The organism is Roseospira visakhapatnamensis, from assembly GCF_014197915.1.
Taxonomy (GTDB): Bacteria; Pseudomonadota; Alphaproteobacteria; order Rhodospirillales; family Rhodospirillaceae; genus Rhodospira; species Rhodospira visakhapatnamensis.
Genome location: NZ_JACIGK010000007.1, coordinates 1 through 112,389 on the forward strand (window position 1 = coordinate 1; position 112,389 = coordinate 112,389).

Consider the following 112,389-nt stretch of genomic DNA (forward strand, 5'->3'; position numbering starts at 1 on the left):
AAAGAAGCGCTCGACAAAGTTATGCCAACAGAGTGCAGCAGCTATATGCGGCATTCCGGCTATGGCCCAACTTGATCTCGGATTACTCTAGAGTGCAAATTCCGAGCGATCCGAACCGGATCGCGACGACGATTTGCTTAAACATCAGAGTCTTAGACACGGTCCGTGAGTCCAGACTCACGCACCATGCTCTCAGGACAAGGCGTCGGCGCGCCCGCATCCACGGCGTCCATGGGCGACGTCCATGGGCAGGAGGCGGACGCGCCGCCACCGGTCAGGGATCTCAGAAGTCGCTACAGCGCCCCTTCACTTCCCAGTCGTGGTAGCGGGTGGGCTCGGGGCCGCGCGGGCCGCCGATCTCCACCCCATGGTCGTCCCCGGCGGGCGGCGCATCGGGCGCCCCATCGGCCGGCGCCGGTTGCGCGGACGCCTTGGGCTTGGGCGGGGTCAGGGGCAGGGGCAAGGCCTCCCCCCAGCCGGAGCCGGGATCGCGGGTATCGCTGCTGGTCATGGACGGTCTCCCTGGTCTGCGGATCGTGGTCGATCCGGGGTGTGTCGGTCCGGCCTCGTTGGCGGGCCGGATCCTCACGCGGGGCGACGGCGCACCCCAGACTTGTCTTCGCCCGACCACGGGCCAGCGGTCAAGCGGTGACTCTCGCCAACAGTCACGGATCGAGACCGCTGCAACCCTTCGCCGGTCTCGCCACGCAACCCTTTCGCGTTCGGCGGCACGCGAATGTCCTTGACCGGAGCCCCCAGCCCCCTATGTCGAAGGCCAACCATTCCTGTTCCTGATGTGGAGGGTCCCCCACCCATGTCGTTCATGCGAGTCGCAGTCCTGCTGGCGGTGATGACCGGCCTGTTCCTCACCGTCGGCTACATGATCGGCGGTGCCGGGGGCATGATGATTGCCCTTCTGGTGGCGCTGGGCATGAACTTCTTCGCCTACTGGAACTCGGACAAGATGGTGCTGTCCATGCACGGCGCCCGCCAGGTGTCCGAGCGCGAGGCCCCGCAGTTCGTGGGCCTGGTGCGCGAGTTGGCGGCGCGGGCCGATCTGCCCATGCCGCGCGTGTTCATCATCGACACGCCGCAGCCCAACGCCTTCGCCACCGGCCGCAACCCGGCCAACGCGGCGGTGGCGGCCACCACCGGCCTGCTCAACATGATGACGCGCGAGCAGGTGGCCGGGGTGATGGCCCACGAACTGGCGCATGTGAAGAACCGCGACACCCTGACCATGACGGTGACCGCGACCATCGCCGGCGCCATCGGCATGCTGGCCAACTTCGCCTTCTTCTTCGGCGGCAACCGCGACAACCCCCTGGGGGTGGTGGGCGCGCTGCTGGTGGCCATCCTGGCGCCCATCGCCGCCATGATCGTGCAGATGGCCATCTCGCGGCACAACGAGTACAACGCCGACGCCGAGGGCGCGCGCATCTGCGGCAATCCCCTTTGGCTGGCCGACGCCCTGGAGCGGCTGGAGCAGGGGTCGCGGCGCATCGACAACCACGCGGCCGAGCGCAATCCGGCCACCGCCCACCTGTTCATCGTCAACCCGCTGCATGCCCACAAGCACGACAGCCTGTTCAGCACCCACCCGGCCACCGCCAACCGCGTACGGGCGCTGCGCGACCTGGCGACCGGTGCCGCCGGCGACACCCGCGCCGGAGCCTCGCGCATTCCGTCCAGCGGCGGCCAGCGGCGCCCGCGCGGCCCCTGGGGGTGAGCAGCCCACCCCCGGCTTGACCCCCCGGTCGGCGCGGCGTAAGCGGACCCCATGAAAACCCGCCAAGCCGCCCTGGCCGTGCTGCGCCAGGTGCTCGACCGCCACCGCCCGCTGGACGAGGCCCTGGGCGGCGCCGTCACCGGCCTGGAGGCGCGCGACCGCGCCTTCGTCCATACCCTCGCCGCCGGCACCCTGCGCCACCTGGGGCGCATCGACGCCCTGCTGGACCGGTGCCTGAGCCGCCCGCTGCCCGACAAGGCGCGTCCGGTGCGCCATGTGCTGCGCCTGGGCGCGGCCCAACTGCTGGTGCTGGGCATGCCGCCCCACGCCGCCGTCAGCACCGCCGTCGACCTGTGCGTCGCCACCCGCCAGGGCGGCCACAAGGGGCTGGTCAACGCCGTGCTGCGGCGCCTGGACCGCGAGGGTCGCGCCTGGTGGGATGCCCAGGACGGCCCGCGCCTGAACACGCCGGACTGGCTGTGGGCGGCGTGGGGGACCGCGTTCGGCGAGCCCGCGGCCCGGGCCATCGCCACCGCGCACCAGCATCCGGCGCCCCTGGACCTGACGCCGCGTGATCCGGCGGACGCCGCGATGTGGGCCGGGCGCCTGGGGGCCGCCCTTCTGCCCACCGGCAGCCTGCGCCTGCCGGCCGGCCATGCCCCGGTGCCCGACCTGCCCGGCCATGACAACGGCGCCTGGTGGGTCCAGGACGCCGCCGCCGCGCTGCCGGCGCGCCTGCTGCGCCCCGGACCGGGCCTGCGGGTGGCCGACCTGTGCGCGGCCCCCGGCGGCAAGACCCTGCAACTGGCCGCCGCCGGCGCCGAGGTGGTGGCCCTGGACCGCTCCGACGCGCGGCTCGAACGGCTGCGCGAGAACCTGGCCCGCGCCGGCCTGGACGACCGGGTCCGGGTGGTCACCGCCGATGTCCTGACCTGGCCCGGGGACGATCACGGCCCCTTCGACGCCGTGCTGCTGGACGCGCCGTGTTCGGCCACCGGCACGCTGCGCCGCCATCCCGACGGCCTGTGGCTGAAGGCGCCCGAGGCCATGCCCGCCCTGGCCGCGACCCAGCGGGCCTTGCTGGCGGCGGCGGCGGCGCGGCTGGCACCCGGCGGGCTGCTGGTCTATGCGGTGTGCTCGCTGCTGCCCGACGAAGGCCCGGCGGTGGTCGAGTCCCTGCTGGCGGCGCGGCCGGACCTGCGGCGCGATCCGGTGACCGCCACCGAGGTGGGCGGCCTGGACGATCTCATGACGCCCGTGGGCGACCTGCGCACCCTGCCCTGCCACCTGGCGGACGCCGGCGGGATGGACGGCTTCTACGCGGCGCGGCTGCGGCGAACGGGGTCGGCGCCCCCGCCCTTGGGCCGATGATCGTGACCCTGTCCGTTGGGTTCACTCGGCCGGCGGCTCGGACGCGTGCCGGATCCGGCCGCGCTGGCGCTCGCGATGCAGGGTATAGAGCGCCGCGCCGATGATCAGCGCCGCCCCGGTCCAGATGGCCGGGCCGGGAAACTCCCCGAACAGCACGAATCCCAAGGCCGTCACCCAGAGCAACTGAGTGTAGTTCATGGGCGCCACGGCCGAGGGCTCGGCGTGCCGATAGGCGGAGATCAGCAGGAACTGGCCCACCACGGCCGAGCCCCCCATGGCCAGCACCAGCAGCAGGGTGACCGCATCGGGCGTGACCCACATGAAGGCCGCCGGCACCGCCAGGATCACCGACATCAACGCCGAGGAATACAGCATCATGACCATCGTGCCCTCGGTGCTGGACAGCAGCCGCACGCAGATGCTCATGCCGGCCACGGCGGCCGCCGAGATCAGGCCGGCCACCATCGCCAGGTCGACCTGGCCGCCGGTCCACGGGCGCAGGATCACCAGCACCCCCAGGAAGCCGATGGCCACGGCGCTCCAGCGGTGCGGCCCCACCACCTCGCGCAGCACCACCACCGCCAGCAGGGTGACGAACAGGGCGCGGCTGAAGCTGATCGAAATGGCCGTCGCCAGCGGCAGGTTCACCAGGGCATAGAACCCGGTCATCACCGTCACCACCGTCAGCCCCAGGCGAATCCCGTGCAGGCCGAGGCGGCGGGTGAACAGCGCGCTCGGGTCGCGGCGGACGGCCATCACCGCGAAGGGCAGCAGCACGACGGCCTGAAAGGCCGCCCTGAAGAAGGCCATTTCCAGGGTCGGCAGGGTCTGGCCGAGATAGCGGATCAGGGTCGCCATGACCGAAAAGAAGAAGGCCGAGGCCAGCATCAGCAGACCGCCCCGCACGTTGGTCGACAGACCGGACCAGACGACGGGTGCCGTCAGACGACCTGGCTGAGGAAGGGGCATACGGAAACACCTGACGCATTTCACCCGACGGCGGAGAACCCCAATCTAGACCCGCGTCGCTTGCTCGTCCATGTGCGGCGGTGGGAGATAACACCAGCGGCGGATGGCTGTGACTTATGCGCCGAACCGCACCGGCCACGGAGGCCACCGGCCATGGTCCATGACCGGTGGCATGACGTCGCGCCCTTGGCGACCGCTTGCCCGGGCTGACGGCCGCTGCCACAGTCGGCGCCGATCCTGGCCCTGTCTCTATCCCTGTTCCCTTCCCCGAAGACCTGGAGCGTCACCATGACCGCATCCGCCCCGGACCAGACCACGCCCGCGCCGGCGGGCAACGCCACGACGGAGGACGAGCCGCCAAGCGTGGCCTTTCCCGACAACCCGGTGCTGGCGGCCATCACCCGGGATCCGGGGATCGAATCCCACCATCGCGGCGCGGTCATCGTCCTGGACGCGGCCGGCGCGGTCCGCCTGGCCTGGGGCGACGTGGAACGGCCGGTGTTCCCGCGATCGGCCCTGAAGCCCATCCAGGCGCTGGCGTTGCTGGAGGCGCTGCCGGACCCGGGCGCCCTGTCTGACGAGCGGGTGGCCCTGCACACGGCGTCCCACTCCGGCTGGCCCGCGCACACCGACCGCGTCGCCGCCTGGCTGGCCGACCTGGGTCTCTCGACCGACGCGCTGTCCTGCGGCGCCGGGGACTGGCCCATGGACCCGGCGGCCGCCCGCGCCCTGGCGGCCACCGGCGCGCGGCCGTCGGCCCTGCATCACAATTGCTCCGGCCAGCATACCGGGTTCCTGATGCTGGCCGGCCTGATGGGGGTATCCCCGCGCGGCTACGCGTCGGCCGACCACCCGGTGCAGCGGGCGGTCACGGCGGTGATCGCCGACATGACCGACGTCGCGCCCGACTCCCTGCCCTGGGGCGTCGAGGGCTGCGGGGTGCCCTCTCCGGCCATGCCGCTGTGGGCCGTGGCCCTGGGCATGGCGCGGCTCGCCGACCCGTCGGGCCTGAGTCCGGGCCGGGCGGCGGCGGCGACTCGGCTGCGCCGGGCCATGGCCGCGCACCCCGACCTGGTGGCTGGGCCGGGACGCTGCGACACCCGGGTGGCGTCGGCGACCGGCGGACGGGTGCTGACCAAGATCGGCGCCGAGGGCAATGTCGTCGCCCTCATCCCCGACGCCGGCCTGGGCCTTGCCCTGAAGATCGACGACGGCGCCGGGCGCGGAGCCGAACTGGCCCTGGGGAGCGTGCTGGACGCGCTGTCGCTGTTGCAGGACTCCGAACGCGCGGCGCTGGCCGACCTGTTTCAGCCGACGGTGACCAACGCCGCCGGACGGATCGTCGGGCGCGGGTTGCCGGTGCGCCCGGCCGAGGCCGACTCGGACGACGCCGACGACGGTGATCCGTGGGACTGGGACGACGACGACACCGACGACCATGCCTGACCGTCGCCCCGTGGGAGTCGCCGGCCATCCCGGGCAAGAGTCGGATGGCGCGGCGGCGCGGACCGGCCGGCCGGCCCCGGTCCAGCGTCTTCCGTGGGTTCGGCCGGCGATGATCGCGCCCGCCTCCAGGTGCGACGCCTGATATTCACTCGCAAAAAGCGTTCGTCAATCCACTTTGACAGACTGTGTGAAAGGCAGGGTTGACACTCGCCGACCATTATGAAAAAAACGTAATCGGATTGCGGGGACGCCGCGATCCTCGGGGACGGCCCGGCCTGCCAGTAGAGGTAAGCGCATCCGCTCCGAGGCGTACGGTATCCCGGCTCCCCACAAGGGGGTCGCGAACCCGATCCAGAATCGGATTGCATGATCCAAGTTCGACAGAGGGGAAAACAAAATGGCTGATGCTCCCGTGACCAGCTACAAGAACCTGAACCGGACCGGCCTGACCGACGACGAGGCCAAGGCCTTCCATGCCATGTTCCAGCGCGCTGGCCAGACCTTCTTCGCCCTGGCGCTGGTTGCCCACTTCCTGGTGTGGGCTTGGCTGCCCTGGTTCCCGTCCGCCAGCTGATCCAGAACGTCCGGAAGTACACACTTCATACCTAATTTGACGACAAGCGGAGAAGACTCATGGTCCCCAACTTCTTCAATGAAGACTGGCGCTTCTGGCAGATCATCAACCCCAAGGATGGTCTGGCTGGCACGATGATCGGTCTGGCGGTTCTGGCCGTGCTGATCCACCTCGCTCTCCTGTTCGGCAGCGAAGGCATCGCGAAGGCCTGGATGGGCTGAGCCAGCATCCGATCGTGATGGGGCGGTTCGCCGCGCCTCTGGTGACGGAATGCGAGACTCCTGTGATCTTGGCGGTGAGATTGCCTTGCCGCCAAGGATGAACAAAACGCAATCGATGGTCGGGGACTGAAGGGCTTTACAGAGTGCCGGGACGGGCTGGCTGATTGTCCTGCTACTCCCGCAAGCCGGTAACGCCACGACTGACGATGTGAGACCGGAGACTCGATCTCAAATCGGCCCGATCCCGAATTCGGATTGACCCAATTCGACGTACCTTGAGGGGAACAAAAATGGCTGATGCTCCCAGCTACAAGAACCTGAACCGGACCGGCCTGACCGACGACGAAGCCAAGGCCTTCCACGCTATGTTCCAGCGCTCGGGCCAGGTTTTCTTCGCCCTGTGCCTGGTGGCGCACTTCCTGGTGTGGGCCTGGATGCCCTGGTTCCCGGCCGCCAGCTGATACGGCGCATTCGGAAACACACATCCCGGATCTCATCTGACTTACGTGGAGAAGACTCATGGTCCCCAATTTCTTCAATGAAGACTGGCGCTTCTGGCAGATCGTGTCCCCCCAGGAAGGCCTGATGGCCGTGTTCCACTTCCTGGTCTGGCTGGCGATCGTGATCCACTTCGCCATCCTGTTCGGTAGCGAGCGCTTCGCTGCGGCTTGGGTGGGCTGATACGCCGTCCGACCTGACGGGGTGGGTTCGCTCACTCCGCAGGTGGCGGGGTCTCCTGGGATCCCGCGTCCCTGATGATGGCACGTCCGTCACGACAGGGTGAATGTCTTGATATCGCCCGGCTCCGCACCTCGCGGGCCGGGCGATGTCTTTATGGCCTCCGTTTGGCGAACGCACCAGTTGGCGGCGGAATACCGGGACCGTGCCCGAGCGCCGCCCTGCGTGCGACCTCCCGCCGCGCCGTGTCCCGACCCGTCCCGGCGGCGGGACCATACGACTGCATAGTTGGCAAGACCGGGCGCCGGCAAGACCGGGCCGAAGCCCCCCGGGCAAACCGAGGGCGGCCGGGGTGGACGGCGGCTTCCGTCGGTCGGCAGCGTCATCCCGGACCCCAGTTCAAAAACGCTGGACCCACGAGGACCGGGCATGGCACCGAGACGCGAAGCCGGGGCGCGCGGACCGGCCGGGACGCGACGTCATACCCGACGACCATGATCCGGGTCGCCCCCACCGCGCCAGCCCGTCGCGCCAGCCCGCCGGGCGTGACCCGCGCGGGCGTGCCCGCCGCCCATCACGGCTGGCCAGACCGGGGACGAAGGCGTAGACATTTGGCCACGTCGTCGTCCTCGGACCTCTCTCGGGGTCGTCCCTGGGACCGCCTCCACCCGGCGGCGTCGGCCCACAGGCCCCCTGCCACAGCACAGGTTCCCCATGTCCCACCCCGCGTCCGATAGCCCCCGATTCGACCCCGCCTTCCAGGACCACCTGGAGACCCTGTTCCGCTGGCGTCGCGATATCCGCCACTTCCGCACCGATCCCCTGCCGGCCGGCCTGCTGGAGGACCTGGTGCGTCAGGCCGCCCTGGCGCCCTCCGTCGGCAACGCCCAGCCCTGGCGATTCGTGTCGGTCGCCGATCCGGCGCGCCGCGCGGCCATCACCGCCAATTTCGAGCGCGAGACCACCGCCGCCCGGGCCACCTACGACGAGACCCGCGCCGCGGCCTACGACCGGCTCAAGCTGGAGGGCCTGCGCGAGGCGCCGGTGCATCTGGCGGTGTTCTGCGATGACGCCACGGACGCCGGCCACGGCCTGGGCCGGCGCACCATGCCGGAGACCCTGCGCTACTCGGTCGTGGGCGCGATCCAGCAGTTCTGGCTGGCGGCGCGCGCGCGCGACGTGGCCGTGGGCTGGGTGTCGATCCTCGATCCGGAGGCGGCCCATCGCGACCTGGAGGCGCCGGCGTCCTGGACCCTGATCGCCTATCTCTGCGTGGGATGGCCGGCCCCCGAGACCGACTCCGAAACGCCGGAACTGGTGCGCGCGGGCTGGCAGGGTCCGGTGGAGGACGCCCGGCGCCTGTTCATCTGGTGAGACGGTCGCCGCGTTGAGACCCCATGACGCGTCGGGCGACGACGGCGCCGGGGGCGCCTCCTTCCTTCCGAGTCCTCGCGTCGCCCCGACGGCCCCGCCGGAGATAGGCATGCTGACCGAAATCACGCCCGAGAGCTATGACGTGGACCTGCACCTGGCCTACGCCACGGCCGACAACATCACCGGCCGGCCCATCTACGCCCGGTCCGCGTGCTACCTGCACGCCGACGCCGCGACGCTGCTGGGCCGGGCCGTCGGCCTGGCCCGCCCCTTGGGCCTGCGCCTGCGCATCCTGGACGCCTTTCGTCCGGCCGAAGCGCAATGGAAGCTGTGGGAGGCACAGCCCAACCCCACCTTCGTCGCCGATCCGCGCCGGGGCTCGCCCCACTCCATGGCCGCCGCCGTGGACCTGACCCTGGTGGACGCGGTCACCGGGACGCCGCTGGACATGGGCACGGGCTTCGACGACCTCCGCCCCGAGTCGGAGCACGGCAACCAGGACATTTCGCCCGACGCCCAGCGCCATCGCGCCCTGCTGCTGGGCGTGATGACCACCGCCGGCTGGGACTGGTACGTCAAGGAGTGGTGGCATTATCAGCTGTTCAAGCCGCGCGGCACCTACCCCGTGCTCACCGACCGGGCCGCGGGCACCCACTTGATGCCGGAGGCTGCGTGACCGTGCTCCCGCCGGGGCCGATCCTGGCCCTGGACACCTCCGGCGGCGCCTGTGGCGTCGTCCTGTGGCAGGATGGGCGCGTGCGCGCGCGGCGCGACGCGACCATGACTCATGGCCACGCCGAGGCCCTGGCCCCGATGACCCGGGACACCCTGGCCGCCGCCGGTGCCACGGCCGCCGAGCTGGCGGCGGTGGCCGTCACCGTGGGACCCGGCAGCTTCACCGGCCTGCGCGTGGGCCTGGCCTTCGCGCGGGGGCTCGGGCTGGCCACCGGGCGGCCGGTGCTGGGGTTGCCCGGCCCCCTGGTGCTGGCGCACATGGCGCGGGCGGGGGCGGCGGCGATCGACGACGGGACCGAATCGGTGTCGGTGGTGCTGGATGCCCGGCGCGCGGAGGTGTTCGTGCAGTCGTTCTCGCCCGCCCTCGCCGCCCTGGGACCGGTGCTGTCGGTGTCGCCGGACGCCGTGGCCGCCCAACTTCCGGCACGCGGCCCCCTGTGCCTGACCGGCGACGGCCTCGGCCTGCTGCCGGCGCCGCTCCTGCGGGACGCCCGCCTGCGGGTGGTCGACGGCGCCTCCCGTCCCCCCGATCCGGCCGTGCTGGCCGCCCTGGTGGCCGACGATCCGGCGGCGGCCCTGACCCCGCGCCCCGTGTACGGGCGCCCTCCGGACGCCGCGCCGGCCCCGGACAACCCGCGCGCCGCGCGGCCGGTGCCGTGACGCCGCCCCCCCCCACGGTAACCATCGGTCCGGTCGCCCCGGCGCACGCGACCGTGCTGGCGCACCTGCACGCCGCCTGCTTCGCCGACCAGCCGTGGCATCGGCCATGGGATCGCGCGGCGATGGACTCGATCCTGGCTCTGCCGGGCGTCGCCGGCTGGCTGGCCGTTCACGAGGCGCCGCCGGCCCCGGTGGGGCTGCTGCTGGTGCAGGCGGTGGTCGACGAGGCCGATATCCTGACCCTGGGTGTCCTGCCCGGATGCTGGCGCCGTCGCGGCATCGCCCGGCGGCTGTTGGCCCACGGGGACGCCAGCCTGCGGGCGGCCGGCGTCACGCGCTGGAGTCTCGAAGTGGCCGAGGACAACGCGGGCGCGGTGTCCTTCTATCGGGCCCATGGCTTCGTCGAGGTCGGGCGACGGCGCGGCTACTTCACGGGCGAGCCGGGCCGGGCCCGCGACGCCCTGGTGATGGCCCGCGCCCTCACCACCCCGGAGAGCGACCCAAGGTAGACCTCAAGGACTCGCGTGGACAGCAGGACGGCCCCCCCTGTTCCGGGGCAGGAAAAGACCCGGGATGGGGAGACCCTCTAGCCTCCCTTGCGCAGGATCAGGCGGTGAACGCCCTCAGGCGGCTCACCCGCTTCCGGGGTCAGCGACAGCACGTGGTGTCCATGCTCGCGCGCCGAGCGGGGTACGTTTTTCAATGGTGCCGCGCCTTTAAGACGAACCCGGACTGTCTCGCCGACGGTCATCCGTTCCAGAAGCAGCTTTGTCTTGACGAATGTGAACGGACAGACGTCAGTCGTTATGTCAATTTCGTGGTCGCACATATCTCAAGCGATTTCCGTTGCCAGGCGCCAAAGAATGGCGGGGAGGCAATTGTGTTCTTGCCCCGTTTATCTAGCTCATCTATATATGGGCTCGGATGATGCTGTCACGAAACCAACCCTCGCCATGGCATGACTGAATTCGGCGAAGGCACCAACGATATCGGGAAGGTTCTTGCATGACCTCGATCGAACGCGAACAGGACCTGCTGCGCCTGACTGCCCAGATTGTGTCCGCGCATGTCGGAAACAACTCTGTCGCCGTGAGCGATCTTCCGTCCCTCATTCGAGAGGTACACGAGAGCCTCTCGACCGTCGGCCGGACAGAGCAACAGCCCGAGCGGCCGCAACCGGCGGTCCCCATCAAGAAGTCGGTCACCCAGGACCATATTATCTGCCTGGAGGATGGCAAGAAGCTGAAGATGCTCAAGCGTCACCTCAAGACAGCCTACGGCATGACGCCCGAAGAGTACCGCGAGCGGTGGGGCCTGGCGCCGGACTACCCGATGGTCGCCCCCAGTTACGCCGAGCATCGCAGTTCCCTGGCCAAGAAGATCGGCCTGGGCACCCGCGCCCGTCGCCGCGACAGCGACGACTAGGTACCGTCCCCGGGCGCCGTCCCCAGACGCCGAAGTGGGGCGCGGTCACGCGCGGATCAAGGCCGGACCGGCTCCGCCCCGATGGCGCGGCCGGCGCCTTTCCCGCATGACGGCCCCAGCATGACGGACGGTCGCGCAAACCTTCATGCGCGCGACGGGCGCCCGCGCCTTTTCTTTTCAGCGGGGCGATCCTAATATCCGGGAATCGTCATCATACCATCACAGGGACCTCGCCCCCTTTCCATGATGTCTCGGATCGAACGACGGTGTATCGACAAAGGCATGAAAATGACCGGACAGCGTCGCGTGATCGCGCGTGTCCTGTCAGACGCCGAGGACCATCCCGACGTCGAGGAAGTCTATCGCCGGGCCACGGTGATCGATCCCCGCATCAGCATCGCCACGGTGTACCGCACCGTCCGCCTGTTCGAGGAAAACGACATCCTTGAACGCCACGACTTTCGGGACGGCCGGGCACGCTACGAGGCGGTGTCCGAGGAACATCACGATCATCTGATTGATCTGGAGACGGGACAGGTGGTCGAGTTCCGCAACGAGCAGATCGAACACCTTCAGCGCGAGATCGCCCAGTCCCTGGGCTACCGCCTGACGGGCCACCGGCTGGAGTTGTACGGCGTGCCCCTGGGGTCGCACGCGACCGGACGGGACGAGCCGGCGGGCGACGACGACGCCGGCACGCCCCGGCTCACCACCCCGGACCGTCCGTCGGGCGGTACCGCGCCGTCCGCCAGGCCCCCCACCGCGGACGGCCGGGATGGGCACTGAGGTGGGCAGCCGCCGGCACACCGCCCCGGTCCCTCGTCTCCGCATGGATCACGCCGGCCGCCGGGCCCGCGTCCTGAGGACATCGAGCAGAGGATCCTGCCGCTTCCGGCCGACCACCGATCGAGTCGCGTCGTCGACGCGGACGACGTTCATCTTCGGTTTCACATCCGTTGGCCCGCGCGCGACACCGCGACGGCCACGATAGTCCCGGGCAAGGAGTACGATGGGCTCTCTGGGTGATTTGCGGGCTGGCGACCTCGACGTCCTTCTGGCCGAGTCCGAGGAGGAGATCCGGGCGGCGCAAGCCCTTCGGTATCGCGTGTTCTATGGCGAGCGGGGGGCCAAGGCGAGCCCCGAAACCGCCGCCTGCGGGCGCGATTTCGATGCCTATGACGAGATCGCCGACCATCTTCTGGTGGTGGACCACGCCCTCGGCGAGGGTCCCGACCGCGTGGTCGGCACCTATCGCCTGATGCGGCGCGACCACGCGCGGCGGGCCGGCGGGTTCTATACCGCGAACGAGTACGACATCTCGGCCATCGTCGATCAGCCCATCGAGGTCATGGAACTGGGGCGCTCCTGCGTGGACGTGCGCTACCGCACCCGCCACACCATGCAGCAACTCTGGCGCGGCATCGCCGCCTACGTCTTCCATCACAACGTGGACCTGATGTTCGGCTGCGCCAGCCTGCACGGGACGGATATCGAGGCGCTGGCCCCCAGCCTGAGCTACCTGTACCAAAACCACCTGGCACCGGAGAACCTGCGCCCCGTGACCCTGCCGCAGTTCTACCAGCCCATGAACCTGGTCAACCCGGACCAGCTCAATCGGGCCCGGGTGGTGGCGGCGCTGCCGCCCCTGATGAAGGGCTACCTGCGACTGGGCGGCTTCGTCGGCGACGGCGCCTTCGTGGACAGCCAGTTCAACACCACCGACGTCTGCATCGTCGTCAAGACCGACCTGATCGCCGAGAAGTACTTCCGGCATTATGACCGCACGGCACGCCGCATGCCCGCCAACGCCCCCTGACCCCGGGGGGCCGCCGGCGCGTGGGGCGGGGTGTGTTGGGCGAAGGACTCTGGAACCAACCATGCAGGGCTTGCTTTCCCCCACCCGGGCATTCTGGCGCTTGTCCCTGTTCCTGCTGTGGACCGTCGTCGTGGTGCCCCCCTACGCGGCGCTGATGGGCGCGCGCCTGCCCTGCCGCTGGTTGGCGCGGGCGTACTGGCGCGGCGTGGCCCTGGCCATCGACCTGGAGGTGGTGGCGCACGGCCAGCCATCGGCGGACCGGCCGTTGCTGATCCTGTCCAATCATACGTCCTACCTGGACATCGTGGCGCTGGGATCGCTGGTGGACGGCGGCTTCGTGGCCAAGTCCGAGGTCAGCACCTGGCCCGGGTTCGGCACCATCGCCCGCCTGGGCCGCACGGTTTTCGTGGAACGCAAGCGCGCCAGTTCGCGGCGCGGCGGCGACGCCATCCGGGCCCGTCTGGCCGAGGGCGAACCGCTGATCCTGTTCCCGGAGGGCACCAGCAACGACGGCAATCGCGTGCTGCCCTTCAAGAGCGCCTTGCTGACCGTGGCCGAGCCGCCACGCCGGCGCGACACGCCCGCGCCGTCGGCTCCCGACCCTGTCGCCCCCGGACCGGTGGTCGTCCAGCCCGTCTCCCTGGCCTATACCCGCATCGACGGCGTGCCGGTCGGCTACGCCTGGCGGCCGTTCTATGCCTGGTACGGGGACATGGACCTCGCCAGTCACCTCTGGGCCGTCCTGGGGCTGGGTCGGGTCACCGCCGAGGTGGTCTTTCACGCCCCGCTGCGGGCGGACGGCACCGCCTCGCGCAAGGCCCTGGCCCGGCACTGCGAGCGGGTGGTGAGCGCCGGCACGGCGGCCCTGCTCGCCGGTCATGGTCCCGGGGTGGCCGCCCGGCTGGGGATCGAGGCGGCGACCGAGGCCTTGCCGCCGCCGACATCACCGCCGATGCCCCCGTCGCCGCCCGGCTCCGATCGCGCCGAGCCCCCCGTGGAGCACGCGGCGGGCTGAGAAGGCCGCGACACCGCGGCGCCGCGTCTCACGAGGGCCAGGGATCACCCCGGTCCTCGTCGCGGGTCCGGGCAAAGACCGCGTCGGCCAGCCGATCCATGAGCGCCCGATAGCCCGGCGACTCCGGTGACGGCGGCATGCCCGACCATCCCTCGGCCCAGGACACCAGCGTCGTCCCATGGCACACGGCGGCGCTGGCGCGCAGCCCCTCGTCCTGACCACCGCCGGCGCCGGCCGCCGGGGGCACCGGTCCCGCGCACAGGCGATCGCCCGGCACCACCCCGCCGCCGCGCCCCACGAACAGAACGGTCCGATAGCCCTCGCCCCCCGACCCCGAGGGCACCGGGACGAAGGTCAGCGGACGGCGGTTGACCAGGCCGCTCAGGCCGGCCGCCGAGGCGTCGGCCAGGGTCTGCCGGTCCACGCCCGGGAAGGGGGTGCCGTACACCTCCAGGGGAAGCGTCGGGGTGATGACCAGGCGAAAGATATCGTTCGGGCTCTGCGCATGGGTGACCGTGCGCGGCGCGCCGGCACAGGCGGCCAGCACCAGCGCGAGACCGAGAGCCATGGCCGGCGCGGCGCCGGTGGCCAAGACACGCGGGACCGTCATGACCCTGTCCCCTTTCTCCATCCGATCGTGCACCGGTCGCCCCCGGCGTCCTGTCCCGGCGCCCCGGATCGCGCGCCGAATCCTCCCGTCAGTGCGCCAGGATCCAGGACAGCAGCAGGGCGTGCTCCAGATCGCGCGCCCGCCCCAGGGCGGCCTTGGCGCGGGCCACGGCCCGCCCCGAATAGTGCAGATAGCCGTCGTCGAAGGCCCGCCGCGCCGCCAGGTCGGAGGTGAACACCGCAAAGGCCAGCCGATGGCCGCTGCCGCCCAGGGCGATGCCGGCCAGTCCGCGTCCGTGATACATGGTGCCGCTCTTGGCCCAGACGCTGGGCACCAGGGACCCGGCCCGCACACTGTAGGCCACCGGCCGCGCGGTTGTGGCCGGCGCCTTGAAGGCGCGCTGGGGCAGCAGCGTGTCATAGCGCACGCGGCCGCCCGAGGGATGCTCCATGGCGAAGCGCAGGATGGCGACGATCTGGGCCGGGCTCGCGCGGCTGATCGACGACAGGCCCGAGTGGTTGGTCATGACGAAGCCCGACCAGTCCACCCAGGGCATCACGCGGGCGTACCAGGCCGTCATGGCGGCGGCCGACTCGGCCAGGGTGCGCGGCCGTTGGTCCAGGGCGCGGGCGGTGGCCAGCCCAACCAGCTCCGCCAGCATGTTGTTGCTGTACTTCAGACCCCGCGCAGCGATGGACGACAGGGCCGGGCTGTCGTGGCGGGCGACCACCGCGCCCCGCGCCACCCCACCGGCCGGTCGTGCCGGCGGCAGGACCACGCCGGCCTCCCCGGCCAGGGCGCGGAAGACGCTGGCGGTGAAGGGCGCGGGCGCCTTGACCGGCAGCCAGCGGGCGCCGCGATCGGACACCAGGGGGGAGAGACGCCAGCGCTCCACCACCGTGTCCCCGGCGGCGGTCAACGCGCCGCCCTGGTTCACGACGTCATGCCGCAGCCACGGGCCGGCCCGGCGCCAGCCGCCGCCCGCGCGGTCACGGCCGACGGCCACCGGGGCCACGGCGGGCGTGCCGTGGGTCTGCACCAGGGACACGCGGTCGCCCCGCCACTGCACCCGCACGCGGTTGAAGTCCAGGCTCAGCGCCGACAGACCCGGGTTATAGCTGTGCTCCGGCGGTTGCGCGGGGTCGATCGACAGCGCGCGCATCAGGCCCGAGTCATCGTGAACAAAGGTCCCGTCCAGCCGCCGCAGGCCCGCCGCCTTGAGTTGCGTCACCAGGCCGCGCAGGGCATCGGAGGTCAGCACCGGATCGCCGCCGCCCACCAGCGCCAGGGTGCCGCGCCAGGTGCCATCGGCCCCCCGGGTGCCGTCGAAGCGGAGCGCGGTGTTGAACCGGTGATCCGGCCCCAGCACGTGCAGCGCCGCCACCGTGGTGGGCACCTTGGCCACCGAGGCCGGCAGAAAGGCGGGGCGATCGGCGTTGTGCTCGGCCACCACCTCGCCGGTGTCCAGATCCACCACCAGATAGCCCACTTGCGCCGGCGCGAAGCCGGCGGTGGCGATCAGCGTGGCGGCATCGGGACGCGGCGGCGTCGGCTTGAGGGCGGGCGGCCCCGGCAGCCCGGGCACCGGCCGCATGGCCAGCGACACCGCGCCATCCCCCACCGCGCCGCCGTCACCCTGGGGAATATCGTCGCGGGAAAGGGGGGCGCGCACGGGGGCGGTGGCCCCGCCGGAGACGGGCGCCGTCGGGACGGGCTCGATATCGAGGATCGACGCGATCGCCGACGGATGCGGCTTCAGGGGCGGTGGCCCGGGGTCGGCGGCCAGGGAGGCGGGCACCACCCCGGCGATCGTGGCCAGCATCACCGCCAGAACCGGGAGCCGACTCCATCGCCCCGCGCCGCGCCGGTCCTTGCGGACCCCGGCGCGCGCCATCATGCCAGACGCCATCGTTCGCCCTCCGTCCCGGTTGCCGGCCGCGACCGTTCCCCGGACGCGCGCGATCCCGACGCCGGCCATCTTAGTCGATGCGGCGGGCAATCGAAACGGTCAGATGAAGACAGGCCGACTCGGGCGTCGCCAACCGGGTCCATGCCGGTCGCGGATGCGTCCGGCGCATCCGCCGACGGGCGTCGGCCCCGTCGGTCACGAGGCCGATCAGGCGACCTCGCGGCTGACCATCGGCTCCGGCTCGCTGCACGGCATCATCAGGGCGTCGGCGGTGGCCATGCGCACCAGGGTGCCGAAGTCGGCCAGGAAGGTCTCGCCCGTCTCGGTTCGCCGCACCAGCACACTCCGGCGATCGGCCTCGTCCACCTCGCGGCGCAACAAGCCGTAGTCACCCAGCCGATCCAGCGCCCGGGTGACCGCCGGTTTTGAAATGTTCAAGGATTGGGCCAGACCTCGCACCGTGTGCGGGGGGGGCGTCCGGTACACCGTCAGCAGCAGCGCCATCTGTCGCGAGGACAGATCTGGGATGTCGCGCCGCACGGTCTCGACAATGGCCAGCCGCCACAGGTCCAGGGCTTGGTCGCAAGAGAGTTTCAGAGGGACATCCATGCTCGCATCTCGACGTGTTGTGGGACTCACTGTTCTTTTTCGCAGCTGCACAATGTTGTATACGGTCGAAACGGGCTGAGACAAGCAGGCATTTCGCCATACGTCGACGGAACCAGTGCAGCGCATCAACGGGCGGAGTCCCTGGGTTCCATCCGGACTCGCTCCCCCTCGCCCGCGCGGCGACGGACCGTGCCAGGGAGAAGCGAGGACTGTGGCGGGAACCCGACTCTCCTACATTGACAATTCGCAACAAGATCGCGGGTTGTTTGAAGGATTCGGGACGGCCTTACACCCCTGCGCGCGCCGTTGGCGCCGCCACCCGGCTTCCCTGTGGCGGGGCGCGGGGCGCCGGCCGCGCTCACGATCGAGCGGCGGCCGGATCAGGCCAGGGCTTGACGGCCGATGGCCAGGAAGCGGGCGCGACGCCGGCTTCGCACCTCATCCCCGGTCAGGGTCATGAGGTCGGTGAGGTGCGCATGCAGGGTGTCGCCCACGGCATCAATGGCCCGGTCCGGGTCCCTGTGCGCGCCCCCCAGGGGCTCCTTGACGATGGCGTCGATGACGCCCAGCGACTCCAGGTCCTGGGCCGTCAGCTTGAGGGCCTCGGCCGCCTCGGCCGCCTTGTCCCCGCTGCGCCAGAGGATGGAGGCGCAGCCCTCCGGAGAAATCACCGAGTAAATGGCGTGTTCCAGCATCAGCACCACGTTGCCGGCCGCCAGGGCTATGGCGCCGCCCGAGCCCCCCTCGCCGATGACGCAGGTTACCAGCGGCACGCGCAGATCCAGGCAGGTCTCGGTCGACCGGGCGATGGCCTCGGCCTGGCCGCGCTCCTCCGCGCCCTTGCCGGGAAAGGCCCCGGCGGTGTCCACCAGGGTCAGCACCGGCAGGTCGAACCGCTCGGCCAGACGCATCAGGCGCTGCGCCTTCCGATACCCCTCCGGACGCGGCATGCCGAAGTTGTGGCGCACCCGGGTTTCCGTGTCATGGCCCTTTTCCTGGCCGATGATCACCACCGCCTGGCCTCGAAACCGGCCCAGGCCCCCGATGATGGCGTGATCGTCGGCGAAGCCACGATCCCCGGCCAGCGGCGTGAAGTCCTTGATCAGCCGATCAATGTAGCGCTGGCAATGGGGACGGTCCGGGTGCCGAGCGACCTGCGTCTTTTGCCAAGCCGACAGTTTAGAGTAGGTTGTATGCAGCTGTTTTTCGACTTTGTGCTGCAGACGCGCCACTTCATCGACAATATTCATTCCGTCCGCGTCTCCAAGGTGACGCAGCTCGGCGATCTTGCCTTCCAGTTCGGCGATGGGGCGTTCGAAGTCCAGGAATCTCATGGGCGGGTGAGTAGCATGCCCGCCGTCCGAGGGAAACGAAAATCAAGGTGCGAAACCGGAGAGAAAATCAGGGTGCGAAACCAGGGCGATCCGGACCCGTCACGCCGACGCGTTGGCCAACGGGCGGCGGGCTCCCCGTGCCAGGGCCGGGGACTCGGCCCGCGCCCCGGGGGCGCGGCCTTCGGCGGCATGGGCGCCGCTGGTGGCGGCCACCGCGCGATCGCCGGGCAGGGGCGCGCACCGCGCGTTGAGCCCCCCACCGGGCACCACGGACAGCGTGCGGTAGGCGACGTCGCCATCCAGGCTGCCGCTGGATTCAATGGTCACATGATCACATTCCAGGCGGCCGGCGACGCGGCCGGCGATCTCCACGGAGACCGCGCGCACCGTTCCCTCGATCACGGCGTCGCGCAAGACAGCCAAGCCACGCACGGACACCGTGCCTTCGATGCTGCCGTGCACGTCCAGGTCGCCTTTGCTGGCGACGTCGCCGATGATGCGTAGATCGGCCGAGAAGACAGACTTGGTCATGGCGGTCCTGCTCGTTCCCGGGATCGGAACTCTACCCCATCCGACCTGGCATTGAACAGGTCAAACCCTGTCCGCGTTCGCAACGATGGCCGGACCCGCCACCGGCCGGTGTCCGTTCGAACACCCGGCACCGGTGGCGGTCTCGGCACCGTCAGCCGCCGCGATCGCCGATCATGGACAGGAATTCCCGTCGGGTATCGGAGCATGTGCGAAAGGCCCCGAGCATGCGGCTGGTGACCATGGTCACCCCGGGCTTGCGCACGCCGCGCGTGGTCATGCACTGGTGCGCGGCCTCGATGACCACGGCCACGCCCTTGGGCTCCAGCACGTCGTTGATGGTATTGGCCACCTGGGCGGTCAGCTTTTCCTGAATCTGAAGCCGTTTGGCATAGACCTCCACGACCCGCGCCAGCTTCGAGATGCCGACCACCCGGTTGTTCGGCAGGTAGGCCACGTGCGCCTTGCCGACGATGGGCACCATGTGGTGCTCGCAATGCGACTCCAGGCGGATGTCGCGCAACAGGACCATTTCATCGTAGCCGTCCACTTCCTCGAAGGTGCGCCTCAGCATATCCTCGGGATCATCGTGGTAGCCGGCGAAGAACTCCTCATACGCGGCGGCCACGCGCTTCGGCGTATCGATCAGGCCCTCGCGGTCGGGGTCGTCGCCGGCCCACTCGATCAGGGTGCGCACGGCGCGTTCCGCGTCCTCGCGGCTGGGCCGGACCACGGCCTGACCGGCGGCGTCACGATAATCGCGCGGAACCAGGGGCATCCGCGCGCCACAGGGTCGATCAAGGCTCATCGGTCCGAGTCCCTCGCTTGGAATGGTCGAAGGGTGTACGCGATCCTGGCGGCCTTGGATCCCCCCCGGTGCCCACCGAACCCGACCGTTGGATACGCGGGTCGGTCGATCACCGCGCGAGCCCCGGCGAACGGTGTGTCGCGGTCCCTTCCGTCCCAGGCAGATGGGCACGCGAGGGGCCGATGGGAAGGGCCCGGAGTCGGTCGGCGTCGCGCGGGTGGACGCGGCCCCGGGCATGGGGCCAGCGGCCATCCCAGAACCGACCGTTGCCTCAGTGAATGCTGTGCGCGCCGTGGGGGGAATCCAGCGAGAAGGCCGGCACGACGACATCGAAGGTCTCGCCGCTGGACACCATCCGCATGCCATAGGTGCCGCGCATGAATCCCGACGGCGTGGGCAACGGCGTGCCGCTGGTGTAGACGAAGCGTTCGCCGGGCTTCAGCACCGGCTGTTCGCCGACGACGCCCGGTCCCTCCACCTCCTGGACGTGCCCCAGGCCATCGGTGATGATCCAGTGGCGGCGCAGCAGCTGCACGGACTCGGCGCCGCCGTTGTCGATGGTCACCTGATAGGCCCAGACGAAATGACCGTCGTCCGGCTCCGACTGGTCCTCCAGGTAGATGGGCAGCACCGCCACCGTGATGGCGCGGGTGGTCTGGCTGTACATGGCGTCGGCATCCCCCTCGCGGGTGGGGCGCGACGGCGCGCGGCCGACCCTAGGCAAGGGCCCGGGCATCCGCCAGGCGCCCCGTGACGGCGGCGGCGACGGCCATTTCCGGCCCCACCAGGTGCGTTCGCCCGCCGCGTCCCTGACGGCCCTCGAAGTTCCGGTTGGAGGTGGAGGCACACCGCTCGCCCGGGGCCAGCCGGTCGGCGTTCATGGCCAGGCACATGGAGCAGCCGGGCTCGCGCCATTCGAAGCCGGCCGCGCGGAAGATGGCATCCAGGCCCTCCTCCTCGGCCTGTTCCTTCACCAGCCCCGAGCCCGGCACCACCATCGCGCTCACGCCCGGCGCGACCGAGCGACCCTCGGCCAGGGCGGCGGCGGCGCGCAGGTCCTCGATGCGGCCGTTGGTGCAGGACCCGATGAACACCCGGTCGATGGTCACGTCGGTCAGCTTCATCCCCGGCGCCAGATCCATGTAGCGCAGGGCGCGTTCCATGGACGCCCGGCGGTTGGGATCGGGCTCCAGCGCCGGATCGGGCACGGTGCCGCCGATGGGCGCCACATTCTCGGGACTGGTGCCCCAGGTGACCTGGGGCTCGATGGTCGCGGCGTCGATGGTGATCTCGATATCGAACACGGCGTCGGGATCGGTGACCAGGGTCCGCCACCAGGACACGGCGGCCTCCCAGGCGGCGCCCTTGGGGGCCATCGGCCGGCCCTTGAGATAATCGAACGTGGTGTCGTCCGGGGCGATCAGGCCGGCCCGCGCGCCGGCCTCGATGGTCATGTTGCAGACCGTCATGCGCCCTTCCATGGACAGCGCCCGGATGGCGTCGCCAGCGTACTCGATGACATAGCCGGTGCCGCCGGCCGTACCCAGGCGGCCGATGATGGCGAGCACGATGTCCTTGGCGGTCACCCCCGCCCCCACCGCCCCGTTGACGGTCACCCGCATGTTCCGGGCCGGCGCCTGGCGCAGGGTCTGGGTGGCCAGCACGTGCTCGACCTCGGAGGTGCCGATGCCGAAGGCCAGCGCCCCGAAGGCGCCGTGGGTGGAGGTGTGCGAGTCGCCGCAGACGATGGTCGCCCCCGGCAGGGTGAAGCCCTGCTCCGGCCCGACGATGTGCACGATGCCCTGGCGGATGTCGTCCATCGACAGGCAGTCGATGCCGAAATCGCGGCAGTTGTTCTCCAGGGTCCGCACCTGCAGCGCGCTTTCAGGGTCGGCGATGCCCCGGGAGCGGTCGGTGGTGGGCACGTTGTGGTCGGCCACCGCCAGGGTGGCCCGGGGCGCGCGCACCGCGCGGCCGGCCATGCGCAGGCCCTCGAACGCCTGCGGGCTGGTGACCTCGTGGACCAGGTGGCGGTCGATGTAGATCAGGCAGGTACCATCCTCCTGACGCTCGATCAGGTGGCTTGCCCAAATCTTGTCGAACAACGTGCTGGCCATGGTCCCGGGGCTCCTTGGGTCGGTGGTCTCACAAGGTATGTCATGTGGGAGACACAGATGGCACGACCCCGCGCGGGAGGCAAGCCGCGCGGGGTCGCAAGCATCACGACATGGGGCGATGCTCCCTGGGGCCCCCTGGGGCCGCCTACTCGCTCTTGGCGGCGGCGGCGGCGTCCTTGCGATCCTTGCTGACCTGACGCTCGTGCATGAGCGCCTTCTGGGTCGCGGTGCCGTCCTCGACGATGCGCGCCGAACGGCCGCGGCGGCCGCGCAGGTAGTACAGCTTGGCGCGGCGCACCTTGCCGCGGCGCACCACCTCGATGCGGTCGATGGTGGGCGCATAGAGCGGGAAGACGCGCTCCACGCCCTCGCCGAAGGAGATCTTGCGCACGGTGAAGGAGCTGTTCACGCCGGCATTGCGCCGGGCGATCACCACGCCCTCGAACACCTGAATACGGCTGCGCTGGCCCTCGACCACCTTCAGGTGGACCTTGACGGTGTCCCCGGGGGTGAATTCGGGAACGCCCCGGGCTTCCAGGAGCTTGTCGATCTGCTCTTTCTCGAGCTGCTGGATGATGTTCATGGTCTTCGTCCTTTCGCGACAATCTTGGTTGGTCTTGATTGGCGTGGTTCTTTTTCTAGATCGCCCCTGCCCCTGGAGAGTCAGGGTCAAGGGCTCCGCCGCTTCGCGGCGCCGGCGCGGTCGCGCCGGTTGGATCGTCCCAAGGTCCGGGAGCCCTCCCAACTCGGCTGCCGTCCCGGGACAGGCCCACCCTACGCTCGCTCCGTCTTGTAGCGCGCCCACAGGTCGGGCCGCCGGTTTCGGGTGATCGCCTCGGCCTGGGCAAGGCGCCACGTGGCCACCCGTTCGTGATGGCCGGACACCAGCACCTCGGGCACCGCCCGGCCGTCCCACACCGGGGGCCGGGTGTAGTGGGGGTACTCCAGGAGCCCCCGTTCGAAGCTCTCCTCGTCCAGCGACGTCGCCGCGCCCATCACCCCGGGCAGCAGCCGCACCACCGCATCCAGCATGACCAGCGCCGCCGGCTCGCCCCCCGAGAGGACGAAGTCGCCGAGGCTGACCTCCTCCAGACGCCCTTTCTCGGCCCAGGCGTCGATGACGCGCTGGTCCAGGCCCTCGTAGCGGCCGCAGACCAGGGTCACCCCCGGACCGGCGGCCCAGTCCCGGGCCATCGCCTGGTCGAACACCCGGCCACGCGGCGAGGGGTAGATCAGGCGTCGCCCCCCGGTGCCGCCGGGGGCCGGATCATGGTGGGCGGCGATGGCATCGCTCACCACGTCGGGACGCATCACCATGCCCGCCCCGCCCCCGTAGGGGCTGTCGTCCACGGTGCCGTGTCGGTCGCGGGCGAAGGCGCGGATGTCCACCGCCTCCAGGGTCCAGCGCCCGTCCGCCAGCGCCTTTCCGGCCAGGGAGTGTCCCAGCATGCCCGGAAACATGCCCGGGAACAGCGTCAGCACCACCGCCGTCCAGGGATCGGCCTCGGCGGTCGCGGCCTGTCGCTGGCCCTCAGTCATCCGTCGCCCCCTCGCCGGCCTCCGGCGGGAGCGGCTCGCCCCCCGGCGGCGACGGGTCCAGCAGCCCCGGCAGGTCGGCCACCCACAGACAGGCCCCCGGCAGGTCCACGCGGGGCACCACCGTGCGGGTGAACGGGACCATCACCGTCTGGGCAACGGTTCGCGCCTCGTCCGGCGGTTCGTCCGGCGGCCCCGCCTCGTGGGGCCGCACCTCCAGCATGTCGCCCGCGCCGAAGTCGTGCACCGCCGTGACGCGTCCGAACACCGTGTCGTCCGCGCGCCGCACCGTCAGGCCGATCAGATCGGCGTGATAGAACGTCTCCTCGTCGTCCATGGGCGGCAAGGCCGAGCGCGGCACGCACAGCGGAGTCCCCTTGAGCGCCTCGGCGGCGGTGCGATCGTCCACCCCCTCCAGCCGCGCCAGCAGCACGCCCTTCGCCTGGCCGGTCACCGTCAGGCGCCAGGTCCGAGCACCCGCCTCGTCGGAGACCGGGCCATAGGCGGCGATGTCCTCGGGCTGGCCGGTGAAGCTCTTGATGCGCACCAGGCCACGGACGCCGTGGACCCCCACGACGACCCCCAGGCGAACCCGATCGCCCATGCCCCGATCATTCATGCCAGGGTCGGTCATGCCCGCCATCCCCGCGGTCGCGCCGCGCCCGACGTCAGCCGGCCGACGCCTCGCCCTCGGCCGCCTCGGCGGCGGCGGCGGCCTTCTCGGCGGCCTCGCGCAGGCGCTCCTGGGCCTTGGCCTTGGGCTGGCTCTTCTTGGTCTGTTCGGTGCGCGGGCGCGCGTCCATCAGGCCGGCATCGGCCAGGAACTTGGCGACCCGGTCGGTCGGCTGGGCGCCAACGCCGATCCAGTAGCGCACGCGCTCCTCCTTCAGGCGCACGCGCTCCTCGTGATCGCTCGGCAGCAGGGGGTTGTAGGTCCCCAGCTTCTCGATGAAACGGCCGTCGCGCGGGGTGCGGGAGTCGGCCACCACGACGCGGTAGAACGGCCGCTTCTTGGCGCCGCCACGAGCCAGGCGAATCTTGAGGGACATGGTGTTCGGATCTCCTTGATGCGTCTTGTTGCGTGTCAGGATTGAGTGGGGTGTGGTTCGATGGACCGGATCAGCGCTTGCGGCCCTTGCCCGGGCGCTGGCCCCGCAGGTTGGCGGGCAGGCCGGCGCGTCCGGCCCCCAGGCCGGGCAATCCGGCGCCCCCCAGGCCACCGCCGAGCCCCCCGCCCAGTCCGGGCGGCAGCGCCGCCCCGTCGGCCAGGTCCGGCGGCAGGTCGCCCGAGCGGGCCATCTCGGCCAGCATCTTGGGGTCCATGTCGGGCAGACCACCGGCCCCGCCGGCTCCGCCGCCCATGAGACCCGACAAGCGGTCGGTCATGCCCTTCATGCCGCCCATCTTCTTGACCTGCTTCATCATCTGCGCCATCTGCTGGTGCTGCTTCAGAAGCTTGTTGACCTCGGGCACGGTGGTGCCGGAGCCGGCGGCGATGCGCCGCTTGCGCGACGCCTTGATGAGGTCGGGGAAACGCCGCTCACGCGGCGTCATGGACTGAATGATCGCCTCCAGCCGCTTGATCATCGTGTTGTCGATGTTGGCGGACTCGATCTGCTTCTTCATCTTGCCGATGCCCGGCATCATGCCCAGCAGACCCTTGATGTCGCCCATGCGTTGCACCTGCTGCAACTGGGTCAACATGTCCTCCAGGTCGAACTTGCCCTTGGACATCTTGCGGGCCAGGTGTTCGGCCTTGTCCATCTCGATGGACTGGGCGGCCTTCTCCACCAGGCTGACCACGTCGCCCATGCCGAGGATGCGGCCGGCGATGCGCTCGGGCTGGAAGTCCTCCAGCGCGTCCATCTTCTCGCCGGTGCCCATCAGCTTGATGGGACGGCCGGTGATGGCCCGCATGGACAGGGCCGCGCCCCCCCGGGAGTCGCCGTCCACCCGGGTCAGCACGATCCCGGTGATGCCGACGGCCTCGTGGAACTCGGTGGCCACCACCACCGCGTCCTGGCCGATCATGGCGTCGGTGACCAGCAGGGTCTCGGCCGGGCGGGTGACCTTGCGAACCTCGGCCACCTCCTGCATCAGGTCGTCGTCGATGTGCAGGCGGCCGGCGGTGTCCAGCATGACCACGTCGTAGCCGCCCTTGCGCCCCTCCTCCATGGCCCGCTTGGCGATGGCCACCGGTTTCTGCCCCATGACGATGGACAGGGTGTCGACGCCGGTCTGCTCGCCGAGGACGGCCAACTGGTGCTGGGCGGCCGGGCGTTGCACGTCCAGCGAGGCCATCAGCACCTTCTTGCGCTGGGTCCTGGTCAGGCGCAGGGCGATCTTGGCGGTGGTGGTGGTCTTGCCCGAGCCCTGCAGGCCGACCATCAGGATGGGCACCGGCGGCGTGGCGTTCAGGTCCAGGGCAAAGGGCGCGGAGGCGTCGTCATCCGCCTTGGCGTCGGCGTCGCCGGCCGAATCATCCGGGTCGGCGTCGGCGGCGCCACCGCGCCCGGCCAGCATGTCCACCAGCGCGTCGTGGACGATCTTGATGACCATCTGGCCCGGGGTGACGGACTTGATGACGTCCTGACCGACGGCGCGGGCGCGAACCGTGCCGATGAAGTCCTTGACCACGGGCAGGGCGACGTCGGCCTCCAGGAGGGCGACGCGCACCTCGCGCATGGCATCCTTGACGTCATCCTCCGACAGGCTGGCCTTGCCGCGCAGCCGTTCCAGGACGTCGCCCAGGCGACCGGAAAGCCCTTCAAACATGGTCAACCCCAATGCTCGCCCAATGCTCGGGCCACGCGGGCCCAGCCCCCCGTGCTTCATCGGTGCGGCCTGAGTCCCCGTTGTCTCGTCGTCGCCACGCAGCAACAACAAACGCGCCAGTGCGCGAACCCTCGCGGACTGACGGACCTCCGTGGAGGCGACCCGGACCCCTGGCCGATACATGACTGTCCGCCCCGGGCGTGGCCCGGATGCGAAGCAAGGTCTTGTAGGCGCCCGAACCGGCCGAGTCAACCATGCGCGCACGCATCCCCTCGGAGGATGGTGATCACCGCGCCCTTGCATGGATCTCAGGCGATCGTATGCTGGTCGGACTGGGTGTGGGAGCCAGGGTTGGGTTTACGGAGACGAAACGGACGCACCATGCCCGACCGGGATCACCCTTCCCGTCCCCCGGACACCCCACCGGACACCCCCCCGGACACCCCCTCGCGTCGCCGCTGGCGGGTTCCCCGTCTCTGGCCGGGCAGCCTGGCCGGGCAGACCCTGGTGGTGCTGCTGATCGGCCTGACGCTGTCGCATCTGGTGTCCCTGGGGCTGTACTCCATAGACCGCGCGCGTCTGCTGCAAATCCTCGGCGGGCGGGTGCTGGTCGCCCGGGTGACGGAAGCGGTCGACCGTCTGGAAACCATCGACTCGCCGCGGGAGTCCTGGATCCTGCTGCGCGCCATGAGCGATGGGCGGGTGCGCCTGCGCCTCTCGGACCGGCCCCTGGTGTCAGAGCGGACACCGGACGACGATCCCGAAACCGCCACCACCAAACGCCCCGCCATCTGCCGGTTCCTGGACCATGCGCTGCAAGAGGCGCTGGATGACGAGGACGCCGCGACTCCCCCCATGCCGGTGCACATCGACGTGGCCGATGCGGTCACCGCGCGGCCCGACGTCGAGTCCTTCCGGCGCCCCCCATGGGCCATGCGGTCCGGGCCACCGCATCCGGGAATGCACACCGCTCCCCCCGATGCCCCCCCCCCTTCTGGGGCCGACCGGTCTTGGGGTTCGCCATTCGGTCCCCCCTTCGGGGCCTGGTTCCGGTCTGACTCCCAGGACGACCGCGAGCATAGCTTCCCCCCCTGGCCCCGCTGGCATGATCGGGACGACCACGCGCCGTCCAGCCGCTTCGAACGCTGGCTGGTCCGCGATCCCCAGGACCAGATCCTCGCCGTCTCGGTGGGCTTGCGCGATGGTCGCTGGCTCAACGTCACCGCCCATGTGCCCAGACCGCAAGGCTTCTGGACGCCGGGGGCGCTGGCCTCCATCGTCCTCATGGGCGTGGTCATCCTGGGGATGTCGCTGTGGGCCGTGCGCCGCCTGACCCGGCCGCTGCGGGCGGTGGCCGACGCCGCCCGGCGCATGGGCCAGGATCCCCGCATGGATCCGCTGCCGGAAACCGGCAGCCGCGAACTGCGCGCGGTGGCCGCCGCCTTCAACGACATGCGCGAGCGTCTCACCCGTCTGGTGGACAACCGCACCCGGTTGCTGGCGGCCATCTCCCATGACCTGCGGACGCCCATCACCACCCTCAGGCTGCGCGCCGAGTTCGTGGAGGACGCCGAGGAACGCGCCCGCATGCTGGCCACCCTGGACGACATGGAGGCCATGGTGCGCGCCACCCTGGACTTCGCCCGCGACGACGCCACCGCCGAGGAAGCCCGCGCCCTGGACCTGCGGGCGCTGGTGGAGGCGCTGTGCCTCGACCTGGCGGAGACCGGCCGCGATGTGACCGTGGAGGAGCCCGTGCCGGCATCGCCGCTGGTGATGCGCGGCCGGCCCACGGCGCTGCGGCGCGCGGTCACCAATCTGGTGCAGAACGCCTGCGTCTACGGCGGCTCGGCCCGGGTGTCGGTGGAGCACCATCCGGGCCGCTGGGCGGTGGTGGTGCGCGACGACGGCCCCGGCATCCCCGAGGATCATCTTGCGCGCGTGACCGATCCGTTCTATCGCGTCGAGGGCTCACGCGCCCGCGAGACCGGCGGGATCGGCCTGGGCCTGTCCATCGTCCAGGCGGTCGCCGATGCCCACGGCGGCCGGCTGATCCTGGCGAACCGGCCCGAGGGCGGCCTGGAGGCGCGCCTGCAAGGCCCGATGGTCGAGCCTCGCCGGGGACGCCCCGCCGGCGCGACATAGGCGATCCTTGCCGCGCCGGGAGGTCACACGGGCGCGATGCTGTGCTACGGACGTCTCCTGAACGCAACCCTCCAAGGGAGACCCGAGAGACATGCTCAAGATTGGAATCGTCGGCTGCGGGGGCCGCATGGGCCGCATGCTGCTGCGCCAGACCCTGGAGACCGACGGCGTACGCCTGATCGGCGGCACCGAACGCCCCGGGAGCGCCCTGGTCGGCCAGGACCTGGGCGTGCTGGCCGGCGCCGATCCGATCGACGTCACCGTCACCGACAACCCGGCGGCCCTGTTCGCCGCCGCCGACGCGGTCATCGACTTCACGCGCCCGGAGGCCACGCTGGCCCACGCAGCCCTGGCGGCCGAGACCAACACCGTGCTGGTGATCGGCACGACCGGCCTGGAGGGCGCCGACATCGACCGCCTGCGCGACGCCGCCGGCCGCACCCGCATCGTGCAGGCCCCGAACATGAGCGCCGGCGTCAACCTGTTGTTCGCGTTGACCAGACAGGTCGCCGCCACCCTGGGCATCGCGTTCGACATCGAGATCGTCGAGCACCACCACCGCCACAAGGTGGACGCGCCCTCGGGTACCGCGCTGGGCCTGGGCCGCGCCGCCGCCGAGGGCCGGGGCGTGGACCTGGATGCGGTCTCCGACCGGGGGCGCGACGGCCATACCGGCCCGCGCGCGGACGGCCACATCGGCTTCGCGGTGCTGCGCGGCGGCGACGTGGTGGGCGACCACACGGTGGTGTTCGCCGGCCCCGGGGAGCGTCTTGAACTCACCCACAAGGCCAGCGACCGGGCCATCTACGCGCATGGCGCCTTGCGCGCGGCGCGGTGGGCGGCGGACCAGCCCAACGGCCTGTACGGCATGGCCGATGTGCTGGGGCTGGGGTAGACCCGCCAGCGGTCATGGTCCGTGGCCGTTGGGACTACCCGAACGCCGGCATGGTGGCGCCGGCCTCGCGCAGGCGGCGGGCCAGTTCGGCCCGCAAGTCGTCCAGCCCCGCTTGCGTGGCGGCCTCGCAGCGCCCCACCAGCACCGCCTGGGTGTTGGAGGCGCGCAGCAGCCACCAGCCCTTGGGCGTGGTCACGCGGACGCCGTCCACGTCGTTGATGATGGCGCCTTCCTCGACCAGACGCGCCTTGACCGCCTGGACGATGTCGAACTTCTGGTCGTCCGGACAGGGGAAGCGCAGTTCCGGTGTGTTGAGGGGATGCGGCATGATGTCGTAGCGGTCGGCCAGGGTCTCGCCCTCGGGCCAGCCGGCGATCACCCCCAGCAGGCGCACGGCCGCGTACAGCCCGTCGTCGTAGCCGTAGTAGCGATCGGCGAAAAAGATATGGCCGCTCATCTCGCCGGCCAGCGGGGCCTTCAACTCGGCCATCCTGGCCTTGATCAGGGAATGGCCGGTGCGGCCCATGACGGGCCGGCCGCCCAGGCGCTTGATCTGATCGAACAGGGACTGGCTGGCCTTGACGTCGGCGATGATGGGCGCCCCCGGGTGGGCGGCCAGCACCGGCTCGGCCAGGATGGGCAGGATATGGTCGCCCCACAGGATGCGCCCGCGCCCGTCCACCACGCCGAGACGGTCGCCGTCGCCGTCGAAGGCAATACCGAGGTCGGCGGCCTGCTCCAGCACGGTCCGCTGAAGCTGCACCAGGGTCTCGGGATCGGTGGGATCCGGGTGGTGGGCCGGAAAGGTCCCGTCGATGGCCCCGTTGAGCAGGATGTGATGACCCGGCAAGCGCCCGGCCAGCGCGGCCATCACCGCCCCGGCGGCGCCATTGCCGGCATCCCAGACCACGGTCAGGGCCCGGGTGCCGCCGTCCCAGTCCGCGCGCAGGCGCTCCACGTAGTCGGGAAACACCGGCACGTCACGCACCCGTCCCTCGCCGGTGAGGAAGGCCCCGGCGGCGGCGACCCGCCCCAGCAGCGTGATGTCCCGGCCATAGAACGGCCGCTGGGCCAGCAGCATCTTGAAGCCGTTGTGGTCCGGCGGGTTGTGCGACCCGGTAACCATGATGCCGGCCGACGCCGCCGTGTGGTTCACGGCGAAGTACAGCATGGGGGTCGGCCCCACGCCGATGCGGCGCACCTCCAGCCCGGTCGCGGCCAGCCCCTCCACCAGGGCGGCCTCCAGGTCCGGCGAACTCAGCCGCCCGTCCCGCCCGACGCAGACCGAGGTGCCGCCCGCCTTGGCCACCACGGACCCGAAGGCGCGGCCGATGGCGCGGGCGTCGTCCTCGCCGAGGGTCTCGCCGACCACCCCCCGGATATCGTATTCGCGCAGCACCGAGCGGTGGAAACGATGCCGAAGGGAGGGAGTGGTCATGGGCCGGTCGCCTTTCCTGCCGATCCGCTCAGGTGATCACGGTCGGTTCGCCGCGGCCGGTGCGGGCCTGGATGCCGGCCAGGTCGTCCGCCACCCGGATCAGGTTCGCCAGCGCCGCCTGGGTGTCCTGGTCGTGGCGGGCGGGGTCATCCTCCGGACGCTCGATATAGACCCTCAGCGTCGCCCCCTCGGTTCCGGTTCCCGACAGACGATAGACCACGCGGGCGCCGTCCTCGAACAGAATCCGCACACCCTGGCGGGCGGCGGTGGAGCCGTCCACGGGGTCGGTGTAGGCGAAGTCGTCGGCCATCCGCACCACGCGCCCGCCGTGGGTCGTGCCGGCCAGGTCGGGCAGGCGGGCGCGCAGGGTCTCCATCAGGTCCTCGGCCGCGCCCGTGTCCACGCCCTCGTAGTCGTGGCGGGTGTAGTAGACCCGCCCGCAACGCGCCCACAGGTCGCGCACCAGGTCCTCGACCGAGCGCCCGGTGGCGGCCACCAGGTTCAGCCAGAACAGCACCGCCCACAGGCCGTCCTTCTCGCGCACGTGGTCGGACCCGGTGCCGAAGCTCTCCTCGCCGCACAGGGTGGCCTTGCCGGCGTCGAGCAGGGTGCCGAAGAACTTCCAGCCGGTGGGCGTCTCGAAGCAGGGCACGCCCATCGCCCGGGCGGCGCGGTCCACCGCCTGGCTGGTGGGCATGGAGCGCGCCACCCCGGCGATGCCCCTGGCGTAGCCCGGGGCCTGGGTGGCGTTCAGGGTGAGCGTCGCCAGGCTGTCGCTGGGCGTGACGTAGAAGCGCCGGCCCAGGATCATGTTGCGGTCGCCGTCGCCGTCGCTGGCCGCGCCCAGGCCGGGGGCGTCGTCGCCGAACAGGCGCGCCACCAGGTCGTGGGCATGCACCAGATTGGGGTCCGGATGGCCGCCGCCGAAGTCTTCCAGCGGCGTCCCGTTGATCACCGTGCCGGCCGGCGCGCCCAGGCGGTTTTCCAGGATCTCGTGGGCGTAGGGGCCGTTGACGGCATGCATGGCGTCGAAGCACAGCCGGAACCCGCCCCGGATCAGCGCCCGGATGGCCTCGAAATCGAACAGCGTTTCCATCAGCGCCGCGTAGTCGGCCACGGGATTGATGACCTCGACGGCCATCGAACCGACCCGGGACGTTCCCTCGACGGACAGGTCCACCTCCGGCGCGTCGACAAGCCGGTATTCGGTGATCTCGCCGGTCCGGGCGTGGATGGCGTCGGTGATCCGCTCCGGCGCCGGGCCGCCGTTGGACGGGTTGAACTTGATGCCGAAGTCGCCGTCGGGGCCGCCCTGGTTGTGACTGGCCGACAGGATGATCCCGCCCCAGGCACCCCGGGCGCGAATCACGCAGGACGCCCCGGGCGTGGACAGCAGGCCGTCGCGGCCCACCAGCACTCGGGCGACGCCGTTGGCGGCGGCCATGCGCAGGATGGTCTGGATGGCGACGCGGTTGTAGAACCGGCCGTCCCCGCCCAGCACCAGCGTGGCGCCCGCGCCACCGGGCACGGCATCGAAGATGGCCTGGACGAAGTTTTCCAGGTAATGCGGCTGCTGGAAGACCGTCACCTTCTTGCGCAGGCCCGAGGTGCCGGGCTTCTGGCCCTCGAACGGGGTGGTGGCCACCGTGCGGATGTCGCTCATGGGGACGGTCCTCCGGGATGCGGTCTCAAGAAGATCAGGCGGCGGACGGCGTGGGGCGGCCGACGCTGGTGTAGCGGAAGCCGGCGGCCGCCATGTCGGCGGGCGTGTAGACGTTGCGCAAGTCGATCATCACCGGCGCGTTCAATGCCTCCTTGACCCGCGCCAGGTTGAGCGCGCGGAACGCGTTCCATTCGGTCAGGACCACCAGCGCGTCGGCGCCGGTCATCGCCTCGTAGGCATCGTCGCAATAGGTGATGTCCGGCAGCAGCGCGCGGGCCTCGTCCATACCCTCGGGGTCGAAGGCACGCACCGTGGCGCCGGCCTCCAGCAGGGCCGGAACAATGTCCAGGCTGGGGGAATCGCGCATGTCGTCGGTGTTCGGCTTGAAGGTCAGGCCCAGGATGGCGATGGTCTTGCCGGCCACCGACCCCTCGCAGGCGGCGATGATCTTGTCGGCCATGGCCCGCTTGCGGCGGGCGTTGATGTCCACGACGGTCTCGACGATCCGCAACGGGCTGCCGGTGTCGCGCGCCGTGGTGACCAGGGCCAGGGTGTCCTTGGGAAAACAGGAGCCGCCGTAGCCCGGTCCCGGATGCAGGAACTTCCGGCCGATGCGTCCGTCCAGGCCGATCCCCCGCGCCACGTCGTGCACGTCGGCGCCGACATGCTCGCACAGGTCGGCGATCTCGTTGATGAAGGTGATCTTGGTGGCCAGGAAGGTGTTGGCGGCGTACTTGGTGAGTTCCGAGGTTTCCAGGGAGGTGAACAGGATCGGCGTCTCGATCAGGTACAGCACCCGGTAGAGCTGGCGCATCACCTGCTGGGCGCGCTCGCTCTCGGTGCCGATCACCACCCGGTCCGGGCGCATGAAGTCGTTGATGGCCGACCCCTCGCGCAGGAACTCGGGATTGGACACCATGTCGAAGTCGGCGTCCGGGCGCGTCTCGCGAATGATGCGCTCCACCGCGCGGCCGGTGCCCACCGGCACCGTCGACTTGGTGACCACCACCGTGTAGCCGTTCATGGCGGCGGCGATCTCGCGGGCGGCATCGTAGACGTAGGTCAGGTCGGCGTGCCCGTCGCCGCGCCGGCTGGGCGTGCCCACGGCGATGAACACCGCGTCGGACCGGGCCACGGCGGCGGCCAGATCGGTGGTGAACGACAGCCGCCCGGCGGCCACGTTGCTGGTCACCAGGGCGTCCAGGCCGGGTTCGAAGATGGGAATCTCGCCCTGGTTCAGGCGGTCGATCTTGGCGGCGTCCTTATCGACACAGATCACCTCGACGCCGAATTCCGAGAAGCAGGTGCCGGACACCAGACCCACATAGCCGGTGCCGATCATGGAAATGCGCATGACGGACAGACGTCCTCCGTTGCCAGACAGGAAACCACCCGACGGCCGTCCCCGGTGCGCCCGGTGCCGTCCTCGCCGAGGCTCTACACCGAAGCCGCCCCCAGGGGCCAGCCCGAAGTGCGGGCCGGCGGGCCGTGCGGCGATGACGAGTCCGTGACAGCCTCCGGGCGCCGGCCCGACAGGCCCCCCCTCTACAGGCCTGCCACCATCTCCTTCATGAACGCCGCCACCGGGTCGCGCATGTCCGGGCGGTCGAGGGCAAAGGCCATGTTGGCCTGCAGGAAGCCGACCTTGTCGCCGCAATCGAAGCGCGTGCCCTCGTAGCGCAGGCCGTGGAACGGAACGCCGGCGTCGATGGTCGCCGCCATGCCGTCGGTCAACTGGATCTCCCCGCCGGCCCCCTGGCCGATCGACCCCAGCGCCGCCATGACGCTGCCGTCCAGCACATAGCGGCCGATGATCGACAGGGTGGAGGGCGCGTCCGCCGGCTTGGGCTTCTCCACCAGGCCGTCGGCGCGGGCCAGCCGGCCGTCATCCTGCTGGACCTTGAGGATCCCGTACTTGTTGGTCTGGTCGCGCGGGACATCCACGGCGGCCACCACGTTGCCGCCCACCTGAGCGTGGGCCTCGATCAACTGGCCGATCACCGGACGCTCGGACAGGATCAGGTCATCGGGCAGGACGACGGCGAAGGGCTCGTCGGGCTCGATGAACCCGCGCGCGCACCAGACCGCGTGCCCCAGGCCCAGCGGATTGTGCTGGCGGGTGGAGACCACCCGGCCGGGCTCGGGCAGGGCCGCGCGCAGCCCCCCCAGGGCATCGGTCTTGCCGCGCGACTCCAGCAGGGTCTCCAGTTCGAAGGCGCGGTCGAAGTGCTCCACCAGGACATGCTTGCCGCGCCCGGTGACGAAGATGAAGAACTCGATGCCGGCATCCGCCGCCTCCTCCACCGCGTACTGGATCAGGGGCTTGTCCACCACGGGCAGCATTTCCTTGGCCATGGTCTTGGTGGCCGGGAGGAATCGGGTGCCCAGGCCGGCGACCGGAAACACAGCCTTACGAACACGTTTGCTCATCGCTTTACTGTCTCCCTCGTGTGGACGCCGCCGCGGGTCACGACGGCACGCCTTGAACGGGTGGCGCTCCGGGACGGTTATGTGCCATTTCTGCCCCCAGCCGCAAGGCGGCCACACCACCGTACCGCCGCAAGGCGATCCCATTCCGTCCCGCCGTGGAGGCCCACGCCCGCCCATGTCGATCCTGGTCACCGGCTCGGCCGGCTTCATCGGACATCATCTGGCCCTGGCGCTGTTGCGCCGGGGCGAGGCGGTGGTCGGCCTGGACAACTATACGCCTTATTATGACGTGCAACTCAAGGAAGCGCGCACGAAAAGACTGCGCGCCTTCCCCGGATTCACCGAGGCCCGCCTGGACCTGACGGACGCCGCCGGCGTGCGGGCCCTGTTCGCCCGCCATCGCCCGCGCCTGGTGCTTCACCTGGCCGCGCAGGCCGGCGTGCGCCACAGCCTGGAAAACCCGCGCGCCTACCTGGACAGCAACCTGATCGGCTTCTTCTCCATCCTGGAGGGCTGCCGGGCGCATCCCCCCGACCACTTGGTCTTTGCCTCCACCAGCTCGGTCTATGGCGCCAATGGCCGCCAGCCGTTCAGCCCCCACGCCCCGGCCGACCACCCCGTGAGCTTCTACGCCGCCACCAAGCGCGCCAACGAGGTGATGGCCCACAGTCACGCCCACATGCACGGCCTGCCCTGCACCGGACTGCGATTCTTCACCGTCTACGGCCCCTGGGGGCGGCCGGACATGGCGCTGTTCCTGTTCACCCGCGCCATGCTGGCCGGCGAGCCCATCCAGGTGTTCAACAACGGGCACATGGCCCGGGACTTCACCTACATCGACGACATCGTCGCCGGCGTGCTGGCGGTGGCCGAGGCGCCCCCCGCGACTCCTCCGGCGCCGACGCCGGAGGTGGTGGCCGGCGATCCCGACCCGGCGGGAAGCCCGGTGGCGCCCTTCGCCCTGCACAACATCGGCAACGGGTGCTCGGTGCCGCTGCTGCGGCTGATCGAGGTTCTGGAGGACGCACTGGGCGTGCCGGCCATCAAGGACCTGCGTCCCATGCAACCGGGCGACGTGCCGGCCACCTGGGCCGACGTCTCCGACCTGACGGCGGCCACGGGCTACGCGCCCTCGACACCGGTCGAGGTCGGCGTGCGGCGGTTCGTGGACTGGTATCGGGACTACTTCGGCGTGGCGTGACCCGGCCGTCGCGCGTCAGGCCGCCCCCTTGATCTCGGCCAGCGCCGCCAGGGCGCGATCGCGGGCCGCCTTGTGGTCGACCAGGGGGTGGGGATAGGTCTCGCCCAGGCGGACCCCGGCCGCGCGCAGCACGGCGGACTCCGCCTCCCAGGGGCGATGCAGCCAGCGGTCGGGCAGGCGCGCCAGTTCCGGCACCCAGGCCCGCACATAGTCGCCGGCCGGGTCGAACCGCTCCCCCTGAAGCACCGGATTGAAGACGCGGAAATAGGGCGCGGCGTCGGCGCCGCAGCCCCCCACCCATTGCCAGCCCGCCGGGTTGTTGGACGGGCAGGCGTCGACGAGGGTATCCCAGAACCAGCGCTCCCCCGCGCGCCAGTCGACCAGCAGGTCCTTGACCAGGAAGGAACCCACGATCATGCGCGCGCGGTTGTGCATCCATCCGGTGGTCCAAAGCTGGCGCATCCCGGCGTCCACCACCGGATAGCCGGTGCGGCCGGCCCGCCAGGCGGCCAGACCCTCCGGGTCGTCCCGCCACGGGAAGCGGGCGAACGCCGCCTGCAAGGGCCGGTCGGCCATGTCCGGCGCCTGGTGCAGCAGGTGATGGCAGAACTCCCGCCACCCCACCTCGCGCAGGAAGGCCGCCGCGCCCCTGTCGTGGGGCCGGTCCCGCACGGCATGCCAGAGCGCGCGCGGGCTGATCTCGCCGAAGCGCAGGTGTGGCGACAACCGCGACGTGGCCTCGGCGGCCAGCCGGTCGCGCCCGTCGGCATAGCCCGCCGCATCTTCCTCCAGGAACGCCGAAAGGCGCGCGTGCGCGGCGGCCTCGCCCGGCGTCCAGACCTCGCGCAGGCCGCCGGCCCAGTCGGGGCGGGTCGGCCGCAGGCTCCAGTCGTCCAGGGCATCGGAGGCCGGCCAGGTCTCGGGGGCGGGCAGGCGCTCCGGCGCCGGCAGCGGCCGGGGCGGCGGGTCCAGGGTCTGGAGGTGCTTCCAGAACGGGGTGAACACGCGGAACGGCTGGCCCTGCTTGGTGCGCACCTCCTCGGGCTCGAACAGAAGCGTCCCGCGAAACCGGCGCGCCGTCAGTCCCGCCCGGCCCAGGGCCTCGGCCAGGGGGCTTTCGTCGGCGCCCGCGTGGCGCGTCCAGACGACCGTGTCGGCCCCGGTCTCCGCCGCCAGATCGGCCAGCGCGCGGACCACCGGGCCGCGCCGCAGGATCAGCCGCGAACCCCGCGCCGCCAGCGCCGCCGCCAGCGCCGCCAGCGACCCATGCAGCCACCAGCGCGCCGCGCCCCCCAAGGACCGCATGGTGGGACGGGCCGCCTCACCCGGATCCTCCCCGTCCAGCACATACACCGGAATCACCGGCCGCCCCGACTCCAGGGCCGCCGTGAGGGCGGGATGGTCGGACAGACGCAGATCCCGGCGCAGCCAGAGCAGCACCGGCGCGGTCATCACGGGCCCCTCCATCCTTCAGACCCTCTCCCCCGCCGCCGCGCGGACGAAGGCGCGCAGGATGGCAGTGTCGGCCGGGTCGATGGCATATTCGGGATGCCACTGCACCCCCAGGCAGAAGCGCCGGGTGGGGTCCTCGATCCCCTCGATCACGCCGTCATCCTCGGTCCAGGCGTTGACGATCACCGGCGCCGGCACCGCCGCCACCGCCTGGTGGTGGGCGCTGTTGACGGCCGCCGTGGCCGCGCCGGCAATGCGCGCGAGCAGGGTATCGGGCGCGATGGTCACCGTGTGCCCGGGCTCGGTGCGCGGATTGGGCTGTTCATGGGCCAGGGCATGGGGCACCGCGTCCGGGATATGCTGGATCAGCGCCCCGCCCAGGGCCACGGCCAGTAACTGCTGGCCGCCACAGATGCCCAGCACGGGCATGTCCCGCCCGAGGGCCCCGCGCAGGATCGCCAGTTCGAAGTCGGTGCGGGCGGTCTTCAGCGTGACGCTGTCGTGGCGCGCCTCGGCGCCGAACAGGACCGGGTCCACGTCGAAGGCGCCGCCCGTGACCATCAGGCCGTCGATCAGGCCCAGATAGTGGTCGGTCGCCGCCGGCTCGTGGGGCAGGATCAGCGGCACCCCGCCGGCCGCCGTCACCACCGCCGCATAGTTCTGGCGCAGCGCGTACCACGGCAAGGCCGAATAGCCGCCGCCGTCCTCGGCATCGGCGGTGATGCCGATGACGGGGGCGCGGGGTCCGTCGAGGGACGTCATGATCGCCGCAGTCTCCCGGAACCGGTGGGCGGGTCACGCCGCGTCCGGCACGTCCCGACGCGTCCGAACCCGGCGCAACTGTCGTCAGGAATTCTTGAAGTCCGGCTGGCGCTTCTCGACGAAGGCGGCCATGCCCTCCTTCTGGTCGTCGGTGGCGAAGGAGGAATGGAACACCCGGCGCTCGAACCGCAGGCCCTCGGCCAGCGTGGTCTCGTAGGCGCGGTTGACCGATTCCTTGGCCATCATGGTCAACGGCAGCGACAGGTCGGCGATCTTGCCGGCGGTCTTGATGGCTTCGTCCTTCAGGTCGTCCACCGGCACGATCCGGCTGACGAGACCGGCGCGCTCGGCCTCCTGGGCATCCATCATGCGGCCGGTAAGGCACATTTCCATGGCCTTGGACTTGCCCACGAAGCGGGTCAGGCGCTGGGTGCCGCCGGCCCCGGGGATGGTGCCGATGGTGATCTCCGGCTGACCGAACTTGGCGTTCTCGGCCGCCAGGATGAAGTCGCACATCATGGCCAGTTCGCAGCCCCCACCCAGGGCGTAGCCGGCCACGGCGGCGATCACCGGCTTGCGGCATCCGGCGGCGCGCTCCCAGTCCACGGTGATGAAGTCCTCCATGTAGACGTCCATGTAGGACTTGCCGGACATCTCCTTGATGTCGGCACCGGCCGCGAACGCCTTGTCGCTGCCGGTCAGCACGATGGCGCCGATCTCCGGGTCGGCCTCGAAGGCATCCAGCGCCTGGGCGAGTTCGCGCACCAGCCCCTTGGACAGGGCGTTCAGGGCCTTCGGCCGGTTCAGGAGGACGACGCCCACCTTGCCGTGGACTTCCACCAGGATGTTCTCATAGGCCATGAGGTCACGCTCCGTTCGTACGCCGCCGGGACGGGGTCAAGGAATGGGGGGTCGCCGGGAGCGACCGCGAGAAGAACGCGCCGACCGGGGTCGGCCGGCACGCGGGATCACGGCGGGAACCGGCGCGAGAGTGCCGCGACGATCCGCTGAGGAAAAGACAAAAATGCACGCGCCACCGGGACCGCGACGAAACCCCGACGCCACGTCCCGGCAGCCTGGAAACGCGCCCGTTGGCGTCACTGGGCGGGGGCGATCCGAAACCGCACCGTGCGCGGCGGACCGCCGGCCAGCACCTCGATCTGGAGGGTCTCGCCCTCGCGACGAAAGCCCAGGCCCGCCCCCTCGGGACGCCAGCCCAATTGCGGCAAGGTCGCGGTGTAGAAGGCGCGCACCTGATCCGGCGTCACCGGTCCGACGGCGTAGGCCTCGATCAGGCGTCCCCGGCCGGTCTCGAACACCACGCCGGTGTCGGACAGTTGGCGCAGGCCCGGCATCAGGGGCAGGTCCTCGGTGCCGGCGACAAAGGCGGCGGGTTCGGCGGCGGGGGCCGGTCCGCTCCAGGGTGACGGCAGGACCAGCGCGGCCAGCAGCAGGGCAAGGCCGATCCGGCGGGGCTTGACCATCGGTCCCATGGCTCCTTCAGCGTTGCCGGCGCGGGCAGAAGTAGGTGGAGCGACCGCCCTGCACCATCCGCTGGATGCCGCCGGTCACGACCACGTCGCAGGTGCAGCCGGGACACGGCTGCCCGTCCCGATCATAGACCGCGAAGGCATGCTGGAAATAGCCCCGTTCGCCGTTGGGCTGGCGATGATCGCGCAAGGTGGAACCGCCCGACTCCAACGCCTCGGTCAGCACCACGCGGATCGACTCCACCAGCCGCGCCGCGCGCGCCGCGCCCAGCCCGCCGGCCAGCCGGCGCGGCGACAGCCCCGCGCGAAACAGGCTTTCGCTGACATAGATGTTGCCCAGACCCGCCACCACGCGCTGGTCCAGCAACGCGGCCTTCAGCGTGCGCCGGGTGCCCGCCAGCCGCGCCGCCAGGGCCGGCCCGTCGAAGGCCGGATCCAGGGGCTCCGGTCCCAGGTGGGCCAGCAGAGGATGCGCCGCCAGGGCCCCGCCGGTGGTCAGCAGCAGGGCCCCGAACCGGCGCGGATCGTGGAAGGTCACGCGCGCGCCGGCCTCGGTATCGAGGATCACGTGGTCGTGGCGGTCCGGCGGCGGCCGGTTGCTGCCCGGCCGCGCGGCCAGCGAGCCGGACATGCCCAGGTGGCCGATGACCACCCGGTCGTCGTCGAGGTGGATCAGAAGGTACTTGCCCCGCCGTCCCAGGGTGGTTACCCGCCGCCCGGTCAGCGCCCGGGCGAAGCCGGCCGGCACCGGCCAGCGCAGCAGGGGCTGGCGCACCTCCACATGGGTGAGGCGGTGGCCCAGCAAGAACGGCTCCATGCCCCGACGCGCGGTCTCCACCTCGGGCAGTTCGGGCATCGGGGTCAGCCGGCGGACGCGGCGCCGGACTCCGTCCGGGCCTCCGCGACCGTGCGCGCCGGGCGACGGGCGTGCTCCGCCTCGGCCGCCGCGCGCGCCTCCGGGCTCAGGGTCGCCAGCCGCGCCCGGTAGCCGACCAGGCGCTCGCGCCGGGAATCCGAGCGCAACTGCCCGCAGGCCGCCAGGATATCGCGCCCGCGCGGCATGCGGATGGGCGCCGTCAGGCCGGCGTCGGCCAACTGGTCGGCGAAGCGCTGGATCGTGCGCATCGATGAGCACTCATAGGGCGCCCCCGGCCAGGGATTGAAGGGGATCAGGTTGACCTTGCAGGGCAGGCCCCGCACCAGGTCAATCAACGCCCGGGCATCGGCCGGCGAATCGTTCACCCCCTTCAGCATCACGTATTCCAGCGTGATGCGGCGCGCGTTGGACAGCCCGGGATAGGACCGCAGCGCCGCCATGAGCTGGTCGAGCGGGTACTTTCGATTGATGGGCATGATCTCGGAGCGCACCGCGTCGGTGGCCGCGTGCAGGCTGACGGCGAGGTTCACCCCCATCTCGTGGCCACACCGCTCGATCATCGGCACCACGCCCGAGGTGGACAGCGTGATGCGCCGCCGCGACAGCGCCAGCCCCTCGCCATCGGTGAGGATGGAGACGGCGCGGGCCACGTTGTCGAAGTTGAACAGCGGCTCGCCCATGCCCATCAGCACCACATTGGACAGGAGTCGAGTCTCGTCCGTCGGGGTCGGCCATTCGCCGTAACTGTCCCGCGCCACCATGAATTGACCGACTATTTCGGCCACCTCAAGGTTGCGAACCAGCATTTGCGTCCCAGTGTGACAAAAACGGCACGTCAGTGTGCATCCCACCTGGGAGGACACACACACCGCTCCCCGATCCTCCTCCGGGATATGCACCGCCTCGGCCTCACGGTTGTCCGAAAAGGCCATCAGCCACTTTCGGGTGCCGTCCGTGGAGGTCTGCTCCCGCGTCACCCGGGGGCGCTCCAGGCTGTGGGTGTCGGCCAGACGGCACCGCAAGCCCTTGGACAAGGTCGACATCTGATCAAACGATGTCGCGCCCCGGAAGTAGATCCAGTGCCAGAGCTGTTTGGCGCGGAACGGCTTCTCGCCCATCTCGACGAGAAGGGCGGCCAGGTCCGCGCGCGTGAGGCCGATCAGGTTCATGAATCCCGTTCCCGACAATGGGGATGCCCACGGTCCGTCGTGGCCGGAGGCACGCCGCTCACATGAGCCCAGCCGGCCTCGGGGTCAACCGATTTCCAGTACCCTTGCGGTGTGTTTTTCGGTATACCGGGTGACACAGAAGTCGCATCGCGTCTCGACTGCGGCAAAAGAGTCACGGTTCGTCGACAACCGCCTGATTAACGGGTGATGTCGGTTGACGGTGTGTGGAAGCATATGTTTGTCATTTTAATGGGATCGGTCGCTCGCTGCTAAGTGCGGCCGCCCGTCTGATCAGGTGATGGAGGAGATGCCTAAAATGATGAAGAAGGTGATCATCGCGGTTGCCGCCGCCGGCCTCCTGTCCGCATGCGCGAACAGGTGGGACGTGGACGGAGCGCGCAGCATGGAGAACGTGGGTGGCCCGTTCCACGCCGCGCTGCAGACTGAATATGCCGACCTGGCCGCCAGCGAAGCCAACGAGGGCGATTGGCCGGACACCGCCTACTTCGTGGCCAAGGCGAAGGCCGCCGCCATGGGCGAGTCCGTGGCCCCCACGGCCATGGAAGAACGGGACCTGCCGGCCAAGTACGTCGACGAACTGGCCGCCGCCCGCAACGACCTGATGGGCGCCCTGGGTCAGGGCGTCGCCGACAGCAACCCGACGGTCGCCGCGCGTGCGCAGGCCATGTTCGATTGCTGGATGCAGGAAGCCGAGGAAGACCGCCAGCCGGACGACATTGCCGCCTGCAGGCAGGGCTTCATGGACGCCATGAACCAGTTCGGGACCCCGGCCATGCCGACCCCGTTCATGGTGTACTTCGACCTCGACTCCTCGACCCTGGACGCCGAGTCGATGGCGACCCTGGACGCGGTTGCGAGTGACTACCAGCAGGTGGTGCCGCCGCGCGTGCTGGTGGTCGGCCACACCGACACCTCCGGCTCGTTCGACTACAACATCGTGCTGTCCGAGCGTCGCGCCGAGAGCGTGGCCCGCGCCCTGGCCGCGCGTGGTATCGCGTCCGAGGTCATGCGCCTGGAAGCCTATGGTGAAGAGCGCCTGATGGTTCCGACCGCCGACGGCGTTGTCGAGCGTCAGAACCGTCGCGTGGAAGTGATGTTCCAGAACTGATCCGGCTCCTCGCGGACCGGGTCCCGAGCCCTCGGGCTCGGCCTGTACCAGAAGCGGCGCGTCAGGGTTTCCCTGGCGCGCCGTTTCGTTTTGGGACATCGCCGGAGCCGGGACGATGACCCGGGGTCTGGGTCCTGAGCCCTCCGGGCACGACGCACCCGGGCGTCGCCGGAGCCGGTGACCGGGGGCGCGGGGGTTGGAGGATCGGGGCGCCCGTCCCACATGCTGGGAAGAGCGCTCGCCTTCCAGCCGCATCCGGAACGATCCAGCCATGACCACCGCCGACGGTCTTCCCTCGACGCGACAGGCCGGGTGCGAACCGGCCCCCCGGCCCACGCCGGCCGACGCGGATGTCCCCGGGTCGGTGTCGGTCACCGTGCTGCCGGGGATCGACGCCGTGCCCGCCGCCGACTGGGACGCCTGCGCCGGGTTCGACAACCCCTTTGTCGGCCACGCGTTCCTGGCGGCCCTGGAGACGTCCGGCTCGGTCGGCCCGGGCAGCGGCTGGCGGCCCCGGCACCTGCTGATCAAGGAGCGCGACGGCCGTCCGCTGGCGGTGGCGCCGCTCTACCTGAAAAGCCATTCCTACGGCGAGTACGTGTTCGACTGGAGTTGGGCCAACGCCTACGAAAACGCCGGCGGTCGTTACTACCCCAAGCTCCAGGCGGCCGTGCCCTTCACCCCGGTGACCGGCCCGCGCCTGCTGGCGCGCCCGGACGCCGACGCCCCCGACGGCCTGCGCCGCGCCCTGCTGGCGGCCATGATCAGCCTGGCCGAGCGCGCCGACCTGTCCGGCGTCCATGTGACCTTCCCCACCCGGGCCGAGGCCGACCTGGGCGAGGACCTGGGCTTCCTGCGGCGGCAGGGGCAGCAGTACCATTGGGAGAACCCGGGCTATCGCGACTTCCAGGACTTCCTCGACACCCTGACCTCCCGCAAGCGCAAGACGATCCGCAAGGAGCGTGATCGCGCCAACAGCCAGGGCGTGACCCTGCGCCTGTTGACGGGCGCGGAGATCGAGAGCCGCCATTGGGATGCATTCTACGAATTCTATCTGTGCACCGCCGACCGCAAGTGGGGCCAACCCTATCTGACGCGGTCCTTCTTCCACCACCTTGGCGAGCGCCTGGCCGATCGGGTGCTGCTGGTGATGGGTGAACAGACGGGCGGCCGCCGTCCGGTCTGCGGGGCCCTGAACCTGATCGGCGGGGACACCTTGTTCGGCCGCACCTGGGGTGCCCTGGACGACTTCCGCTTCCTGCATTTCGAGGCGTGCTATTATCGCGCCATGGACTTCGCCATCGCGCGCGGCCTGCGCTGGGTGGAGGCCGGCGCCCAGGGCGAGCACAAGATCCAGCGCGGCTACCTGCCGCAGGTGACCCACAGCCTGCACTGGATCGCCGACCCCGGGTTCCGGGCCGCCGTCGCCCGCTTCCTGGAGCAGGAACGGGCCATGGTGGGCGCGGAAATGGCGGCCCTGACCGCCTTCGGGCCGTACCGCAAGGGAGACCCGCCCGTCTGCCGTTGATCCGCCGGTGATCCCCCGTTGAGTGGATGGGGACCGCCGTCGCGGTGTGGTATCCCATCGCCATCACCGCCCCCTGCCCCCGCCTCGCATCAGGACCTCCGCCATGTCCCCCACACCGTCCGACGCGGCCACCGTGCCGGCCGTGCTCGCCTTCTGGTTCGGCGCCCCCGAGTCGCCGGAACACGGCTCGTTCCGCGATGTCTGGTTCAAGCCGTCCGCGACGTTCGATGCCGAGGTCCGCGCCCGCTTCGCCGACGCTCACGCCCGCGCCGCCCAGGGAGACCTGAACCCCTGGGCCGAGACGCCCCGGGGCGCGCTCGCCCTCGTGCTGCTGCTGGACCAGGTGCCGCGCAACATCTTCCGGGGCACGCCGGCGGCCTTCGCCACCGATGCCCGGGCGCTGGCGGTCGCCACGCAGGCGCTGCGCGACGGCCACGACGGCGCGCTGGCGCCCCTGGACCGGTTGTTCCTGTACATGCCCTTTCAGCATGCCGAGGACCTGGTGGAGCAGGAGCGCTCCCTGGCCCTGTACGAGCGCCTGGGGATCGAGGCCGCGCAGAAGTCCGCTCACCGTCATCACGAAATCATCGCCCGCTTCGGTCGCTTCCCCCACCGCAACGCCATCCTGGGCCGCGAGACCACCGAGGCGGAGCGGGCCTTCCTCCTGGAGCCGAACTCATCGTTCTGATCGTCGCGGCGATCCTCGCGGACCGCGCGACTCCGCGCCCTTGGCGCCCGGTCAGCGACAGGGATGCGCGGTCGAGCCGGGTCGGCAGACCCGGGCGGCCTTGAGCAGGGCGATGGCCTCGCGGCGCGCGGCGGCATCGATGCCGGCGTCCGCGCCGGGACTGAACGGATCGGTCCGCCAGACGCGTTGGAGAACGTAGACCGCCTGCTCGCCCAGGGTGGCCTTGAAGAACGCGGTCTCGCCCCGCCCGGTGCGGGTGTTCGTGGGACAGCCCAGCACCCAGAAGCCGGTGGGATAGCCGTTGCTCTCGCCGCGTTGCAGGGCGCCGCCACGCGCGCCATCGCAGTCCGCGCGGTAGCCCGCCAGCGCCCGGGCGTGTAGATCCTCAAGGGTCGGCGGCCGGGCCGTGCGCAGCACCTGCACGGTGATCATGTCCCGCCAGGTCTCGCCCCCCTGCGCGGGCGGGACCAGATGGCGCACGCTCAGGCCATCACGCTCGACGCGATGCACCTCGCGCCATCCGGTGGGCGGGGTGAAGCGCAGGGTCTCGGCGCCGGCCCCGGCCGCCGGGGACGGCCCCACGCCGCCCCCCGGCAGGAGCACGACAAGCACCGCCAAGAGCCCCACGACCCTCGCGCCCAGTGCCCTCGTGATCGCCGTCGCCCGCCACCGCTGGTCCGCCATGCCCTGGATCTCCGTCCGCGTCCGGGCCGCCAGGGTAGCGCAGGACCCGGCGCCGAACCAGGAGCCCCGCCGGCCGCTGGCGTCCTGGCGGTCGCGCGGCGGCGCTGGTAGGCTGTCCGCTCCCAGGGCCCACCAAGTGGCCACCAGTGCCCCCGGGCCGGCACGCGGGCCGGGGGCCGTCGCCATCGCGGAGGACACCACCCGCAGTGACCACACCCATGGCCTCATCGCCGGACGACACGCCGGCGCCCGTCTCCTGGCGCATCGACGACGCGCCCGTGCCCTATCCCGACGCCCTGGCGGCGATGGAGAACCGCGTGGCGGCCATCCGCGCCGGCACGGCACCGGAGCAGGTGTGGCTGTTGGAGCATCCGCCGCTCTACACCGCCGGCACCAGCGCCGATCCCGCCGACCTGCTGGCCCCCGACCGCTTCCCGGTGTACGCGGCCGGACGCGGCGGACAGTACACCTATCACGGGCCGGGCCAGCGGGTGGGCTACGTGATGCTCGACCTGATCCCGCGTGGGCGCGACGTGCGCTGTCATGTGCACCGGCTGGAAGAGTGGCTGACTCGCACCCTGGACGCCTTCGGGGTGCGCGCCGAGCGCCGCGCCGGCCGGGTGGGCCTGTGGGTGGCGCGCGGTGGCGGGCGCGAGGACAAGATCGCCGCCATCGGCGTGCGCGTGCGGCGCTGGGTCACCTTCCACGGCGTGGCCCTGAACGTGGATCCGGATCTGAGCCATTTCGGCGGCATCGTGCCCTGCGGCATCCGCGAGCACGGCGTCACCAGCCTGTGGGACCTGGGGCATGGCGTCTCCATGCCGGAGGTCGACACCGCCTTGCGGGAGAGCTTCGAGGAGGTGTTCGGGACCCCCATCCCTGACCAACCCGGGTGTCGGTCGCCGAGCGTTTCTCCTTAAACGGTCATAACCCCACTCCCACCCCTTACATTCGCCGTTGACCCCCCGCGACGCCCGCCCTAAGAACGGCGCGGGCCACGATCCCCCAACGGATCGCGACCCTTCTGCAAGGAAGGGAGATTCCATGACAGAGACGCAGAAGCCGGCCACCCGGCCGGCCAACCCTAATTTTTCCTCCGGTCCCTGCGCCAAGCGCCCCGGCTGGACCGTCGATGCCCTGAGCGCCGCCCTGGTGGGCCGCTCGCACCGCTCCAAGCCCGGCAAGGCGCGCATCGCCCAGGTGCTGGACAAGAGCCGCGCGCTGCTCGGCCTCCCCAACGACTATCGCATCGGCATCGTGCCGGCGTCCGACACCGGCGCCGTGGAGATGGCGCTGTGGTCGCTGCTGGGCGCGCGCGGCGTGGACCTGCTGGCCTGGGAAAGCTTCGGCGCCGGCTGGGTGACCGACGTCGTCAAGCAGCTCAAGCTGACGGACTGCCGCACCCTGAGCGCGTCCTATGGCGCGCTGCCGGACTTTACCCAGGTGGATTTCGACGGCGACGTGGTGTTCACCTGGAACGGCACCACGTCCGGCGTGTGCCTGCCCAACGGCGACGACATCCCGGCCGAGCGCGGCGGCCTGACCATCTGCGACGCCACCTCGGCGGCCTTCGCCATGGACCTGCCGTGGGACAAACTGGATGTGGTCACCTACTCCTGGCAGAAGGTGCTGGGCGGCGAGGCGCAGCACGGCATGCTGATCCTGTCGCCGCGCGCGGTGAAGCGGCTGGAGTCCTACACGCCCCCCTGGCCGCTGCCCAAGCTGTTCCGCATGACCAAGGGCGGCAAGCTCATCGAGGGCATTTTCAAGGGCGAGACCATCAACACGCCGTCCATGCTGGTGATCGAGGACGCGCTGGACGGCCTGGCCTGGGCCGAGGCGCAGGGCGGCCTGCCGGGTCTGATCGCCCGCAGCCAGGCCAACCTGGCGGTGGTCTCCGACTGGGTGGCGAAAACCGACTGGGTGGACTTCTTGGCCACCGATCCCGCGACCCGCTCGTCGACGTCCATCTGCCTGACCGTGGTGGCCGACTGGTTCACCGCCCTGTCCGCCGACGACCAGGCCAAGGCCGCGAAGCGCATGGTGGCGCTGCTGGACGCCGAGGGCGTGGCTTTCGACATCGGCGCCTACCGCGACGCGCCACCCGGGCTGCGGCTGTGGGGCGGGGCGACGGTGGAGTCCACCGACATGGCCGCGCTGCTGCCCTGGCTGGACTGGGCCGAGGCCACGGTGCGCGCCGAGATCGCCGCCTGACGCATCCTGACGCCCGCCCCGATTCCGCGCGGAGGACATTCGCCGGATGCGGGGCCGCGCCCTCTCGTGGCGTCCCAGGAGACGCCACCCCGCCGATTCGAACGAAAGGATGTCACCATGCCCAAGGTGCTGGTGAGCGACAAACTCAGCCCGACCGCCGTCGAGATCTTCCGCGAGCGCGGCATCACGGCGGACGTCAAGACCGGGCTGACCCCCGAGGAGTTGATCGCCATCATCGGCGAGTATGACGGCCTGGCCATCCGCTCGGCCACCAAGGTGACCAAGGCCGTGCTGGCCGCCGCGTCCAACCTGAAGGTGATCGGGCGCGCCGGCATCGGCGTCGACAACGTCGACGTCCCGGCCGCCACCCAGTCGGGCGTGGTGGTGATGAACACCCCCTACGGCAACGCCATCACCACGGCCGAACACGCCATCGCCATGATGTTCGCCCAGGCCCGCCAGATCCCGCAGGCCAACGCCTCCACCCACGCCGGCAAGTGGGAGAAGAGCAAGTTCATGGGCGTGGAGCTGTCCGGCAAGGTGCTGGGCATCATCGGCTGCGGCAACATCGGCTCCATCGTCGCCGAGCGGGCCATCGGCCTGCGCATGCGGGTGATCGCCTACGACCCGTTCCTGTCGCCGGAGCGGGCCACCGACCTGGGCGTGGAGAAGGTGGACCTGGACGACCTGATCCAGCGCGCCGACATCATCACCCTGCACACGCCGCTGACCGACAAGACCCGGGGCATCCTGAACGCGGACGCCATCGCCCGTATGAAGAAGGGCGTGCGCATCGTCAACTGCGCGCGCGGCGGTCTGGTGGACGAGGCGGCGCTGAAGGCGGCGCTGGAGAGTGGTCACGTGGCGGGCGCGGCCCTGGACGTGTTCGCCGAGGAGCCGGCCCGCGACAACCCCCTGTTCGGCATGGACACGGTGGTCTGCACGCCGCACCTGGGCGCCTCCACCAGCGAGGCCCAGGAAAACGTGGCCCTGCAAGTGGCCGAGCAGATCAGCGACTTCCTGTTGACCGGCGCGGTGACCAACGCGCTGAACACGGCGGCGGTGAGCGCCGAGGACGCGCCGCGCCTGCGCCCCTACATGAAGCTGTGCGCGCAACTCGGCAGCTTCGCCGGGCAGATCACCGAAAGCGGCCTGAAGTCGGTGCACATCGAATACCAGGGCGACGTGGCCGGCCTGAACACCCGGCCGCTGACGTCGGTGGTGCTGCAGGGATTGCTGTCGCCGCTGCTGGACTCGGTCAACATGGTCAACGCCCAGGTGATCGCCCGCGACCGCGACGTCGAGGTCAAGGAGACGAAAAGCGAGAGCTGCCGCAACTACCACAGCCTGATCCGGCTGGAGGTCACCACCGAGCGCCAGACCCGCAGCGTCGAGGGCTCGCTGTTCGGTGACGCCCTGCCGCGCGTGGTGCGCATCAACGACATCCCGGTCGAGGCCGAACTGGCCCCCGACATGCTTTACACCATCAACGAGGACAAGCCGGGCTTCATCGGCCGCCTGGGCTCGACCATCGGCGACGCGGGGCTCAACATCGCCTCGTTCCATCTGGGCCGGGCCTCGGTGGGGGGACAGGCCATCTGCCTGGTGCAGGTGGACAGCGCGGTCTCGCCCGAGGTGCTGGCCACGCTGTGCGGGCTGCCGCATGTGCTGATGGCCAAGGCGCTGCGGTTCTGATCCGGCGCCGTCCGTCCCCGGACGCGCGAAGGGCCGATCCCACCGGGATCGGCCCTTCGTATCTTGGTGCCACCGGTCCGGGGATGAAGCCCCCGGGTCCCTCTCTCGAACAGGCCCCGTCAAGATGACGCGGTCGCATCACAAGGACGGCGAAGCTGGTCTTTTTTCCGTGTTCTTGCCCACCCCCACTCCGGCCTTCAGGGCTTTTTCCCTGTCCCCAGTTTCCGGGGCACGACCTCCCTAAACCCAGGCTCCGGCGCCTGTGACGCTGGGCCCCCTTTTTCTTCAGGCGACGAAACGGTACGCAAACACCGGAAAAGAGTCACGCAATTTTTGACCGAATGATGTCAACACCCCGGATTAATTATGCCTTCATTTCGGTCGCCAGGGTCTTTCTGGTCAGGATGTAAGCAATTCGACGAACAACAGGCGGCGACACGCCCTTCAAGAGGCGAGCCTCCCCACAAAACACAATCAAAACACGATTTCCCTGTATTGGGTTCCCGTGACCACCGTCCCGGTCCCATCGGGACCGTTCACGCCTTGTCAGGGACTGTCTGGCAGACTGCGAGTCGGGACGGGACCGTCGAGTCTCGCCCCCCCTTTCGTTGTCCGCGCGGGAGACCGCCATGCTCGCCGCCATCCCTCATCCCGGCCCCCGGCCCCCGCCGGCGCGGATCGCCCGCGTCGCGGCCGTCGCCCTCGCCCTTCTGGTCCCGACAGCCCTGTCGCCCGCCGGCGCCCAGCAGATGCCGCAGCCCCTGATCGGCCCCGAAGCCCTGGCGCCGCCCCGGCCACGGGTGCCCCCGCCGGCACCGGCGCCACAACCCGCGCCCACCATGGTTCCCGCGCCGCAGCCCGCGCCCACCACGGTGCCGGCGCCACCGGCCGCCCGGGCCACGGCCCCGGCGCCCCCGGCGGCGCGCCCCGGCCTGCTGCGGATCGATGCCCGCGTCTGCCGCCGCCTGGTGGACCACATCCCCGATCCGGACGTCACCTACCGGCCCGGGGTGGACGTGCGCGGCCGCCCGGTGGTGCCGGCCGACGCCACCGACTGGTCGCAGTTCGCGGCCCTGGTGCCCGACACCCTCACCTTCCATATCGCCGTGGACCCGCTGGAGGCCGCCGATCTGCCCGCGCCCCGTGGCATCGAGACCCCGGAGGCCATCCTGGGCACGGTCACCTACGACCTGGTCCGCAACCGGTTCCTGATCAACGGCCGACCCCTGATCACCGGCCAGCAGGACGCGCTGGCCTGGGCCTGCCGCCAGGGGCTGAGCGGCCGCGTCCGCCCGGGGCGCGTGATCTATCCTCCCGGCTACGGCGGACCGCCGTTGCCAGAGCCGAAGCCCATGCCCTAGCACACCGATTCTGACAAAAGACGCAGTCTGCATTCTTTTGTCTGCATCGGTGCCCTTAATTCAAAACGGTGTGCAGCGACTAATGCCGTCAAGGATGCTTTCCTCGACGGCGTCGCTGCACTAGAGTACGCGCCAGCCTGGCCTCTCACGCAACCGGGGACCTATCCATGCGGCTGTCGCGCTACTTCCTGCCCACGCTGAAGGAAACACCGTCCGAGGCGCAAATTGTCTCCCACCGCCTGATGCTGCGGGCCGGCCTGATCCGCCAGCACGCGGCGGGCATCTACACCTGGCTGCCGCTGGGCTTCGCGGTGCTGAGGAAGATCGAGCAGATCGTGCGCGAGGAACAGAACCGCGCCGGCGCCCAGGAACTGCTGATGCCCACGATCCAGTCGGCGGACCTGTGGCGGGAAAGCGGCCGCTACGACGACTACGGCAAGGAAATGCTGCGCATCACGGACCGCCACGACCGCGACCTGCTGTACGGGCCGACGGCGGAGGAGGTCATCACCGATGTCTTCCGGAACGCCGTGCGCAGCTACAAGGACCTGCCCAAGACGCTCTACCACATCCAGTGGAAGTTCCGCGACGAGGTGCGGCCGCGCTTCGGCATCATGCGCGGACGCGAGTTCCTGATGAAGGACGCCTACTCCTTCGACCTGGACAGCGACGCGGCGCGCCACTCCTACAACCAGATGTTCGTGGCCTACCTGCGCACCTTCGCCCGCCTGGGCCTGAAGGCCATTCCGCTGCGCGCCGAGACCGGCCCCATCGGCGGCGACCTGAGCCACGAGTTCATCGTTCTGGCCTCCACCGGCGAGAGCGAGGTGCACTGTCATCGCGCCTTGCTGGACAAGACAATCCCCGACGACGTGGATTACGACGGCGACCTTCAGCCGCTGGTGAATGACTGGACCGGCCTCTACGCCGCCGCCGACGACATGCACGACGTCACCAAGGCGGCCTCGCTGGGCGGGTCGCTGGTGACCGCGCGCGGCATCGAGGTGGGGCACATCTTCCACTTCGGCACCAAGTACTCGAAGCCCATGGGCGCCACCGTCACCGGCCCGGACGGCGAGGACGTGACCGTCGCCATGGGCAGCTACGGCATCGGCGTCTCCCGCCTGGTGGGCGCCATCATCGAGGCCAGCCACGACGACAACGGCATCATCTGGCCGGAGTCCGTGGCGCCCTTCCACGTGGGCCTGCTCAATCTGAAGGCCGGCGACACGGCCACCGACGAAACCTGCGCCCGCCTCTACCAGGCCCTGGGACCGGACCGCGTGCTCTACGACGACCGCGACGAGCGCGCCGGCGCCAAGTTCGCCGCCATGGACCTGATCGGACTGCCCTGGCAGGTGATCGTCGGCCCCAAGGGCGTGGCCAAGGGCATGGTGGAACTCAAGAACCGCGCCACCGGCGCCCGTGAGGAGGTCTCGGTCGACAGCGCGCTGGCGCGCCTGGCGGTCTGATTTTGGCCAGCTTTGGATGGCGTTCTGGAGGGTGTTGGTCGGGTTCGCGCGGGTGACCAGGGACAGCCGCCCTCCGGAGTCGATCTCATGCCATCCCGTCACACCGCCGCGACACTCCCCCCGCCCCTCCCCGTCCTGGAGAGGATCGCCGCTCCCGCCCGCACCGCCTCGGTCGCATGACCCCGGTCAGACCGGGCGCGCGGAGGCTCCGCCCGCCGGGACGGAGGGACGCCGGGCGGGGATGTTCACGGGCCCTTGTCCAAGCCGGGAGACCCACACCCCATGTTCTCCGCCTTCGAACGCATGATGGCCCTGCGCTATCTGCGCGCCCGCCGCAAGGAGGGCTTCGTCTCGGTCATCGCCGGCTTCTCGCTGGCCGGAATCGCGCTCGGGGTCGCCACCCTGATCATCGTCATGGCGGTGATGAACGGCTTTCGCCAGGACCTGATGGGCCGCATCCTCGGCTTCAATGGCCACCTGTCGGTGTACGGCGCCGGCGCCGGCATCAGCCAGTACATGGAGTTGGCCGACCAGGTGCGCGGCGCGGACGGGGTGGTCTCGGTGCTCCCCACCGTCGAGGGCCAGGTGATGGTCACCAGCCACGGCGAGAGCCGGGGCGCCATGGTGCGCGGCGTGGCCCCCGAGCGTCTGGCCGAGCGCGCCACCCTGGCCGACGCGGTGGTCGCCGGCTCCCTGGACGCCCTGACCGGCGGCGACGCGGTGATGATCGGCACCCGCCTCGCCGACCGCCTGGGGCTCGCCCTCGGCGGCGACCTCACGCTGATCTCGCCCAAGGGCAAGGTGACCGCCTTCGGCTCGGTCCCGCGCATCAAGACCTACACCATCGTCGCCCTCTACGAGGTCGGCATGTACGAGTTCGACCTGGGCTTCGTGTTCCTGCCCCTGGAGGCCGCCCAGGTCTACTTCCAGATGCCCGATCAGGTCAGCTACCTCGACGTGACCGTCTCCGACCCCGACCAGGTGCGCGACGTCACCGGCGCCATCGCCGGCACGCCCCTGAACCAGGGCGTCCGGCTGCGCGACTGGCGGCACACCAACGCCACCTTTTTCAACGCGCTCCAGGTGGAGCGCAACGTGATGTTCCTGATCCTGACGCTGATCATCCTGGTGGCGGCGTTCAACATCATCTCCGGCCTGATCATGCTGGTGAAGGACAAGGCCCGCGACATCGCCATCCTGCGCACCATGGGCGCGACGCGGGGGGCGGTCATGCGGGTGTTCTTCCTGGCCGGGGCCAGCGTCGGCATCGTCGGCACCACGGCCGGCGTGGTGCTCGGGGTGGTGTTCTGCGACAACATCGAAAGCATCCGCCAGGCCCTGCAAAGCCTGACGGGGACCGAGTTGTTCTCCCCGGAAATCTACTTCCTGTCGCGTATGCCCGCCGAGATGGACCCCACGGAGGTGATCTCGGTGGCCCTGATGTCGCTGGGACTCAGCCTGGCGGCGACGCTGTATCCGTCGTGGCGGGCGGCGCGCACCGATCCCGTGGAGGCGCTGCGCTATGAATAAGCCGACCGAAACCGCGCCCCCGGCCCTGGCCCTGGAGGCCGTGGAGCGCCGCTTTCACCAGGCCGACGCGCCACCCCTGGAGGTGCTGCGCCGCGCGACCCTGACCCTGCGGGCCGGCGAGATCGTCGCCCTGGTGGGGCCATCGGGCTCCGGCAAGTCCACCCTGTTGCAGATCGCCGGCCTGCTGGAGCGGCCGGACGCCGGCCGCGTGCTGCTGGCGGGCGAGGATGCCGGCGGCCTTGGTGACGGCGGGCGCACCCGCCTGCGGCGGCGGGACCTGGGGTTCGTCTACCAGTACCACCACTTGCTGCCCGAGTTCTCCGCCGAGGAAAACGTCGTCATCCCGCAGATGATCGCCGGCATCGGCCGGCGCGCGGCGCGCGCGCGGGCGCGCGACCTGCTGGAGCGGCTGGGCCTGGGGCCGCGCGTCAAGCACCGGCCCGGGCAGCTTTCGGGTGGCGAGCAGCAGCGGGTGGCCATCGCCCGGGCGCTGGCCAACGCCCCCCGGGTGCTGCTGGCCGACGAGCCCACCGGCAACCTGGACCCGAAGACCGCCGATGGCGTTTTCGGCGAGTTGCTGCGGCTGGTGCGCGACGAGGGCCTGGCCGCCCTGATCGCCACCCACAACCCGGATCTCGCCCGCCGCATGGACCGGGTGGTGACGCTCCGGAACGGCGCCGTGGTGGCGGGGTAACGCCACCGGTCATTGATCGACCATGGCCGTTGCCCTCCAGAGCCGGCCCCCCTCCCTACCGGTCGACTCGCCCGGGCTCGGCGCGCCACCAGGCCGAGCCCGGATACCGTTGGCCGCCTTCGCCCGGCGAGCGACGCCACTCCCGGTAGCCCTTCTGACGATTATGTTATCGCCTCATACACTGAATGCGTACAATTCCTACCAAAACAGTGGGATTTGCATGTTTGTGCTGTATTCGAAATGAATATCTTTGACAGCGTGTAAAACTCACGCCCATGCTCGGGTCGATTGTTGCGGCCGACTCTTCCCCGTGGCGCGGGCGCGCCCGTCGGGCCCGGTCTCCGTCGCGGCATCGGCAACCGGAGGCACACCGGCCGCACACCCCGCACCTAAGACCAGCGGCGGACGCGTGCGACGTATCCGCCCCAGCCCAAAAAACAGGCACCGTGACGCGGTGCCTGGGCCGGCCAAGGACATCAACGATCCTGGTCAAGGGCCGCTGGCACACCAGCGCGACAGGCCTGCGGCGCGAACCCTGGAGGGACGGTCATGACGACGACACCCCGGATGGTCAACGCCTGGATCTTCCTGAACGAGGACGAGCCCCCGAACACGACCTACTCCGATCCCTCCAGTTGCTACCAGAGCCTGATCACCCGGGACGTCTATGGCGCGGTGGATGTCCTGTACCTGTGCTTCGCCACCACCGTTCCCGTCGGCCCGCACACCGTGCCCTCGCCCCCCCAGGCTCCGGCGGGCAGCTACACCCTCCAGATGGGTGCGGCCTCCCATCCGAAGCATCTGACGAACCAGGACTACATGGACTGGATCATCCGCGACGCGCGGGTGACCAACCCCGAGATCCGCATCGCCATGACCCTGAACTGGGGCGACGGCGCGCTCCTGTCCGCCATCTTCGACAACAGCCCGTTCCCGCCGGAGCAGGCGGCCGAGCACTTCGCGACCAATCTGGTCGCCTATCTGCGGCACTACGGCCTGGACGGGTTCGACCTGGATTGGGAATCGCCCCTGTGCGACGACACCACGCAGGAGCAGTTCCGCCTGCTGGTCATCGCCATCGGGTCGCATTTCGAGGCCCAGACCGACCGAAAGTACATCCTCACCCTGTCACCGGCGGCGGTCGGCCACCTGGATGCCCCGGCGGTGAACCGGTACATGGATTTTATCAATCTGCAACTCTACTCGGGGTTCACGGACCCGGCCGCCTTCACCGCCGCCGGCGTCGATCCCGGCCTGTTCGCCTATGGCGCCAAGTTCGAGTCCAGCTACCAGACCGCCAAGGGCGCCTACGACGACAACACGGCCCACTACGGGTACTCGATTTTCACCTGCTGGCGTCTGAACTCGGACAACTACGCGTTCGAGCAGACGCAGCAGAAGGCCCTGCACGCTCTTGTTTTTCCGGACTGACCCCGCTCCGACACCCGGTGCGGGTCCAGGGTCTTCCGCCGAACCCTCCTCTTCACCACGAGAAGGATCAGCCTCATGCGTGCTTCCGCTTTTCTCGCCATTGCCGCCGCCGCGATCACCCTGGCGGCCATGCCCGCCCGGGCCGACACCGTGGAGATCACCGCCGTCACCGACATGTCGGAGCCGTCGGGAACGATCACCTCGTCCAACACCATGTCCTTCACCGGCACCGAAAAAATCATGTTCAAGGTGATGGGCAAGACCTGCACCTGGGTGGGCTCGGCCGCCGGCTCGGTGCCCAAGGGCTGCAACTACGGCCTGACGGTGAACATGAGCACCGGTAAGCTGTCCGACCCCACCAGCCTGGACAACCCGGTGTGCACCCAGACGTCGGACATGCTGGCGAACTGCAAGTAAACCCTACGGCGAACGACCGTGGGTCGGTCGCGGCATTTCAACGCAACGGTCATGCTTCATGACCGTGCGCGACCGGAGGGCATGGCGGCGCGACAGAACGTCGCCCGCGATGTCCGGACAACGCCACCGGTGTTCGCCCGGTGACGATGCCGGAGTTCTCCTCCCTCTCCGGCCTCCCTTGGCCGTGCGGGGTCTCGGGCCGAGACCCCGGCCCCGGATCCCGCACGGCTCTTTTTTCGCCATCCTGTCTCCTGGTCCCGGCGTCGCGAGGCCGTTCCGACCCTGACACCGTGGGCACGCGCCCCCTTTCGCCGCCCGTCCCCCGGCGTTAGGCTGAGCACGTTCGTTCTTAGCTTGCCGGGAGACCCAAGATGCCCATCCTGAGCCGTCGGCAGGCGCTGCGCCTGCCCCTGATCGCTGTCCTGGGCGGCATGGCGCACACCGCCGCCGCCTCGTCAGCCCATGCCCAGGCCACGGCGACCGTGTTCGCCGACCCCTCCCTGAAACCCGCCCTGACCAGCCTCATTCCGGCGTTCCGCAAGGAAACCGGCGCCGGCCTGATGTTCGCCTATGGCGACGCCAAGGGGGCGGTGGGAAGCAGTGACCGGCTGGTGCACGACGTCATCCTTCTCGCCGGCCGCGAGGCCATGGCCCCGTTCGTGCCGTCGGGCCAGGTGGAGACCCCTGTGGATCTGGCGACCGGCGGACTGGCCCTGGTGGCCGCGCCGGGCCTGGCCGAACCGGTCGCCGTGTCCCGGGACATGGCGTGGGAGTCGTGGGTGAGCGAGCGCCGCCCGCTCACCGTCGTGGATCCGGAGATCGACGCCCTGGGCCAGCGGGCGATGGACGCCTTGCGCTCCATGGGCTGGGGGGAGGGGGTGTCGAAGTCGATACACCTGGCGCCGTCCATGCGCGCGGTGCTGGACCTGGTGGCCCGGGGCGAGGCCGGCCTGGGCGTGGCCCACGCCAGCGCCGCCGCCGCCGACGGGCGGGTCCGCGTGGTCGGGCCGCTGCCGCCCGACACGTATCCGCCGGTGGTCTATCAGGTGGCGATCCGCCAGGGCGTGGCGGCGGACTCGCCGGCGCGCGCCTTCGTGCACTTCCTGTATGGGGACGCCGGCCGCCGCGCGCTGCGAACCGCCGGCGTCACGCCGCTGGTGCCATGATCCACCGCGCGGCTACCGGGTGACGTCCACCACCACGCGGCCCCGCACCTGACCGGCCATCAGGCGGGCCGCCGTGGGAATGGCCTCGGCCAGGCCGACCTCGGTGGTCATGCTGGCCAGCAGCGCCGGATCCAGGTCGTTGGCCAGCAGGTCATAGGCCGCCAGCCGCTCGGGCTTGGGCATGTACACGCTCTCGATGCCGCACAGCCTGACACCCCGCAGGATGAAGGGCGCCACCGAGGTCGGCAGGTCCATGCCGCCCGCCAGGCCGCAGGCCGCCACCGGGCTGAAGTACTTCATCTGCGACAGCACGTTGGCCAGGGTGTGGCTGCCCACCGCGTCGACCGCGCCGGCCCAGCGCTCCTTGGCCATGGGCCGGGCCGGGCCGGCGTACTCGGCGCGGTCCATGATCGCCGAGGCGCCCAGGCCCGTCAGGTAGTCCGCCTCGCCGGTGCGTCCGGTCATGGCCACCACTTCGTACCCGCGCCTGGCCAGAAGGGCGATGGCCACGCCGCCGACCCCGCCGTTGGCCCCGGTCACCAGCACCGGGCCCTTGTCCGGGGTCAGGCCCTGGCGCTCCAGCTCCAGCACCGCCAGCGCCGCCGTGTAGCCGGCGGTGCCGATGGCCATGGCCTGGGCGGGCGTGAAGGCGGGCGGCAGGGGCACCAGCCAGTCGCCCGGCACCCGGGCCTTCTGGGCAAGGCCGCCCCAGCGGCTTTCGCCCAGGCCCCAGCCGTTCAGCACCACGGCGTCGCCGGGCTTGAAACCGGCATGGCCGCTGTCCTCCACCACGCCGGCGAAGTCGATGCCCGGCACCATGGGCCAGGCCCGCACCACGGGGCCGCTGCCGGTGATGGCCAGGCCGTCCTTGTAGTTCAGGGTGGAGTGGCTGACGGCCACGGTCACGTCGCCCTCGGGCAGGTCGGCCGGGTCGATGTCGCTCACGGCGGCCTGGGTGGCCTTGTCCTCGCCCCGGGTCAACAGGATGGCCTGGGTCATGATGTGTCCTCCGTCATGCCATGGACGTGCTGGGGAACTGCTGGCCAAGACGGTGGACCGAGGGCGGGGTGGGCGTCAACCGTGACGATCCGGCGGCGGCGCCAAACCGGCCGGCGCGGCGCGATGTCACGAGGGTCAAGGCGGGAGGCTGGCGCGCCCGTTCGAACTTTGTTCGAACTCCCTTCAAAAAAGAGGACGGCCATTCCTGAAGGAATGGCGCGCCCGAAGGGATTCGAACCCCTGACCTTCGCCTCCGGAGGGCGACGCTCTATCCAGCTGAGCTACGGGCGCACACGCGGGGCGGATCAAGGCCGCGCCGCGAAGGAGGGCGACAGTAGCCCATCGGCGGGGGCGGCGCAATGGGGGTGTTGGCGAGGACGTCGGGTCCGGCCGCCCGTCCCGGACGAGACCCTCGGCCATTCCTGCCCAGGGCCTGGGTCATTCTTGCCGGGGGGCCATGTCGTGGCCGGCGCGGGCGACGCGCCCGTGGTCCCCACGCCCAAGAGGACCCAGTGTGTCGATGACGCGGAGGGTGGCCACCGTCCAGGTGGGGTGGTCAGGCGGGCCGGTCGGTGTCCGCGTCCTCCGTCCAGTCGAGGACATCACCCGGCCGGCAATCGAGCGCGCGGCAGATCGCGTCCAGCGTGGCGAAGCGGACCCCCTTCACCTTACCGGACTTCAGCAGGGACAGATTCTGTTCGGTGATGCCGATGGCCGCCGCGAGATCCTTCGACTTCATCTTGCGGCGGGCCAGCATGACATCAAGGGTCACGACGATGGGCATGCAAAACGGTCCTGTCAGACGATCGTGGCCTGATCTTCCTTGAGCAACCGTCCCTCGTCCATCACCCGGGCGATGACCAGGAAAAGGCCGGCGAGGATCAGCGTGATCACGTCGCTGTTCTCGGCGCTGATGGCCAGGATGCGTTCGCCGGGCGGCGCGGTGGCGGTCAGGACGAGGATCGTCATGGTTTCGCCGACGATCGAGGCCGCGACGTAGGCTACCAGTCCCATGCCAAAGCGGCGCAGGGCGCGGACGTTCTCCGCCTCGAAGATGCGGCCCCGGCCATACAGGCCAAACAGCAGCCACAGCCCCGACAGCATCCAGACGCCCAGCAGGCCGACGGCCATCCAGATGGTGGCGCCGGCCACCTGCTGCCACGGGGCGATCTCCGTCGACAGGTAATCGCCGAGCGCCGTTTGCTCGGCCATCCAGGTGGGATTGGCCCAGGCCAGCGGTGGCCCAATGAGGAAGACGACCATGCCCAAGGCGACACAGACGCGCAAGGCATGGCTCAGGCGGCGGATTCGGTCCAGATTTCCCATGACGATATCCTTGGTGGACGATCCAGCGATCGTCCCCATCATGGCTCGTCCCTTATCGTTTTGCAATAATATTTTACCTCGAAGCGATACCTCTCTGGCTCCACGAGCCTCGCGACGGGAGAGGCGGCCGTCGCCATGGACCGCGTCGGTTCGGCCGCGATCCGGCACCCCGGCTCGGGACAGATCCGTCCCACCCCTTGGGCGGTCACGTTTGCCGGGGGCCGTCCGGTCAGCCGGGCAGGCCGCGCCCGCGCGCGCGGCTGTCCTTGACGTCGGTCACGGCGGACCCGACGCGGCCGTCCTCGCCCACATCCTGGAGAGTGACGACCATGTCCCGGCCCAGGGGGCTCCCCGTCCCGGGGGTGGCCTGGGGCGCATGCGTGCCAACGGGCGCGCCCGCCGGCACACCCCCGCCCTGGACGATCCGCAAGGCCGTTTGGGTGGCCTGCCGGGTCTCGCCCTTGCCCTCGGCGTTCACCAGCGAGGCCGCCGCCAGCCGCTTCTGGATTTCATCGGAGATGCGCTGTTCGATGGCGCCCCGGGCTTGCGGGTCCATCTCCGCCAGATCCTCCTCGGTCAGGCCCATGGCCCGGAGAAGCTCCTCGCGCAGCTTCTCCAGTTTCTCTTTTTCCAGATCCGCCGCATAGGTCGTGAAGCCCTTCTCCCGGATGGCGGCCATGGTGTCGGCCTGGGCTTGCTCGGCGGCGGCATGCCGCGCGGCCGCCCGGGCGGCGGGGTCGTACGCGACGGTTACGGGGCCAAGGGCGGCGGAAACGGCGGCGGTGCGGGAGATGTCCTGGGTCATGGCGAGTCGTCCTGGCGGATGGGATCGGGGGAACGCCAAGTGCGAAGCAAAAAACGGGCCAAAAAAGCCGAACGCAACCCTTCGTGGGCCTTCAGACGCGCGGGAGGGGGGCAGCCTGACATCAAACCGGGCCGACGTCCCGTTCGTCCTTGGAGGCACAGCCCCCACCCCCCGCCTTCCCAGGATCTCCCCTGGCCCCATCGTGCCGACTTTCAAAGACCGGGGTCGGTTTGGACAATCTCCCAGGGCCTATCCCCGGCCGCGACAGGGCGGCACGCCCTGATCCGGAATCCACACCCCCTCGGGGGGCGTCCCGGTCCACCAGAACACAAGCGAGTGTCGGACACGGGAAGACCTTTACACACTCAGAACGGGATCACCCCATCGCCGCCAGCCTGGCCGCCTGATCCTCGGCGATCAGGGGGGTGATGACGTCGTCCAGGGCCTCGCCGGTGATGACCTTGTCCAGGGTGTAGAGCGTCAGCCCGATGCGGTGGTCGGTCACCCGGCCTTGCGGGAAGTTGTAGGTGCGGATGCGCTCCGACCGGTCGCCGCTGCCCACCTGGCTCTTGCGGTCGGCGGCGCGGGCTTCGTCGGCGGCGCGGCGCTGCTCGTCGTACAGCTTGGCGAGCAACATTTTCATGGCCTTGTCGCGGTTCTTGTGCTGCGACTTCTCTTCCTGGCACTGGGCCACCACGCCGGTGGGGATGTGGGTGATGCGCACCGCCGAATCGGTAGTGTTGACGTGCTGGCCGCCGGCCCCCTGGGAGCGGTAGGTGTCCACCCGCAGGTCCTTGTCGTCCACCTGCACGTCCACGGCCTGGGCCTCGGGCAGCACGGCGACGGTGGCCGCCGAGGTGTGGATGCGGCCGCCGGCCTCGGTCACCGGCACGCGCTGCACCCGGTGCACGCCGGACTCATACTTCAGCCGGGCGAAGACGTCACGGCCGGTGATGCTGGCGCTGGCCTCCTTGAGGCCGCCGATGGGGGTGTCGCTGGCCTCCATCACCTCGAACCGCCAGCCGCGCCCGGTGGCGTAGCGCTCGTACATGCGCAACAGCTCGGCGGCGAACAGGGCGGCCTCGTCGCCGCCGGTGCCGGCGCGCACCTCCAGGATGGCGTTGCGGGCGTCGGCCTCGTCCCTGGGCAGCAGCAGCACCCGCACCGCCTGTTCCATCTCCGGCAGCTGCTGGCGCAGGCGGCCCACCTCCTCCTCGGCCAGATCCTTGAGGTCCGGGTCGGCCAGCATGGCCTCGGCGTCGGCCAGGTCGGTCCGGGCGGCGCGCAGGGCGGCGATGGCCTCGACCACCGGGGTCAGGTCGGCCAGTTCCTTGGACATGCGCACGAAGCCTTGCGCGTCGCCGCCCATGTCGCCGGACAGCAAGGCGGTCAGTTCCTCGTGGCGGGAGACGACGCGGGCCAGGTTCTCGTCAAGACTCATGGTCAGGGACTCTCTCGTTGTCGGCGACGGCGCCGTCCGCCTCGGTCAGGCGGAACAGGCGGCGGGTGACGTTCTCGGCGTGACGCAGGTTCTCGGGCGGGCCGCCGGTGAGGCGGCGCAACTCCTCCGACGGCGCGTGCAGCAGCCGGCCCAGCAACAACCGGGTGGCCTTGTCGGCATCGTCGCCGGCCTCGGCCAGGACGCGGGCGCGCTCGTCCTCGAAACGGGCGCGCAACTGACTGATCAGGGGCACCGCCGCGCGCTCCTGGCGGCCCTTCTGGAAGCGCGCCACCTCCTCGCGGACGATGCGCCAGGCGGCCTCGGCCTCGGCCTGGCGGTGGGCGCGGCCCTCCATGGCCACGCCCTCCAGGTCGCCCAGGTCATAGAGGAAGGCGTTGTCCACCTTGTTGACCGCCGGCTCCACATCACCGGGCACGGCCACGTCGGCGATGAACACCGGCTTCTGACGGCGGCGCTTGGCGGCCTGGCGGGCGACGTCCTCGCCCACCAGGTGCTCGCGCCCGCCGTTGCAGCAGATCACCACGTCGGCGGGGACCAGATCGTCGATCAGCGCCTCGGACGCGCTGACATGGGCGCCCAGGCGGCGGGCCACGGCCTCCGCGCGGCCCTTGCGGCGGCCGCGCACCACCAGGCGGTCGAGCCCGTGAGCCAGGAAGGACTCGGCCAGCAACTCGCCCATCTCGCCGGTGCCGACCAGCAGGCCGGTGCAGCGATCCAGGTCGCCGTGCAGGTCGCGGGCCACCTGAACGGCGGCGGAGGCCACCGAGACCGGCCCCTCGGCGATGCGCGTCTCGCTGCGCACCCGCTTGGCGGCGGCGAAGGCCGATTGCAACAGGCGCTCCAGTTCCGCGCCCACCAGCCCGGCCGCGCGGGCGGTGGCGTAACCGGCCTTGACCTGGCGCAGCACGTGGGGCTCGCCGATCACCTGACTGTCCAGGGAGGCGGCCACGGCGAAGCAGTGACGGGCGGCATCCACGCCGCGCAGCACATAGCCCTCGGCCAACAGCGCCGCCGGCATCACGTCGCCGTGCTCGGCCAGGGCCTGAACGGCGGCCTGGGCGGCGGCCTCCGCGTCGCCACCGGCGGGGGTATGCACCAGCACCTCGACCCGGTCGCAGGTGGACAGGGCCATGGCCTGGGTCAGGCCGCGCGCGTGCAGCCGCGACAGGAAGGCGGGAACGGCCTCGTCCTCCAGGGCCACCTGATCCCGCAGGGCGAGCGAACTGGACTGGTGGTTCACGCCCACCACCGCCAGGCCGGAAAGACCGTCCCCGGGGCCCTCGGGGCTGTCGCCCGCCCAGTCGTCCGTCACCGATAGCGGTCCAGCGCGGCCTCCAGGTCATCGAGGGCCACCCGGGTCTGCTCGCCGCTGTCCAGGTCGCGGACCGTGACGGCGCCGGCGGCGCGCTCGTCCTCGCCCAGGATCACGGCGGCGCGGGCGTTCAGTGTGTTGGCCCGCTTCAGGCGCTTGCGCATGTTTCCGGAATAGCCCAGGTCCACCACCAGCCCGGCGCGGCGCAGCCGATCGGCAAGGCGCGTGGCCAGGACCTCGTCCTCGGGCGCGCCGGCCGGCACCACGGCGACGGGGCGCGGCGCCGCCGGCGGGTCGGTCATCAGCATGGACAGCCGCTCGACACCGGCCGCCCAGCCGACACCCGGCACCGGCGGCCCGCCCATCTGCTTGCACAGGCCGTCATAGCGGCCGCCGGCCAGCACGGTTCCCTGGGCGCCGAGGTGGGTGGTGGTGAACTCGAACGCGGTGTGGGTGTAGTAGTCCAGGCCGCGCACCAGGCGGGGGCTGATCTCGAAGGACACGCCCAGGGAGTCCAGGCCCTCGGTCACGCGGGCGAAGAAGTCGCGGGAGGTGGTGTTGAGGCTGTCGGCGAGCACCGGCGCGTCGGCCACCACGGCGCGGTCGCCCTCGTCCTTGGAGTCCAGGATGCGCAGCGGGTTGCGCTCCAGGCGGGCCAGACTGTCCTCGGACAATTCGCCTTGGCGGCCCTTCAGGTAGGCGACCAGGGTCTCGCGGTAGGCGGCGCGGCTCTCCAGGTCGCCCAGGGTGTTCAGTTCCACGGTCACCGTGTCGCCCAGGCCCAGGGCCTCCAGGATGTGGGCCCCGAGAACGATGACCTCGATGTCGGCGGCCGGCCCCTCGACCCCCAGGACCTCCGCGCCCACCTGGTGGAACTGGCGCAGCCGGCCCTTCTGCGGGCGCTCGTAGCGGAACATGGGGCCGCGATAGAACGCCTTGACCGGCACCTGCTGGGCCAGCCCGCCGGAGATGAAGGCGCGCACGATCGGCGCGGTGCCCTCGGGGCGGAGCGTCAGGCTGTCGCCGCCGCGATCCTCGAAGGTGTACATCTCCTTGGTGACGATGTCCGAGGTGTCGCCCAGGGTACGCTTGAACACCTCGGTGAATTCGAAGATGGGCGTGACGATCTCGCCGAAACCGAAGCGGGTGGCGACGGCGAAGGCGCGCTCCTCGACGGCGCGATGGGCGCGGGCGGCGTCGGGGAGCAGGTCGCGGGTGCCACGCACGGGTTGCAGGGCGGCCATGGGGAAGAAGTCCTTACCTGAGTCAAGCACGAGGGCGGGGGCGGGGGCGGGGGCGGGGGAGCGATCCGGGCGCCGCGTCGGCGGCGCCTCCTAAAAAAAGGAGCCCGCCGCCAGGGTCGGCGGCGAGCCCGCGTCCGATGTCGGTGGGCTATTCGGCGGCGGTTTGGGGAGCGATCTGGTCCGCCATCGTGTCGGCCGCCTTGGCCGCCTCAATCTCGGCGGCCTTCTTCTCGACCAGGGCCACGACGTGATCGATCATCTCCGCGTTGCCGATGTTGTGGTCCGGCACGCCGGAGATATAGACCTTGTTGGCCGCGCCTTCCTTCTCCAGGGTGCCGCCCCCGGTGATGCCGATGTCGGTCTCGCGGGCCTCGCCCGGACCGTTGACCACGCAACCGAGGATGGACAGCGACACCGGCGTGCTGATGTGCGCAAGCCGGTCCTCCAGGATCTCCACCACCTTGATGACGTCGAAGCCCTGGCGGGCGCAGGACGGGCAGGAAACGATGCGCACGCCCCGGTGCCGCAGGTCCAGCGCCTTGAGGATGTCGAAACCAACCTTGACCTCTTCCACCGGGTCGGCCGACAGCGACACGCGGATGGTGTCACCGATGCCCTTCTTGAGCAGCCAGCCCATACCGACGGACGACTTGACGGTGCCGATGCGGGTGCCGCCGGCCTCGGTGACGCCCAGGTGCAGGGGATAATCGCAAGCCTCCGCCAGACCCTCGTAGGCAGCGATGGCCAGGAACACATCGGATGCCTTGACCGAGATCTTGAACTCGCGGAAGTCATTGTCTTCCAGGATCCTGGCGTGCTCCAGGGCGCTTTCGACCATGGCCTCGGGGTTGGGCTCGCCATACTTTTCCAGCAGGTGGCGATCCAGCGAGCCGGCGTTGACGCCGATGCGCATGGAGCACCCGTGATCCTTGGCGGCCTTGACCACCTCGCGCACCCGTTCGGCGGCGCCGATGTTGCCCGGATTGATGCGCAGGCAGGCGGCGCCGGCCTCGGCGGCCTCGATGGCGCGTTTGTAGTGGAAATGGATGTCGGCGATGATCGGCACCTGGACCTGGGCCACGATCTGCCGCAAGGCCCGGGTGGAGTCCTCGTCGGGGCAGGAGACGCGCACGATGTCGGCGCCGGCCTCTTCCATCCGCCGCACCTGGGCCACGGTGCCGGCCACGTCGGCGGTGATGGTGTTGGTCATCGTCTGCACGGAAATGGGGGCATCGCCCCCCACCGGAACCGAACCGACGTGAATCTGGCGGCTCGGACGGCGCCGGATGACGCGATAGGGACGCTCGGACATGGAACCCTCGTGTCACATGGAGGCAGGGTAAGAGGCTGACGACTCCGACCCCGAGGCGCGCCAGCCGCGCGACACCCCGGAACGCGCGGGGGACGGCGGGTCACGGGCGGCGGCATCGTCGGATCACGGACCCTGGCGGGTCGCCGGTCCTGCGGGTCGGATCAAGGCCGCGCGCCCCCGTCCCCTTGAGCCAAGCCCACGGGCCCCACGCCCGCGAACCCCGGTATTAGGCCATCAATGCCCTCAATTCAAGGCACGGGGGGAGAGCCTCACGCCGCTGCGCGGCGCGCCGGCGGGTCCGAGGTCGCGGACCCGGCGCCCGTCCACGTAAACCTCCAGGCCGCCGGCGTTGCTGGTGTTGAGGATATAGCCCCCGTCCGGGGGAACGGCGTAGACATCGCCGCGCCGCAGCAGCCGGCGCAGCACCAGGTCGCCGTTGCGGCGCAGCTGGATCCAGGCATCGCGGTTGGCGCGCAGCACGATGCGCGCCGCGCCGCCGGCGGCGCGCACGTCGGAGGGCGCCGCGCGACCCACATACGCGGGCTCCCGATCCGGCTCCGGCTCCGTCTCGGGTTCGGGGTCCACGGCGGCGACGGGGGGTTCAGCGGATTCGGCGGGCTCCGCCGTCTCGGGCACCGCCGGCACCGTCAGCACCGGGATCTCGGGCACCTCGGGTTCAGGGGCGGCGGCCACCGCGACGGTCTCGGCATCCGGCATGTCCGGTTCCGCCGCCATGTCCTCGGCCGCCACGTCGTCGGGCGTCGCGTCCTCGGCCGCCGGGGCGGTCCCGGTGCCCGCGTCAGCGCTGGCGCCGGTGTTGGTGTCGGTGTCGGCGTCAGCGTCGGGCTCGGACGGCGGACGCGGAATGCCTTCGACGGCGACCGTGGACACGGCCGCCTGGGGACCGTCCGCGGCAATCGGCGCAGTATTCGGCGCCGGGTCCGGATCCTCGGCGACCGGCGCCGACGGCGGGGCGTCCGTGGTGTCCGGCGCGGCGTCGACCGCCGCGGGATCGGGACCCGCGATCGCCGTCTCCTCGATCGACGGCGCGTCCAGCAGCGCCTCCAGGCGGTTCGCCTCGCGGGTCGGGGCGGGCGGATCGGCCCGCGCCATGTCCATCGCGCTGGCCGTCCCGGGCGGCGATGGCGCGGGATCGGGATCCGGACCGGACGGCTCGTCGAACGCTTGATCCGACGCGCTGGCCACCGCGTCGGCGGCTCCGGCCTCGGTCATGGGCGCCGGGCTGGCCCGTGGCGGCGGCGGGGGCAGCGGCGGCACCGCGTCCGACAGGTCCCCCACTAGGTCGGCCACGACGGTCGGAATGTCGGCCACCAGGTCGGCCATCGTCTTGCCGTTGGACGACAGCCAGAACCAGATCCCATAGGCGCATCCGGCCACGATCAAGGCAACCAGAAGGAACGCCCCGGCGGGGATGCCCCCGTCGTTGGCCGGCGTGGGAAACTCAAGGTGGTTGATCCGGCCGGCGCGCGGCTGGGTCTCGTCGCGGAACCGGCGCAAGGTGTCCTCGGCCGGAAGCCCCAGGTACTCGGCGTATCCCCTGACGAACCCGGCCGCATAGGCCGGGCCGGGCAGGTCGTCGTAGTGACCAGCCTCGATCGCCAGCAGATACTGATAGCGGATGCGCAGATCATCCGCGATGATCCGCAGGTCATGGCCCTGACGCAGGCGGGCTTCCTGGAGCAGACTGCCGACATGTCCGGGCGTCACGAACGGCATGTCGGGCCGCGGGCTATGCGCCGATGTCCCCAAGAGCGGTGTCCTCGTCTGCCGTCTGCGACCAACTCCGGTCCGTGGTGATCCACCCCCCTCCGCGTCCCGTTCCATCCGCGCGCGGCACCGGAGCGCCCGAAGACGGGCCGGCGGCCGTTCCCGCGAACGGGACCGATGAGTCCGGGGCCGATGCCCCCGGCGGACTGTGTCCCCGGCAGACCGTGTCCCCGGCGATCAACCCCAGCGGTCGACACCGGCGTCCACGGGCCCTGTCCACCCGTCGGACCGGGTTCCGGCCGCGCGGGGCGATCCGTGATCTCACCTGATCCGAGATATACCGCATAACGGCCCGAGACGGAACGACTTTCAGGTGTCCGGCAGACCCGGCAGGTCGACCGCAACGGAGCCTCGGCCCGGGATCGGGACGGCGCCGGCCCGGTCATCACACGCCGTTCCCCACACGCCCGTCATCACACCTTGATGCCGTGATCCCGCGCGTAGGCCCGCAACGCCGTGCGCGGCGATCCGCCCGGGGTCTCCAGCAGGCGCCGGACGTAGGCGCCCACCGCCTGGGAGTCCATGCTGCGCAGCATCTGCTTGACCGGCCCCACCCCGGGGGCCGACATGGACAGCGCCCGATAGCCCAGGCCCACCAGCGCCATGGCCTCCAGGGGCCGCCCGGCCATCTCGCCGCACACGGTCACCGGCGTTTCGGCGGCCTGGCATTGCTCCAGCACCCGGCGCAGCAACCGCAGCACCGGCATGGACAGCGTGTCGTAGCGGCCGGAGACGCGCGGGTTGCCCCGATCGGCCGCGAACAGGAACTGAAGCAGATCGTTGCTGCCCAGCGACACGAAGTCCACGCGGCGCAACACCTCGTCGAACTGGAACAACAGCGCCGGGACCTCCAGCATGGTGCCCACGCACACGGTTTCCGGCAGCGACTGGCCGCGTCCGGCGGCGCGCGACAGTTCGGCGTCCACCAGACGGCGCGCCGCGTCGAACTCGTCGACGTCGGCCACCATGGGGAACATCACCCGCAGGTCATGCCCGGCGCTGGCCCGCACCAGCGCCCGCACCTGGCTGCGCAGCACCGCCGGCCGGTCCAGGGTGATACGGATGGACCGCCAGCCCATGGCCGGGTTGTCCTCGGCGTCGTTCGACCAGTAGGGCAGGATCTTGTCGCTGCCCACGTCCAGGGTCCGGAACACCACCGGCTTGCCGCCCGCCTGTTCCAGGATCTTCTGATACAGCAGTGTCTGGGTGGGCACGTCCGGCAGGCTGGGCCGGGTCATGAAGGGCAACTCGGTGCGGTACAGCCCCACGCCCATGGCCCCCGTGCCCTCCAGATGGGCCATGTCCATCAGCAGGCCCGCGTTCATCATCACCGTGACCGGCTCGCCGTCGCCGGTGACGAAGGGCAGATCCCGTTCCGCCAGATACGCGGCCCGGCGCGCCTGACGGGCGGTCAGGCTGGCGGTGAAGGTGTCGCGGACGTCGTCGCTGGGGCGCACGAACACCTGGGCGTTGTCGGCGTCGAGCGCCACGGCGTCCAGGGGCGCGATGCGCGTGTACAGGCCGGGCAGCCGACCCAGCACCGGGATATCCATCGCCCGCGCGACGATCACCGCGTGCATGGTGGGGGTGCCTTCCTCCATCAGCACGCCGCGCACGGTGCCGCGCGGATAGTCCATCAGTTCGGCCGGCCCCAGCGAGCGGCACACCAGGATGGCATCCTCCGGCATCGGCCGGTTGGCGGCCGTCTGCCCCTGGCCGGTCAGATGCAGCAGCAGCCGGTTCGCCAGGTCCTCCAGGTCGTGCAGGCGCTCGCGAATATAGGGGTCGCTGGCCTGGGCGAGGCGGACCTTCATGTCGTCGTCCACCTTGCGCACCGCCGCCTCGGCCGTCAGCCCGGACCGGATGGCGTCCGAAATACGCGCCACCCAGCCGGCGTCGTCGGCGAACATGCGGTAGGCTTCCAGGATCTCCTGCTGGTCGCCGGCCAGATCCACGTGGCTGCGGATCATGTCGTCCAGCGAGCGGCGCATGGCCTGCAGCGCGGTGCGCAGGCGCTCCAGTTCCGTGTCCGGATTCTCGCAGATCAGCTTTTCGATATGCACCGTGGGGCGATGGTAGACCGCCGTGCCCAGCACCGCGCCGGCGTTCAGGCACAGGCCCTCCATGCGCAGCGGCAGCACGGCGTTGCCGGTCACCGGCGCCAGTTCGTCGAAGGACACGAGCCCGGTGCCGGCGAGCATTTCCGCCAGCACCATGGCCACGGTCTCCAGGGTCTCGACCTCCAGATCGGAGTAGACCCGCCGCGCGCGGTTCTGCACCGCCAGCACGCCGATGACCTGGCCGCCGCGCAGCATGGGCACGCCCATCAGCGAGGCGTACATCTCCTCGCCGGTCTCGGGGCGGTAGACGAAGCTGGGATGCTCCCAGGCGTAGGACACATTGAGCGGCCGGGCCCGGGCGGCGATGGCCCCCACCAAGCCCTCGCCCACGCGCAACCGGGTGCGGTGCACGGCGTCCTGGGACAGGCCCTGGGTGGCGAACAGTTCCAGCACCTCGCCCGCGCGCATGACGTAGCAGGAGCAGACGTCGGCGCGCAGATCCTCGGCGATGAGCCGCACGGTCCGGTCAAGCCGGTCCTGCGGCGTGCCGCCGCCGGCCATGTGCTCGCGCAGGCGCCCCAGCAGGCGCCGCCCGCCGGCATCGTTGATGGGCATCAGGACACCGGGTCGGCGACCACGGGCGCGGCGGCCGTGGCCGGGGCGTGGGCCGCCTCGGCGGCCCGCGCCGCGATCGCCGCCTCGGCCTGGGCGACCAGGGTGTCGAGGATGACCCGGGTCGGCTGTTCCTCCTTGACCAGGCCGACGCTCTGCCCGGCCATCAGCGAGCCGGTCTCCACGTCGCCATCAATGACCGCCCGGCGCAGCGCCCCGGCCCAGAAATGCTCGATCTCCAGCTGTCCGGCCTTCTGGTCCAGCTCACCGGCGCGCACGCGTTCGATCACCCGGCGCTGGGTCTCGGCGAACGCCTCGGTGCCCTTGTTGCGCAACGCGCGCACCGGGATCACCGGAAAGCCGGGATCGACCTGGACGGTGGGCACGGCGTCACGGGCGTTGGCGCGGATGAAGGCCGCCTTGAAGGCCGGATGGGCGATGCTCTCGTGAGCACAGACGAACAGGGTGCCCATCTGCACCCCGGCGGCGCCCATCTCCAGGTAGGACACGATGGCCTCGCCCCGGCCGATGCCGCCGGCCACGAACACCGGCACGTGCTGGCCCACGGCGGGCAGGATCTCCTGCGCGAGCACGCTGGTGGCCACGGGACCGATGTGGCCGCCGGCCTCCGCGCCCTCGATGATCAGGCCGTCCACCCCCAGGCGGATCAGCTTGCGGGCCAGGGCCACGGCGGGCGCGAAGCACAGCACCTTGGCGCCGCCGTCCTTCAGGCGGCGGATGGACGGCCCGGAGGGCAGGCCGCCGGCCAGCACCACATGCCCCACCTGGAGCCGCAGGCAGACGTCGATCAGCGCGTCCAACTCCGGATGCAGCGTGATCAGGTTGACGCCGAACGGCTTGTCGGTCAGGGCCTGGGTGGCCGTGATCTCGGCGGCCAGCAGGTCCGGTCCCATGGACCCGCAGGCGATCACGCCGAAGCCGCCGCTGTTGGAGATGGCGGCCACCAGGGTCCGCTCCGAGACCCAGGACATGGCCCCGCCCATGATGGCGGTGGGCGTGCCCAGCAAGGCCCGGCCCCTGGCCCACAGAAGATCCAGATGCGCGCGCGCGGGTGCGGTGGTCATGAGTCCGAATCCGTTTGTGTCTGCCGGCGAAGGGGGCGGCGGGACAGTCGCGATCAGGCGGCGTCCAGTCCGTAGGCGGTATGCAACGCCCGCACCGCCAGTTCGGTGTACTCCTCGGCGATCAGCACGCTCACCTTGATCTCCGAGGTGGAAATCACCTGGATGTTGATGTTGCGCTCGGCCAGGGCCTGAAACATGGTCTGGGCCACGCCGGCGTGGCTGCGCATGCCGACGCCGATGACCGAGACCTTACAGACATTGGAATCCGAGGTCAGGTGCCGAAAGCCCAGGTCGTCGCGACAGGCTTCCAGCAAGCCGACCGCCTTGTCCAGATCGCCGGTGGGCACGGTGAAGGTCAGGTCGGTGGACTGGCCGTCCTCGGACACATTCTGGACGATCATGTCCACATTGATGTTGCCGTCGGCGAGCGGGCCGAAGATGCGCGCCGCCACGCCGGGCTGGTCGGACACCCGCTGCAGGGTGACCTTGGCCTCGTCGCGGCTGTAGGTGATTCCGCTGACCAGTTCCTTTTCCACGATCTCGTCCTCGCTGCACACCAGGGTCCCGGGCACGGTCCAGTATTCCGGCCAACTGTGGCGCACGCTGACGCGCACGCCGTGCTTCATGGCCATCTCCACCGAGCGCGTCTGCAACACCTTGGCGCCCAGGGAGGCCATCTCCAGCATCTCCTCGTAGGTGATGCGAGCCAGCTTGCGGGCCTTGGGCACGATGCGCGGATCGGTGGTGTAAACCCCATCGACATCGGTATAGATGTCGCACCGGTCGGCGTCCAGGGCGGCGGCCAGGGCCACCGCCGAGGTGTCCGACCCGCCCCGCCCTAGGGTGGTGATGCGGTGGTCGGTCTCGCCGAGCCCCTGGAACCCGGCCACCACGGCCACCTGCCCCTGCTCCAGGCGCTGGATCAGGTCGGTCGTGTCGATGTCCTGGATGCGGGCGCGGCCATGCGCCCCGTCGGTCCGCACCGGGATCTGCCAGCCGGTCCAGGAGCGCGCCTCCACCCCCAGGTCCTGCAAGGCCATGGACAAGAGGCCGATGGTCACCTGCTCGCCGGTGGACACGACCACGTCGTACTCGCGGGCATCGTGCATCGGGGCGACCCGCCGGCACAGATCGACCAGGCGGTTGGTCTCGCCGGACATGGCCGAGACCACCACCGCCACCTGGTGACCGTCGGCGACCTCCTCGGAGACACGGCGGGCAACGGTGCGGATGCGCTCGATGTCGCCCACCGAGGTACCGCCGAACTTCATTACGATTCGGGCCATGCTGGGGTGCCCCCGGGCTCCTGTGCTACTGGACAACGTGGGACGATGCGTGGGAGGGAGACGGGACCCAGAGGGGCCGGTCCCGTGACCGGCACCGGGCGGCGATCCGGTTGCCGTGGCCGTCGTATAGGCTATACATCCCCGACGACTCGGGCGGACCATCGGGATCGTCCCGGGCGGTTTTTTCCAGGTCGGGGCGCCCGGGCGGCCCCTTCATACTCGCTCGCCCGGGGGGAGGCAAGGCCGCGCGGCGCCCCCGCCGAGGGCCGCGCGCCCGGCTCCGTCCGGTACCGTCACACGCAGGGAGATCACCGTCGCCATGTCCGCCAGCCCCAGTTCCAATGCCTCCGCCAGCCCCGGTTCCGGCGCCGACGCCGCGCCTCCGGGTCCGGGATCCGTGCTCGACAGCGAGGTGGCCAAGTTCGCCGCCATGGCCGACACGTGGTGGGACCCGGACGGCCCCTTCAAGCCGCTGCACACCTTCAATCCGAAGCGGCTGGCCTTCATCCGCGACCAGGCGGCCGCCCGCTTCGGCCGCGACATCAACCAGCGCGCGCCCTTCGCGGGCCTCACGCTGCTGGACATCGGCTGCGGTGGCGGGCTGCTGTGCGAACCGATGGCGCGCCTGGGCTTCCAGGTGACCGGCATCGACGCCACCGAGAAGAACATCCGCATCGCCTCGATCCATGCCGAGGGTTCGGGCCTGCCGATCGACTACCGGGTGGGGACCGCCGAGGCGCTGGTGGCCGAGGGCCGCCGGTTCGACGTGGTGCTGACCATGGAGGTGGTGGAGCACGTCGCCGACGTGGACAGCTTCCTGCACTCCTGCGCGACCCTGGTGGCGCCGGGCGGCCTGCTGGTGGGCGCAACGCTCAACCGCACCCTGAAGTCGCTGGCCCTGGCCAAGATCGGCGCCGAGTACGTGTTGCGCTGGCTGCCCAAGGGCACCCACGAGTGGCGCAAGTTCGTGCGCCCGGCCGACTTCGCCGCCGGCTTGCGCGCGGGCGGGCTGAGTGTCGAGGCGCTGGTGGGCATGACCTTCAATCCCCTGTCCGGGGAGTGGTCGCTCAGCCGCGACCTGGACGTCAACTATCTGGTCGCGGCGCGCCGGGCGGCGTGACGGCGCGCACGGGGCTGACGTGGGACCGACACGGGGCTCGATCTCCCCCGTGCCGGCGTCCCGTTACCGGCGTCCCCTTACCGGCGTCCCGGGTCAGGTCACCGCCAGGCTGGGCACGCTCTCCTTGAGTTCGGCCCCCAGGCAGCGCTGGTAGTACTCGGCGATGATCGGGCGTTCCGTCTCGTCGCACTTGTTCAGGAAGGTGACCCGGAAGGCAAAGGCCACATCCCCGAAGATGGTGGCGTTCTCCGCCCAGGTCAGCACCGTGCGCGGGCTCATGACGGTGGAGATGTCGCCGTTGATGAAGCCGTTGCGCGACAGGTCGGCCACCGCCACCATCTGGCCAAGCAGCTTCCGGCCCTCGGGCGTGTTGTACTCGGGCTGCTTGGCCGCCGAGATCTCGACCTCGGCGTCGTGCTCCAGGTAGTTCAGGGTGGCGACGATGTTCCAGCGGTCCATCTGCCCCTGGTTGATCTGCTGGGTGCCGTGATACAGGCCCGTGGTGTCGCCCAGACCCACCGTGTTCGCGGTCGAGAACAGCCGGAACGACGGGTGCGGGCGGATCACCTTGTTCTGGTCCAACAGGGTCAGGCGGCCCTCCACCTCCAGAACGCGCTGAATCACGAACATCACGTCGGGGCGCCCGGCATCGTACTCGTCGAACACCAAGGCGCACGGCCGCTGCAACGCCCAGGGCAGAATGCCCTCGCGGAACTCGGTCACCTGAAGGCCGTCGCGCAGGACGATGGCATCCTTGCCCACCAGGTCGATGCGGCTGACATGGCTGTCCAGGTTGACGCGGATGCAGGGCCAGTTGAGCCGCACCGCCACCTGTTCGATGTGCGTGGACTTGCCGGTGCCGTGGTAGCCCTGGATCATGACCCGCCGGTTGTGGGCGAACCCGGCCAGGATGGCCAGCGTGGTGTCGCGGTCGAAGCGGTAATTGGGGTCCAGGTCGGGCACGTGCTCGCTGGCCGTGGCAAAGGCCGGCACCTGCATATCGGAGTCGATGCCGAAGGCCTCGCGCACCGAAACCGTGGTATCGGGCTTGTCCAGGAGGGGTTCGGCGGGCATGTCCATGAGATCCTCTTCTTCAGGAAAGCGCGGTCCGGGGCCCCTCGCGCGGGCCACGGGGCCGGACGAGCGCGCACTCTAATCCGAGTCCCGCGCGGGAGAAAACGGCTTTCGCGGCGCGCCCCATGGCGGCGCCCCGTCGCAAACCCCATGGCGGAGCCTGGGAGCGTGGCCGGCCGGACATGATGGCGGGGTCAGGCGTCCACCGTGGCGAGGAGCACGCGATAGGCCTCGCTGACGCACTTGAAGCGTTCCTCGGCGGCCTTGTCACCGTTGTTGGCGTCCGGATGATGGCGCTTGACCAGCGTCCGGTAGCGCGCGCGCAGCTCCTCCCGGGTCAGCGGCCAGGTCAGATCCAGTTCCCGCAGCGCCTGGGTCTCGCGGCTGTCCCGGGCGAAGGGTGTCGGTTCGGCGTCGACATGGCCGTCCTGCGTGGCGTGCATGTCGTCGAACACGCCCAGGGGATCGTGCAGGGTCCCGGGATCGAAGCGGCGCGGTCCGGCCCCACCCATGCGCCAGGTGGGACGGTCCCAGACGGTGGAGCGGCGGACCTGCTGCTCAATCTCCTCGGAGTCCATGTTGGCGTAGTAGTTCCACGCCTTGTTGTACGCCCGGACGTGGTCGAGGCAGAAATGGTAGTAGCTGCTCAGGCTGCGATCCTTGGGAGCGCGGAACTCTCCCCGATTGGCGCAGCCCGGATGATCGCACATCGGCACCCCCGGCGCCTCGGCGCGGGCCGATGCCGCATCGAGGTCGTCCAGGCCAAACGAGGCATCCAGGCCATGGCGCCGGGCGGCGGTTCCATGGGTGCCCATTCTGCGGCCGTGCGCAACCATGCCCGTACTATGGGACCGAGGCCGCCCCCTGGCAAGCACGGGAACGGCGCCGAAGGAGGGTCGGCGGGGCCTTGATCGGCGGGCGCGGATCCCCACATGGGCCGCCGTATCCGGGTCGTTTCGCGCCCAGTCCGTCCCGTCGGGACCCCCAACCTCCGCAGGATCCATGACCGCATCCTCGCCTATCCGCGCGCGCATCGAAACCAAGCTGACCGAGGGCCTGATGCCGGAGGCGCTGGTGGTGCGCGATGACTCCCGCCGCCATGCCTCGCATGGCCCGCGCATGGCGGCCCTGGGGTCCGCCGGGCACGCCCCCCTGGACGGCGGTGGCGAGACCCACTTCACCGTCCACATCGTCTCCGCCGCCTTCACCGGCCGGAGTCGTCTGGAGCGACACCGCATGGTCCACGCGCTGCTGGCCGAGGAACTGCGCGAGCGCGTCCATGCCCTGACCGTGCGGGCGCGCGCCCCAGACGAGGTGCGCGGCTAGCCCATGAGCCTGCCGCGCCGTGTGTCGCGCCTCCGCCCGCCTGGACCCGACCCTGGGATAACGCCGCGAGCCACCACCGGACTTGGCCCTTTTCCGCCCGTGGACGATGCATTAGGGTCATGGCCTTCAGCCTTCGTGTCCAGACGACCAGCAAGACGGCGAACACACCCATGACCATCGGAACCTGGCTACACACGCTCTTCTCCGGCACCCGGGTCGGCAAGGACCCCGCCGGTAACGTGTACTACCGCGAGCGTCGCGCGCCGGCCGGCCGCCGCGCCAAGCGGTGGGTCATGTACAAGGGCGAGGCCGAGGCCTCGGCCGTGCCGCCGGAGTGGCATGCCTGGCTGCACCACACGGTCGAAGACCCCTTGCCGTCGCTGGACAAGCCTTGGGCGAAGCCCCATGTGCCCAACCTCAGCGGCACGGCCGACGCCTACGTTCCGGCCGGCGATGAACGCCGGGGGGGTGCCCGCCGCGCCGCCAGCGGCGACTATCAGGCATGGACCCCCGGCGGATAAGGCCCTGACTCACGCGGAGGGATGCGCCCCGCATCCGTCCGTCCGGAACGACGGGGCAGGCAGGTCAGGATGGTGCGCAGCGATACCGACACCCGATCGCGACTCGTCCAAGGGCGTCGCCGCGCCGGGGCCCTGGAACCGGACGGGACATGAGCAGCGACGCGCGACGGGAAATTGCGGTGGGCACGGCGGTCCTGGCGCTGGCGGCAGGCCTGTTCGCCTACAGCTCCAGCGGCATTGGCGATCACCAGGGCGCCGCCGTGCTGCGCAACGAAGCCTATAACCTGCAGGCCGTGTTCGGGCAGGCCGACGGCATCGCCGTGGGGACGGAAGTCCGCATGGCCGGCATGCCCTTCGGCAAGGTCGCCGCCATGCACCTGGACGAACACTACCGGGCGGTGCTCACCTTGCGCGTCTCGGGCTCCGTGCCGTTGTCCGTGGACTCGGCCGCCATGATCCTGACCGACGGCCTGCTGGGCGCGAAGTTCATCGAACTGGAGCCCGGCGGCGCCATGGACACGCTGGCGCCCGGCGACACCCTGGACTACACCCAGGACTCGGTGATCATCGAGGACCTGCTGGCTAAAATCGTGGCGCGGGCCAAGCAGCAGCGCGGCCTCGATCCGTCCCTGACGGTGGGGTACTGATCGAGCCAGCCACGGCAAGGGCGCGGGGCGGACGCGCGAGAAGGGGACGGAACATTATGGGGCGCAATCCCATCGAGACCATCATGGGGGCGCTGGTGCTGTTGGTGGCGGCGGTGTTCCTGGCCTTCGCCTACACCACGGCGGACCTGCGTCAGGTGCGGGGGTATGCGTTGACGGCGGAGTTCCTGCGCGCCGGCGGCCTCGACACCGGGGGCGACGTGCGCATCGCGGGCATCCCCGTGGGCACGGTGATCGGCCAGCGCCTGGATCCGGAAACCTACGAGGCCGTCGTCGAGATGAGCATCCTCGACAGCGTGCAATTGCCCGTGGACACCCGCGCGGCCATCACCAGCGATGGCCTGCTGGGCGGAACCTACGTCAAACTGGTGCCGGGACAGGCGAGCGAGACCCTGGAGCCGGGGGACAGCATCCGCCACACCAACGACTACCAGTCGCTGGAGGATCTGGTGGGCGAGATCATCTTCCTGGCCACCCAGCCACCGCCGCCGCCCGGCGCCCACGGAGGACCATCGGGCCCATCCGGATCCGGACCCGGACCCGGTCCCGATCCGACGGGGGGCCTTCTCGATCCCTCCGGGATCCTGCTCGGCGCGCCCGGAGCACCCCGCGAGCCGTCCGAGGACGCCGCCGAGCCACCCGAGGCCCCGCCACTGGAGCCGCCACAGGACCCGGTGGACGCGCCCGAGGACACCGCCGAGCCACCCGAGGCCCCGTCCCTGGACGGCCCGACGTGACGCCGAGGCGGGCGCCGCGCGCAGGACGATGGCGGCGATAAGCCTGCCCCGCCAGCGCCCCATTGTCGCGCCAGGGTGTCGGTGTCGACCGTCCTGACTCGCGCCGCCACACCGGTGGAGCCGGACGCTGGTTCCCTCGCCCCCTCAGACCCCGGACGCCCCGATGACCACGGTTCCGTTCCGCCCCCGCCCGCTTCGCGCCCTTTCGTGTCTTGTCCTCGGCGTGCTGGCCATGGTGAGCCTGACGCCGCCGCTCGCGGCCCGCGCCCAGTCGCTCGACGACCCCACGGCGGCGCCGGTGCCGCGCATCGACACCGACATGGTCGTCCTGCGCTGGCTGGACAAATCCACGGCGCGAGTCGCCCAGGTGCGGGTGCCCGTGGGCGAACCGGTGATGCTGGGCGGAGTCCAGGTGATCGCCCGGGCCTGCCGCCGCACCGCCCTGGACGAGTCTCCGGAGCACGCCGCCTTCCTGGACATCGGCGAGGTGCACGCGGGCACCCCCTCGCACCAGACCGTGTTCCGGGGCTGGATGTTCGCTTCCAGCCCCTCGCTGTCGGCCATGGAACACCCGGTTTACGACGTCTGGGTGGTGGAGTGCGTGGACGACGCCGACGACGGCGTGGGCGTGTTGCCGGTGTCGCCGCCGCCCGTGATTCCCAGCAAACCCGACATCGCGCCCTCGACCCGCTCGGCGGCACAATAGAACTGGGCACCATGCGTCTGCATGGCCTCGTCCAGCAGGCCCAGATAGGTGGCGCGCGTGACCTCCCGGGCGCCGAACCGGGCCAGGTGATCGGTGATGAACTGGGTGTCCAGCAGCGTGAAGCCGCCGGCGACCAGCCGCGCCACCAGATGGCAGAGCGCCACCTTCGACGCGTCGCTTTCCGTCGAGAACATGCTCTCCCCGAAGAACGCTCCCGCCAGCGCCAGCCCGTAAAGCCCCCCCACCAGCCGATCGCCCCGCCAGCATTCGATGCTGTGGGCGGTGCCGCGCGCATGCAGTTCCGTGAACAGAGCCTCGATCTCGGCGTTGATCCAGGTGTCCGGACGCCCCGGCATGGGCGCCGCGCACCCGCGCAACACCGCCAGGAAGGCGGTGTCCACGCGCACCTCGAAGCGGCCCTGGCGCAGGGTCTTGCGCAGCGACCGGGGCACATGAAACCCGGTCAGGGGCAGGATGCCGCGCCGTTCCGGATCGACCCAGTACAGGTTCGGGTCGTCACGCCCCCGGGCCATGGGAAACAGACCGGTGGCGTAGGCACGCAACAGGATATCGGGGGTGATCTGGAACGTCATGCGGGCTCGCCACGCCAGACGGAGGGATGGGACGCTTGGAGGAGGTCGGGCGGCCGGCGGTCACCGCCGTTGAGTCCCCCGCCCCTTTCCTTCAATGACCGTCATGGGGACGGATTGCAACAGCGAGGGCCGGGCGACCGCCCAGGCCGGCCGGACCCGGGCCGTGAGGCCGGGGGCGCGATGCCAAGGGACCCGCTGCCAAACGCCGGGCGGAGCCCGCCCCCGTGTCCCCGCATCGGGCGTGTTCGTGCGCGCAAACCGCCCGGCCCGTCGAGAAACCAGCCGGTCGCGCGCTGTCGCCGCTTCAGGCGCGCCCGTGAACACGGCATGATGCGGCCCTCAAAAAGGATCGCCCATGCCCGCTTCCCCCGCCACCACCGCGACCGCCCTGTCCGCCGCCGCCGCCCGCCTGGTCGCCGCCGGGATCCCGCCGGACGACGCCCGGCTGGATGCGCGGGTGTTGCTGGCCCATGTCCTGGGTCTGCCGTCGCCGGCGGGGCTGGGCCTGCGGCTCGACGACGCGCTCTCCGAGGCGGCGGCCGAGGGGTTCGCCGCCCTTATCGAACGCCGGATCCAGCGGGAGCCGGTCGGGCGCATCCTGGGCCGGCGCGGGTTCTGGACCCTGGATCTGGCCCTGGGACCCGACACCCTGGAACCCCGCCCGGACACGGAAACCGTGGTGGCGGCGCTGCTGGAGCGCCTCACCCCAACGGACGCGCCCTGGCACCTGCTGGACCTGGGCACCGGGACGGGCTGTATCCTGCTGGCGCTGCTGGCGGCCTTGCCGGCGGCCCGGGGCCTGGGCGTCGACCGGTCGCCGGGGGCGGTGGAGACGGCGCGCGCCAACGCCGCGACCCATGGCCTGGCCGAGCGGGCCACGCTCCGGGTCGCCGACTGGCGCGGCGGCGCGACGGCCCTGGGGGTCTCGCCCGCCAGCCTGGACGCGGTGGTCTCCAACCCGCCCTACATCCCCTCCGCCACCCTGCCCACCCTGGCCCCGGAGGTCCGCGCCCATGACCCCGTCCTGGCGCTGGACGGCGGCGCCGACGGCCTGGACGCCTATCGAACCCTGGTACCCCTGGCGCGGCATCTGCTGCGTCCGGGCGGCTGGCTGGCCCTGGAGGTCGGCGCCGGTCAGGCCGAGGATGTCTCTGGGTTGATGAATGCCGCTGGTTTCTCCCCTCCGGCGATTGCCCGTGACCTGGGAGGGCATGGTCGTTGTGTCATCGCCGCACAACCGCCCAAAAAAGGCGGGCCGTCATGAAAAAAAAAGCTTGGAATGGCCGAGCCGCCGCCCTACGGTCACGACGACGCGCTTTCCTGAACTGTAAAGCCCGCGACCTTGAACCGGCGATCCGTTGACACGCGGCATGCCATGGTGTTCTCGGGGTAGTTGGGGCGCGTGTTCTCCGCGATGCCAAGAGTGCGGGACCGGTCGGGGTTCTGGTCGCCTGGAGACGCGCGAGGGGAGGCCGTGACCTCCCAACGTCGGTTCGAACGATCGTCGCGCGACACGGGGGGATCGAGGGGGAATCGAGAGGGAGACAGGTCGATGGGTCCGGGTTGGGATCCCGCGCCAGTCGGCCCATGACACCCATCCGGACTCAAGGACCGGATCTCGGGACCAGGGCACGGTCTTCGGGGTGTCGACAGGGGCGCCGGTGTCGCGGTGCGCATCGACAGGGATGGGCACACTTCGACCAATCGTCAGGCCCAGACGGCCAACGATCAGTCCGGCGTGACGACGGCATCAGAGCAACCATCACTCGGCGCGACGCGCGACGGTCGGGCTCTTGTCGGGTGACAGGCGACGCACGTGTGAATTGAACGGGTCGCGGGACACCACGGCGATCACGCATGGCGTGCGCCCGGACTGTCGCCGGACGGACAGGCGCCAGAGACCGGCGCGAACGAAAGGCATGCCCGCTCAGTCAAGCGGCGTCATGTGGGTATCCATCATCTGACCAGACGGACTCATGAAACAAGGTTCGAACACCAGGGGACGTCCTCGCGGCCGGGTCGGCGGCGGAGGCGGCAAGCGGACACCCAACCGGAACCAGACGTTCGACAGCAACGGACCCAACGTCCGCTTGCGCGGCAACGCCATGCAGCTGGTGGAGAAGTACACGGCCCTGGCGCGCGACGCCGGATCCCAGGGGGATCGGGTCTTGTCCGAGAACTACTACCAGCATGCCGACCACTATCACCGTGTGTACATGGCCCTGACCGGCCAGAGCGACGGGACCCGCGCGGCGACGGCAGCCCAGCAGACGGGCGGCCGGGGCATCGGCGCGGATCGTGGGACCGGCGATGACCTGTTCGGCGATGGCGACGGCGACACCGCCGCGTCCCCCGAGCGGGAGCGCACCCCGCGCGCCACCGCGCGACGCGGCAATGGCCAGGATCGCGACGACAGCCGCGACGCCGAGGCGACGCCGGATGACGGTGGCGCGGCCGACGGCGCCGAGGAAACCGGCGAGTCCCAGGGCGGTCCGACCCGCGTCAGCCGGGCGCCGCGTCGCACCGGGCGCGGCGGCGCCCGCACCAAGAGTCGCGCCACCAATGGCGATGACGACTCCACCGCCACCACCAGTCGAGGCGCGACCAGTCGAGGCAACGGCCGCGACGACGAGGCGGGCGCCGAAACCGGCATCGAGGACGGCGCGGCCCCGGCGGCCGATGCCAGCCCGTCGGATGACGCCGAGGCCGACGCGGCGGAAAGCCCCGCCCGCACGCGGCGCATCCGCCGCAACCCGCGCCGCGCCGGCACCACCCGCGCCGCCAGCGGCGGCGGCGACAGCCCGGAGTCGGGGCAGCAGCCGACGGCCGAACCCTCGGTGGCGTGAGACCGGCGGCCCTCAAGACGGTTCGCTGACGCCCATGGCCGGCGGCGGGGTCAGGCCGCCTCCGGCGTCAGGCCGTCGGCGATGCCTCGCAGGGCCTTCGGCCGGCGAAGCACCACCAGACCGGGGCTGGGCAGGTCCAGCAGACCGTCGCGCTTGAGCCGCGTCATGGCCCGGCTGACGGTCTCCACCGTCAGCCCGATGTGATCGGCGATGTCCGCCCGTCCCATGGGCAGGACCAGGGGCGACGGCGGCTCGCCGCGCCGGCACGCCCGATCGGACAGGCTGAGCAGGAACGACGCCACCCGCTCACGCGCCGTCTTTCGCCCCAGCAGCAGCACATGGTCATGGAAGGTCGCCAGCTTGCCGATCATGCGCAGCATGATGCGGTGCTGCACCTCGGGCGCCGTCTGCGAGAGCGTTCTCAACAGCGTCATGGGCAGACGGCAGGCCAGCACGGGCGAGATGGTCTCGGCCGTGTACGCATAGGCCGTTTCCAGGCAGAACCCGAACATGTCGCCCCGAAAGAAGAAGCCGGTGATCTGCCGGCGCCCGTCGGGCATCAGCTTGTAGACCTTCACCGCCCCGGCGATCAGCACATAGACGGCCGTGCCGTCGTCCCCCTCGCGGAACATCGTGTCCTGGGCGTCATAGCGCAGGGTGCACTGCACCCGCGCCAGGGACGAGACCGTGCCCCGGCCCATGTTGGCGCAGAACGACAGCGGCCCCAGATCGCAGGCCCCACACGGACCCCAGTCCCCCAGGGGGTCGTGGGTATGCGCGGTCCGGACGGACACGAACTCTTCCGGACCCAGTCTCCGGCCCACCGCGACCGGGCCGGCCCTGTACGAGATGGCCATGATATCTCCCGTGATGACCCGTGCGCGAGAGGCACGCGACATTGATCTGAGTCAATTTATATCACGCACTCCTGATATGGAACCCCGACCACGCGAAACCAGCGGGCCCAGGCCGATCCCCGGGACTCATGGGCGCGACGGCCCTGTGCCGCCGGGTCCCTCCCCGTCATCGCCGTCTTGGTCATCGCCGTCTTGGTCGCCGTCTTGGTCGTCGTCGTCATCGAACAGAATGCGATGGGCCGCCCCGTCCATGTCGTCGAACTGGCCGGACCGCAGCGCCCACAGGAAGGCCGCCAACCCCAGCAGACCCAGCAGCAGCGCCAGGGGAATCAGCATCAGCAGGGCGTTCATGGATGTGCCTCGTCGGCCGTCGTCGCGGGCAGGGCCGGCGGCAACGGACGCGCACCCGCGCGCCGGGCCAGCCGCAGGGCATTGGAGATGACCACGACCGACGACGTGCTCATGGAGACCGCCGCGATCAGGGGCGTGACCATCCCGGCCAGGGCCAGGGGCACGGTGACCATGTTGTACAGCAACGCCAGCGCCAGATTCTGGCGCACCAGGCGATCGGCGCGCGCGGCCACCGCCAGCGCCGAAACCACGGGCGCCAGCCGGTCCCCCTGAAACACCACGTCGGCGGCGGTCTGGCTGACGTCCACCGCCGTGGCCGGAGACACCGACACATGGGCGGCGGCCAGGGCGGGCGCGTCGTTGAGGCCATCCCCGACCATCAACACCCGCCGGCCCGCCTGCCGCAAGGCGTCCAGGCGAGCGACCTTGTCGGCGGGCGTCTGACCGGCCCGCCACGTTTCGATGCCGGCGGCGCGGGCCACGGCGGCGACCACGTCGGGCCGGTCCCCGGACAACAGCTCCACCTGGAGGCCCCGGGCCGAGAGCGCCGCCACCGTGGCGGCGGCATCCGGGCGAAGCGAATCGGCGAACCGGAAGCGTACCGGATCGCCCGCCCCCCGTCGCAGCCACAGGGTGGGCCCCGGGGCGGCCCCGCCGGTCTCCCCCAGGTCGGCCGGCCCGCCGCAGAAGGCCGCCGAACCCAGCCGGACCGGACCATCCGGCCCCGGCCACGACAGGCCCTCGCCCGGGTGCTCGCGCACGCCCTCCAGCGGTCGCGCCTCGGGGGACGCGGCGGCGACGGCGCGCGCCAGCGGATGGCGGCTGTGCACCGCCAGGCCCGCCGCCAGCCGCAGGTCGTCGGGCGTCCAGCCGCCCCCCGCCCCCGGCGCCCGCCGGCTCAGCTTCGGCCGCCCGAGCGTTAGCGTACCGGTCTTGTCCAGAACCACGGTATCGGCCTCGCGCAATCGCTCCAGCGCCGTGGCGTTCTTCAGGAATGTCCCCTCGCGCAGCAGCCGGCCGCTGGCGATCACCTGCACCACCGGCACCGCCAGGGCCAGGGCGCAGGGGCAGGTGATGATCAGCACGGCGGCGGCGATCAGCAACGCTTCCTGCCAAGGCAAGCCGCCCGCCAGCCACCATCCCAGGAAGGCGGCCAGCGCCAGGGCGTGGACGACCGGGGCATAGAGCCGCGCCACCCGATCGGCGAGCGCGACGTAGCGGGCGCGCCCCTGCTCGGCCACCTCCATCATGCGCACGATCTCGGCGAGCAACGTGCCCTCGCCCACCGCGTCCACCGTCACCCGGATCGGCGCCGACAGGTTCAGGGTCCCGGCGAACACGCGATCGCCGGCGGCGATCCGCTGCGGCACGGTCTCGCCGGTGATCAGGCTGGCGTCGAGGTCGCTCACCCCCTGGGCGACCAGACCGTCCACCCCGATCCGCTCGCCGGTCGCCACCAGCACCGTGGCGCCGACCGGAACCACGTCCGGGCGCAGGCCGCGCGTGGTGCCGTCGGGCTCCAGGACGGTGACGGAGACACCCGACAGGGTCAGCAGGTGTTCCGCCGCCGCGCGAGCCCGGCCGCGCGCGCGACTGTCCAGGAAGCGGCCGATCAGCAGGAAGAACAGCAGCATCACGGCGGCATCGAAATAAGCATGCGGACCGCCGCGCGCCGTCTCCCAAAGGCTCATGCCGCTGGCCAGCAGCACCGCGAGGGTGATGGGCACGTCCATGTTGGCCCGGCCGCCCCTCAGCGCCGTGACGGCGGACCGGGCGAAGGGGCGGAGGCCATAGGCGATGGCCGGCAGCGCGATCAGGGCCGACAGCCAGTGCATCAGGTCCCGCGTCACCGGTCCCATGTCGCCGCCGAACCAGACCGACACCGAGAACAGCATGACGTTGCCGGTGGCGAAACCGGTGACCGCCATAGCCCGCAGCAGGGCGCGTTCCGCCCGGTTGGTCTCGCGCCCCAGCAGCGCCGGATCATAGGGCACCAGGCGATAGCCCACCGCCAGCACCGGATCCAGCACCCGCCGGGCGCCGTGGTCTCCGGTCCCGGTTTCCGCCTCGGCGTCCGCCGCCCGCGCGCGCCAGCGCAGGGTCAGGCGGCGGGTGGTCATGTTGACGCGGGCGTGGGTCACCTCGGGCCGGGCCGTCAGCAACCGTTCGATCAGCCAGACGCAGGCGGCGCAGTGCAACCCCTCGACCATCAGATGGAGGGTGGCCTCGCCGGCCTCGTCGACGGTCACATGCGTGGCGTAGGGGGGAAGGGCGTCCTCGGCCTCCGGTTTCAGGAGGCGCGTGCCGGGATCCAGGCAGCGCCGCGCGTAGTACCGCTCCAGCCCCTCGCCCCGGAGCAGTTTGAAGGCACCCTCGCAGCCGGCGCAGCAGAACCCGGGGGGGGCGTCGGCGGCACCGTCGCCCCCGATCGGGCCGCCACAATGGCGGCAGGTGGTCCAGCCACCGGGGGGCACGGGCGCGCCGTCGACCCCGGCCGGCGGGAGGGTGGGCGGCGGCGGCGCCGGCCGGAGGCTTGTCGCGCCCACCGCGTCACGCCGCGTTCAGGCGGCGGCGCAGACGGAAGGTCTCGTCGCCCCGACGCGCGGTGAACACCAGATCCCACACACCGGGCTTGGGCAAGGTCAGGTGGATCCGATAGGCCCCGGGGCCGACCGGGGCCAGGGTCACGGTCTGGTCCAGGCCCTGTTGCGTCGGGCGGCGCACCAGGGCCGTGATGACCAGGCCGTCCAGGGGCCGGCCCCCGGCGTCCTCGGCCGTCACCCGCAGCGTGGCCGCCCGCCCGGCCGCGTCGGGAAGCGGCGTGACCTCGGACGACAAGGCCACGTCCAGGGTCCAGCCCAGGGCGGCCTGGGCCTGGTCCTCGGCGACGCGGTCGTTGTAGGCCAGCCCCTCCACATAGGCCTGGCGGGTGGTCAGTCCGGAAAACGTGGTGGTGGCGAAATACAGCAGCGCGAGATTGGCGACCAGAACCACGGCGAAGCCGCCGACGAAGGTATAGGGGATCCACCAGCCACGCGGACGGGCTGGAATACTGTTGGCGCGCATGGCTCGACCGGCTCCCTGGCGGGTGGTGGAGGCAGGCCGTCCGCCCTCCCCAATGCCGTGTCCCGCCTCAGGATCGGGATCAGCGGCCGGGCGGCCCAGGAATTGTAATCATCACACGTTTGATACCGCGTTGGCCCGGCCGGGCCAAGCGTCCGATCATCGTGACCCGTCTCATCGCGGCCAGGGGCGCGGGCCGGACGGAAACGACGAAAGGCCCGCTGCCCTGGTGCAGCGAGCCCTGTCGAACCCGTATGGATCATGAACCGCCGACCCCGTGCGCGGCCGGCGGAGCCCCGGCTCAGGCCGCGGACGTGTCCAGTGCCTTGACCCGGGTGGCCAGGCGGGACAGCTTGCGCGCGGCGGTGTTGCGATGCAGCACGCCCTTGCTCACGCCGCGATGAATTTCCGGCTGGGCCACGCGGAACGCATCCCGGGCCTGCTCGGCATTGCCGCTGGCCAGCGCCACCTCGACCTTCTTGATGAAGGTACGGATTCGGCTGATGCGGGCATGGTTGATCTCGAAACGGCGCTGGTTGCGGCGGATGCGCTTCTTAGCCGACGAATGATGGGCCATGGGGTTCGACGTCCCTGAACTGTTCTGCCTCAACGCGGGCCCGGTGGCACGCGGCGATGGGGTGACGCGACGACCTGTCCCAAGGGGCGGCCCCAGGGGACATCCGCGTGATCCGCTTGTCCGGTCCCGCCCGCGAGGGGAAACCGCTTTCGAGACCACACGACGGGAGGCGCACCCGATGGGGCCGCCCGGAAAGCCGTCGGAAGGTCGCGTTTATAGGCGTGGGGCGCGGTGCCGTCAACCGTGAACACCGACCCCGCGTGGAGGCCGGGTCGGGGCCGCTCGTCATCGCGTTCCCATGGGGCGGTTGGCGCCCTTGATGGCCCCGACGAAGCGGGCCAGGGTGTCGGAGATGGCGCCCCTGGGCAGCATGACCTCCACCAGTTGGAAGCACGATTCGTCGGCATGCGCGGCGTCCAGCGCGGCCCGCAACTGCGCCCGGGTGGTGGCGCGATGGCCGCGCCCGCCCAGGGCCTCGGCGAGCCGGGCGAACTGCCAGACCTCCAGGTCGTTGAACCCCGAGTCCGGCTGGAAGGTGCGCAGCATCTCCCAACTGGCGTTGTTGAAGACCACCACCAGCGGCGCCCAGCCATGCCGGGCGCACACCCCCAGCTCCCAGCCGGTCATCTGGAAGGCCCCGTCGCCCACCAGCACCAGCGGCCGGCGGCCGCTGGCCGCGCAAATCCCCAGCCCGGCCGGCACCCCGAAGCCCATGGTGGCATAGTAGCCCGGCGCCACCAGCGGCGTATGGCGCATGTCCATGGCGGTGAACAGGCAGTCGCCCATGTCGGCGGCGATGGGCATGGGGCCGGCGCGGTCGAACAGATCGTTGACGGCGGCGGCGATGTCGCGCGGGTGGACCGGGGCGTCGTCGGCCACCAGGTCGCGCGGCAAGGCCGGAGCGGGGATCGCCGCGCAGACGCTTGGCTCGACCGGCGCGCGATCCAGCAGGGCGTCGATCAGGTCGGCCAGCGGGATATCGGGATAGGCATGGAAACCGACGCGCACCGCCCGGTCGGCGGCCAGCATCGCCGCGCGCAGGTCGATGCGCTCGCCGGAGACGCCGAAGTTGGTGTCCGACAGCAGCACCCCCAGCATCAGCAGCGCGTCGGACTCCTCGACGACGCGACTGATCTCCGGACACCCGGCCAGGCCCATGTAGGTGCCGATGGAGGGCACCGGTTCCTGGGACAGCAGGCCCCGCCCCATGAAGGTGGTGGCCACCGGGATGCCCAGGCGCCGGGCCAGGTCGCCGACCCGCGCTTCCAGATCGAAGCGGCGCACCTCCACCCCCACCAGCAGCACCGGCCGTTCGGCCCGGTCCAGGCGCGCCATGACCTCGTCGGCGCAGGCGGCCACCGCCTCGGCCTCCACCGGCGAGGGCGGCAGCGCCGCCACAGGGTCACAGGGAACGTCCACCTGGTCGCGCGGGATCTCGATGTAGACCGGGCGGCTCTGCTCGCGGCAGCTGCGCAGCACGCGCGCGATCTCGACCGGCGCCCGCTGGGGATCGTCGAGCCGGGTCTGATCGCAGGTGATCTCGCGAAACACCTGAAGCTGGCTGTCCAGGGTCTTGGCCTGATGATGCAGCAGCAGGCCGTCATGCCCGCCCCGGTGTCCCTCGCTCACGCCCGGCCCGCCGGAGATGACCACGACCTGGGACTTTTCCGAGAACGCCCCGGCGATGGGGTTGACCATGTTCAGCGCGCCCGCGCCGTAGGTCACGCAGGCCACGCCCAGCCCCCCGTGCCAGCGCGCCGCCGCATCGGCCGCGAAGCCCACGCCGGGCTCGTGCGACAGGGTGTACAGCGGCAGCCGGCCGCACCGTTCAAGATGACGGAAGAACGGCAGGGCGAAGTCGCCGGGAATGCCGAAGACCTCGCGCGCGCCGTGGTCGGCCAGGGCATGGATCAGAACGCGGGCAAGCGGTTGAGTCATGGCTGGGTCCGCCGTGTTGCTGTCGACAGGAGCGCGGGACGAGGCCGGACACGCCCGGTCATGGAAACTCGAACCGGGACCGGCTGGCATCGAAGGCGTCGGCGGCCGGTCCCGTCAGGCGCGGCGGGATCCACAGCCGCGACAGCCCGTCACCGGCCGCCAGCACCGACTCGGCCCAGGCCCCCATGGGCGCGGGCAGGGCCGGCCAGGCCCGGGGATCGGCCGGCAACCAGCCGGTCGCGGCCCCCCAGGCGGCGGCCGTCTCCGGCACCGCCAGGGCGGCCAGCAGGCGCGCCGCGCGTTCGGGAAACACGGCGCCCCGGGGGATGGCCAGCCCGTCCAGCCAGCCCGGCGCGCCTTCGGCGGGGACGACGGCGGCCACCGGCGCGGCGGTCGACGCCACGGCCAGGGCGCGGGCCAGGCCGTCCCAGGCGCAGCCGGCCAGGGCCGGCGCCGCCGCCCCCCGGAAGCGGTGATCGAAGGTGACGGTATCGGTCCAGACGTCGGCCAGGGCCGCCCGGTAAGGCTTCAGGGCGGCATCCACGTCCCGGAACAGGGCACGCGCGGCGGCCTTGTCGGTCTCCGCCTCGGACAGCCGCGTCCCGTCGGGATCGACGATCCGCACGCCGATCCACACGGCGGCGTGCGGCTCCAGGGCCACACGCCCGGCCAGCGCGTCCGACAGCAGCCAGTCCCACCCCGGCGGACCGTCCGGACGCGCGGCCAGGGACTCGGCGCCCTCGCCCACCGCCAGCATCACGGTCGCGCCCAGGGCCAGCGGCGCCCAGACGGCGGTGCCGTCCGCGTCCAGCGCGCCATGGGCGGCCAGCACCGGGCGCAGGGCATCCGCCACCGGTGCCAGGGCGTCGGCCGGCAGCGGCGCCAGCAGGTCGGCGGCGCGCCAGCGGGCCACGTCCTCCAGACCCAGGCACATCAGGTCGAAGGGCATGTCCACACCGGGCGCGGGATGACCGTCGCGGGCCAGGCGGACACGCTCCCACACCTCGTCGGCATCGGCGGCCCAGGTCACATCCAGCGTCAGGCCGTGGTCGCGCGACAGCCGGTCGCGGACCGCCTCCGGCCACTGCCCGTCAAACGCCAGCAGGCGCAGGCGCCGGGGATGGTCCGCCCACGCCGGTCGCGCCATTCCATGGGCCGCCAGCCCCGCGCCGACCAGGCCCATCCGCAGAACGCGGCGGCGGCCGATCGTCGGGGGCAGGCGGCCGGCCATCACACCCCCTGCCAGGACAGGGCGCGCAACAGGCCGCGCGTGGCCCTGAACACCAACAGCACCACCGCCAGGGTCATGGGAATGACCCCCAGCAAAAAGAAGGGCAGCAGCGGCACGCCGATCAGGAACAGAAGCGCGCAGATCCAGGACGTGGCGATCGCCTGATCGAGATGGCCGCGCCAGGGTGCGGCCGACGCGCCGCGCGCCATGTAGGCCAGCGCGACGCCGACCAGCAGCGGCACGAGGGGAATCGGAATGGCCGCCAGGTACAGGCTATGAACGGCGATCACCATCGACCGGGCGGTGCGGTCGTGGTCGGTGGGCGGCGGATCCTGGAGCGGGCCGCCGGACGGGGGCAGGACGGAAGGCGCGGACATCGGGGTTCCCATGCTGTCAGGCTCGAACGGCCCCCACCGTAGCGGATCCCGCCATCCGCGTCCGCCGGGAATCGCCAAGGTCCGCTCGGGCGAAGCCCCTCCGTGATCCAGTCCGCGCGCCCCGGAGTACCAGGGGGGTATCAGGGACACTGCCCCTCGCCATGGAGCCCTTGCCATGATCTCGTCACACCGTCGCGTCGTGCCCGGTCCGGGTCAGGAGTCGGTCTGGGACTATCCGCGACCGCCGCGCCTGGAACCGGTCGCCGATCGGCTGCGCGTCCTCTTCGCCGGCGAGACCGTGGCCGAGACCACGCGCGGCTGGCGCCTGCTGGAGACCAGCCATCCCCCGGTCTATTACATCCCGCGCGCCGACGTCCGCGTCGACCGGCTGGAGCCCTCGGACCGGCGCACGGTCTGCGAGTTCAAGGGAACGGCCACATACTGGACCCTGATGGCGGGGAACCGCCGGTCGCGGGACGCCGCCTGGAGCTACCCCGACCCGCCCCCCGCGCTCGCCGATCTGCGCGACGCCCTGGCCTTCTACGCCAACCGGGTGGATGCCTGCTTCGTGGGCGACGATCCGGTCCACCCCCAGGCCGGGGACTTCTACGGGGGCTGGATCACCGCGCGGGTGGTGGGACCGTTCAAGGGCGCGCCCGGCACCTGGGGCTGGTAGCGAGCGCCCCGCCCGGACCATCCTCACGCCCCCATGTCCCGCGGCGCGAACCGCCCCGGGATCGCCGCCTCCGCCAGGTCCACCAGATGGCGGTGGTGGGTGAACACCAGCACCTGGGTCCGCGCCGCCAGGTCGGCCAGCACCCGCAGGCCGGCGGCGGCGCGAGCATCGTCGAAATGCACGAACAGGTCATCGGCGATGAACGGCAGGCGCGTCCCCCGCGCCAGCAGCGCCTCCAGCCCCGCCAGCCGCAGCGCCAGGAAAAGCTGGTCGCGCGCCCCGTCGCTCAGGCCCTCCATGGGCACCGTGGCGCCGCCGTCGGCGGGGCGCGCCCGCAGGCTGGGGGCGTCCGGATCCTCGCGGTCCACCAGCAGGCCGCCATACCGCCCCAGGGTGAGCGCGCCGAACAGGGCCCCCGCGCGGCTCAGCAACGGCGCCTCGTTCTCCGCCTGATAGCGGGCGATGGCGTGCCGCAGCAGCGTGGCCGTGGCCCGGACGCGGATGGCGCGCTCGGCGGCCCGCAAAGCCTCGGCGCGAGCCTGCTCGGCGTCCTCGGCGGCCTCGGCGGCGGCGGCGCCGGCCTGATCGAACCCCTCGACGGTGGCCCGATGGCGGGCCAGTTCCTCGCTCAGCGCCTGCACGGCGTCGAAGGCCCGCCGTTCGTCCTCGGCCACGGTGTCCAGGCGGGCGCCGATGGCATCCACGTCCCCCTCGGCGATCCCGTCCGCCGCCAGGCCGGCGACCTCGGTCCGCACATCCGCCTCGGTCCGGCCGTCCCCGGCCTCGGCCAGGCGCGCGCGCGCCGCCGACACCGTCGCGTCCAGCGCGGCGCGCCGTTCGATCCGGTCCAGGATGGGCGCGGCGGCCTCCACGGTCTCCACCCCCAGGCGCGCCAGACTCGCCGCCAGGGCCGCGTGGGCATGGCGCTCGCCGTCGCGCGCCGTCGCCAGGGCCTCCTCACAGGCGTCGACCCGACCGGCCGCGTCCTCGCGCCGGGCGCGCTGCGTGCGCGCCGTCTCCAGCCGCTCGCCCAGGGCCTGGGCGGCGCGCAACGGTGGCTGATCGGCCAGATCGGGCGCCACCGCCGCCAGCAGCCGCGCGAGGTCGTCCCGGAACACCATCTGGTCCCGGTGCATGGTGGCGATGCGATGGGCCAGGCCATCGGCCCCGGCGATGGCGTCGTGCGCCCGGCCGATGGTGTCCCAGGCGTCCAGCACCGGGTCGACGGCGGCCGGATCGGTCTCCGCCGGCAGCACCCAGGCGGCCAGCGCGGCGGCCCAGTCGGCGCGCCAGGTGTCCAGCGCCCGGCCGGCGGCGGTCGCGGCGGTCGTGGCCTCGGCCTCCGCCTCGGTCAGGCGCCGCACCGCGTCCTCTGCCCGGGTCCGGGCGTGGACCCGCTGATCCAGGGTGCTTCGCAGCCGCTGGGCGCGCCGCACCCGCTCGGTCAGGCTCTCGTCCTCGGCGCCCGCCTCCCCCAGGTCGGCCAGGGCCCGGCCCAGCGCCACTCGATGCCGTGTCTCCACCGCCTGGAGGTCCGCCCGGTCCGCCTCCGCCCGCGCCAGATCCACCGCCAGGGCCTCGACGGCCTCCAGCGCCCGCAGCCACGCGGCCATGACGGCCGGCGGCCCCGGGTCCACGCCGCTGCCCGCCCAGGCGGCCCGCCAGCTCTCCAACAGGGCGGCGCGGCGCTCCCCGGCCTCGGCGATCGCCGTCGCCACACCCGCGCGCGCGGCGTCCAGGGCACGCAGGTCGGCCTCGCGCGCGGCCAGTTGCCCCGAGGTGGCGGCGGCGGCGAAGCGGTCATCGGCGACCCGGTCGGCCTCGGCCAGGGCGGCGGCATGGGCGTCAAGGGCGGCCTCCTCGGGAACCACGCCCTCGGCCAGCCGGCCCCGCAGCCGCGCCCATCCCGCGTCGCGGCGGTCCCGGGCCTCGGTCAGGCGCGTTTCCGGCACCGCTCCCCCGTGCTCCACCAGGTCGCGGCGCTGACGGTCCTTGTCGGCGCGATCCCGGTCGAGATCGTCCCGCCGCTGGCGCAGGTCCTGCAGGGCCGCGTCCCGCGCCGCCAGCGTTTCCGCCATGGCGCCCGCCGCCGCCGTCATGGGCAGGGCGGCGCGGGCGGTGCCCTCGGGCGCCGGCGGCGCCAGCGCCGCCCGCGCCCGCTCGATCTCGTCGCGGATGCCGTCGACCCGGTCGCGGGCGCCGCGCAGGCGCTCCCCCAGGCCGGGATCGGCGGTGGCGGCATCCAGCACCTGGACGAGCGCCGCCGGATCGGGCCCCGGCCCCATGGCCTCGACCTCCGCCCGGGCCCGGGCCAGGGCGTGCCGCGCCTTGTCCCGGGCCTGCGCCGCCGCCGCCGCCGCCGGGGCCACGCTGGCATGACGCGCCGCCAGGGTCCGCAGCGTCGCCATGCGCGCCCGGGTGGGACGATGATCGGCCACCGTCGCCGCCGTGAGGCCGGGCAGGCCCACCTCGCGTCCCAGGGCACGGATGGTGTCCTCATGCGCGCGCCGTTCGGCCTCGCGCTTGGGGCCGTCCTCCTCGGCGGTGACGAAGCGGCCGCGGCGGGTGTCCAGCAGGAGGGCGATCTCGTCGGCGCGGGCCAGCAGCGCCTCGTCCACCGTGATGGCGTCCCGCGCCGCGCGCGCCCGGGCCGCCGCTTCCGCCGCGTCCCGGGCCTTGTCCCGGGCCGCCTCCGCCGCGCGGGCGGCGGCCGTCAGGCGGTCGCGGGTGTCGGCGGGCAGGTCCGGTGCGTCGGCCAGTTCGCGCCGCTCGTCCAGGGCCGCGTCGATGCCGGACAGCAGCGGACTCACCCGCCGCGCCCGCTCCAGCCGCGCGCGCCGGGCGTGCAGGGCGCCATGCCGGGCCGATTCGGCCTCGCGCGCCGCCTGGGCCTCGGCCGCCGCGCGCCGGGCGGCGGCGTAGTCCCGGTCGGACACCGTGGCCTCGCGCTGGCGCCGCAGGGCCTCGGTCCGGCGCCTCCAGGCCACCGCCACCACCTGGGTCTGGCCCCGGGGCTTGAACAGCCGGTCGGCCTCGGCCTCCAGCGCGTCCAGCCGCGCGCCCAGTCCCTCCAGCCCGGCCCCCGCCTGGAACAGCACCCGCCCCAGGTCGCTGTCGGCCCGCAGCATGGCCTGGCCGCCGGCGCGCAGGCGATCGTGGGACAGGCTGAACTGCTGCTCGAACGCCGCCCGTTCCACGCCTCCCAGCAGGGCGGCGAGCGGCGCCTCGTCGAGAACCGCGCCGTCCGCCCCGAGCAGGGTGTCGGCGCGCCCCTTGCGCCGCCAGGCGTCCAGCGACACGCCGTCGGCCTCCAGGCGGGCGCCGACCCGCAGGTCGGCCTGGGCGTGGCGATAGTCGAACCGGGTCTTGTGGCCGAAGCCGAACAGGAGGTCGGCGATGGCCGCCTGGGTGGTGGACTTGCCGGCCTCGTTGGCCCCCAGGATCAGGTGCAGGTCGGGCGCCCGCGCCGACAGGTCCAGGGTCGCGTCGGTCAGGTGGCCGTACTTCTCCAGGTGCAGGCGGGCCAGACGCATGGATCAGCCGTCTCCCCCCGGGCCGGACCCGAGGCCCTGCACGTCCGGCCGCACCGCGCGCACCAGGGCGGCGGTATCGCCGGCCCGCAGCGCCGCCAGCAGCGGCAGGTCCTCGGCGGCGTCGGGGTCCGCGTCCAGCCGGCCCAGGTCGCCGCGCAGCTTGTCATGGAGGGGACGCAACACGGCCTCCAGGGCCTCGATGAGCGCCGGATCGCGGTCGGCGTCGGCCAGCAGGGCGGCCAGCCGGTCGGCGGCCTCGGACGCCGCCGCCGGGACCGCGCCGGCGGGCGGCCGGGTCTCCAGCCGCACCGACTCCAGCCACAGGTCGGGCAGATCCACCAGCCGCGCCCGCAGGTCGGCCTCCAGCGCCTCCCGGTCCGCCGCCAGGGCGGCATGGGCCGGCGTCGTCCCCCGCAGACGCACGCGCACCGCCGCCGGGCGCCCGTCGGCCTCGGTCGTCACGGTCGCGCGCACCGCCTCGGCGCAGGCCGCGCCCAGGGCCTCCGGATCGGCGCGGTTCTCGGCGTCCACCTCGGTCACCAGCCAGCGCACCGTGTCGAGCACCACCGGTGTCACCTCCGTCACCCGGCCGTCGCGCACGGTCACCGAGACGCAGCCCTTGGGACCGGTCTCGCGCATATGCCGGCCCTGAAGCACACCCGGGAACACCACCCAGGGCTCGCGGCCGAGGATGGCGTGGTCATGCACGTGGCCCAGCGCCCAGTAGTCATACCCGTGACCGGCCAGTTGCGCGAGCGAACAGGGCGCGTAGGCGGCGTGGCGGGCATGGCCCTCCAGGGCGGTGTGCAGGACGCCGATGTTCAGCCAGCCCGGCAGCGCCGGCGGATAGCCAGCCGCCAGATTCTCGGTCACGGCGGCGGTGGCGAAGCTCTGGCCGTGCAGGGCCACGCGGAGCGCCTCCAGACGGATGGTGTCCGGCCGGTCGGCCGGGAACCGATGAGCGGTGTCCGGCCAGGGCAGGGCGCGGGTGATGCGGTTGGCGGCATCATGGTTGCCGAACAGCACCACCGCCGGAATGCCGGCCTGTTTGAGGCGATGCAGTTCGCGCACCAGGAACAGGCCGGTCCCGAAGTCCGGCCAGTCGCCGTCATACAGGTCGCCGGCGATGACCACGAAGGCCGCGCCGGTATCGACGGCCGTGTCGACCAGGGCGCGGACCGCCGCGCGCGTGGCGGCGCGGAAGCGCTCGACCGGCGCGCCCTCGTAGGCCGAGAGCCCCCGGAGCGGGCTGTCCAGGTGAATGTCGGCGGCGTGCAGGAAATGGAAGTCCGCCATGCCGGGGCCTCACGCCGAATCAGGGGGCCGGTTTGCCGCCCTTGGTGTCATTCAATCCGCCGGCCGGGGCCGGCGGCGGCCAGCGTCAGGCCGGCGAAGCGGTGACCCGCTCTCCTGAACCCAGCAACCATGATGGGTCTCCCCTATCAGCGATGGATGTCGGCGGTCTGACCGCAACCGGTCACGGCCAAAATCGTCCCTGGCCCCCTGCCGAAATGCAAGCCCTTATGTTGTCCACGGGCGCCCGCCTGGGACCAAGGGATCGCCCAAGCCGCGCGCCGCCGGGACGGACGGCCTGCCCCCGCCCATCATCCCGCCGAGGGTCGCGCCCGGAAAAACCGCTTGCGTCCCCCAGCCGGGCTTGATACATAGCCGGCCTCCGCTGACGCGGAAGCAGATGCGGGTGTAGCTCAGTTGGTTAGAGCGCTGGCCTGTCACGCCAGAGGTCGCCGGTTCAAGTCCGGTCACTCGCGCCACTCCTCAAAAAACCTGATCCGAAAAACCCAAGGTCGGCGGCCGGTGCCGGTGTTGGGTTTTTTTGCGTTTGCCGACGGCCCTGGTCTTGAGGATCGCGGGGCGCCGGGATCGTCGTGTCCGGCGCAAAGACGCCTCACCCCCCCCGGGCCGACAGGACCGGCCGATCCAGACAAAGGCGCGCCGGTCGCCACCCCCATCTGGATCCGTGCCCGGTCATCGCGCGCTCGCGACCATCCCCGCACGCCGGCGCCGATCACGCCACGACCGCGCGACTCACGCCATCACACCCCCGAGGCCGGGGTGTCGCCAGCGGCCGCCACGGCGGGGGGATCGCAGAACTTCTCCTCATAGTATCGCCGGGCCGGCTGCATGTGATCCAGGCACAGCCGGGCCAGCGCCGACAGGTCCCGCGCCTTGACCAGCGCCGTGATGGCCCGGTGCTCCTCGCAGGCCCGGCTGAGGAACTGCGGGTGCTTGAGGGCGTGCGAGCGGATGCAGTGGGTGAGGGCGTTCGAGTATTCGATGGCACGCACGAAGTACCGATTGCCGGTGCCCTGGAACAGGGTGTCGTGGAACGCCTTGTTGGCGGTGAACACCGCCATCAGGTCGAGACCGGCCACCGCCCGCTCGTGGTCGCGTTGCAGGCGCTCCAACGCCTGGATCCAGGCGGCGTCGTCCAGCCGCCGGATGCGCAGGGCGGCCTGCTGGTGCAGAACCTCGCGCACCTCATACAGATCATGAACATCTTGACGTGAAAAGAAACGCACGGCGGCACCCTTGAACGGCTCCCGGGTAATCATGCCGAGCCGCTCAAGTTCCATGAGGGCGCCGCGAGCGACGTGTCGTTTAACATTCATACCATGGACAATTTCATCTTCAGTTATCCTCTGCCTTGGCAGCATTTGTCCAAAAATTATCGCACGCTCAAGTTCCTGAACGACCACCAAAATTTGACCTTGACTCTTCGTTTCCTTGTCCATGCCGATTCCTCACATTGTTAACAATAGTCCCAACAATATCGGCGGCCATATAATTGATAATATTCACCTTGCTCACGCGGAACGACTTTTGCCACTGATTGGACATCGTTCACATCTTCGCGACAAGGTAGTTAAAAATGGTCACTCCGCTGTGGGTCCGTGGTCAAGCCGAGAAGACCGACGAGACCATCACGAGTATCAACCCGGCGGACGGGACCATCGCGGGCACCTGCTGCGCGGCCGACGCGCGCTGTGTCGACCAGGCCGTGCGGGCCACCCATGACGCCTGGTGCCGGTCGGACTGGCCTCACCGCCTCCCGCATGAGCGGGCCCGGGTGCTGGCCCACGTGGCCGACGCCCTCGACGGCGCGCGCGACACTCTGGCGGTCCATCAGATGCGCGACTGCGGAAAGCCGCTGGCGGAATGCCGCCGGATGGTGACGGCCGCCGCCGGCGCCTTCCGCTACTACGCCGCCGTGCTGGAATGCGAGGAGACCGAGGTCACGCCGCCGCGCGGCCCGTCCGTGTCGATGACGGTGCTGGAACCGCTGGGCGTGGTGGCCCTGGTCACACCCTGGAACTCCCCCATCATGCTGGAGGGGCAGAAGGCCGCCCCCGCCCTCGCCGCCGGCAACGCGGTGGTCATCAAGCCGTCCGAGGAAACCCCGCACCTGGCCCTGCACCTGGCCCGCCTGTGCGTCGAGGCCGGCGTGCCGCCCGCGCTGCTCACCGTGCTGCCGGGCCGGGGGGAGACCACGGGCGCGGCCGTGGTCGGCCATCCGCTGGTGCGCATGGTCTCCTTCACCGGAGGCACGGAGACCGGACGCGCGATCGGCCGCGTCTGCGCCGAAAAGATCATCCCGGCGGCGCTGGAGCTGGGCGGCAAGAGCCCGCACATCGTCTTCGAGGACGCCGACCTGGACCGCGCCCTGGACGCCGTCACCGCCGGCATCTTCGGATCGGCCGGCCAGTCCTGCGTGGCGGGGTCGCGGCTGCTGGTGCAGGCGTCCATCGCCGAGCCGTTCATCGCCCGGGTGGCGGCGCGGGCCGACGCCCTGCGGGTCGGTCCCCCCGACCATCCGGACACGGCGATGGGGCCGTTGATCTCGACCCGGCATCGCGACCGCGTCGAGTCCTACATCCGGATCGCGCTCCGGGACGACGGCGGGCGGCTGCGCGCCGGGGGCGGCCGCCCCGACGACCCCGCGCTGGCGGCCGGCGCCTACCTGCGGCCCACCGTCATCGATGGCCTCCCGAACACGGCCCGATGCGCCCAGGAGGAAATCTTCGGGCCGGTCCTGGCCTGCATCCCGTTCCGCGACGAGGACGAGGCGATCGAGCTGGCCAACGACACCGTGTTCGGGCTGGCCGCCGGGATCTGGAGCGGGTCGTTCGATCGGGCCTGGCGGGTCGGCCGGGCCATCCAGGCGGGGTCGGTCTGGATCAACTGCTACAAGCGCTCCAGCATTTCCGCGCCGTTCGGCGGCTTCAAGGACAGCGGCTTGCTCCGGGAGAAGGGGCGCCAGGGCCTGCGGCTGTATGGCGGCCTGAAGTCGATCAGCGTGGGCCTGGACGCGCCGCGCGCCCCCGCGCGCGGGGAGGCGTGACATGGACCGGACCCGGACCGCCACGCCCCATCGCCTCGCCGGCGCCCGCGTCCTGGTGGCCGGCGGCGCCTCGCTGGTCGGCAGTCATTTGACGCGGGCCTTGCTGGAGCGCGACGTGGCCGAGGTCATCGTCTTCGATCCGCTGGCCGTCGATGCCCGGGATTCGCTGGGCGTCCTGACGGCGGACGCCCGCGTCACCATGGTCCCCGGCGACCTGACGCGGCGGGCGCAGATCGTCGAGCACATGGCCGATGTGGACCGCGCCGTGAACCTGGCGGCGGTCATGACCATCGGCGTGTCGCGCGATCCGGCGGCGGCGCTGGACCTGAACATCCGGGGCCACCTGAACTTCCTGGAGGCGGCACGCCTGCGCGGCGTCGCCAAGGTGGTGCTGGCCTCCTCCAACGGCGTCTACGGCTACGACATCGGCGGCCCGGTCGGCGAGACGGAACCGCACCATCACCACGGCATCCCGCCGGCCGCCGCCATCTACGGCAGTTCCAAGATCATCGGCGAGCATTTGTGCCGCATGTGGAAGGCGAGGCACGGCCTCGACTACCTGATCCTGCGGTTCTCGACCGTCTATGGCGAGGGTCAGCACGACCGGGCCGCCAACGCCCTGTACATCCTCGACACCTTCGACCGCCTGATCGCCGGCCTGCGGCCCCAACTGTTCGGGGACGGCTCGGAAAGCAAGGACTTCGTCTATGCGGGCGACGTGGCCCGGGCCCTGTGCCTGGCGCTGGACGGCGACCAGACCGACGCCGCCGTCAACGTCTCGGGTGGCGAGGGCATCTCCACGGCCGCCCTGGTGAGCCTGATCGGCCGCCTCATCGGCCGCGACGCCGCGCCGGACTACCTGGAGGACAGCGACCGCGTGCGGTTGCCGACCGGGCCGGGCCTGCATTTCACCAACACCCTGGCCAAGGCGCTCCTGGGCTGGCAGCCCCTCATGCCCCTGGACGAGGGGATCCGGCGGCTCCTCAAGGACCATGCCCGGCGCCGGGGCCTGGACCCGGCCACCGTACCCGACTGACGCCGACCGTCCGGTCCCGGACGCCGCGTCCCGGGCCGGGCGGCACGACAGACGCGATCACCCCAGGGAGGACATCGCACCATGAAGGTCCAGACCGTCACGATCCTGTCCGCCGCCGCGCTCGCGCTCGCCAGTCCGGCCGCCCACGCCGAATGGCCCGAGCAGGCCATCACCCTGATCGTCGCCTACAGCCCGGGCGGCGGCACCGACACCACCGCGCGCACGCTGGCCCCGTTGCTGGAAAAGGAACTCGGCACCGACATCGTCGTCGTCAACCGGCCCGGCGCCAGCGGCGAGATCGGCTACACCGCCATCGCCACCGCCGAGCCCGACGGCTACACCATGGGCATCCTCAACGTACCCCCGGCGATCACGATCCCGATCACCCGCGACACCCGCGTCAGCCTCGACGACGTCATGCCCATCGCCAACCTGATCGAGGATCCGTCGGCGTTCTCCGTCGCCCACGACAGCCCGTTCCGGACGCTGGAGGACCTGGTCGCCTACGCGGCGGAGAACCCGGCCTCGGTGACGGTGGCCATCACCGGCGTCGGCACCGACGACCACCTGGCGGTGGTGTATTTCGAGCAGGCCACCGGCATCGACCTCACCCCGGTGCCGTTCCCGGGCTCCGGCCCGGCGCGCATCGCCCTGATGGGCGGACATGTGTCGATGGCCGCGATCAACCTGGGCGGCATGATGCCCTATACCGACAGCGTGCGCATCCTGGCCCACTTCGGCGGCGACCGTACGGATCTCGCCCCGGACATCCCGACCGTCCGCGAGTCCGGCTGGGACGTCACCATGACGTCCGAGCGGGGCGTGGCGTTCCCGGCCGGCGTTCCGGACGCCTTGGTGACCACGGTGGCGGCGGCGGTGGAGCGCGTGGCCACCTCCCGGGCGTGGAAGGACGCGCTCGCGCAACAGTTCACGGTGGACAACTTCATGGGACCGGACGCCTTCGCGGCGCATCTGCACACCCTGGACACGTCCTATCGCGCGCTGTGGGCGGACAATCCCTGGCAGTAACACCGGGTCGGGAGGTCCGCATGCGCACGAACACGCCGACGACCATCCTCGGTCACGGGGGCATCATCGCCCTGGGCATCCATGCGGTCACCGAGGGACTGCGGCTCGACGGTCCCTCGGCGCTGTTTCCCATGGCCCTTGGCGTGACGCTGGTGGGGGTTGCGGCCCTCTCCCTGCTTCTGAGCCTGCGCCGCGCCGGCGGGTCCGGAGCAACCACCGGGGCGACCGGCACCGGGACCGGACCGGTCGACGTCCGTCCCGGACGGATCCAGGCCATCGGACTGATCCTGCTGGCCGGCTACATCCTGGCGGCGGACGTCGTCGGGCTGCTGACCGCCGCCCTCGCCTTCCTGCCCCTGCTGGCATGGCTGGGCGGCGGCGAGCGGCGCGTCCGCCTGCTCGCGCCGGTGACGATCGTGTTCGTCGCCGGACTGTACGTGGTCTTCTCGGTGCTGCTGCGCTTGCCGCTGCCCCGGGACCTGATGGTCGGGTAAGCCCGGATGGACCCGTTCCTCGCCGCCCTGCCGCTGGTTCTCGACCCGGTCATCGTGCTGTCGATGGTGGCCGGGGTGGCGGCGGGCATCGTGCTGGGCGCCCTGCCCGGCCTGACCGCCACCCTGGGCATCGCCGTGCTGCTGCCGTTCACCTATGGCATGGCGCCGATCAACGCGCTCGCCCTGATGGCCGGCCTCTACAACGGCGCCATGTACGGCGGCGCCATCCCGGCCATCCTGGTCGGCATACCGGGCACGCCCTCGGGCGTGGCCACCACCTTCGACGGCGTTCCGATGGCCCGGACCGGGCGGGCGCGCCTCGCGCTTCAGGTGGCGCTGCTGTCCTCGGCGCTGGGGTCGTTCCTGAGCGCCCTGTCGCTGATCCTGCTGGCGCCGGTGCTGGTGCGCTTCGCCCTGCACTTCGGGCCGGCCGAATATTTCTGGGTGGCGGTTTTCGGCCTGACCTCGATCGCCATGCTGATGTCGGGCGATCCCCTCAAGGGACTGGTCTCGGCCATCCTCGGGGTGCTGGTGGGCCTGGTCGGCATCGACCCGATCAGCGGACAGGAGCGCCTGACCCTCGGCCTCGACGCCCTGGCCGGCGGCGTCAACCTGATCATTCTGCTGACCGGCCTCTACGCCGTGCCGCCGGCGCTCGACCTGTTGCTGACCGCCCGGCGCCGCGCCGCCGGCGACCCCGACGCCGGGGCCGGCGCCGGACGCGAAGTCGGGGCCGGCGCGGGTCCCGGCCTGTCCTGGCGCCTGGTGTCCGGGCTGGTGCCGACCTGGCTGCGGTCCGGCCTTCTGGGGATCATCATCGGCATCATCCCCGGGGCCGGCGGCAATCTGGCGAGCTTCCTGAGCTGGACCCAGGAGCGGCGCTGGGTGCGCCGCGACAACCGGTTCGGCGAGGGCGACCCGCGCGGCGTGGCGGCCTCGGAGTGCGGCAACAACGCCGACAACGCCGCCGCCATGATCCCCGCCCTGACGCTGGGCGTGCCCGGTAATTCGGTGGCCGCCATGATCCTGGGCGGCCTGATGATCCACGGCCTGCAGCCGGGGCCGGCCCTGTTCCGCAACAATCCCGAGATCGTGCACGGGTTCATGTGGGAAATGCTGCTCACCGCGCCCATCCTGCTGATCGTCGGCGTGCTGGGCGCCGGCCTGTTCGCGCGGGCGATGCGCATTCCGCCCGCCGTGATGGCGCCCATGATCCTGGTGGTCACCACCATCGGCGCCTACGCCACCCAGAACGCCATGAGCGACGTCTGGATCATGCTCGGCATCGGCGGCGTCGGCGTGATGCTCACGCGCGCCGGATTCCCCCTGGCCCCGATCATCATCGGGGCCATCCTGGGGCCGATGGCGGAAAGCAATGCCCGGCGGGCGGTGCTGCTGATGACCGGCGACGCGACGATCCTGGTCGGCTCGCCCATCACCTGGGTCCTGATCGCCATGACCGGGGCCGTGGTCCTGGTGCCGCTGGCGCGGCGCCTGCGCCGCCGGCACCCGCGCCGGGAGACGCGCCCCGCGCCGTGAGGCGGTCCCGGACGGGCGCGGCACTCACACCATCGCGGACGCCCATTCCAGGCGCCATCACACAGAGATGCCGGTTCTCCGCCATGGGCCGACACCCCGCCGGCGTGGCGTCCAGGCCAGGACACGGGGGGGACCCGGAACACTTTTGGGGGTATTGCCCGGGTGGCCTCGGCGACGAGATATGGTACCATCATCCGGGTATCGCGCTATGGTAATCATTGCGTCCCGAATTCGTCATCAAGACGTGCTGACTCCCTGTTCTCCACCGCCGCGAAGGACACCAGGATCATGGCTTACGATCAAAACGCCCTGTCGGCGATCGAGGAAGACGCCCACGCCCTCACCCAGGCCGCGCTCGCCTTGTCCCGCGCCATCGAAAGCAACGACCGGGACACCCTGGCGGCGGCGCTGGACACGAACCTCAAGCTATGGATCGGCATCCGCACCCTGGTGTCGCGGGACGACAACCCGCTGCCCAAGGATGTGCGGGACAACCTGGTCCAGCTGTCCCACTTCGTGACGAAAACGACCTTCGCCGCCCGCGACGGAGGCGCGAAGAACGACCTGGAAGCGATGATCAACACCAACCTCCAGATCTCGGAGGGCCTGCTGGAAGGCCGCGCGCGCGCGACCACGAACTGACCTCCCCTGCCGCGCCCTGGGCAGGACGGCGCGCCGCCGGGCGACGCGCCGTCCGTCATCGGGCATCGTCGGACGCGGGGCAGGCGCCGGGGGGCACCGGTCATTCTCAATGACCGGTGGTATCAGACGCACTGTTCATCGGCGCGGGCCGCGGGTCTGGGCGCCATGGTCGCCGGCATGCGCACCGCCACCACCTGCCCCTTGACGCAGACCGTCCCCTCGGCGGCGATGGTGATGGCGACGACCACCTTGCGGTCGCTCTGCTCCTCCACCACCCCGCGCAGATCCAGCGGCCCCCCCAAGGGCGTCGGCTTCAGGAAGTCCACGTGCAGGGACGCGGTGACGAACCGCATCGGCGGGTCCGACCCCAGCGGTCGGCCCTCGGCCTGATAGGCCGCCGCCGAGGCCGTGCCGGTGCCATGGCAGTCGATCAGAGAGGCCAGCAGGCCGCCGTACACGAACCCCGGGATGGCGGTGTGGTGGCCCTCCGGCTCGAACCGGGCCACCGCTTGCCGGCCGTCCCAATGGCTCTTGAGCTGGTGGCCCTGGCTGTTCACGCGCCCGCAGCCATAGCAGTGGCTGAGATCCTCTGGGTAGGTATCCTGTACGGCCCTGTCGGTCATCTTTGATCCCCATTCGTTCCTGTTTTGGTTTTGTTCGATTCGAAGTCGAACCGTTTTACGTGTATGGTATGATAGAATACCTGTCTATCGTGTGCGCCGTGCCCCGGCACGGCCGCCGCCGACCACGCGGCGGATCCGGACGCCACCGGCCGCGGTCCCTCTCAGGGCATGAACTGTTCGGCCAGGATGCGTTCCTCCAGGTTGTGTTCCGGATCGAACAGCATGGTCACGCTTACGTCCCGGTTCTCGCGAACCTCCACCGTCACCGCGTCGCGCACCTCGGTATAGTCGGCCACGGCGCTGATGGGCCGCTTGCCGGCCTCCAGCACCTGGATGCCCACCCGGGCGGTGTGCGGCAGGATGGCCCCCCGCCAGCGCCGGGGGCGGAAGGCGCTGATGGGGGTCACCGCCATGACATTGGACCCCATGGGCAGGATCGGACCGTACACCGATGCATTGTAGGCGGTCGAGCCGGCCGCCGTGCACACCATCACGCCGTCGCAAATCAATTCGGGCAGGCGCACCCGGTCGTCGACACTGATGCGCAGCTTGGCCGCCTGGCGGGTCTCGCGCAGCAACGAGACCTCGTTGAAGGCCATGGCCTCGGATCGTACCCCGGCCTGCGTCTCGGCGCGCATGGACAGGGGATGAATGACCACCGGCTGGGCGGCCCGCAGCCGCTCGCGCAGGCCGTCCTCCTGATAGCGGTTCATGAGGAAGCCCACGGAGCCCTGGTTCATGCCGAAGATGGGAACGTTGTGATCCAGGTGGCGGTGCAGGGTCTCCAGCATGAACCCGTCCCCTCCCAGGGCCACGATCACGTCGGCCTGATCCGGGGGCACGTCGCCGTGACGCGCCCGCAAGGTGTCCCGGGCGGCGCGTGCCTCGGGCGTGTCGGCGGCGACCACCGCCACATGGTGCAGGGTCATGCAATCGTCCCACGACTGGGTGTGTTGCGCGTCTGATCTCAGCGGTCATTCACCATGACCGTTGACGTCCGTGGCCGGCCCGACTCGTGGCGCCGCCACCCGCGAGGCCCCGGATCGCGGCACAAGGCTCACCCGCGCCCGGCCGCCGCCGTTACCATCGCAGTCCGGGAATCGCCGCGATCGGCGCCAGGCCCTCGGCCGCGCACAAGGCGGCGACACGGTCCGGGTCGGGCCGTTCACCATAGGCGGACAGGCCCAGGGCCTCGGCGCACAGGCCACCGGTGACGAACACGGCGTCGATGCCGGCGGCGGCCGCCCCTTTCAGATCGGTATGCGGCCCGTCGCCCACCGCCAGCACCCGGCGCCGGTCGGTGATGCCCAGCCGCTCCAGGACACGATCGTAGATGGCCGGATGCGGCTTGCCCCGATCGATCACCGGCCCGCCCATCTCGGCATAGCGCGCCGCCAGGGCGCCGGCACAGATCACCCGCTTGCCCTCGCGGATGATCTCGCGGTCGGGGTTGGCGCAGATCATCGGCAGGGCGCGCGCCCGGCAGCGATCAAGACGCGCCTGGTAGTCGGCCACCGTCTCGCTGAACGACCACGGACCGGTGTTGAGCACGAACGTGGCCTCTTCCGGCGTCTCCACCTGGTCCAGGTCAAGACCCTCGAACATCGACCGGTCGCGGTCCGGCCCCAGGTGCCAGAAGCGCCGGCCCAGGGCCGCGAACGCCGGATCGGTGCGCGCCTGAAGGTCCTCGCGCACCGCGTCGCCGGACGACAGGATGCCGTCGTAGAGATCGGGGGCGATGCCCATGTCCGCCATGCTGTCGACGATGGATGCCGAGGCACGCGGCGCGTTGGTCAGCAGCAGGGTCCGCAGGCCGGCGGCGCGAATGGCCTCCAGCGCCTCGACCACGCCCGGATAGGCCGTGAGGCCATCATGCATCACGCCCCACAGGTCCAGAATCAGGCCATCCCGATCCGCCGCCACCGACTCCAGACCATCGAGAACGGGAATCCCCACTGTCACCGGGGGGCTCACGCCGCCTGTCCCCGCAGGTCGGCGCCGATGATCTCCTCGATCGACCCGATATCCTGCTCCCTCATGGCCTTGATCAGGTCCGTCTTGATCAGCGGGATCAGGCGATGGCCGCAATAGGCGAGCGCCGTGTAGAGCTGCACCAGACTGGCGCCGGCGCGCAGGCGCTCGATCACGTCGGCGGCGCAGTCCACGCCGCCCACCGACACCAGCGGCACCCGTCCATACAGACGATCGGCCATGGACCGCAGCCGGGCCAGCGACAACGCCTTGATGGGCATGCCGGACAGGCCCCCGGGCTGATCCTTGATCGGGTTGCGCAGCCCCTCGGGCCGGGTGGTGGTGGTGTTGACGCAGATGATGCCGTCCAGGGGGTTCTCCGGCTCCACGGCGACGCCGGCCAGATCGTCCATCTGGGCCTCGGTCAGGTCGGGCGACATCTTCAGCAGCAGCGGCGGAGCGTCGTCCGGCGTGGCGGCGCGCACCCGGCGGATGATGGCGCGCAGCGAGGCCGGATCCTGAAGCTCGCACAGCCCCTCTGTGTTGGGCGAGGACAGGTTGAGCACCATGAAGTCACAATAGGGATGCAGCAGCGCGGCCAGGGTCGCGTAGTCGGAGGCGGCGCGGTCGTTGGGCGTGTCGGCGTTCTTGGCCAGGTTGACGCCCACGAACCCCCGGTCGTCGTAGCGGACCCGCTTGGCGAGGCGCTGATAGACCACCACCATGCCCTCGTTGTTCAGACCCATGCGGTTGATGATCGCCCCGTCCTCCGGCAGGCGGAACAGGCGGGGCGGATCGTTGCCCTCCTGGGCGCGCGGGGTCACCCCGCCCACCTCCACGTGGCCGAAGCCCATGCGCAGGCAGGCGTCGGGCACCAGGGCGTTCTTGTCATAGCCGGCGGCCAGCCCCAGCGGGTTGATGAACCGCTTGCCCCAGACGGTGACCCCCAGGGCCGGGTGGTCGGGCGGCGGCAGGGTCGGCCCCATGCCCCGGGCCAGTGTCCGGACGCTCAGGTCGTGCGCCTTCTCCGCGTCCATCGACTTGAGGACGCTGAGGAACATGTCATCCACAACCTTATCCATAACCTTCATGGTCCCAGGTCTCCCGGCATCGTCATCAGTGGTGGGACCATCAGACGCCCCGCCCGGTCCTCGGCGAGGCGGTACGCCGCCAGCACCGCTTCCAGGGGAATGGTGCCATACAGATGGGGGAACAGGGCGCCGCCCCGGCTTTCCTCCCAGCGCACCTCGCCATCAACCCGGCGGGCATCGACGGTCAAGAGCATCAACGGACGCACACCGGCATAGTGCCGGCCCGCGGTTTCGGGCACCTGGTCCGCGCCGGACAGATGGATGAACCCGTCGGCGCGGTCCTGATCGGACCCGAGGAAGACTCCGACCGTCGCGGCCGCCTGCCAATCGTCCAGCGAGCACAGCCGATAGACCAGGCGCGGCGGCTCCTCCGCCGCTCGAACAGGTTCTGTGTCGTGCGTCATGGCCGGGAGCCTAATCCAGAACATCGGCCGGGGGAAACGGAAATGGGGCATGGCGCCGCGCCCGGACCAACCCGGGCGCGGCCTGTCTCTCGCCATGTGTCCTGCCGCCTCCGCGCCCGGACACGCCCCGCCCCCGGGGCGGGTGTCGAGGCGATCCGGACGGACCGTCAGGCGACGGCGGTGTCGTCGGTCCGGGAGGACGGCGGCGCGGCGCCCGGCGCGCTGGCGCCCGCGCAGCCTCGCGCGGCCTCGCGATCGGCCCGGGCGGCGTCGGCGCGGCTCATCTGGTTGCGGACAAAGTCATCGAACACCCATTGCGCCGGGCGCTGGGTCTCGAACGACACCTCCGGCGCCATCGGCCCGTCGGTGCGCACGCCGCGCAGGGCCACGCCCAGGGCCTTCAGCGGCCGGCCCACGGTGTCGGCGACGGCGGTGGCCTCATAGCCGCAGTGCATCATGCAGTTGGCGCATTTCTCGTAGCGCCCGGTGCCATAGCCGTCCCAGTCGGTGGTCTCCATCAACTCCTTGAACGTGGCGACGGACCCCTCGTTGAGCAGATAACACGGGCGCTGCCAGCCGAACACGTTGCGGGTCGGGTTGCCCCAGGGCGTGCAGTCGTACGTCTGGTTGCCGGCCAGGAAGTCCAGATAGAGCTGCGACTGGTTCCAGCGCCACTTGCGGCCCTTGCCCAGCGCGAACAGATCGCGGAACAGCTGCTTGGTGCGCTTGCGGTTCAGGAACACCTGTTGGGTGGGCGCGCGCTCGTAGGCGAATCCGGGGGCGATGGTGACCCCCTCCACGCCCAGATCATCGGTGGCGAAGCTGACGAAGTTGGCCACCCGCTCCACGTCCACGCCCTCGAACAGGGTGGTGTTGCAGGTGACGCGGAAGCCGCGCCCACGCGCCTCCCTGATCGCCGCCACGGCGCGATCGAACACGCCCTCCTGGCAGACGGCCTCGTCGTGATGCTCTCGGTCGCCGTCCAGGTGGATGGAGAAGGACAGGTACGGGCTTGGCGTGAAGTCGTCCAGCCGCTTGTGCAGCAGCAGCGCGTTGGTGCACAGGTACACGAACTTCTTGCGCGCGGTCAGGCCCTCGACGATCTGGACGATCTGCCGATGCAGCAGGGGTTCGCCCCCGGCGATGGAGACGATCGGCGCGCCACACTCCTCGGCCGCGCCCACGCATTCGTCCACCGAAAGACGCTTGTTGAGGATGCTGTCCGGGTAGTCGATCTTGCCACAGCCGGCGCAGGCCAAGTTGCACCGGAACAGGGGTTCCAGCATCAGCACCAGCGGATAGCGCTTGGTGCCGCGCAGGCGCTGCTTCATCAGGTAGGACCCGACGCGGACTTGCTGGATCAAGGGAACGGCCACGTTCATACCTCTTTGGCTCGGTCGGCGGGGGGGCGGTCGGCGCGCCCCGGGGGACCGGAGGGGTGGGATGCCGCGCGCTCGCGCGCCGCCTCGCACGGAGGGACCCAAGGCCCGGCGGGCGGCGGCGCGGGAGTCGAGAGAGTCAGGCGATGTGGAGATCGTGGCGGTCGCGGTTGGCGTCAACCGTGATCCCGCGCTCGCGCATGGCATCCGACAGGGTTCGCGGCAGCTTGAATTGCATATGCTCCTCGACGCCCTGCAAGGTTTCGGCGGTGGCCGGGGCCACCGCGTCGATGCGCGCCACCAGATCGCGCACCAGCCGCTCCGGGGCCGAGGCGCCCGCCGTCACGCCCACGACGGAAACACCCTGGAACCAGCCATCCTGGACCATCGAGGCGTCGTCGATCAGATAGCTCGGCACGCCCATGGTCGTGCCGATCTCCGCCAGGCGGTTGGAGTTCGAGGAGTTGCGCGCGCCCACCACCAGCAGCAGGTCGACCCGCTTGGCCAGTTCGCGCACGGCCGTCTGCCGGTTCTGCGTGGCATAGCAGATATCCTTGACGTCCGGTCCCTGGATTTTGGGGAAACGGGCCTTCAGGGCGTTGATCACGTCGCGCGTGTCATCCACGGACAGCGTGGTCTGGGTGACGTAGGCGACCAGGTCCGGATCCCGCACCCGCAGGCTGTCCACGTCCTCCACCCGGCTGACCAGGTGCACGCCGCCCGGGATCTGGCCCCGGGTGCCCTCCACCTCGGGATGGCCGGCGTGGCCGATCATCACCACCTCGCGGCCCTTGCGGGCCTGGTTCTGGCCCTCCCGATGCACCTTGGACACCAGCGGGCAGGTGGCGTCGATCACCGGCAGGCCGCGCCCCTGGGCCTCCTTGACCACCGCCTGGGGCACGCCGTGGGCGCTGAAGATGGTCATGGCGCCGTCGGGCACCTCGTCCAGTTCCTCGACGAACACCGCCCCCTTGGAGCGCAACGCCTCGACGACGTGCTTGTTGTGCACGATTTCGTGGCGCACGTAGACTGGCGGGCCATAGATTTCGATGGTCCGCTCGACGATCTCGATGGCGCGTTCCACGCCGGCGCAGAAGCCGCGCGGATTGGCCAGGATGACACGGAGGCGCGTGGGCATCTCCCCCGGCGGGGTGGCTCCACGCTCGGGCTCGGAGGACGTGACGACAGGATCCACGGGCTTGATCCTTGATGCGAGAAAGGCGGGGACGATCGCTCTATCTAGAATGCCCTGGCGCGGCAACGCAACATCCGGGTGGCCTTATCCCACCCAGGGACATTTGACCGAGACTGAATCGCAACACCTAGGGACCCCGTGCCACCGGACCCGTGGAGGAGGACGGCGGACGGAGGCAGGACCGGGACCCGTCCCGACACCCCGTCCCAACACTCGGCTCCCCGTCAGCCCGGCTTGCGCAGGTGCAAAATGCCCCAGGCCAGGTAGCCGGCGTCGCCGGCCTCGACCCAGTTGTCCAGCCCCACCAGCATGCGGTCGAGGTACCCCCGGCTGCACACCTTGGCCACCTCGTTGTAGCGCTCCCGCAGCGCCTCGGCGACGCGCCCGTAGTGTGTCGGCAGGTGCCCGGTCAGGTCGGTGATGGACACGACCTCGAATCCGGCGCGGGCCGCCGCCTCGCGATAGGACGCGAACGAGCCGAGGCTCTCCAGGTGGATCCGGTCGTACACCGGCTGCAGCACGCCGTCCGGCACGTCGTCGGCCTGCATGGGGTCGGTGAAGACCAGGTGACCGCCGGGCTTCAGGACGCGGAAGGCCTCCTCCAGCACCAGGTCACGGTCGCCGGCATGCAGGATGGCGTCTTGCGACCAGACCACGTCGAAGCGCTGGTCCGGCTCGGGGATATCCTCGAAGCTGCCGTGCACCACGGTCACCTTGCCGTCCAGGCCCTGCGCCGCCGTCAGGCGACGGTTGGTGGCGTTCTGCGTTTCCGAGATGTTCAGGCAGTGCACCATGCACCCATGTCCGGCGGCCAGGCGACGCGCCGCCCCGCCATAGCCGGCGCCGATATCCAGGACCCGGCTGTCGGGACCCAGGTCCACCCGCTCGGCCATGGTGTCCACGGTGCGGCGACTGGCGTCCTTGATGGTTTCCCCGGGTGTGTCCGAATACAGACCGACGTGGATGTCCTCGCCACCCCAAATCTGGTAGTAGAAGTTGTCGGCATCGCCGCTATCGTAGTACGTCTCGGCGATGGAGGCGATTTTCTTGAGGTCACGCTCGCCACGGTCGGCATCATAACTCTTCGAGGCCACGTGGATGAAAAAGTCGGGATCGTCTTCCTGGTAGGTTTCCTGGAAGTCCCCATAACTGCGAATGTGCTGGAACCCGGCTTCGCTCAGCAGGCGCCGCATGTAATTCTTGCGCAGCGGAAACATGTTCAACCGGTACTCGGACCCATCGGGAAACGCATACCGAAAGCGCACCAGGCCGGGATCCACGTGCTCGGGTTCGGCCGTGACCCGCTCCCCGCAATAGTAGTACTTGTGGGCACTTGAAAAGCCGCTGTCCAGGATGGCGTCGTAGTTGCGCTGA

At 71.0% G+C, this 112,389-nt stretch carries 105 protein-coding genes, 2 tRNA genes and 2 pseudogenes (1 of these 109 only partly in view); 47 read left to right on the top strand and 62 right to left on the bottom strand.

The genetic code is table 11. The annotated features are described in order from the left end of the window. Window positions 1-283: 283 nt before the first annotated feature. Window positions 284-511 carry a DUF1674 domain-containing protein gene (locus tag GGD89_RS05770; RefSeq protein WP_184043174.1) on the bottom strand — a complete coding sequence of 76 codons (228 nt, stop codon included), beginning with the start codon at window positions 509-511 and terminating at the stop codon, window positions 284-286. A 303-nt stretch (window positions 512-814) separates the two neighbouring features. Here GGD89_RS05770 and htpX point away from each other — a divergent pair, with 303 nt between their 5' ends. Further along, window positions 815-1,729 carry a zinc metalloprotease HtpX gene (htpX, locus tag GGD89_RS05775; RefSeq protein WP_184043175.1) on the top strand — a complete coding sequence of 305 codons (915 nt, stop codon included), beginning with the start codon at window positions 815-817 and terminating at the stop codon, window positions 1,727-1,729. 51 nt (window positions 1,730-1,780) lie between these two features. After that, window positions 1,781-3,100, top strand: coding sequence for an RsmB/NOP family class I SAM-dependent RNA methyltransferase (locus GGD89_RS05780; protein WP_184043176.1), 1,320 nt, complete (start codon window positions 1,781-1,783; stop codon window positions 3,098-3,100). Between the two features lie 21 nt (window positions 3,101-3,121). Here the strand turns inward: GGD89_RS05780 and GGD89_RS05785 are convergent, their stop codons facing one another. Next, entirely contained in the window at window positions 3,122-4,069 is a 948-nt protein-coding gene (locus GGD89_RS05785) for a DMT family transporter (protein ID WP_184043177.1), read from the bottom strand. A gap of 288 nt (window positions 4,070-4,357) precedes the next feature. On the opposite strand from GGD89_RS05785, the gene GGD89_RS05790 reads away from it, so the two are divergent. The 9 genes from GGD89_RS05790 (at window position 4,358) to GGD89_RS05830 (ending at window position 10,266) form a co-directional block, all read left to right on the top strand. Next, window positions 4,358-5,515: an asparaginase gene (locus GGD89_RS05790; protein WP_184043178.1), complete on the top strand. Its 1,158-nt coding sequence runs from the start codon at window positions 4,358-4,360 to the stop codon at window positions 5,513-5,515. Between the two features lie 397 nt (window positions 5,516-5,912). Continuing rightward, window positions 5,913-6,089 carry a light-harvesting protein gene (locus GGD89_RS05795; protein WP_184043179.1) on the top strand — a complete coding sequence of 59 codons (177 nt, stop codon included), beginning with the start codon at window positions 5,913-5,915 and terminating at the stop codon, window positions 6,087-6,089. A gap of 59 nt (window positions 6,090-6,148) precedes the next feature. Then, complete coding sequence (gene pufA / locus GGD89_RS05800) at window positions 6,149-6,310, top strand: light-harvesting antenna LH1, alpha subunit (protein ID WP_184043180.1); 162 nt, start codon at window positions 6,149-6,151, stop codon at window positions 6,308-6,310. A gap of 290 nt (window positions 6,311-6,600) precedes the next feature. Continuing rightward, the gene (gene pufB, locus GGD89_RS05805) at window positions 6,601-6,771 is read left to right on the top strand and encodes a light-harvesting antenna LH1, beta subunit (protein WP_184043181.1); all 171 of its coding nucleotides are present in this window, start codon (window positions 6,601-6,603) and stop codon (window positions 6,769-6,771) included. Between the two features lie 58 nt (window positions 6,772-6,829). Further along, window positions 6,830-6,991 (top strand): light-harvesting protein, encoded by a 162-nt coding sequence (gene pufA / locus GGD89_RS05810; protein ID WP_184043182.1) that lies wholly within the window; start codon window positions 6,830-6,832, stop codon window positions 6,989-6,991. 711 nt (window positions 6,992-7,702) lie between these two features. After that, window positions 7,703-8,362, top strand: coding sequence for a 5,6-dimethylbenzimidazole synthase (gene bluB, locus GGD89_RS05815; RefSeq protein ID WP_184043183.1), 660 nt, complete (start codon window positions 7,703-7,705; stop codon window positions 8,360-8,362). A 109-nt stretch (window positions 8,363-8,471) separates the two neighbouring features. Continuing rightward, a complete protein-coding gene (gene ddpX, locus GGD89_RS05820) occupies window positions 8,472-9,038 on the top strand; it encodes a D-alanyl-D-alanine dipeptidase (protein ID WP_184043184.1) in 567 nt (188 codons plus the stop codon). After that, a complete protein-coding gene (tsaB, locus tag GGD89_RS05825) occupies window positions 9,035-9,757 on the top strand; it encodes a tRNA (adenosine(37)-N6)-threonylcarbamoyltransferase complex dimerization subunit type 1 TsaB (RefSeq protein ID WP_184043185.1) in 723 nt (240 codons plus the stop codon). The genes ddpX and tsaB overlap by 4 nt, the downstream gene beginning before the upstream one ends. Next, window positions 9,754-10,266 carry a GNAT family N-acetyltransferase gene (locus GGD89_RS05830; RefSeq protein ID WP_184043186.1) on the top strand — a complete coding sequence of 171 codons (513 nt, stop codon included), beginning with the start codon at window positions 9,754-9,756 and terminating at the stop codon, window positions 10,264-10,266. Before tsaB ends, GGD89_RS05830 begins: the two co-directional genes overlap by 4 nt. 77 nt (window positions 10,267-10,343) lie before the next feature. Here the strand turns inward: GGD89_RS05830 and GGD89_RS05835 are convergent, their stop codons facing one another. Further along, window positions 10,344-10,586 carry a sulfurtransferase TusA family protein gene (locus GGD89_RS05835; protein WP_184043187.1) on the bottom strand — a complete coding sequence of 81 codons (243 nt, stop codon included), beginning with the start codon at window positions 10,584-10,586 and terminating at the stop codon, window positions 10,344-10,346. 176 nt (window positions 10,587-10,762) lie between these two features. Between GGD89_RS05835 and GGD89_RS05840 the strand changes: the two genes are divergently transcribed. The 4 genes and pseudogenes from GGD89_RS05840 (at window position 10,763) to GGD89_RS05855 (ending at window position 14,013) form a co-directional block, all read left to right on the top strand. Then, window positions 10,763-11,182 carry a Ros/MucR family transcriptional regulator gene (locus GGD89_RS05840; RefSeq protein WP_184043188.1) on the top strand — a complete coding sequence of 140 codons (420 nt, stop codon included), beginning with the start codon at window positions 10,763-10,765 and terminating at the stop codon, window positions 11,180-11,182. 243 nt (window positions 11,183-11,425) lie between these two features. Then, window positions 11,426-11,833, top strand: a pseudogene (locus GGD89_RS05845) (Fur family transcriptional regulator); the annotation flags it as partial. Between the two features lie 358 nt (window positions 11,834-12,191). Further along, complete coding sequence (locus tag GGD89_RS05850; RefSeq protein WP_184043190.1) at window positions 12,192-12,998, top strand: GNAT family N-acetyltransferase; 807 nt, start codon at window positions 12,192-12,194, stop codon at window positions 12,996-12,998. Window positions 12,999-13,059: 61 nt separating this feature from the next. Continuing rightward, window positions 13,060-14,013 carry a lysophospholipid acyltransferase family protein gene (locus GGD89_RS05855; protein ID WP_184043191.1) on the top strand — a complete coding sequence of 318 codons (954 nt, stop codon included), beginning with the start codon at window positions 13,060-13,062 and terminating at the stop codon, window positions 14,011-14,013. Window positions 14,014-14,041: 28 nt separating this feature from the next. On the opposite strand, the gene GGD89_RS05860 is transcribed toward GGD89_RS05855, so the two are convergent. The 13 genes from GGD89_RS05860 to ffh form a co-directional block, all read right to left on the bottom strand. Then, on the bottom strand, window positions 14,042-14,623 hold the full coding sequence (locus GGD89_RS05860) for a hypothetical protein (protein WP_184043192.1): 582 nt from the start codon (window positions 14,621-14,623) through the stop codon (window positions 14,042-14,044). 88 nt (window positions 14,624-14,711) lie between these two features. Continuing rightward, window positions 14,712-16,532, bottom strand: coding sequence for a D-alanyl-D-alanine carboxypeptidase/D-alanyl-D-alanine-endopeptidase (locus tag GGD89_RS05865; protein ID WP_184043193.1), 1,821 nt, complete (start codon window positions 16,530-16,532; stop codon window positions 14,712-14,714). 207 nt (window positions 16,533-16,739) lie between these two features. Further along, window positions 16,740-17,141, bottom strand: a complete 402-nt coding sequence (locus GGD89_RS05870; RefSeq protein ID WP_184043194.1) for a MarR family transcriptional regulator — start codon at window positions 17,139-17,141, stop codon at window positions 16,740-16,742. Window positions 17,142-17,521: 380 nt separating this feature from the next. Continuing rightward, window positions 17,522-18,475 carry an acetyl-CoA carboxylase carboxyltransferase subunit alpha gene (locus GGD89_RS05875; protein ID WP_184043195.1) on the bottom strand — a complete coding sequence of 318 codons (954 nt, stop codon included), beginning with the start codon at window positions 18,473-18,475 and terminating at the stop codon, window positions 17,522-17,524. A gap of 99 nt (window positions 18,476-18,574) precedes the next feature. Next, entirely contained in the window at window positions 18,575-19,006 is a 432-nt protein-coding gene (locus tag GGD89_RS05880; RefSeq protein ID WP_184043196.1) for a bactofilin family protein, read from the bottom strand. 151 nt (window positions 19,007-19,157) lie between these two features. Further along, window positions 19,158-19,781: a GTP cyclohydrolase I FolE gene (gene folE, locus GGD89_RS05885; protein WP_184043323.1), complete on the bottom strand. Its 624-nt coding sequence runs from the start codon at window positions 19,779-19,781 to the stop codon at window positions 19,158-19,160. Between the two features lie 301 nt (window positions 19,782-20,082). Continuing rightward, complete coding sequence (gene apaG / locus GGD89_RS05890; RefSeq protein ID WP_184043197.1) at window positions 20,083-20,478, bottom strand: Co2+/Mg2+ efflux protein ApaG; 396 nt, start codon at window positions 20,476-20,478, stop codon at window positions 20,083-20,085. A 49-nt stretch (window positions 20,479-20,527) separates the two neighbouring features. Beyond that, on the bottom strand, window positions 20,528-21,928 hold the full coding sequence (leuC, locus tag GGD89_RS05895) for a 3-isopropylmalate dehydratase large subunit (protein ID WP_184043198.1): 1,401 nt from the start codon (window positions 21,926-21,928) through the stop codon (window positions 20,528-20,530). Window positions 21,929-22,073: 145 nt separating this feature from the next. After that, complete coding sequence (gene rplS, locus GGD89_RS05900) at window positions 22,074-22,511, bottom strand: 50S ribosomal protein L19 (RefSeq protein ID WP_184043199.1); 438 nt, start codon at window positions 22,509-22,511, stop codon at window positions 22,074-22,076. 191 nt (window positions 22,512-22,702) lie between these two features. Next, window positions 22,703-23,467 carry a tRNA (guanosine(37)-N1)-methyltransferase TrmD gene (trmD, locus tag GGD89_RS05905; RefSeq protein ID WP_184043200.1) on the bottom strand — a complete coding sequence of 255 codons (765 nt, stop codon included), beginning with the start codon at window positions 23,465-23,467 and terminating at the stop codon, window positions 22,703-22,705. Then, on the bottom strand, window positions 23,460-24,098 hold the full coding sequence (rimM, locus tag GGD89_RS05910; protein WP_184043201.1) for a ribosome maturation factor RimM: 639 nt from the start codon (window positions 24,096-24,098) through the stop codon (window positions 23,460-23,462). Before rimM ends, trmD begins: the two co-directional genes overlap by 8 nt. A gap of 34 nt (window positions 24,099-24,132) precedes the next feature. Continuing rightward, a complete protein-coding gene (gene rpsP, locus GGD89_RS05915; protein ID WP_184043202.1) occupies window positions 24,133-24,513 on the bottom strand; it encodes a 30S ribosomal protein S16 in 381 nt (126 codons plus the stop codon). Window positions 24,514-24,583: 70 nt separating this feature from the next. Next, complete coding sequence (gene ffh / locus GGD89_RS05920; RefSeq protein WP_184043203.1) at window positions 24,584-26,239, bottom strand: signal recognition particle protein; 1,656 nt, start codon at window positions 26,237-26,239, stop codon at window positions 24,584-24,586. A 381-nt stretch (window positions 26,240-26,620) separates the two neighbouring features. On the opposite strand from ffh, the gene GGD89_RS05925 reads away from it, so the two are divergent. Continuing rightward, window positions 26,621-28,384, top strand: a complete 1,764-nt coding sequence (locus GGD89_RS05925; protein WP_184043204.1) for an ATP-binding protein — start codon at window positions 26,621-26,623, stop codon at window positions 28,382-28,384. 91 nt (window positions 28,385-28,475) lie between these two features. Beyond that, on the top strand, window positions 28,476-29,279 hold the full coding sequence (gene dapB / locus GGD89_RS05930; protein WP_184043205.1) for a 4-hydroxy-tetrahydrodipicolinate reductase: 804 nt from the start codon (window positions 28,476-28,478) through the stop codon (window positions 29,277-29,279). A gap of 34 nt (window positions 29,280-29,313) precedes the next feature. On the opposite strand, the gene pgmG is transcribed toward dapB, so the two are convergent. From pgmG to GGD89_RS05950, 4 genes are all read right to left on the bottom strand, one after another. Beyond that, entirely contained in the window at window positions 29,314-30,717 is a 1,404-nt protein-coding gene (gene pgmG, locus GGD89_RS05935; RefSeq protein WP_184043206.1) for a phosphoglucomutase/phosphomannomutase PgmG, read from the bottom strand. A gap of 28 nt (window positions 30,718-30,745) precedes the next feature. Further along, the gene (locus tag GGD89_RS05940) at window positions 30,746-32,380 is read right to left on the bottom strand and encodes an alpha-D-glucose phosphate-specific phosphoglucomutase (protein ID WP_184043207.1); all 1,635 of its coding nucleotides are present in this window, start codon (window positions 32,378-32,380) and stop codon (window positions 30,746-30,748) included. Between the two features lie 34 nt (window positions 32,381-32,414). Further along, window positions 32,415-33,734 carry a UDP-glucose dehydrogenase family protein gene (locus GGD89_RS05945; protein ID WP_184043208.1) on the bottom strand — a complete coding sequence of 440 codons (1,320 nt, stop codon included), beginning with the start codon at window positions 33,732-33,734 and terminating at the stop codon, window positions 32,415-32,417. A gap of 191 nt (window positions 33,735-33,925) precedes the next feature. Then, entirely contained in the window at window positions 33,926-34,810 is an 885-nt protein-coding gene (locus GGD89_RS05950; RefSeq protein WP_184043209.1) for a UTP--glucose-1-phosphate uridylyltransferase, read from the bottom strand. A 175-nt stretch (window positions 34,811-34,985) separates the two neighbouring features. Here GGD89_RS05950 and GGD89_RS05955 point away from each other — a divergent pair, with 175 nt between their 5' ends. Next, a complete protein-coding gene (locus tag GGD89_RS05955; protein ID WP_184043210.1) occupies window positions 34,986-36,011 on the top strand; it encodes an NAD-dependent epimerase/dehydratase family protein in 1,026 nt (341 codons plus the stop codon). A 15-nt stretch (window positions 36,012-36,026) separates the two neighbouring features. Here GGD89_RS05955 and GGD89_RS05960 read toward each other — a convergent pair whose 3' ends face one another. The 6 genes from GGD89_RS05960 to rlmN form a co-directional block, all read right to left on the bottom strand. Then, window positions 36,027-37,463 carry a cryptochrome/photolyase family protein gene (locus GGD89_RS05960; protein WP_184043211.1) on the bottom strand — a complete coding sequence of 479 codons (1,437 nt, stop codon included), beginning with the start codon at window positions 37,461-37,463 and terminating at the stop codon, window positions 36,027-36,029. An 18-nt stretch (window positions 37,464-37,481) separates the two neighbouring features. Further along, window positions 37,482-38,225, bottom strand: a complete 744-nt coding sequence (locus GGD89_RS05965) for a gamma-glutamyl-gamma-aminobutyrate hydrolase family protein (RefSeq protein ID WP_184043212.1) — start codon at window positions 38,223-38,225, stop codon at window positions 37,482-37,484. 84 nt (window positions 38,226-38,309) lie between these two features. Continuing rightward, window positions 38,310-39,086: an enoyl-CoA hydratase gene (locus tag GGD89_RS05970; protein WP_184043213.1), complete on the bottom strand. Its 777-nt coding sequence runs from the start codon at window positions 39,084-39,086 to the stop codon at window positions 38,310-38,312. 236 nt (window positions 39,087-39,322) lie between these two features. After that, a complete protein-coding gene (locus tag GGD89_RS05975; RefSeq protein WP_184043214.1) occupies window positions 39,323-39,709 on the bottom strand; it encodes a hypothetical protein in 387 nt (128 codons plus the stop codon). A 16-nt stretch (window positions 39,710-39,725) separates the two neighbouring features. Next, window positions 39,726-40,571, bottom strand: a complete 846-nt coding sequence (mutM, locus tag GGD89_RS05980) for a bifunctional DNA-formamidopyrimidine glycosylase/DNA-(apurinic or apyrimidinic site) lyase (protein ID WP_184043215.1) — start codon at window positions 40,569-40,571, stop codon at window positions 39,726-39,728. A gap of 5 nt (window positions 40,572-40,576) precedes the next feature. Continuing rightward, window positions 40,577-41,761, bottom strand: coding sequence for a dual-specificity RNA methyltransferase RlmN (gene rlmN, locus GGD89_RS05985; RefSeq protein WP_184043216.1), 1,185 nt, complete (start codon window positions 41,759-41,761; stop codon window positions 40,577-40,579). 316 nt (window positions 41,762-42,077) lie between these two features. Between rlmN and GGD89_RS05990 the strand changes: the two genes are divergently transcribed. The 3 genes from GGD89_RS05990 (at window position 42,078) to GGD89_RS06000 (ending at window position 45,106) form a co-directional block, all read left to right on the top strand. Then, window positions 42,078-42,890: an OmpA family protein gene (locus GGD89_RS05990; protein ID WP_184043217.1), complete on the top strand. Its 813-nt coding sequence runs from the start codon at window positions 42,078-42,080 to the stop codon at window positions 42,888-42,890. Between the two features lie 271 nt (window positions 42,891-43,161). Further along, the gene (locus GGD89_RS05995) at window positions 43,162-44,418 is read left to right on the top strand and encodes a GNAT family N-acetyltransferase (RefSeq protein WP_184043218.1); all 1,257 of its coding nucleotides are present in this window, start codon (window positions 43,162-43,164) and stop codon (window positions 44,416-44,418) included. Window positions 44,419-44,521: 103 nt separating this feature from the next. After that, window positions 44,522-45,106 carry a DUF924 family protein gene (locus GGD89_RS06000; RefSeq protein ID WP_184043219.1) on the top strand — a complete coding sequence of 195 codons (585 nt, stop codon included), beginning with the start codon at window positions 44,522-44,524 and terminating at the stop codon, window positions 45,104-45,106. A gap of 51 nt (window positions 45,107-45,157) precedes the next feature. Here GGD89_RS06000 and GGD89_RS06005 read toward each other — a convergent pair whose 3' ends face one another. Next, window positions 45,158-45,976: a hypothetical protein gene (locus tag GGD89_RS06005; RefSeq protein WP_184043220.1), complete on the bottom strand. Its 819-nt coding sequence runs from the start codon at window positions 45,974-45,976 to the stop codon at window positions 45,158-45,160. Window positions 45,977-46,008: 32 nt separating this feature from the next. Here GGD89_RS06005 and lipB point away from each other — a divergent pair, with 32 nt between their 5' ends. The 10 genes from lipB (at window position 46,009) to modA (ending at window position 57,770) form a co-directional block, all read left to right on the top strand. Further along, window positions 46,009-46,710, top strand: coding sequence for a lipoyl(octanoyl) transferase LipB (lipB, locus tag GGD89_RS06010; RefSeq protein ID WP_184043325.1), 702 nt, complete (start codon window positions 46,009-46,011; stop codon window positions 46,708-46,710). Between the two features lie 124 nt (window positions 46,711-46,834). After that, entirely contained in the window at window positions 46,835-48,004 is a 1,170-nt protein-coding gene (locus tag GGD89_RS06015; protein ID WP_184043221.1) for a phosphoserine transaminase, read from the top strand. A gap of 117 nt (window positions 48,005-48,121) precedes the next feature. Further along, the gene (gene serA, locus GGD89_RS06020; RefSeq protein ID WP_184043222.1) at window positions 48,122-49,699 is read left to right on the top strand and encodes a phosphoglycerate dehydrogenase; all 1,578 of its coding nucleotides are present in this window, start codon (window positions 48,122-48,124) and stop codon (window positions 49,697-49,699) included. 629 nt (window positions 49,700-50,328) lie between these two features. Then, window positions 50,329-51,060 carry a hypothetical protein gene (locus GGD89_RS06025; RefSeq protein ID WP_184043223.1) on the top strand — a complete coding sequence of 244 codons (732 nt, stop codon included), beginning with the start codon at window positions 50,329-50,331 and terminating at the stop codon, window positions 51,058-51,060. A gap of 167 nt (window positions 51,061-51,227) precedes the next feature. Next, window positions 51,228-52,532, top strand: a complete 1,305-nt coding sequence (gene proS / locus GGD89_RS06030) for a proline--tRNA ligase (RefSeq protein WP_184043224.1) — start codon at window positions 51,228-51,230, stop codon at window positions 52,530-52,532. Window positions 52,533-52,814: 282 nt separating this feature from the next. Then, window positions 52,815-54,062, top strand: coding sequence for a lipoprotein-releasing ABC transporter permease subunit (locus GGD89_RS06035; protein ID WP_184043225.1), 1,248 nt, complete (start codon window positions 52,815-52,817; stop codon window positions 54,060-54,062). Continuing rightward, window positions 54,055-54,756: an ABC transporter ATP-binding protein gene (locus tag GGD89_RS06040; RefSeq protein WP_184043226.1), complete on the top strand. Its 702-nt coding sequence runs from the start codon at window positions 54,055-54,057 to the stop codon at window positions 54,754-54,756. Before GGD89_RS06035 ends, GGD89_RS06040 begins: the two co-directional genes overlap by 8 nt. Window positions 54,757-55,305: 549 nt before the next feature. Next, the gene (locus tag GGD89_RS06045) at window positions 55,306-56,187 is read left to right on the top strand and encodes a glycoside hydrolase family 18 protein (RefSeq protein WP_184043227.1); all 882 of its coding nucleotides are present in this window, start codon (window positions 55,306-55,308) and stop codon (window positions 56,185-56,187) included. A gap of 75 nt (window positions 56,188-56,262) precedes the next feature. After that, window positions 56,263-56,604: a hypothetical protein gene (locus GGD89_RS06050; RefSeq protein ID WP_184043228.1), complete on the top strand. Its 342-nt coding sequence runs from the start codon at window positions 56,263-56,265 to the stop codon at window positions 56,602-56,604. A gap of 371 nt (window positions 56,605-56,975) precedes the next feature. After that, window positions 56,976-57,770, top strand: a complete 795-nt coding sequence (gene modA / locus GGD89_RS06055) for a molybdate ABC transporter substrate-binding protein (RefSeq protein ID WP_184043229.1) — start codon at window positions 56,976-56,978, stop codon at window positions 57,768-57,770. Between the two features lie 12 nt (window positions 57,771-57,782). On the opposite strand, the gene acuI is transcribed toward modA, so the two are convergent. The 13 genes from acuI to GGD89_RS06125 all read right to left on the bottom strand — a co-directional run bounded on the left by acuI (window position 57,783) and on the right by GGD89_RS06125 (window position 73,061). Continuing rightward, complete coding sequence (gene acuI / locus GGD89_RS06060) at window positions 57,783-58,769, bottom strand: acrylyl-CoA reductase (NADPH) (RefSeq protein WP_184043230.1); 987 nt, start codon at window positions 58,767-58,769, stop codon at window positions 57,783-57,785. Between the two features lie 214 nt (window positions 58,770-58,983). Continuing rightward, a tRNA-Arg gene (locus GGD89_RS06065) sits at window positions 58,984-59,060 on the bottom strand. A gap of 265 nt (window positions 59,061-59,325) precedes the next feature. Further along, window positions 59,326-59,553, bottom strand: a complete 228-nt coding sequence (locus tag GGD89_RS06070) for a helix-turn-helix domain-containing protein (protein ID WP_184043231.1) — start codon at window positions 59,551-59,553, stop codon at window positions 59,326-59,328. Between the two features lie 14 nt (window positions 59,554-59,567). Beyond that, complete coding sequence (locus GGD89_RS06075) at window positions 59,568-60,095, bottom strand: DUF2975 domain-containing protein (RefSeq protein WP_184043232.1); 528 nt, start codon at window positions 60,093-60,095, stop codon at window positions 59,568-59,570. A 229-nt stretch (window positions 60,096-60,324) separates the two neighbouring features. Further along, complete coding sequence (locus GGD89_RS06080; RefSeq protein ID WP_184043233.1) at window positions 60,325-60,900, bottom strand: hypothetical protein; 576 nt, start codon at window positions 60,898-60,900, stop codon at window positions 60,325-60,327. A gap of 376 nt (window positions 60,901-61,276) precedes the next feature. After that, on the bottom strand, window positions 61,277-62,341 hold the full coding sequence (gene prfA / locus GGD89_RS06090; RefSeq protein ID WP_184043234.1) for a peptide chain release factor 1: 1,065 nt from the start codon (window positions 62,339-62,341) through the stop codon (window positions 61,277-61,279). Further along, a complete protein-coding gene (hemA, locus tag GGD89_RS06095; protein ID WP_184043235.1) occupies window positions 62,331-63,674 on the bottom strand; it encodes a glutamyl-tRNA reductase in 1,344 nt (447 codons plus the stop codon). The genes prfA and hemA overlap by 11 nt, the downstream gene beginning before the upstream one ends. Next, on the bottom strand, window positions 63,671-64,918 hold the full coding sequence (gene hisS, locus GGD89_RS06100) for a histidine--tRNA ligase (protein WP_184043236.1): 1,248 nt from the start codon (window positions 64,916-64,918) through the stop codon (window positions 63,671-63,673). The genes hemA and hisS overlap by 4 nt, the downstream gene beginning before the upstream one ends. A 148-nt stretch (window positions 64,919-65,066) precedes the next feature. Continuing rightward, window positions 65,067-66,230, bottom strand: a complete 1,164-nt coding sequence (ispG, locus tag GGD89_RS06105) for a flavodoxin-dependent (E)-4-hydroxy-3-methylbut-2-enyl-diphosphate synthase (protein ID WP_184043237.1) — start codon at window positions 66,228-66,230, stop codon at window positions 65,067-65,069. A gap of 243 nt (window positions 66,231-66,473) precedes the next feature. Beyond that, on the bottom strand, window positions 66,474-67,958 hold the full coding sequence (locus GGD89_RS06110) for a RodZ domain-containing protein (RefSeq protein ID WP_184043238.1): 1,485 nt from the start codon (window positions 67,956-67,958) through the stop codon (window positions 66,474-66,476). A gap of 473 nt (window positions 67,959-68,431) precedes the next feature. Next, window positions 68,432-70,693 (bottom strand): phosphoenolpyruvate--protein phosphotransferase, encoded by a 2,262-nt coding sequence (ptsP, locus tag GGD89_RS06115; protein WP_184043239.1) that lies wholly within the window; start codon window positions 70,691-70,693, stop codon window positions 68,432-68,434. Beyond that, window positions 70,693-71,775, bottom strand: coding sequence for an NAD(P)H-dependent flavin oxidoreductase (locus GGD89_RS06120; protein ID WP_184043240.1), 1,083 nt, complete (start codon window positions 71,773-71,775; stop codon window positions 70,693-70,695). Before GGD89_RS06120 ends, ptsP begins: the two co-directional genes overlap by 1 nt. A 53-nt stretch (window positions 71,776-71,828) precedes the next feature. After that, window positions 71,829-73,061, bottom strand: coding sequence for an aspartate kinase (locus GGD89_RS06125; protein ID WP_184043241.1), 1,233 nt, complete (start codon window positions 73,059-73,061; stop codon window positions 71,829-71,831). A 319-nt stretch (window positions 73,062-73,380) separates the two neighbouring features. On the opposite strand from GGD89_RS06125, the gene ubiG reads away from it, so the two are divergent. Next, the gene (ubiG, locus tag GGD89_RS06130; RefSeq protein WP_184043242.1) at window positions 73,381-74,181 is read left to right on the top strand and encodes a bifunctional 2-polyprenyl-6-hydroxyphenol methylase/3-demethylubiquinol 3-O-methyltransferase UbiG; all 801 of its coding nucleotides are present in this window, start codon (window positions 73,381-73,383) and stop codon (window positions 74,179-74,181) included. A 93-nt stretch (window positions 74,182-74,274) separates the two neighbouring features. On the opposite strand, the gene cobS is transcribed toward ubiG, so the two are convergent. Together cobS and GGD89_RS06140 are read right to left on the bottom strand one after the other, a co-directional pair. Further along, entirely contained in the window at window positions 74,275-75,261 is a 987-nt protein-coding gene (gene cobS / locus GGD89_RS06135; RefSeq protein ID WP_184043243.1) for a cobaltochelatase subunit CobS, read from the bottom strand. 188 nt (window positions 75,262-75,449) lie between these two features. After that, window positions 75,450-76,070, bottom strand: coding sequence for a J domain-containing protein (locus GGD89_RS06140; RefSeq protein ID WP_184043244.1), 621 nt, complete (start codon window positions 76,068-76,070; stop codon window positions 75,450-75,452). A gap of 187 nt (window positions 76,071-76,257) precedes the next feature. Between GGD89_RS06140 and GGD89_RS06145 the strand changes: the two genes are divergently transcribed. The 5 genes and pseudogenes from GGD89_RS06145 to GGD89_RS20000 form a co-directional block, all read left to right on the top strand. After that, window positions 76,258-76,581 (top strand): BolA family protein, encoded by a 324-nt coding sequence (locus tag GGD89_RS06145; RefSeq protein ID WP_184043245.1) that lies wholly within the window; start codon window positions 76,258-76,260, stop codon window positions 76,579-76,581. A gap of 119 nt (window positions 76,582-76,700) precedes the next feature. Beyond that, a complete protein-coding gene (locus tag GGD89_RS06150) occupies window positions 76,701-77,102 on the top strand; it encodes an NADH:ubiquinone oxidoreductase subunit NDUFA12 (RefSeq protein WP_246422751.1) in 402 nt (133 codons plus the stop codon). Window positions 77,103-77,251: 149 nt separating this feature from the next. Beyond that, window positions 77,252-77,749: an MlaD family protein gene (locus GGD89_RS06155; RefSeq protein ID WP_184043246.1), complete on the top strand. Its 498-nt coding sequence runs from the start codon at window positions 77,252-77,254 to the stop codon at window positions 77,747-77,749. A 56-nt stretch (window positions 77,750-77,805) separates the two neighbouring features. Then, window positions 77,806-78,504 (top strand): MlaD family protein, encoded by a 699-nt coding sequence (mlaD, locus tag GGD89_RS20510; RefSeq protein ID WP_184043247.1) that lies wholly within the window; start codon window positions 77,806-77,808, stop codon window positions 78,502-78,504. A 319-nt stretch (window positions 78,505-78,823) separates the two neighbouring features. Continuing rightward, window positions 78,824-79,045: pseudogene (locus tag GGD89_RS20000) on the top strand (DUF2155 domain-containing protein); the annotation flags it as partial. Window positions 79,046-79,080: 35 nt separating this feature from the next. Here GGD89_RS20000 and aat read toward each other — a convergent pair. Continuing rightward, the gene (gene aat, locus GGD89_RS06165) at window positions 79,081-79,803 is read right to left on the bottom strand and encodes a leucyl/phenylalanyl-tRNA--protein transferase (RefSeq protein WP_184043248.1); all 723 of its coding nucleotides are present in this window, start codon (window positions 79,801-79,803) and stop codon (window positions 79,081-79,083) included. Window positions 79,804-80,158: 355 nt separating this feature from the next. Here aat and prmC point away from each other — a divergent pair, with 355 nt between their 5' ends. Both prmC and GGD89_RS19720 read left to right on the top strand, forming a co-directional pair. Beyond that, window positions 80,159-81,067 (top strand): peptide chain release factor N(5)-glutamine methyltransferase, encoded by a 909-nt coding sequence (prmC, locus tag GGD89_RS06170; RefSeq protein ID WP_184043249.1) that lies wholly within the window; start codon window positions 80,159-80,161, stop codon window positions 81,065-81,067. Window positions 81,068-81,779: 712 nt separating this feature from the next. Further along, on the top strand, window positions 81,780-82,649 hold the full coding sequence (locus GGD89_RS19720) for a DUF4167 domain-containing protein (RefSeq protein ID WP_221238340.1): 870 nt from the start codon (window positions 81,780-81,782) through the stop codon (window positions 82,647-82,649). A gap of 50 nt (window positions 82,650-82,699) precedes the next feature. On the opposite strand, the gene GGD89_RS06180 is transcribed toward GGD89_RS19720, so the two are convergent. The 8 genes from GGD89_RS06180 to GGD89_RS06215 form a co-directional block, all read right to left on the bottom strand. Beyond that, entirely contained in the window at window positions 82,700-83,506 is an 807-nt protein-coding gene (locus tag GGD89_RS06180) for a Crp/Fnr family transcriptional regulator (RefSeq protein ID WP_184043250.1), read from the bottom strand. A 126-nt stretch (window positions 83,507-83,632) separates the two neighbouring features. Next, entirely contained in the window at window positions 83,633-83,857 is a 225-nt protein-coding gene (gene ccoS / locus GGD89_RS06185) for a cbb3-type cytochrome oxidase assembly protein CcoS (RefSeq protein ID WP_184043251.1), read from the bottom strand. After that, window positions 83,854-86,331, bottom strand: coding sequence for a heavy metal translocating P-type ATPase metal-binding domain-containing protein (locus GGD89_RS06190; protein WP_184043252.1), 2,478 nt, complete (start codon window positions 86,329-86,331; stop codon window positions 83,854-83,856). Before GGD89_RS06190 ends, ccoS begins: the two co-directional genes overlap by 4 nt. Before the next feature lie 76 nt (window positions 86,332-86,407). Further along, window positions 86,408-86,923, bottom strand: coding sequence for a FixH family protein (locus GGD89_RS06195; RefSeq protein ID WP_184043253.1), 516 nt, complete (start codon window positions 86,921-86,923; stop codon window positions 86,408-86,410). 298 nt (window positions 86,924-87,221) lie between these two features. Beyond that, on the bottom strand, window positions 87,222-87,497 hold the full coding sequence (rpsT, locus tag GGD89_RS06200; protein ID WP_184043254.1) for a 30S ribosomal protein S20: 276 nt from the start codon (window positions 87,495-87,497) through the stop codon (window positions 87,222-87,224). A 285-nt stretch (window positions 87,498-87,782) separates the two neighbouring features. After that, a complete protein-coding gene (ipdC, locus tag GGD89_RS06205; RefSeq protein ID WP_184043255.1) occupies window positions 87,783-89,435 on the bottom strand; it encodes an indolepyruvate/phenylpyruvate decarboxylase in 1,653 nt (550 codons plus the stop codon). A gap of 58 nt (window positions 89,436-89,493) precedes the next feature. After that, window positions 89,494-90,666: an extracellular solute-binding protein gene (locus tag GGD89_RS06210; protein ID WP_184043256.1), complete on the bottom strand. Its 1,173-nt coding sequence runs from the start codon at window positions 90,664-90,666 to the stop codon at window positions 89,494-89,496. After that, the gene (locus GGD89_RS06215; protein WP_184043257.1) at window positions 90,666-91,043 is read right to left on the bottom strand and encodes a hypothetical protein; all 378 of its coding nucleotides are present in this window, start codon (window positions 91,041-91,043) and stop codon (window positions 90,666-90,668) included. The genes GGD89_RS06210 and GGD89_RS06215 overlap by 1 nt, the downstream gene beginning before the upstream one ends. A gap of 175 nt (window positions 91,044-91,218) precedes the next feature. On the opposite strand from GGD89_RS06215, the gene GGD89_RS06220 reads away from it, so the two are divergent. Further along, on the top strand, window positions 91,219-91,719 hold the full coding sequence (locus GGD89_RS06220) for a DUF427 domain-containing protein (RefSeq protein ID WP_184043258.1): 501 nt from the start codon (window positions 91,219-91,221) through the stop codon (window positions 91,717-91,719). Between the two features lie 23 nt (window positions 91,720-91,742). Here the strand turns inward: GGD89_RS06220 and GGD89_RS06225 are convergent, their stop codons facing one another. Then, on the bottom strand, window positions 91,743-95,252 hold the full coding sequence (locus tag GGD89_RS06225) for a YhaN family protein (protein WP_184043259.1): 3,510 nt from the start codon (window positions 95,250-95,252) through the stop codon (window positions 91,743-91,745). Window positions 95,253-95,255: 3 nt separating this feature from the next. Next, a complete protein-coding gene (locus GGD89_RS06230; protein WP_184043260.1) occupies window positions 95,256-96,548 on the bottom strand; it encodes a metallophosphoesterase family protein in 1,293 nt (430 codons plus the stop codon). Window positions 96,549-96,947: 399 nt separating this feature from the next. Between GGD89_RS06230 and GGD89_RS06235 the strand changes: the two genes are divergently transcribed. Further along, window positions 96,948-97,024, top strand: a tRNA-Asp gene (locus GGD89_RS06235). A gap of 282 nt (window positions 97,025-97,306) precedes the next feature. Here GGD89_RS06235 and GGD89_RS06240 read toward each other — a convergent pair. Beyond that, window positions 97,307-98,005 carry a GntR family transcriptional regulator gene (locus GGD89_RS06240; protein WP_184043261.1) on the bottom strand — a complete coding sequence of 233 codons (699 nt, stop codon included), beginning with the start codon at window positions 98,003-98,005 and terminating at the stop codon, window positions 97,307-97,309. Window positions 98,006-98,142: 137 nt separating this feature from the next. Between GGD89_RS06240 and GGD89_RS06245 the strand changes: the two genes are divergently transcribed. From GGD89_RS06245 to GGD89_RS06270, 6 genes are all read left to right on the top strand, one after another. Beyond that, a complete protein-coding gene (locus GGD89_RS06245; protein WP_184043262.1) occupies window positions 98,143-99,612 on the top strand; it encodes an aldehyde dehydrogenase family protein in 1,470 nt (489 codons plus the stop codon). Between the two features lies 1 nt (window position 99,613). After that, window positions 99,614-100,648, top strand: a complete 1,035-nt coding sequence (locus GGD89_RS06250) for an NAD-dependent epimerase/dehydratase family protein (RefSeq protein WP_184043263.1) — start codon at window positions 99,614-99,616, stop codon at window positions 100,646-100,648. Between the two features lie 81 nt (window positions 100,649-100,729). Further along, the gene (locus GGD89_RS06255) at window positions 100,730-101,677 is read left to right on the top strand and encodes a tripartite tricarboxylate transporter substrate binding protein (protein WP_221238341.1); all 948 of its coding nucleotides are present in this window, start codon (window positions 100,730-100,732) and stop codon (window positions 101,675-101,677) included. Between the two features lie 20 nt (window positions 101,678-101,697). Beyond that, on the top strand, window positions 101,698-102,171 hold the full coding sequence (locus GGD89_RS06260; RefSeq protein ID WP_184043264.1) for a tripartite tricarboxylate transporter TctB family protein: 474 nt from the start codon (window positions 101,698-101,700) through the stop codon (window positions 102,169-102,171). A 6-nt stretch (window positions 102,172-102,177) separates the two neighbouring features. Next, window positions 102,178-103,710: a tripartite tricarboxylate transporter permease gene (locus GGD89_RS06265; RefSeq protein WP_184043265.1), complete on the top strand. Its 1,533-nt coding sequence runs from the start codon at window positions 102,178-102,180 to the stop codon at window positions 103,708-103,710. 288 nt (window positions 103,711-103,998) lie between these two features. After that, window positions 103,999-104,352 (top strand): flagellar biosynthesis regulator FlaF, encoded by a 354-nt coding sequence (locus GGD89_RS06270; RefSeq protein ID WP_184043266.1) that lies wholly within the window; start codon window positions 103,999-104,001, stop codon window positions 104,350-104,352. A gap of 122 nt (window positions 104,353-104,474) precedes the next feature. On the opposite strand, the gene GGD89_RS06275 is transcribed toward GGD89_RS06270, so the two are convergent. From GGD89_RS06275 to GGD89_RS06310, 8 genes are all read right to left on the bottom strand, one after another. After that, window positions 104,475-104,975 (bottom strand): PaaI family thioesterase, encoded by a 501-nt coding sequence (locus GGD89_RS06275; protein ID WP_184043267.1) that lies wholly within the window; start codon window positions 104,973-104,975, stop codon window positions 104,475-104,477. 161 nt (window positions 104,976-105,136) lie between these two features. After that, a complete protein-coding gene (locus GGD89_RS06280) occupies window positions 105,137-105,904 on the bottom strand; it encodes an NAD kinase (RefSeq protein WP_184043268.1) in 768 nt (255 codons plus the stop codon). A 151-nt stretch (window positions 105,905-106,055) separates the two neighbouring features. Further along, a complete protein-coding gene (locus GGD89_RS06285) occupies window positions 106,056-106,949 on the bottom strand; it encodes a TIGR01459 family HAD-type hydrolase (protein WP_425503021.1) in 894 nt (297 codons plus the stop codon). Further along, window positions 106,946-108,037, bottom strand: coding sequence for a quinone-dependent dihydroorotate dehydrogenase (locus GGD89_RS06290; RefSeq protein ID WP_184043269.1), 1,092 nt, complete (start codon window positions 108,035-108,037; stop codon window positions 106,946-106,948). Before GGD89_RS06290 ends, GGD89_RS06285 begins: the two co-directional genes overlap by 4 nt. Beyond that, entirely contained in the window at window positions 108,034-108,441 is a 408-nt protein-coding gene (locus tag GGD89_RS06295; RefSeq protein WP_221238342.1) for a DUF952 domain-containing protein, read from the bottom strand. Before GGD89_RS06295 ends, GGD89_RS06290 begins: the two co-directional genes overlap by 4 nt. 167 nt (window positions 108,442-108,608) lie before the next feature. After that, window positions 108,609-109,817 (bottom strand): adenosyl-hopene transferase HpnH, encoded by a 1,209-nt coding sequence (gene hpnH, locus GGD89_RS06300; RefSeq protein WP_184043270.1) that lies wholly within the window; start codon window positions 109,815-109,817, stop codon window positions 108,609-108,611. A gap of 142 nt (window positions 109,818-109,959) precedes the next feature. Beyond that, window positions 109,960-110,958, bottom strand: coding sequence for a 4-hydroxy-3-methylbut-2-enyl diphosphate reductase (ispH, locus tag GGD89_RS06305; protein WP_184043331.1), 999 nt, complete (start codon window positions 110,956-110,958; stop codon window positions 109,960-109,962). A gap of 281 nt (window positions 110,959-111,239) precedes the next feature. Further along, a protein-coding gene (locus GGD89_RS06310; RefSeq protein ID WP_246422755.1) for a glycine/sarcosine N-methyltransferase crosses the window boundary here: on the bottom strand, window positions 111,240-112,389 show its 3' portion. Its footprint extends 599 nt past the window's final position; 1,150 of the gene's 1,749 nt are visible here — the last part of the coding sequence; its start codon lies beyond the right edge, outside the window; its stop codon occupies window positions 111,240-111,242.

Coding starts and splice junctions, on each gene's coding strand:
- GGD89_RS06290 (WP_184043269.1), bottom strand. CDS start 108,037: ATGAAGGTTATGGATAAGGTTGTGGATGACATGTTCCTCAGCGTCCTC.
- GGD89_RS05780 (WP_184043176.1), top strand. CDS start 1,781: ATGAAAACCCGCCAAGCCGCCCTGGCCGTGCTGCGCCAGGTGCTCGAC.
- GGD89_RS06150 (WP_246422751.1), top strand. CDS start 76,701: ATGGCCTTCAGCCTTCGTGTCCAGACGACCAGCAAGACGGCGAACACA.
- GGD89_RS06070 (WP_184043231.1), bottom strand. CDS start 59,553: ATGCCCATCGTCGTGACCCTTGATGTCATGCTGGCCCGCCGCAAGATG.
- rpsT (WP_184043254.1), bottom strand. CDS start 87,497: ATGGCCCATCATTCGTCGGCTAAGAAGCGCATCCGCCGCAACCAGCGC.
- GGD89_RS06035 (WP_184043225.1), top strand. CDS start 52,815: ATGTTCTCCGCCTTCGAACGCATGATGGCCCTGCGCTATCTGCGCGCC.
- GGD89_RS06230 (WP_184043260.1), bottom strand. CDS start 96,548: ATGGCGGACTTCCATTTCCTGCACGCCGCCGACATTCACCTGGACAGC.
- proS (WP_184043224.1), top strand. CDS start 51,228: ATGCGGCTGTCGCGCTACTTCCTGCCCACGCTGAAGGAAACACCGTCC.
- GGD89_RS05990 (WP_184043217.1), top strand. CDS start 42,078: ATGATGAAGAAGGTGATCATCGCGGTTGCCGCCGCCGGCCTCCTGTCC.
- rlmN (WP_184043216.1), bottom strand. CDS start 41,761: ATGAACCTGATCGGCCTCACGCGCGCGGACCTGGCCGCCCTTCTCGTC.
- ccoS (WP_184043251.1), bottom strand. CDS start 83,857: ATGAACGCCCTGCTGATGCTGATTCCCCTGGCGCTGCTGCTGGGTCTG.
- GGD89_RS06210 (WP_184043256.1), bottom strand. CDS start 90,666: ATGGCCGGCCGCCTGCCCCCGACGATCGGCCGCCGCCGCGTTCTGCGG.
- ispG (WP_184043237.1), bottom strand. CDS start 66,230: ATGTCCGAGCGTCCCTATCGCGTCATCCGGCGCCGTCCGAGCCGCCAG.
- GGD89_RS06225 (WP_184043259.1), bottom strand. CDS start 95,252: ATGCGTCTGGCCCGCCTGCACCTGGAGAAGTACGGCCACCTGACCGAC.
- pufA (WP_184043182.1), top strand. CDS start 6,830: ATGGTCCCCAATTTCTTCAATGAAGACTGGCGCTTCTGGCAGATCGTG.
- ubiG (WP_184043242.1), top strand. CDS start 73,381: ATGTCCGCCAGCCCCAGTTCCAATGCCTCCGCCAGCCCCGGTTCCGGC.
- GGD89_RS06295 (WP_221238342.1), bottom strand. CDS start 108,441: ATGACGCACGACACAGAACCTGTTCGAGCGGCGGAGGAGCCGCCGCGC.
- rplS (WP_184043199.1), bottom strand. CDS start 22,511: ATGAACATCATCCAGCAGCTCGAGAAAGAGCAGATCGACAAGCTCCTG.
- GGD89_RS05975 (WP_184043214.1), bottom strand. CDS start 39,709: ATGGTCAAGCCCCGCCGGATCGGCCTTGCCCTGCTGCTGGCCGCGCTG.
- cobS (WP_184043243.1), bottom strand. CDS start 75,261: ATGGACATGCCCGCCGAACCCCTCCTGGACAAGCCCGATACCACGGTT.
- GGD89_RS05855 (WP_184043191.1), top strand. CDS start 13,060: ATGCAGGGCTTGCTTTCCCCCACCCGGGCATTCTGGCGCTTGTCCCTG.
- ddpX (WP_184043184.1), top strand. CDS start 8,472: ATGCTGACCGAAATCACGCCCGAGAGCTATGACGTGGACCTGCACCTG.
- GGD89_RS06155 (WP_184043246.1), top strand. CDS start 77,252: ATGAGCAGCGACGCGCGACGGGAAATTGCGGTGGGCACGGCGGTCCTG.
- dapB (WP_184043205.1), top strand. CDS start 28,476: ATGCTCAAGATTGGAATCGTCGGCTGCGGGGGCCGCATGGGCCGCATG.
- hisS (WP_184043236.1), bottom strand. CDS start 64,918: ATGGCCGCCCTGCAACCCGTGCGTGGCACCCGCGACCTGCTCCCCGAC.
- GGD89_RS06180 (WP_184043250.1), bottom strand. CDS start 83,506: ATGGCCATCTCGTACAGGGCCGGCCCGGTCGCGGTGGGCCGGAGACTG.
- prfA (WP_184043234.1), bottom strand. CDS start 62,341: ATGAGTCTTGACGAGAACCTGGCCCGCGTCGTCTCCCGCCACGAGGAA.
- GGD89_RS05950 (WP_184043209.1), bottom strand. CDS start 34,810: ATGAGCAAACGTGTTCGTAAGGCTGTGTTTCCGGTCGCCGGCCTGGGC.
- ptsP (WP_184043239.1), bottom strand. CDS start 70,693: ATGCCCATCAACGATGCCGGCGGGCGGCGCCTGCTGGGGCGCCTGCGC.
- GGD89_RS06220 (WP_184043258.1), top strand. CDS start 91,219: ATGATCTCGTCACACCGTCGCGTCGTGCCCGGTCCGGGTCAGGAGTCG.
- GGD89_RS06025 (WP_184043223.1), top strand. CDS start 50,329: ATGCTCGCCGCCATCCCTCATCCCGGCCCCCGGCCCCCGCCGGCGCGG.
- GGD89_RS05770 (WP_184043174.1), bottom strand. CDS start 511: ATGACCAGCAGCGATACCCGCGATCCCGGCTCCGGCTGGGGGGAGGCC.
- pufB (WP_184043181.1), top strand. CDS start 6,601: ATGGCTGATGCTCCCAGCTACAAGAACCTGAACCGGACCGGCCTGACC.
- GGD89_RS06145 (WP_184043245.1), top strand. CDS start 76,258: ATGACCGCATCCTCGCCTATCCGCGCGCGCATCGAAACCAAGCTGACC.
- GGD89_RS05880 (WP_184043196.1), bottom strand. CDS start 19,006: ATGACCAAGTCTGTCTTCTCGGCCGATCTACGCATCATCGGCGACGTC.
- GGD89_RS06265 (WP_184043265.1), top strand. CDS start 102,178: ATGGACCCGTTCCTCGCCGCCCTGCCGCTGGTTCTCGACCCGGTCATC.
- serA (WP_184043222.1), top strand. CDS start 48,122: ATGCCCAAGGTGCTGGTGAGCGACAAACTCAGCCCGACCGCCGTCGAG.
- pgmG (WP_184043206.1), bottom strand. CDS start 30,717: ATGACCACTCCCTCCCTTCGGCATCGTTTCCACCGCTCGGTGCTGCGC.
- GGD89_RS05995 (WP_184043218.1), top strand. CDS start 43,162: ATGACCACCGCCGACGGTCTTCCCTCGACGCGACAGGCCGGGTGCGAA.
- GGD89_RS05870 (WP_184043194.1), bottom strand. CDS start 17,141: ATGGATGTCCCTCTGAAACTCTCTTGCGACCAAGCCCTGGACCTGTGG.
- GGD89_RS05835 (WP_184043187.1), bottom strand. CDS start 10,586: ATGTGCGACCACGAAATTGACATAACGACTGACGTCTGTCCGTTCACA.
- GGD89_RS06015 (WP_184043221.1), top strand. CDS start 46,835: ATGACAGAGACGCAGAAGCCGGCCACCCGGCCGGCCAACCCTAATTTT.
- GGD89_RS06050 (WP_184043228.1), top strand. CDS start 56,263: ATGCGTGCTTCCGCTTTTCTCGCCATTGCCGCCGCCGCGATCACCCTG.
- mutM (WP_184043215.1), bottom strand. CDS start 40,571: ATGCCCGAACTGCCCGAGGTGGAGACCGCGCGTCGGGGCATGGAGCCG.
- aat (WP_184043248.1), bottom strand. CDS start 79,803: ATGACGTTCCAGATCACCCCCGATATCCTGTTGCGTGCCTACGCCACC.
- GGD89_RS06245 (WP_184043262.1), top strand. CDS start 98,143: ATGGTCACTCCGCTGTGGGTCCGTGGTCAAGCCGAGAAGACCGACGAG.
- GGD89_RS05955 (WP_184043210.1), top strand. CDS start 34,986: ATGTCGATCCTGGTCACCGGCTCGGCCGGCTTCATCGGACATCATCTG.
- GGD89_RS06000 (WP_184043219.1), top strand. CDS start 44,522: ATGTCCCCCACACCGTCCGACGCGGCCACCGTGCCGGCCGTGCTCGCC.
- GGD89_RS05875 (WP_184043195.1), bottom strand. CDS start 18,475: ATGAGATTCCTGGACTTCGAACGCCCCATCGCCGAACTGGAAGGCAAG.
- GGD89_RS05850 (WP_184043190.1), top strand. CDS start 12,192: ATGGGCTCTCTGGGTGATTTGCGGGCTGGCGACCTCGACGTCCTTCTG.
- prmC (WP_184043249.1), top strand. CDS start 80,159: ATGCCCGCTTCCCCCGCCACCACCGCGACCGCCCTGTCCGCCGCCGCC.
- GGD89_RS06270 (WP_184043266.1), top strand. CDS start 103,999: ATGGCTTACGATCAAAACGCCCTGTCGGCGATCGAGGAAGACGCCCAC.
- GGD89_RS06280 (WP_184043268.1), bottom strand. CDS start 105,904: ATGACCCTGCACCATGTGGCGGTGGTCGCCGCCGACACGCCCGAGGCA.
- folE (WP_184043323.1), bottom strand. CDS start 19,781: ATGCCCCTGGTTCCGCGCGATTATCGTGACGCCGCCGGTCAGGCCGTG.
- GGD89_RS19720 (WP_221238340.1), top strand. CDS start 81,780: ATGAAACAAGGTTCGAACACCAGGGGACGTCCTCGCGGCCGGGTCGGC.
- GGD89_RS06275 (WP_184043267.1), bottom strand. CDS start 104,975: ATGACCGACAGGGCCGTACAGGATACCTACCCAGAGGATCTCAGCCAC.
- leuC (WP_184043198.1), bottom strand. CDS start 21,928: ATGGCCAGCACGTTGTTCGACAAGATTTGGGCAAGCCACCTGATCGAG.
- GGD89_RS05925 (WP_184043204.1), top strand. CDS start 26,621: ATGCCCGACCGGGATCACCCTTCCCGTCCCCCGGACACCCCACCGGAC.
- GGD89_RS06080 (WP_184043233.1), bottom strand. CDS start 60,900: ATGACCCAGGACATCTCCCGCACCGCCGCCGTTTCCGCCGCCCTTGGC.
- GGD89_RS05795 (WP_184043179.1), top strand. CDS start 5,913: ATGGCTGATGCTCCCGTGACCAGCTACAAGAACCTGAACCGGACCGGC.
- GGD89_RS06255 (WP_221238341.1), top strand. CDS start 100,730: ATGAAGGTCCAGACCGTCACGATCCTGTCCGCCGCCGCGCTCGCGCTC.
- GGD89_RS05840 (WP_184043188.1), top strand. CDS start 10,763: ATGACCTCGATCGAACGCGAACAGGACCTGCTGCGCCTGACTGCCCAG.
- trmD (WP_184043200.1), bottom strand. CDS start 23,467: ATGACTGAGGGCCAGCGACAGGCCGCGACCGCCGAGGCCGATCCCTGG.
- GGD89_RS05940 (WP_184043207.1), bottom strand. CDS start 32,380: ATGAGCGACATCCGCACGGTGGCCACCACCCCGTTCGAGGGCCAGAAG.
- apaG (WP_184043197.1), bottom strand. CDS start 20,478: ATGTACAGCCAGACCACCCGCGCCATCACGGTGGCGGTGCTGCCCATC.
- GGD89_RS05860 (WP_184043192.1), bottom strand. CDS start 14,623: ATGACGGTCCCGCGTGTCTTGGCCACCGGCGCCGCGCCGGCCATGGCT.
- GGD89_RS06075 (WP_184043232.1), bottom strand. CDS start 60,095: ATGGGAAATCTGGACCGAATCCGCCGCCTGAGCCATGCCTTGCGCGTC.
- GGD89_RS06215 (WP_184043257.1), bottom strand. CDS start 91,043: ATGTCCGCGCCTTCCGTCCTGCCCCCGTCCGGCGGCCCGCTCCAGGAT.
- GGD89_RS05970 (WP_184043213.1), bottom strand. CDS start 39,086: ATGGCCTATGAGAACATCCTGGTGGAAGTCCACGGCAAGGTGGGCGTC.
- GGD89_RS06040 (WP_184043226.1), top strand. CDS start 54,055: ATGAATAAGCCGACCGAAACCGCGCCCCCGGCCCTGGCCCTGGAGGCC.
- GGD89_RS05785 (WP_184043177.1), bottom strand. CDS start 4,069: ATGCCCCTTCCTCAGCCAGGTCGTCTGACGGCACCCGTCGTCTGGTCC.
- GGD89_RS05960 (WP_184043211.1), bottom strand. CDS start 37,463: ATGACCGCGCCGGTGCTGCTCTGGCTGCGCCGGGATCTGCGTCTGTCC.
- GGD89_RS06120 (WP_184043240.1), bottom strand. CDS start 71,775: ATGACCACCGCACCCGCGCGCGCGCATCTGGATCTTCTGTGGGCCAGG.
- modA (WP_184043229.1), top strand. CDS start 56,976: ATGCCCATCCTGAGCCGTCGGCAGGCGCTGCGCCTGCCCCTGATCGCT.
- lipB (WP_184043325.1), top strand. CDS start 46,009: ATGGCCTCATCGCCGGACGACACGCCGGCGCCCGTCTCCTGGCGCATC.
- htpX (WP_184043175.1), top strand. CDS start 815: ATGTCGTTCATGCGAGTCGCAGTCCTGCTGGCGGTGATGACCGGCCTG.
- GGD89_RS06125 (WP_184043241.1), bottom strand. CDS start 73,061: ATGGCCCGAATCGTAATGAAGTTCGGCGGTACCTCGGTGGGCGACATC.
- GGD89_RS06045 (WP_184043227.1), top strand. CDS start 55,306: ATGACGACGACACCCCGGATGGTCAACGCCTGGATCTTCCTGAACGAG.
- pufA (WP_184043180.1), top strand. CDS start 6,149: ATGGTCCCCAACTTCTTCAATGAAGACTGGCGCTTCTGGCAGATCATC.
- acuI (WP_184043230.1), bottom strand. CDS start 58,769: ATGACCCAGGCCATCCTGTTGACCCGGGGCGAGGACAAGGCCACCCAG.
- ipdC (WP_184043255.1), bottom strand. CDS start 89,435: ATGACTCAACCGCTTGCCCGCGTTCTGATCCATGCCCTGGCCGACCAC.
- GGD89_RS06195 (WP_184043253.1), bottom strand. CDS start 86,923: ATGCGCGCCAACAGTATTCCAGCCCGTCCGCGTGGCTGGTGGATCCCC.
- GGD89_RS06005 (WP_184043220.1), bottom strand. CDS start 45,976: ATGGCGACGGCCCCCGGCCCGCGTGCCGGCCCGGGGGCACTGGTGGCC.
- GGD89_RS05965 (WP_184043212.1), bottom strand. CDS start 38,225: ATGACGTCCCTCGACGGACCCCGCGCCCCCGTCATCGGCATCACCGCC.
- GGD89_RS06240 (WP_184043261.1), bottom strand. CDS start 98,005: ATGGACAAGGAAACGAAGAGTCAAGGTCAAATTTTGGTGGTCGTTCAG.
- GGD89_RS06250 (WP_184043263.1), top strand. CDS start 99,614: ATGGACCGGACCCGGACCGCCACGCCCCATCGCCTCGCCGGCGCCCGC.
- mlaD (WP_184043247.1), top strand. CDS start 77,806: ATGGGGCGCAATCCCATCGAGACCATCATGGGGGCGCTGGTGCTGTTG.
- GGD89_RS05865 (WP_184043193.1), bottom strand. CDS start 16,532: ATGGCGTCTGGCATGATGGCGCGCGCCGGGGTCCGCAAGGACCGGCGC.
- GGD89_RS05790 (WP_184043178.1), top strand. CDS start 4,358: ATGACCGCATCCGCCCCGGACCAGACCACGCCCGCGCCGGCGGGCAAC.
- ffh (WP_184043203.1), bottom strand. CDS start 26,239: ATGTTTGAAGGGCTTTCCGGTCGCCTGGGCGACGTCCTGGAACGGCTG.
- ispH (WP_184043331.1), bottom strand. CDS start 110,958: ATGCCCACGCGCCTCCGTGTCATCCTGGCCAATCCGCGCGGCTTCTGC.
- bluB (WP_184043183.1), top strand. CDS start 7,703: ATGTCCCACCCCGCGTCCGATAGCCCCCGATTCGACCCCGCCTTCCAG.
- GGD89_RS06260 (WP_184043264.1), top strand. CDS start 101,698: ATGCGCACGAACACGCCGACGACCATCCTCGGTCACGGGGGCATCATC.
- rimM (WP_184043201.1), bottom strand. CDS start 24,098: ATGACCGACCCTGGCATGAATGATCGGGGCATGGGCGATCGGGTTCGC.
- rpsP (WP_184043202.1), bottom strand. CDS start 24,513: ATGTCCCTCAAGATTCGCCTGGCTCGTGGCGGCGCCAAGAAGCGGCCG.
- GGD89_RS05945 (WP_184043208.1), bottom strand. CDS start 33,734: ATGCGCATTTCCATGATCGGCACCGGCTATGTGGGTCTGGTGTCCGGC.
- GGD89_RS06140 (WP_184043244.1), bottom strand. CDS start 76,070: ATGGGCACCCATGGAACCGCCGCCCGGCGCCATGGCCTGGATGCCTCG.